At 42.7% G+C, this 115,343-nt stretch carries 88 protein-coding genes (1 of these 88 cut by a window edge); 53 read left to right on the top strand and 35 right to left on the bottom strand.

Annotated features, from left to right (window positions below):
- Both QWZ01_RS11270 and QWZ01_RS11265 read right to left on the bottom strand, forming a co-directional pair.
- Positions 1-1,583, bottom strand: partial view of a patatin-like phospholipase family protein gene (locus tag QWZ01_RS11270; RefSeq protein WP_290323426.1) — the 5' portion only. The gene continues 43 nt to the left of window position 1, outside the view; the window shows 1,583 of its 1,626 coding nt (coding positions 1-1,583); it begins with the start codon at positions 1,581-1,583; the stop codon falls past the left edge of the window.
- Between the two features lie 22 nt (positions 1,584-1,605).
- On the bottom strand, positions 1,606-2,496 hold the full coding sequence (locus QWZ01_RS11265; protein WP_290323425.1) for a ComEC/Rec2 family competence protein: 891 nt from the start codon (positions 2,494-2,496) through the stop codon (positions 1,606-1,608).
- A 249-nt stretch (positions 2,497-2,745) separates the two neighbouring features.
- On the opposite strand from QWZ01_RS11265, the gene QWZ01_RS11260 reads away from it, so the two are divergent.
- Positions 2,746-2,898, top strand: a complete 153-nt coding sequence (locus QWZ01_RS11260; protein WP_290323424.1) for a hypothetical protein — start codon at positions 2,746-2,748, stop codon at positions 2,896-2,898.
- On the opposite strand, the gene pckA is transcribed toward QWZ01_RS11260, so the two are convergent.
- The 3 genes from pckA to QWZ01_RS11245 are packed head-to-tail and all read right to left on the bottom strand — an operon-like array spanning position 2,868 to position 6,257.
- On the bottom strand, positions 2,868-4,421 hold the full coding sequence (gene pckA, locus QWZ01_RS11255) for a phosphoenolpyruvate carboxykinase (ATP) (RefSeq protein ID WP_290323423.1): 1,554 nt from the start codon (positions 4,419-4,421) through the stop codon (positions 2,868-2,870). The two genes, QWZ01_RS11260 and pckA, sit on opposite strands and share 31 nt — an antisense overlap.
- Entirely contained in the window at positions 4,402-5,256 is an 855-nt protein-coding gene (locus tag QWZ01_RS11250) for a sigma-70 family RNA polymerase sigma factor (RefSeq protein ID WP_290323422.1), read from the bottom strand. The genes pckA and QWZ01_RS11250 overlap by 20 nt, the downstream gene beginning before the upstream one ends.
- Complete coding sequence (locus tag QWZ01_RS11245; protein WP_290323421.1) at positions 5,253-6,257, bottom strand: NAD-dependent epimerase/dehydratase family protein; 1,005 nt, start codon at positions 6,255-6,257, stop codon at positions 5,253-5,255. Before QWZ01_RS11245 ends, QWZ01_RS11250 begins: the two co-directional genes overlap by 4 nt.
- A 381-nt stretch (positions 6,258-6,638) precedes the next feature.
- On the opposite strand from QWZ01_RS11245, the gene fbp reads away from it, so the two are divergent.
- The 4 genes from fbp (at position 6,639) to QWZ01_RS11225 (ending at position 9,950) form a co-directional block, all read left to right on the top strand.
- Positions 6,639-7,673, top strand: a complete 1,035-nt coding sequence (gene fbp / locus QWZ01_RS11240) for a class 1 fructose-bisphosphatase (protein ID WP_290323420.1) — start codon at positions 6,639-6,641, stop codon at positions 7,671-7,673.
- Positions 7,674-7,678: 5 nt separating this feature from the next.
- Complete coding sequence (locus QWZ01_RS11235) at positions 7,679-8,152, top strand: Lrp/AsnC family transcriptional regulator (RefSeq protein WP_290323418.1); 474 nt, start codon at positions 7,679-7,681, stop codon at positions 8,150-8,152.
- Between the two features lie 459 nt (positions 8,153-8,611).
- Entirely contained in the window at positions 8,612-9,706 is a 1,095-nt protein-coding gene (locus QWZ01_RS11230) for a S1/P1 nuclease (RefSeq protein WP_290323417.1), read from the top strand.
- Between the two features lies 1 nt (position 9,707).
- On the top strand, positions 9,708-9,950 hold the full coding sequence (locus QWZ01_RS11225) for a hypothetical protein (RefSeq protein WP_290323416.1): 243 nt from the start codon (positions 9,708-9,710) through the stop codon (positions 9,948-9,950).
- 502 nt (positions 9,951-10,452) lie between these two features.
- On the opposite strand, the gene QWZ01_RS11220 is transcribed toward QWZ01_RS11225, so the two are convergent.
- From QWZ01_RS11220 to QWZ01_RS11205, 4 genes are all read right to left on the bottom strand, one after another.
- Positions 10,453-10,959: a hypothetical protein gene (locus tag QWZ01_RS11220; RefSeq protein ID WP_290323415.1), complete on the bottom strand. Its 507-nt coding sequence runs from the start codon at positions 10,957-10,959 to the stop codon at positions 10,453-10,455.
- 207 nt (positions 10,960-11,166) lie between these two features.
- Positions 11,167-11,952, bottom strand: coding sequence for a hypothetical protein (locus QWZ01_RS11215; RefSeq protein WP_290323414.1), 786 nt, complete (start codon positions 11,950-11,952; stop codon positions 11,167-11,169).
- Between the two features lie 10 nt (positions 11,953-11,962).
- Positions 11,963-13,270, bottom strand: a complete 1,308-nt coding sequence (locus QWZ01_RS11210) for a hypothetical protein (protein WP_290323413.1) — start codon at positions 13,268-13,270, stop codon at positions 11,963-11,965.
- 10 nt (positions 13,271-13,280) lie between these two features.
- Entirely contained in the window at positions 13,281-15,032 is a 1,752-nt protein-coding gene (locus QWZ01_RS11205; protein WP_290323412.1) for a hypothetical protein, read from the bottom strand.
- A 213-nt stretch (positions 15,033-15,245) separates the two neighbouring features.
- Between QWZ01_RS11205 and QWZ01_RS11200 the strand changes: the two genes are divergently transcribed.
- From QWZ01_RS11200 to QWZ01_RS11185, 4 genes are all read left to right on the top strand, one after another.
- The gene (locus QWZ01_RS11200) at positions 15,246-15,881 is read left to right on the top strand and encodes a hypothetical protein (RefSeq protein ID WP_290323411.1); all 636 of its coding nucleotides are present in this window, start codon (positions 15,246-15,248) and stop codon (positions 15,879-15,881) included.
- Positions 15,882-15,978: 97 nt separating this feature from the next.
- A complete protein-coding gene (locus tag QWZ01_RS11195; protein ID WP_290323410.1) occupies positions 15,979-16,518 on the top strand; it encodes a hypothetical protein in 540 nt (179 codons plus the stop codon).
- Between the two features lie 32 nt (positions 16,519-16,550).
- Positions 16,551-17,306 (top strand): sensor histidine kinase, encoded by a 756-nt coding sequence (locus QWZ01_RS11190; protein WP_290323409.1) that lies wholly within the window; start codon positions 16,551-16,553, stop codon positions 17,304-17,306.
- Positions 17,296-17,925: a response regulator transcription factor gene (locus QWZ01_RS11185; RefSeq protein ID WP_290323407.1), complete on the top strand. Its 630-nt coding sequence runs from the start codon at positions 17,296-17,298 to the stop codon at positions 17,923-17,925. The genes QWZ01_RS11190 and QWZ01_RS11185 overlap by 11 nt, the downstream gene beginning before the upstream one ends.
- A gap of 139 nt (positions 17,926-18,064) precedes the next feature.
- Here QWZ01_RS11185 and QWZ01_RS11180 read toward each other — a convergent pair whose 3' ends face one another.
- From QWZ01_RS11180 to QWZ01_RS11170, 3 genes are all read right to left on the bottom strand, one after another.
- Entirely contained in the window at positions 18,065-18,670 is a 606-nt protein-coding gene (locus tag QWZ01_RS11180) for an SOS response-associated peptidase family protein (RefSeq protein ID WP_353959397.1), read from the bottom strand.
- A gap of 138 nt (positions 18,671-18,808) precedes the next feature.
- Positions 18,809-20,062, bottom strand: a complete 1,254-nt coding sequence (locus QWZ01_RS11175) for a Y-family DNA polymerase (protein ID WP_290323405.1) — start codon at positions 20,060-20,062, stop codon at positions 18,809-18,811.
- On the bottom strand, positions 20,046-20,480 hold the full coding sequence (locus QWZ01_RS11170; RefSeq protein ID WP_290323404.1) for a LexA family protein: 435 nt from the start codon (positions 20,478-20,480) through the stop codon (positions 20,046-20,048). Before QWZ01_RS11170 ends, QWZ01_RS11175 begins: the two co-directional genes overlap by 17 nt.
- Positions 20,481-20,684: 204 nt before the next feature.
- Between QWZ01_RS11170 and QWZ01_RS11165 the strand changes: the two genes are divergently transcribed.
- The 4 genes from QWZ01_RS11165 to QWZ01_RS11150 all read left to right on the top strand — a co-directional run bounded on the left by QWZ01_RS11165 (position 20,685) and on the right by QWZ01_RS11150 (position 29,243).
- Positions 20,685-21,401: an ImuA family protein gene (locus QWZ01_RS11165; RefSeq protein ID WP_290323403.1), complete on the top strand. Its 717-nt coding sequence runs from the start codon at positions 20,685-20,687 to the stop codon at positions 21,399-21,401.
- An 18-nt stretch (positions 21,402-21,419) separates the two neighbouring features.
- Entirely contained in the window at positions 21,420-22,901 is a 1,482-nt protein-coding gene (locus tag QWZ01_RS11160) for a Y-family DNA polymerase (RefSeq protein ID WP_290323402.1), read from the top strand.
- Positions 22,901-26,104 (top strand): error-prone DNA polymerase, encoded by a 3,204-nt coding sequence (locus QWZ01_RS11155; protein WP_353959396.1) that lies wholly within the window; start codon positions 22,901-22,903, stop codon positions 26,102-26,104. Before QWZ01_RS11160 ends, QWZ01_RS11155 begins: the two co-directional genes overlap by 1 nt.
- Before the next feature lie 1,108 nt (positions 26,105-27,212).
- Entirely contained in the window at positions 27,213-29,243 is a 2,031-nt protein-coding gene (locus QWZ01_RS11150; protein WP_290323401.1) for a sensor histidine kinase, read from the top strand.
- A gap of 673 nt (positions 29,244-29,916) precedes the next feature.
- Here QWZ01_RS11150 and QWZ01_RS11145 read toward each other — a convergent pair.
- Together QWZ01_RS11145 and QWZ01_RS11140 are read right to left on the bottom strand one after the other, a co-directional pair.
- Positions 29,917-30,339, bottom strand: a complete 423-nt coding sequence (locus tag QWZ01_RS11145; RefSeq protein ID WP_290323400.1) for a response regulator — start codon at positions 30,337-30,339, stop codon at positions 29,917-29,919.
- Between the two features lie 198 nt (positions 30,340-30,537).
- Positions 30,538-30,717 (bottom strand): BF3379 family histone-like protein, encoded by a 180-nt coding sequence (locus QWZ01_RS11140; protein WP_290323399.1) that lies wholly within the window; start codon positions 30,715-30,717, stop codon positions 30,538-30,540.
- 463 nt (positions 30,718-31,180) lie between these two features.
- On the opposite strand from QWZ01_RS11140, the gene QWZ01_RS11135 reads away from it, so the two are divergent.
- A complete protein-coding gene (locus QWZ01_RS11135; protein ID WP_290323398.1) occupies positions 31,181-31,405 on the top strand; it encodes a helix-turn-helix domain-containing protein in 225 nt (74 codons plus the stop codon).
- Positions 31,402-33,228 (top strand): DUF262 domain-containing protein, encoded by a 1,827-nt coding sequence (locus tag QWZ01_RS11130; protein WP_290323397.1) that lies wholly within the window; start codon positions 31,402-31,404, stop codon positions 33,226-33,228. The genes QWZ01_RS11135 and QWZ01_RS11130 overlap by 4 nt, the downstream gene beginning before the upstream one ends.
- Here the strand turns inward: QWZ01_RS11130 and QWZ01_RS11125 are convergent.
- From QWZ01_RS11125 to QWZ01_RS11090, 8 genes are all read right to left on the bottom strand, one after another.
- Positions 33,218-33,676, bottom strand: coding sequence for a DNA phosphorothioation-associated 4-like protein (locus tag QWZ01_RS11125; RefSeq protein WP_290323396.1), 459 nt, complete (start codon positions 33,674-33,676; stop codon positions 33,218-33,220). The genes QWZ01_RS11130 and QWZ01_RS11125 overlap by 11 nt on opposite strands.
- 4 nt (positions 33,677-33,680) lie before the next feature.
- Entirely contained in the window at positions 33,681-35,783 is a 2,103-nt protein-coding gene (locus QWZ01_RS11120) for an AAA family ATPase (protein WP_290323395.1), read from the bottom strand.
- Positions 35,784-35,795: 12 nt separating this feature from the next.
- The gene (locus QWZ01_RS11115; protein WP_290323394.1) at positions 35,796-36,005 is read right to left on the bottom strand and encodes a hypothetical protein; all 210 of its coding nucleotides are present in this window, start codon (positions 36,003-36,005) and stop codon (positions 35,796-35,798) included.
- Between the two features lie 6 nt (positions 36,006-36,011).
- Positions 36,012-37,373, bottom strand: coding sequence for a DEAD/DEAH box helicase family protein (locus QWZ01_RS11110; protein ID WP_290323393.1), 1,362 nt, complete (start codon positions 37,371-37,373; stop codon positions 36,012-36,014).
- A 19-nt stretch (positions 37,374-37,392) separates the two neighbouring features.
- On the bottom strand, positions 37,393-37,791 hold the full coding sequence (locus QWZ01_RS11105; protein ID WP_290323392.1) for a DndE family protein: 399 nt from the start codon (positions 37,789-37,791) through the stop codon (positions 37,393-37,395).
- The gene (locus QWZ01_RS11100) at positions 37,784-39,919 is read right to left on the bottom strand and encodes an AAA family ATPase (protein ID WP_290323391.1); all 2,136 of its coding nucleotides are present in this window, start codon (positions 39,917-39,919) and stop codon (positions 37,784-37,786) included. Before QWZ01_RS11100 ends, QWZ01_RS11105 begins: the two co-directional genes overlap by 8 nt.
- Positions 39,913-41,238, bottom strand: a complete 1,326-nt coding sequence (gene dndC / locus QWZ01_RS11095; RefSeq protein ID WP_290323390.1) for a DNA phosphorothioation system sulfurtransferase DndC — start codon at positions 41,236-41,238, stop codon at positions 39,913-39,915. The genes QWZ01_RS11100 and dndC overlap by 7 nt, the downstream gene beginning before the upstream one ends.
- Positions 41,239-41,607: 369 nt before the next feature.
- Entirely contained in the window at positions 41,608-42,753 is a 1,146-nt protein-coding gene (locus QWZ01_RS11090; protein ID WP_290323389.1) for a hypothetical protein, read from the bottom strand.
- A 1,019-nt stretch (positions 42,754-43,772) separates the two neighbouring features.
- On the opposite strand from QWZ01_RS11090, the gene QWZ01_RS11085 reads away from it, so the two are divergent.
- The 4 genes from QWZ01_RS11085 to QWZ01_RS11070 all read left to right on the top strand — a co-directional run bounded on the left by QWZ01_RS11085 (position 43,773) and on the right by QWZ01_RS11070 (position 49,138).
- Positions 43,773-44,219, top strand: a complete 447-nt coding sequence (locus QWZ01_RS11085) for a hypothetical protein (RefSeq protein WP_290323388.1) — start codon at positions 43,773-43,775, stop codon at positions 44,217-44,219.
- Complete coding sequence (locus QWZ01_RS11080; protein WP_290323387.1) at positions 44,212-45,786, top strand: DGQHR domain-containing protein; 1,575 nt, start codon at positions 44,212-44,214, stop codon at positions 45,784-45,786. The genes QWZ01_RS11085 and QWZ01_RS11080 overlap by 8 nt, the downstream gene beginning before the upstream one ends.
- 121 nt (positions 45,787-45,907) lie before the next feature.
- The gene (locus QWZ01_RS11075) at positions 45,908-47,491 is read left to right on the top strand and encodes an ATP-binding protein (protein ID WP_290323386.1); all 1,584 of its coding nucleotides are present in this window, start codon (positions 45,908-45,910) and stop codon (positions 47,489-47,491) included.
- Between the two features lie 237 nt (positions 47,492-47,728).
- Positions 47,729-49,138, top strand: coding sequence for a hypothetical protein (locus tag QWZ01_RS11070; protein ID WP_290323385.1), 1,410 nt, complete (start codon positions 47,729-47,731; stop codon positions 49,136-49,138).
- Positions 49,139-49,400: 262 nt separating this feature from the next.
- Here QWZ01_RS11070 and QWZ01_RS11065 read toward each other — a convergent pair whose 3' ends face one another.
- A complete protein-coding gene (locus tag QWZ01_RS11065) occupies positions 49,401-49,811 on the bottom strand; it encodes a helix-turn-helix domain-containing protein (RefSeq protein ID WP_290323384.1) in 411 nt (136 codons plus the stop codon).
- An 847-nt stretch (positions 49,812-50,658) separates the two neighbouring features.
- Between QWZ01_RS11065 and QWZ01_RS11060 the strand changes: the two genes are divergently transcribed.
- The 4 genes from QWZ01_RS11060 to QWZ01_RS11045 all read left to right on the top strand — a co-directional run bounded on the left by QWZ01_RS11060 (position 50,659) and on the right by QWZ01_RS11045 (position 56,657).
- Positions 50,659-50,931 (top strand): hypothetical protein, encoded by a 273-nt coding sequence (locus tag QWZ01_RS11060; RefSeq protein WP_290323383.1) that lies wholly within the window; start codon positions 50,659-50,661, stop codon positions 50,929-50,931.
- A gap of 79 nt (positions 50,932-51,010) precedes the next feature.
- The gene (locus QWZ01_RS11055) at positions 51,011-52,024 is read left to right on the top strand and encodes a TlpA family protein disulfide reductase (protein WP_290323382.1); all 1,014 of its coding nucleotides are present in this window, start codon (positions 51,011-51,013) and stop codon (positions 52,022-52,024) included.
- An 18-nt stretch (positions 52,025-52,042) separates the two neighbouring features.
- Entirely contained in the window at positions 52,043-55,258 is a 3,216-nt protein-coding gene (locus QWZ01_RS11050; RefSeq protein WP_290323381.1) for a SusC/RagA family TonB-linked outer membrane protein, read from the top strand.
- 76 nt (positions 55,259-55,334) lie between these two features.
- Positions 55,335-56,657: a RagB/SusD family nutrient uptake outer membrane protein gene (locus tag QWZ01_RS11045; protein WP_290323380.1), complete on the top strand. Its 1,323-nt coding sequence runs from the start codon at positions 55,335-55,337 to the stop codon at positions 56,655-56,657.
- Positions 56,658-56,707: 50 nt separating this feature from the next.
- Here the strand turns inward: QWZ01_RS11045 and QWZ01_RS11040 are convergent, their stop codons facing one another.
- Both QWZ01_RS11040 and QWZ01_RS11035 read right to left on the bottom strand, forming a co-directional pair.
- Positions 56,708-56,992: a DUF6520 family protein gene (locus QWZ01_RS11040; protein ID WP_290323379.1), complete on the bottom strand. Its 285-nt coding sequence runs from the start codon at positions 56,990-56,992 to the stop codon at positions 56,708-56,710.
- 107 nt (positions 56,993-57,099) lie between these two features.
- Positions 57,100-57,516 carry a MauE/DoxX family redox-associated membrane protein gene (locus tag QWZ01_RS11035; RefSeq protein ID WP_290323378.1) on the bottom strand — a complete coding sequence of 139 codons (417 nt, stop codon included), beginning with the start codon at positions 57,514-57,516 and terminating at the stop codon, positions 57,100-57,102.
- A gap of 89 nt (positions 57,517-57,605) precedes the next feature.
- On the opposite strand from QWZ01_RS11035, the gene QWZ01_RS11030 reads away from it, so the two are divergent.
- Entirely contained in the window at positions 57,606-60,620 is a 3,015-nt protein-coding gene (locus QWZ01_RS11030; RefSeq protein WP_290323377.1) for a lantibiotic dehydratase, read from the top strand.
- 1 nt (position 60,621) lies between these two features.
- Here the strand turns inward: QWZ01_RS11030 and QWZ01_RS11025 are convergent, their stop codons facing one another.
- Together QWZ01_RS11025 and QWZ01_RS11020 are read right to left on the bottom strand one after the other, a co-directional pair.
- Positions 60,622-61,359, bottom strand: coding sequence for a LytR/AlgR family response regulator transcription factor (locus QWZ01_RS11025; RefSeq protein ID WP_290323376.1), 738 nt, complete (start codon positions 61,357-61,359; stop codon positions 60,622-60,624).
- Complete coding sequence (locus tag QWZ01_RS11020; RefSeq protein WP_290323375.1) at positions 61,356-62,441, bottom strand: sensor histidine kinase; 1,086 nt, start codon at positions 62,439-62,441, stop codon at positions 61,356-61,358. Before QWZ01_RS11020 ends, QWZ01_RS11025 begins: the two co-directional genes overlap by 4 nt.
- Positions 62,442-62,707: 266 nt before the next feature.
- Between QWZ01_RS11020 and QWZ01_RS11015 the strand changes: the two genes are divergently transcribed.
- The 7 genes from QWZ01_RS11015 to QWZ01_RS10985 all read left to right on the top strand — a co-directional run bounded on the left by QWZ01_RS11015 (position 62,708) and on the right by QWZ01_RS10985 (position 69,950).
- Positions 62,708-63,907: a hypothetical protein gene (locus QWZ01_RS11015; protein WP_290323374.1), complete on the top strand. Its 1,200-nt coding sequence runs from the start codon at positions 62,708-62,710 to the stop codon at positions 63,905-63,907.
- A gap of 296 nt (positions 63,908-64,203) precedes the next feature.
- On the top strand, positions 64,204-64,425 hold the full coding sequence (locus QWZ01_RS11010; protein ID WP_290323373.1) for a helix-turn-helix domain-containing protein: 222 nt from the start codon (positions 64,204-64,206) through the stop codon (positions 64,423-64,425).
- 431 nt (positions 64,426-64,856) lie between these two features.
- Entirely contained in the window at positions 64,857-65,006 is a 150-nt protein-coding gene (locus tag QWZ01_RS11005; protein ID WP_290323372.1) for a helix-turn-helix domain-containing protein, read from the top strand.
- A 29-nt stretch (positions 65,007-65,035) separates the two neighbouring features.
- Positions 65,036-65,278 (top strand): hypothetical protein, encoded by a 243-nt coding sequence (locus QWZ01_RS11000; RefSeq protein ID WP_290323371.1) that lies wholly within the window; start codon positions 65,036-65,038, stop codon positions 65,276-65,278.
- Between the two features lie 484 nt (positions 65,279-65,762).
- Positions 65,763-68,096, top strand: coding sequence for a hypothetical protein (locus QWZ01_RS10995; protein ID WP_290323370.1), 2,334 nt, complete (start codon positions 65,763-65,765; stop codon positions 68,094-68,096).
- Position 68,097: 1 nt separating this feature from the next.
- Positions 68,098-69,087, top strand: coding sequence for a collagen binding domain-containing protein (locus QWZ01_RS10990; RefSeq protein WP_290323369.1), 990 nt, complete (start codon positions 68,098-68,100; stop codon positions 69,085-69,087).
- Positions 69,084-69,950, top strand: coding sequence for a zinc metalloprotease (locus QWZ01_RS10985; RefSeq protein ID WP_290323368.1), 867 nt, complete (start codon positions 69,084-69,086; stop codon positions 69,948-69,950). The genes QWZ01_RS10990 and QWZ01_RS10985 overlap by 4 nt, the downstream gene beginning before the upstream one ends.
- A 293-nt stretch (positions 69,951-70,243) precedes the next feature.
- Here the strand turns inward: QWZ01_RS10985 and QWZ01_RS10980 are convergent, their stop codons facing one another.
- Positions 70,244-70,399, bottom strand: a complete 156-nt coding sequence (locus tag QWZ01_RS10980; protein ID WP_290323367.1) for a hypothetical protein — start codon at positions 70,397-70,399, stop codon at positions 70,244-70,246.
- Between the two features lie 1,138 nt (positions 70,400-71,537).
- Here QWZ01_RS10980 and QWZ01_RS10975 point away from each other — a divergent pair.
- From QWZ01_RS10975 to QWZ01_RS10945, 7 genes are all read left to right on the top strand, one after another.
- Complete coding sequence (locus QWZ01_RS10975; RefSeq protein WP_290323366.1) at positions 71,538-71,771, top strand: class I lanthipeptide; 234 nt, start codon at positions 71,538-71,540, stop codon at positions 71,769-71,771.
- Between the two features lie 226 nt (positions 71,772-71,997).
- Positions 71,998-73,062 (top strand): lanthionine synthetase LanC family protein, encoded by a 1,065-nt coding sequence (locus QWZ01_RS10970; protein WP_290323365.1) that lies wholly within the window; start codon positions 71,998-72,000, stop codon positions 73,060-73,062.
- 3 nt (positions 73,063-73,065) lie between these two features.
- Complete coding sequence (locus QWZ01_RS10965; RefSeq protein WP_290323364.1) at positions 73,066-76,194, top strand: lantibiotic dehydratase; 3,129 nt, start codon at positions 73,066-73,068, stop codon at positions 76,192-76,194.
- Positions 76,191-77,417 (top strand): LicD family protein, encoded by a 1,227-nt coding sequence (locus tag QWZ01_RS10960; protein ID WP_290323363.1) that lies wholly within the window; start codon positions 76,191-76,193, stop codon positions 77,415-77,417. Before QWZ01_RS10965 ends, QWZ01_RS10960 begins: the two co-directional genes overlap by 4 nt.
- 8 nt (positions 77,418-77,425) lie before the next feature.
- Complete coding sequence (locus QWZ01_RS10955) at positions 77,426-80,122, top strand: TonB-dependent receptor plug domain-containing protein (RefSeq protein ID WP_290323362.1); 2,697 nt, start codon at positions 77,426-77,428, stop codon at positions 80,120-80,122.
- Positions 80,123-80,370: 248 nt separating this feature from the next.
- The gene (locus tag QWZ01_RS10950) at positions 80,371-82,608 is read left to right on the top strand and encodes a peptidase domain-containing ABC transporter (protein ID WP_290323361.1); all 2,238 of its coding nucleotides are present in this window, start codon (positions 80,371-80,373) and stop codon (positions 82,606-82,608) included.
- Positions 82,609-82,637: 29 nt separating this feature from the next.
- A complete protein-coding gene (locus QWZ01_RS10945) occupies positions 82,638-83,984 on the top strand; it encodes an HlyD family secretion protein (RefSeq protein WP_290323360.1) in 1,347 nt (448 codons plus the stop codon).
- Here the strand turns inward: QWZ01_RS10945 and QWZ01_RS10940 are convergent.
- Entirely contained in the window at positions 83,962-84,114 is a 153-nt protein-coding gene (locus tag QWZ01_RS10940; RefSeq protein ID WP_290323359.1) for a hypothetical protein, read from the bottom strand. The genes QWZ01_RS10945 and QWZ01_RS10940 overlap by 23 nt on opposite strands.
- 469 nt (positions 84,115-84,583) lie before the next feature.
- Positions 84,584-85,687, bottom strand: a complete 1,104-nt coding sequence (locus tag QWZ01_RS10935; protein ID WP_290323358.1) for a hypothetical protein — start codon at positions 85,685-85,687, stop codon at positions 84,584-84,586.
- Between the two features lie 699 nt (positions 85,688-86,386).
- Here QWZ01_RS10935 and QWZ01_RS10930 point away from each other — a divergent pair.
- Complete coding sequence (locus QWZ01_RS10930; RefSeq protein ID WP_290323357.1) at positions 86,387-86,860, top strand: hypothetical protein; 474 nt, start codon at positions 86,387-86,389, stop codon at positions 86,858-86,860.
- A 326-nt stretch (positions 86,861-87,186) separates the two neighbouring features.
- Here QWZ01_RS10930 and QWZ01_RS10925 read toward each other — a convergent pair whose 3' ends face one another.
- Entirely contained in the window at positions 87,187-88,107 is a 921-nt protein-coding gene (locus QWZ01_RS10925; protein ID WP_290323356.1) for a DUF6624 domain-containing protein, read from the bottom strand.
- A gap of 661 nt (positions 88,108-88,768) precedes the next feature.
- On the opposite strand from QWZ01_RS10925, the gene QWZ01_RS10920 reads away from it, so the two are divergent.
- From QWZ01_RS10920 to QWZ01_RS10900, 6 genes are all read left to right on the top strand, one after another.
- Complete coding sequence (locus QWZ01_RS10920) at positions 88,769-89,806, top strand: alpha/beta hydrolase (RefSeq protein WP_290323355.1); 1,038 nt, start codon at positions 88,769-88,771, stop codon at positions 89,804-89,806.
- Between the two features lie 80 nt (positions 89,807-89,886).
- Positions 89,887-90,114: a helix-turn-helix domain-containing protein gene (locus QWZ01_RS26005; protein WP_353959395.1), complete on the top strand. Its 228-nt coding sequence runs from the start codon at positions 89,887-89,889 to the stop codon at positions 90,112-90,114.
- A 416-nt stretch (positions 90,115-90,530) separates the two neighbouring features.
- A complete protein-coding gene (locus tag QWZ01_RS10915; RefSeq protein ID WP_290323354.1) occupies positions 90,531-90,950 on the top strand; it encodes a winged helix-turn-helix transcriptional regulator in 420 nt (139 codons plus the stop codon).
- Positions 90,951-91,364: 414 nt separating this feature from the next.
- Entirely contained in the window at positions 91,365-92,177 is an 813-nt protein-coding gene (locus tag QWZ01_RS10910; protein WP_290323353.1) for a class I SAM-dependent methyltransferase, read from the top strand.
- Positions 92,178-92,515: 338 nt separating this feature from the next.
- A complete protein-coding gene (locus QWZ01_RS10905; RefSeq protein ID WP_290323352.1) occupies positions 92,516-95,209 on the top strand; it encodes a sigma 54-interacting transcriptional regulator in 2,694 nt (897 codons plus the stop codon).
- 236 nt (positions 95,210-95,445) lie between these two features.
- A complete protein-coding gene (locus tag QWZ01_RS10900; RefSeq protein ID WP_290323351.1) occupies positions 95,446-99,174 on the top strand; it encodes a sigma-54-dependent Fis family transcriptional regulator in 3,729 nt (1,242 codons plus the stop codon).
- A 15-nt stretch (positions 99,175-99,189) separates the two neighbouring features.
- On the opposite strand, the gene QWZ01_RS10895 is transcribed toward QWZ01_RS10900, so the two are convergent.
- The 3 genes from QWZ01_RS10895 to QWZ01_RS10885 all read right to left on the bottom strand — a co-directional run bounded on the left by QWZ01_RS10895 (position 99,190) and on the right by QWZ01_RS10885 (position 101,311).
- Positions 99,190-99,630 carry a DinB family protein gene (locus QWZ01_RS10895; RefSeq protein WP_290323350.1) on the bottom strand — a complete coding sequence of 147 codons (441 nt, stop codon included), beginning with the start codon at positions 99,628-99,630 and terminating at the stop codon, positions 99,190-99,192.
- 155 nt (positions 99,631-99,785) lie between these two features.
- Positions 99,786-100,490: a DUF8737 domain-containing protein gene (locus QWZ01_RS10890; protein WP_290323349.1), complete on the bottom strand. Its 705-nt coding sequence runs from the start codon at positions 100,488-100,490 to the stop codon at positions 99,786-99,788.
- Positions 100,491-100,690: 200 nt separating this feature from the next.
- Positions 100,691-101,311, bottom strand: coding sequence for a DUF417 family protein (locus QWZ01_RS10885; RefSeq protein WP_290323348.1), 621 nt, complete (start codon positions 101,309-101,311; stop codon positions 100,691-100,693).
- A 528-nt stretch (positions 101,312-101,839) separates the two neighbouring features.
- On the opposite strand from QWZ01_RS10885, the gene QWZ01_RS10880 reads away from it, so the two are divergent.
- Together QWZ01_RS10880 and QWZ01_RS10875 are read left to right on the top strand one after the other, a co-directional pair.
- The gene (locus QWZ01_RS10880) at positions 101,840-102,661 is read left to right on the top strand and encodes an alpha/beta fold hydrolase (protein WP_290323347.1); all 822 of its coding nucleotides are present in this window, start codon (positions 101,840-101,842) and stop codon (positions 102,659-102,661) included.
- Positions 102,662-102,867: 206 nt separating this feature from the next.
- Positions 102,868-103,737, top strand: coding sequence for an NmrA family NAD(P)-binding protein (locus QWZ01_RS10875; protein ID WP_290323346.1), 870 nt, complete (start codon positions 102,868-102,870; stop codon positions 103,735-103,737).
- Positions 103,738-103,906: 169 nt separating this feature from the next.
- On the opposite strand, the gene QWZ01_RS10870 is transcribed toward QWZ01_RS10875, so the two are convergent.
- Positions 103,907-104,392 carry a DUF302 domain-containing protein gene (locus QWZ01_RS10870; RefSeq protein WP_290323345.1) on the bottom strand — a complete coding sequence of 162 codons (486 nt, stop codon included), beginning with the start codon at positions 104,390-104,392 and terminating at the stop codon, positions 103,907-103,909.
- A 339-nt stretch (positions 104,393-104,731) separates the two neighbouring features.
- Between QWZ01_RS10870 and QWZ01_RS10865 the strand changes: the two genes are divergently transcribed.
- From QWZ01_RS10865 to QWZ01_RS10840, 6 genes are all read left to right on the top strand, one after another.
- Positions 104,732-105,595: a histidine kinase dimerization/phosphoacceptor domain -containing protein gene (locus QWZ01_RS10865; RefSeq protein WP_290323344.1), complete on the top strand. Its 864-nt coding sequence runs from the start codon at positions 104,732-104,734 to the stop codon at positions 105,593-105,595.
- 30 nt (positions 105,596-105,625) lie between these two features.
- Positions 105,626-106,474 (top strand): sensor histidine kinase, encoded by an 849-nt coding sequence (locus QWZ01_RS10860; protein WP_290323343.1) that lies wholly within the window; start codon positions 105,626-105,628, stop codon positions 106,472-106,474.
- A gap of 421 nt (positions 106,475-106,895) precedes the next feature.
- Positions 106,896-109,214 carry a histidine kinase dimerization/phosphoacceptor domain -containing protein gene (locus QWZ01_RS10855; protein ID WP_290323342.1) on the top strand — a complete coding sequence of 773 codons (2,319 nt, stop codon included), beginning with the start codon at positions 106,896-106,898 and terminating at the stop codon, positions 109,212-109,214.
- 7 nt (positions 109,215-109,221) lie between these two features.
- Complete coding sequence (locus QWZ01_RS10850) at positions 109,222-111,168, top strand: sigma 54-interacting response regulator (protein ID WP_290323341.1); 1,947 nt, start codon at positions 109,222-109,224, stop codon at positions 111,166-111,168.
- A gap of 1,015 nt (positions 111,169-112,183) precedes the next feature.
- Positions 112,184-112,699 (top strand): YceI family protein, encoded by a 516-nt coding sequence (locus tag QWZ01_RS10845; RefSeq protein WP_290323340.1) that lies wholly within the window; start codon positions 112,184-112,186, stop codon positions 112,697-112,699.
- 204 nt (positions 112,700-112,903) lie between these two features.
- A complete protein-coding gene (locus QWZ01_RS10840) occupies positions 112,904-115,009 on the top strand; it encodes a sigma-54 interaction domain-containing protein (RefSeq protein WP_290323339.1) in 2,106 nt (701 codons plus the stop codon).
- Positions 115,010-115,343 lie beyond the last annotated feature (334 nt).

The raw sequence follows: 115,343 nt of genomic DNA, 5'->3' as shown, positions 1-115,343 counted from the left end.
TTTGCCCATAATTCATTTAGCTGGTTTTCACAAGCAATTAGTTTCTCATGCTCTGCATTGGTGTTCTCATTGTTTAATTTTAAAAGATGAATATACTCCAGGAGGTTCCAGCATGTGTTATATTGCCCGCAAGCAATTATACTTTCAAGCATTTTGGTTTCCTCCAATTCAGTTTTAGTAAACCAAAGAGTCGTTCCCATGCTGGCAGCTAAGTCCGAGTTAGCCTCAATTAATTTTGAAGGCGATAAGCTGCGGGGGAGCAGTCCGGTAGTTATTTTTTTTTTCAATTGTGATTCATCCGATTTTAATTCGTAGATGGCATTCATAATCCGGCGGTTTTTCCAGGTAACGTCTTTATAAAGTACGTTATAATTTAATCGGCGCACATGTTTAAGAAATACACTCATGGTTAGCATTAAAACGGAATTGAAGCGGTTGGTTATCAGATTTTCATAAATAAACAACTTCAATTTCAATAATTTTCCAAGCGGTTTAAGGAACTCGGCTGGTATTCCGGAGTTTTTGGCCAATGTATTGATCAAATTAAACGACCAACCTACGATTAGGTTAATTGTAAAGATTACAGTTGAGAGGATGAGTGTTATTTTTGAGTTCGCTATATAGCTCCAAAAGCCTCCTCCAAGGCTTAGCAACAATAAGATGCTATTAACAATCGCAATTGTTTTTGGTGTCAGCGCCCTCCACCAGGAACTGGATGTTTGTTGTGTCGACCTGTAGCCGTCCATATCCGGACTTGCTACTTCACAAACCATCACCAAATCGATTACGTTAGGTTTGGCCTCACCGGGTAAGTCGCCTCGGTTTCGTTTCATCCTTGCCTCCGCAAGCAAGATAGGTTCAATTCCCTGATTATCAACAATTCCCCCATCCATTAACCCGACAGGGTATTTACCAGGAGATAAACTTTCAGACCCTTCATTTCCAATAAGGACAAAATCATCAGGAAAATTTATCGGTTCAAAGCCACCCGGAAAACAGGAGGAGGCAGCCAAAATATCAGCTAACCTGATATTTTTGGCGAAAGATGCATTTACCCTGAAATTATTATTGCCAATAATACCACGTTCTGACTCATTAGGCCCGGGATGAAGGATCTTTTCAGACCATTGAAACCGAAATTGGAGGGCTGTTGCAAATTCAGTTGAGTTGAAGGATGTGTGACGCAATCCTTTTCCTACCGGATCTGTCATCAAATCACCGAATTTTGCCCCCGCAAAAAGCTCTCTGTCGTAAATATCGGAGAATGCAGTAACTAAATTTCTAACTCTTTTATCATTCCATCCATTGGAATTAGCGAGTGTTTCCAGTGCCTGTGGAACAATTTGGGGCTTTGACAAAAATTGGTACAGGCTTTGGTAAATCATCGCAAAGGACTCATCGCGTTTTTTGCCCAGGGCATAGCGTGCACCCGTTATTGTTCCCCCTGATACCGTCGAAAGGACGGTCACCTGGTCCAACAACGTGCCATCCTCCATAATAATGCTGTTCAATAGACTGATCGAACCGAGGCTAAATGCAGCGGCACGAAAACCTCCGCCTGAAAATGTAAGCGCTATATTCATCGCATTATAAGTTAAGATTTTCTTAGTTGTTCTGTTGGTAACGCTTTGGTATGAACGAGCTCTGTGAACTTACGCCGTTGTTATCCTGATTAAGGTTAAAAATGGAAGCTGCAGATTCATCTTCTCTTTGCGTTATAATGATGTCGCCGGTCTTAGTTGTATAGATCGGAATATTGGCTTCATAAAGCATATCTCGTATTTCCTGTCGTGGATGATCATATTGGTTGCCATAATTTGACGAACACACCGCCACCTTAGGATTCAATTTCGCTAGAAACTCGTCAAAGATAAAACCATTATGGGCGCCGTGATGGGGTAATATCAATACGTCAACTTCTGATGTAAGTAGGGGATAGGTCAATAGTTTTTTCGCGATATCCGGCGATTCACAGTCGCCAAGGCTTAAAACGTTGAATCCAACGGAACGGAACAGTTTGATCAATGACATGTCATTCTTGCAATCCGATCTATAACTGGATTCGATCACCACGTTACCTGCACCGCCTGCTGGTGCGTTAGCCAGTGAACGGATGTATTCTTTGGAGATCACTTGTACATTATGAACATATTTATCATGTATGTTATCATATTTCAGCAGGATGTTGCGGCACAATTCGCCGGTATCGCTCGATGGCTCGTAATCAGGTATTTCTATCTTTTCCGGCCGTAATTTATTAAGAATTTGACTGAGGTCATCAAATGAACAGTGGTCGGAATCCCAGCTGGTAATATGTAAAACATCAATCGTGCTTTTGCCGTTGTATTTTAAATCTTGTTCTAAAACCTCAATGCCTCCTTTGGGTAACCGGGCTTCAATCAGTGTATAAGTATTTTTTTTAAAAAACGAAAAAAGAGAACCGGCGGAATCTAATTGAAACGCCCGGAATTTGGTGATAAAGGGTGGGTTTGCCATAATTGTGAAAAAGGTGGCCGAATTTACAATTTCTTCAACCGTATTTGCAAGCAGGCAAATGTCAGATGCTTATTAATTTTTTGCTTTGGGTTTAGCTGTCTCTTGTCTGACATACTCAATTTTTCAGCCTGCAGAGCACGCCCTTTCTTGGTAACCGGAAGCAGATTTAGAGCAACCGTAGAATTATTTTCCTGTCGTTCTTCCTGAAAAATCCCGGGAAAAGGTTTACCAGGTTGATCAATCACCTGATTGACCAATGACAATAGCTCAGGGCACGAGATCATACAGGTCATGGCTATAGACCATGACCTGGAATTAGATTTTATGTACCTGATCGCACTTCCTCCGGATGGCTTGCTTACAGATCACAATTACTCGTTGATCGAAACCCGTTTTTCATAAGAAATATTTGTCGTGAACTTATCAAGGAGCTGCATCGCCGCGGTTTTATAAGCAGACCTATTGGTCCAGGCATCTTCCGGATTTAACATTTCAGTAGGTACACCAGTGCAGCTATCAGGTATAAACAAACCGAAAACTTCGTGTCGTTTAAACGCAGTCATTTCGAGTTCATTGTCTAATATAGCGCGAACAATGGCGCGGGTGTATGCCAGTTTGATCCGTTCTCCCGTTCCGTAAGGCCCTCCGGTCCAGCCGGTATTGATCATCCAGACCCTTGATCCGTGAAGATCGATCTTTTTTCGAAACAGATCGGCATAATAGTCCGAGGCCAGCGGAAGGAACGGCGCACCAAAGCAGGCGCTGAAGGTAATTTGAGGCTCCCGGATACCGTTTTCTGTTCCGGCGACACGGGCGGTATAGCCGCATAGAAAATAATACATGGCCTGCTCTGCTGTGAGTTTACTCACCGGAGGCAGAACACCATAGGCATCACAGGTAAGGAAAAAGATATTTTTTGGAGGACCCGTCTGAGTATTTTGTATCGTGTTAGTAATGAAGCTTAGTGGATAACTTACCCTTGTATTTTCGGTTATGGCCCTGCTGGTGAAATCGATTGTAGTACTGCCCGGAAAAAAGGTCGTGTTTTCCACGAGTGCGCCGGGACGAACGGCCCTATAGATGTCCGGCTCTCCTGTTTCCGAAAGGTCGATGACCTTGGCGTAACAACCGCCCTCAAAATTAAAGATCCCCTCGTCGTTCCAGCCATGTTCATCATCACCGATGAGTGCCCTTTCGGGATCGGCGCTGAGCGTTGTTTTCCCGGTACCGCTCAACCCAAAAAACAGGGCGGTGTCTCCGGTACGGCCGATATTGGCACTGCAATGCATGCTCAGTACATTCTTTTCAAGCGGAAGCAGGAAATTCAGCACGGTGAAAACGCTTTTTTTGAGCTCGCCGGTATAACCTGAACCCCCAATCAGGACAGTTTTGTGCTGAAAGGATATGATGGTGAAATTTTGCCGCTGTGTGCCATGCACACCAGGTTGGGCCCGGAACCCGGGCGCCTGTACGATCAGCCATTCGGGTGTGAAAGCCTCCAGCTCCTGCCGGTCGGGAGGAATAAACATATTTGCCGCGAAATGATTCGATGAAGGGTTTTCGTTAACCACCCTCAGGCTGATACGACAAGACAGTTCGGCGCATACGAATGCATCTCTGATCCAAACCTCGGTTTTCTTATCCAGGTAAGCCAACATAGCATCACGGAGCGCAAAGAAAGAATCTTCGGAGATTGGCCGGTTAAACTTGTTCCAGTCAACCGTATTCCGGGTTATTGTGTCTGTGACGATATATTTGTCATCAGGACTTCTCCCGGTGAATTGCCCGGTTTGGATAACCAGGGCGCCAGTATCATTTAGCTCACCCTCCTGTCGCTGCAGGCATTGTTCGACTAGCTTGCTGGAAGGCAGTTGGTAATGTACGGTGTTTTTCCACCTGTTTAGGTTAGCTGTATTGACGGTCATAATCATTGATCTTCATATTTCGTAATTTACTCAGCGCGCTCAGCCGGATCTGGCGGATCCGCTCTTTAGTGAGCCCCATGTTCCTGGCGATCTCGGCAGGAATGATCTCGGCTTCACCGCCTATGCCAAAGGACATCTTAATCACGACCCGTTCTTTTTCATCCAGACAGGAGAGGAGCAGCCCCACCTCCCGGGTCGCGTCTTCGGTCATCAGTTGTAAGTCAGTCCGGTCTTCTGCATCGGTCAGTTTATCATAGGCGGAAAACTCATCCTCTCCCAACGTGGAGTCTAATGAATCGGTCCAGGTGGGTGTAGCTAACACGTCAGTTACCCTGGCCACAGGAATGCCGAGGTATTCGGCGATCTGGTCTGCGGAGGGCCGGAATTCCACTTGTTGTTCCACCACCAGCGCAGCCTTGCCGACCCTGTTGATCTCATGGATCTTATTCATGGGTAACCGGATCATACGCGCATGTTCCGTAAGTGCGGCCAGAATGCTTTGCCGGATCCACCAAACAGCATAAGAAATAAACTTAAAGCCTTTGGTCTCATCGAATTTTTGGGCGGCTGTGATCAGGCCGAGGTTACCCTCGCTAATCAGGTCCGTCAATGGTAAGCCGTAATGCTGGTATTTTTTAGCTACCGATACGACAAACCGCAGGTTGGTTTTGACCAGCCTGTCCAGTGCGGCTTTATCCCCCAGTTTGATCTGCCGGGCAATTGTTATTTCTTCATCAGCTTGCAGGAGATTCATCTTGCCGATATCCTGAAGATAGTATTCCAGTACCCGGCTCGAGCGATCTGTGATCGAGGGCGTAATATTCACTTCTCTCATGCTTCATCTACCCTGGTGAAGAAATAGTTGTCATCAAGCACGTAACTTTTAGCCGGTTCAGCCACCTGTGGGAATAGCTTATCCAGCATATCCTCTACCATTGTTTCCAGTCCAAATTCGGGTTGCCAGTCCCAGTCAGAACGGGCAAGGTCATCGCAGGTGCTGGCTGGCCAGGTATCGGCAATTGCCTGGCGACGATCGGGGACATAGCTGATCCCGAAACCCGGTACGCGTCTCCGAATGGCCTCGGCCAAGTCACATGGAGCAAAACTCATGGCACTGATATTATAAGCTGTCCGTACGCGCAACCTGTTGGCTGGCGCCTCCATTAAAGTTATAGCTGCCCTGACGGCATCCGGCATGTACATCATCGGGAGGCAGGTGTCCTCTGTCAGGTAGCATGTATATGAATTTCCCGTCATGGCCTGATGAAAAATTTCCACCGCGTAATCAGTCGTACCGCCGCCGGGTTTGGAGGAATGCGAGATCAAGCCCGGATAGCGAATACTCCGCACGTCCAGCCCGTATTGTTCAAAATAATAGTTGCAAAAGTGTTCGCCAGCCCGCTTACTGATACCATAAACGGTCTGAGGTTCCGTCAGGTCATGTTGAGCGCACCGGTGTTTCGGAGCACCCGGGCCAAATACGGCTATACTGCTGGGCCAGAATACTTTTTCAACACCTTGCAGTACGGCTACCCGCAGCACATTAAGCAGACCACCCATATTCAGTTCCCAGGCCGCTTTCATATCTTGTTCCCCCACTGCGGATAATATGGCGGCCAGCAGGTAGATCTGGGTGACCTTTTCGGCACAAATCAAGTGATTCAGCATGTCGCGGTCGAGGACGTTCAGCTGATAGTAGGAAGCATCGTCCCGGAGGGCTGGAAAACGGTCCGCGGCAATCACACTGGCTGCACCGTAACGGATTCTTAAAGCGGCGGTAAGTTCAGTGCCGATCTGTCCGCAGGCACCGATCACCAAGATCTTTACAGGTTTCATTTGGTTAATAAGTTGGTTTTGGTTTGATCAGGTTTTTAGTTTGCCTGAATGGAAGCAAAGGTTCACTTATTCAGTCTGACAAACTATAGGACGGTACTTATTAAGAAAACAAAGCTAAAAAAGGCGCTTTTTTTAGTTGTTCAGACTAAGCAGTCTTGATTTGGACACTAAATTCAAAAATAAAAGCTTTTTGTATTAATCTCTTCATGGTTGTATGAACTTTGTTCTGTGGGTATTTTACACTTAGTGTTATTGGTTATTCATTTATTATTAAAAATAATAAGGCTTTTTTTAGCTTTTTTATTTGTATATTAATTATTTATCTGCTTAAATTCGCAACGCCAATTATTGTAATAAATACGTACTTAATACACTAAGCCTATGCCTGAGTTTAAAACTTTGGGACAATTTATCATTGAAAAACAAGCTGATTTCCCATTTGCCAAGGGCGAGCTTTCGAGGTTGCTCCGGGATATTGGGATCGCCGCCAAGATTGTCAGCAGGGAAGTTAATAAAGCGGGACTTATGGATATCCTGGGTCATTCGGGGGCCGTTAATATCCAGGGCGAAAGCCAACAAAAACTCGATGTATTCGCCAACGCCCAGTTCATTTCGGCACTTAGAAGTGGCGAGGAATGTTGTGCCATTGCATCTGAGGAAGAGGAAGATGTCGTTGGCCTCGGCGGCAGCGGTGCACAGTACATCGTTGCGATTGATCCGCTAGACGGGTCCTCGAATATTGATGTGAATGCCCCGCTCGGAACGATTTTCTCTATCTACCGCAGGCTATCTGGTGACGGTTCAATAACGATGGAAGATATTTTGCAGCCGGGTGAAGCGCAGGTGGCCGCAGGGTATATTATTTATGGTTCTTCCACCATGCTGGTTTATACCACAGGCAAGGGGGTTAACGGTTTTACGTTAGATCCCTCGATAGGGGAATTTTGTTTGTCGCACCCGGATATCCGTACGCCAGCTGAGGGCCGCATCTATTCCATCAATGAAGGGAATTACATTCATTTTGCCGGAGGCGTGAAGCGGTACATTAAATTCTGCCAGGAAAAGGATGAACGGACATACCGGCCCTTCGATTCACGGTATATCGGTTCCATGGTGGCTGATCTGCACCGCAATCTGCTAAAAGGCGGAATCTTCATGTATCCGGCAACTGCTTCCTCGCCCAAAGGTAAGTTAAGGCTGCTATATGAATGTAACCCCATGGCATTTATCGTGGAGCAGGCCGGTGGCATGGCCTCGGACGGATTAACGCGAATCATGGAGCTGCAGTTAAGCGAACTGCACCAGCGCTCACCGATATTTATCGGCTCTGCACAAATGGTCAGACAGGTGGAAAAATTACTCGCCGGAAATGAGGTTCCGACATTCGAAGGCGTCGAAAATGGCTTAAAGTTTTGATCGGTATGCAAAATAAACAACTGGATAAAGCAGATCTGAAGATCCTGGAGTTGCTCCAACAAGATGGCAGGATGACGCACAAGGAGATAGGCTATCGCCTGAGCAAAAGCGTCACGCCGGTACATACGCGCATTAAACGACTGGAAGATGAAGGTTATATTAAGGGATATGTCGCCCTGGTGGATGCTAAAAAGGTGGGGCGCGGGCTGATCGGTTACACGCAGGTGTACCTGAAAGAGCACTCTCAGGAAGCCTTGTCGGCCTTTCAACGGGAAGTTGTTAAATTTCCGGAGGTGCTGGAATGTTACCACATGACCGGTGTTTTTGACTTTCTCCTTCGCATTGCGATCAGTGACATGGATGCCTATAACGTTTTACTCATGACTAAACTTTCCAAACTACCCGACGTGGGTAATATGCAGAGTTTTTTTGTGTTGTCTGCTGCCAAAGAAGAGACTGCTTACCCGGTCAGTCCCTGATCAGTTATAGCGGGGTGTAAATAAGAGGATGTCGGCGCGAAGAAAAAACTGATAGCCCCTCAATTAGAGGTACATGATGCATGTCGGTTGACTGGTGGGATATATCGTTGCAGTTACGGGTACACGGTATGGCATAACAGGATCCAAACTACGATAGCAGGGGTTTGGATCCGGTTAGTGGACTAGGTTTGCGAGGTCAGCGTTATCCCTGTGTTTACGCGACGCTAAAAAATCAAATTAATTCGTTTGTGCTAATAATTTTAGTATAGATGTTGCGAACATTGGCTTGTTCGGATGTATAATGAGGCTGTCTGGCGGTGGCTGAAGATGATATCTTTCGCGTAACAAAATGGCAACTGCTCGGAACCGTCAAAAATTAAACCACTTCATGAGTAGCCAGTTCAGGAATTGTTTTGCCAAAATTTTTAATTTAAAATATAACCCAATTATATTAGCCATATGAAGAAACTGTTCATTTTCTGCCTGCTTTGCATTTCTGTCGCCTTGATTTCCTGGGGGTTCAAAGGTCATCGTGCTGTGGCAAGTATTGCTCAAAAACATTTGACAAGTAATACTGCCTACGTGGTTTCCGCTTATTTAAAAGGTGAAAGTATGTCCGATGTGGCCACTTGGGCAGACGAAAACCGAAGTAGAACCACGGCACCATGGCATTTCCTAAACCTGCCCTTAGGATTAACCCGTGAACAGTTTGCCAAATTTGTCAGTGAAAGTGACAATAACGTTTATAGTGCGATCCTGAAAACGGAAGCAAGTCTGAAAGATGCCAATCTTACACCCGATCAGAAAAACGATGCTTTGAAATACCTTATTCACCTGGTGGGTGACGCTCATCAGCCCATGCATATCAGCCGTAAGGAAGATAAGGGAGGTAATACCATACAATTGCGTTTCGACAATAGGGGAACAAACCTGCACAGTCTGTGGGATAGCAAACTGATCGATCATGAAGGGTTGAGCGAAGCCGAGATTGCCAAAACGTATGACCTGGCTACCACTGCACAGATCAGGCAGTGGCAGTCGGACAGCCCGATGCAATGGATCTGGGAGAGTTACCAGATCAGCAGTGAATTATATGCACAGGCGAAGCCAGGACAGGTAATTGAGGATACTTATTACCAGAAATACATCCCGGTGATCAGGAAACGTATTGATCAGGCGGGTATACGCCTAGCTGGTGAATTGAATAAACTATTCAATAACGAACAGGTAAAGGCTGCGGCGATGGCGCCAGCTGCGGCTCCTCAGCATGAGAACGGTCCAGTCGCCGTGAGACTGGAAGATGTGAAGACTGCCTTGGGCAAAACAGTGAGTGTACAGGGTAAGGTCTTCAGTAGTAAGGATATTGGCAGTATGGTATTGGTGAATCTGGGGGCTGCCTATCCCAACCAATTGCTGACCATTGCATTAAAGGGTAATGCTAAAGTGCTGGGAAATCAGTTAAACAATAAAACGGTCACGGTAGAAGGGGAGGTGACCGATTACAAAGGGAAACCGGAAATTATCATCACAGACCCGTCCATGATAAAATTTTAATATGAACGGGCCGTTTACTATTACTGTGCTTTATCAGGGGGTAGATCATGAATTCAAAGCACGTTTTGAACGGATGGGATATACCCACCGGATTTCTGTCCTTATTGGAGAGTCAACATTTATTTTTGAACCGGATGAGGAAGGGGGCTACCGCGTGCTGAACCAACCGGGAGCTGAAAATAAGTCTGCTGATTCCGGCCTGCTGGGTATTGTTGTGGAAAAGCTTGTCGGATTAAATAGTTAATTATGTTTTGTGAAATATAACTTCGGCTTGGTAAACAGTAGCTTACGCTTGATAATCACTTGATCCGATTAGTAAATGTTTTGCACGACCGCTTCTGAGTTTATGTTCCGTAATTTGATGGTAATATGCCTTGATGATCCTTCCTGTATTGATATGCATACTTTTCAATCAGTACAACGTTGCCGGCGAAAACCAGCCGGGGCCGTTTTCGTTTTTTTCTTTAAAAGTTTATTGAATGATTGCGGGTATTTAAAGCCTAATTTATAAGCGATCTTCTCGGTGCTCAGACTGTCATATCTGAAGATGCTTTTCGACTTCTTAATCAACGTGAGATGAATATGCTCCTGCGTTGCTTCGATGGTGAGTAATTGAAGCATATCGGAAAGATAGCGGCGAAAAACCTTTTTCGAATTGATCGAAGAAGGCAAATTATAAAAAAGCTCCCCGGTTTAAAAGGAAGCTTTTTTATAATAACTACCAAATTTAGATGTATCGACTTTTCTTATTGATAAAGTACTCTTTGACTTTGAATTATTATCTTACCGGTTGGGAGCGTTAATCCATATTGACTTTTACTAACCTCTCCCAAATCTATCATGGAGTTGGGAGGTATTATGGCTACATTTTGGTATTGCCATTGTATAGCATTAAGCGAATTTAAGACAGTGATTTGGAAACCGAAGGTAATTCTTGCAGGGGTCGGATTCTGAATCACCAGCGTGTTAGAAGCTGAATTCGAACCGCACGATATTGCATTATAAGTTGTTACTGTTTGGCTAATATGAAAAATAGCCACCGGAAGACCGGGAAAAGCTGCTGTCGGGCTGTTGTCAAATCCATTGATATTTGCTGTAACGGTATTTGTTTTCGGTGTACAGTCAACCTGAGGTGTGGCAGGTACGGGATCATCGATTTTCTTGCTTCCATTGCAACCAGACATTGAGCACAAAGCAGTAAGCATGGCAATAGCGCAGTAAATCCTTACTGCATCTTTGATGAAATTTTTCATGATTAATTATTTATTGTAATTGAATAATACGTTGATTGACGACTAATAAATGCGTACGGAAAGTGGAATTATTTTATGTGAGGATTGATTTTTTGTGGTGCATAAATGAATCTTTATTAATTTTTGAATGATAGCGCGATACCCTCTATAGGTGAGAATGTCTGGCGGGCCAGAGGTGTTGATCGACAGCATGAAACGCTAAAATCATCAATATTTACACGCAATAATGTTGTGGTGCGTTTGGTCAAGTATGAAAATATTATTAAGCCCACAACTTACAATACCTTTTACACCTGAAATAATGATAGATAGGGTGTCATTTTTTTTAATCCCTAAGCCATCTTCTCCACTTACAATTAGTTGATTGTTTTTGTCAAAAGCAAACCCGTAAAGTTTTTGCTTATCGCTCAGGATAATTTTCCGGTCATTTAATTCATATATACTGTTTTTGTAGAGAAAGCATATTTTGCCATCGTTGTCAACTTGAACTTGTTTGATCAGTCCTTCAATCGTCATTAACCATTTGACTTTATTTCTGATCAAAATTCCTATTTTACTTGTATCGTTCGCACAGCCATATACATAGCATATATCGTTTTTGCTGACAATGTTATAAGCTCCCTTTGGCAGACTCAGAATAAGATATGGTTTAATCGGCGATTTGAATGAATTTTTGATGTAAAACAGCTGCGATTCTTTCTCTGTATTGGCAAAAACAAAGGCAGCAGTATCCTTGAGGATCGGCGCAAAAGATGTAAAATAATATTCCTTAGACGGCGGAATAAACCAGAATGAATTTTTAGGGTTATAAATTCCCCCGTTGAGTGAAAGAAAAACTTCATCAAAAGGACTGACGTACAGAGAGCCTGCCCGGCTTGTAGGACCGGGGTAACTAATAACCCTATATTCATTTCCTGTGAAAGAATTCTGCGCATTGGCTTCATTCAAAAAAGCCAGTGCCAAAATTAACAATATAAATTTGAGTGCTTTCATAATTGAATTTTTAACGATTAAATCCATACCAGGCAGCTGCACTTATTCCTATCCATACTGGAACAGCTAATGTAGAAAGTACTACACCGCCTCCGACAACGACTGCTACATCTCTAATATTTATCGGTTCGTTTTTCCTGAAATTGGTTTTAAGGAAGTGTGATGGACTCATTTCATCAAGTGTTTTTTGTATATCTGCACTGGAGAAATCATCTTCCCCAATTCTGTCTGTCAATCCGACAATGGAGTCAGCCTGCTTTATTGCTAACCCACCGGCGCTTTTTTGTATCCTTTGAATAATTGGGTTTGTTGCGCTATTGAGGGAGAAATAGGAATTTACTGTTGTTTCCGTAATACGTCCATCAGCTAAGTCTCCGACGGAGGATATGTTGTCAAAAAAGGAGCTTGCAGCATTGTACCCTTTTTTAAATGTTTCAGATAAATTGCTTCCATCTAAGATAGCATCTGCGAGTTCATCTTTTACGGTACCTGAATAAATCTCAGTAAGGTTATTCCCCAACAGCTCTCTGGATGCCGCTTCTTCGTAAGTTCCGCCATCGCTAAATATGGATTGATTTGCAACATTTGCAGGGTTGATTTTTTCCATAGAAACCGTATTCCCAATTATGCTCTGCGAGATGGCCGAACCTTGTTGCCCGATCTCATCAGCACTTTGCCTACGTTGTTCTATTTCGTCTGATTGCGAATTAACATAACTGGATACACTTTGACTGAACTTCTGTTGTTGCAGTATACGGTTTGCATCATCCCTTGCCTGTTCTTCCTTGGCATTTGCAGCGAGCTGCTGTTTTATCTGGTCTGTTTGCTGGCGCATCAATTCCTGTTGATGCTGATTCTGTTGCTGCACCTGCTGTTGGCTCTTCTCCATCTGTCGCTGCTGTTCCGTTTTTAAGGATTGTTGCTCCATAGTTTGTATTGCAGAACAGTCTTTTGATTTATTTTCAATCTGCTGTTCCAAGCTTGCAGTTTTCGATGAGTAGTCTTTCTGAGCTTGTTGATATGCTGCCGGCGGCGCTTCCACTACTTGTCCTTTTACATCTTTTATATGCTGATAAAAGTCAACTCCTCCTTTTTCAATCTGAGATTTGGATCGGTTGCATAAGCTGCAGAACAAGCCTTTTTTTAATTCTTCAATAACCTGCGCGTATTCGGCGTCAATAGCAGACTTTTTATCACTCAAATTCCGAAGCTCCTGCTGGCAGGACGTGCTCTTGTTGTTAATGGTGGCTGTTTGGCCGTAACCATAGCTTATTGTACTGCTTATCAGAAGTACCAAGCTAATTGAATAGCTGTTCATGTTATAAGTTTTATAGTCTTGAAATAGACGCTAAATCAGGATTTTCACCGATACTTTCTTTTACGGAAAGTGAGAATTCAATGCCGGCGAGCTTTTTAAAGATATCTCTAATCAATGCCTGCTGCTCCTGACCGGAGGCTGCAAAATATTTCGTTAGTGATTCTTTTATGATTGGCACATGTTCCGCGTACGCTAAAAATGCATCCTTCTTTTCTTTTGCCAGATCATTATCGCCAAGTTTTTTTACAAAATCAATTGCAAAAACCGGTGCTGCCACCGCTGATTCACCTTTATTTTCCTGCATTTGCCTGATAACCGTACCGTATATGTTATTAAACGCCAACGTTGCTTCTGAAGAGGAGGAAAGGGAGTTCATTTTGAAATCACTCACGATCGCAGCGTTATCTCCTGCAACGTTAAGTAACGACTGGGTTTCCGGCGAAAGGGTGCTTGCTCCGTTCAATCCATCGTTAGCTGCAGAAGCGGTGGCCATGACCACACTAGTCAGCGTATTCCAGAAAGCAGCTCGTTTTTGACTCCGTGCAGTGTAGGCGGTATTTTCGATTTTAACGAAGTAGGTGCTTACTTCGGTGCTGAGTTTCTTGAAAGCGTCATCTCTTTCAATTATTATGTTGGCCTTCGATAAATTATCAGTAAAGTCTTTCATGTAAATCGCATAATTCATTGAACTACTATAACCGAGGTTACTTTGGGCTTTTGCGATACCATCATATATTCTTGACTTTAAATAATAGATTAATTTAGGGGAAATGTTTGCTGCGTCACACATCGCCAGCGCTGAATGAAATGATTCGACGGCGGCGTCCGGATACCCTGCATCCAGAAAGTTTTGACCCGCCTGGAAATAGGTTAGGATGGTGCCCGATCTTTTCCACATTGGAAACGCAATTTTGCGACATGCAATTTTAGCCTTGTCATCAACAAACTTGGAATCAAAAAAGAAATGATTGGAATGGTTTACACCGTAAAGTCTTTGCACAATTTGCGCTTGATCGAGACTTTTCTGCGGGAAAAATTTGGGTGTCTGGAACAACAATGGAAGTTCCGGATGATTCTTCTCGATGTATTCTGAAATATCTTTGAATTTGAACTTGCTGCCTTTCAGTTCTTTCAATTCACTATACTCAGTTTGCGCGGAGGGACCGGTGTACATCATATAGATATCGGTTTTAAAATCGATTTCTGGTATATAATTAATAGCCGATGAATAAATGAATGTTCCTATATTGCCTATGTCTTTATTCACCAGATTATCCATCGGCTCGAAACTATCTGTTTTCTTCAACTTTACATTGTCAGAGTGGGAGGTGCCGGTAATTGCGAAAGTAAGTTGCTTGTAAACCTCTAATAAATCTTTCTCTCCGGGCCTGTCCCCTGCGGCGTCCTTCGGACTAATACGAACGGTTTTGAGCAAAGTGTTTTTTTGCCATACTTTTAAGTCTACGGCGTTTTTGCTGTAAATTCCTTCTACGTAATAGGATGTCAAGCCTCGTCTTAATGTCAGCACAGGATACATTTTCGCGCCATTTGCGGAAATTATTGGGTTATAGCTTAACAAATCATAGAATGAATATTGATAGGATAATTGTGAAGGAGTATCCAGTACCATTCCTAAGCCGATGGTGAGTTCTCCTTTCAAATTATCAATTGTATTATAGACTTCCTTTTCTTTTTTTTTCTGTGCGTAAACTGCTAGTGACAGAAAGAAAACTGTGACCAACAACAATCCATGTTTTTTCATTGCCTTTGAGATTTAGTGATTTAAGGATATTTATTATCACAAATCTCAGTATTCGGATCAGTGGATGCTAGGTGACTTTACTCGATTCTTCAGCCTCAGATTTCCTGATTTTTATATGGGAAATTTCACGGTATAAAAAGGGGAAATAACTCGTTGTGTATGTGGAAATATTTTCCCAAATTGTAGAAACCTTTAAAAAAAACTTTAACTATTATGGAAAAGCAAAATTTACAGATGAATGTTCAAGGATTTGATAATCAAGAGGAATTGATTTCTATTACTCGTGAACAACCTTTTTCTGACATCAAAAGCGGAAATCACTATGGCATGCCGGTTACTCCCTGCGCAGCGATAAATATGATTGCCAGGTTTAAGAAGCAAAACGATGTGAACGACCCACTTAATCCTCTTCGACAAGCCTATTGGTTTGAAATCAGCAAGGCTTCTGTATTTCGGGTTCTCTCACAGGAAAATTGTGAATATATCCGCCTTTACCTTGCTATACCTAATATCAATAAAGTTGACGCAAGCCTTTGTTTAGAGGGGACTGATGCCAATGGGAAAGTTTTAAAGAAGGAAGTTATGCTTGATATCGCGGAAAAAATGGGAGACTTAACTCAGTCGTTAGGCAGCGTGAGGCTTAATGAAAAAGCAATTTATGATACGCTAAATACACTTCCTCCAGTTACCGAGGAAAAGGTTAACCGGGGAATTGGCATCACTGATGAAGGAAAATCATTAGCTTCTTTTTTGGCGTTTTGGGAAACGAAAGAGAAAGAACATTTGGTACGGCAGGATATGAAGAGCTTTATGAGTGAATTTTACAATTATGTTGAATCTAAATTCTAGCGAACTTAAAGATATAGCCGTTTACAGTTATTATCTGATCCTGATTGAATGTTTCGTAAATAGCTTGTACTATTTACGAAACATTAAAATAAGGGTTTTGGCAACGCTACTATTTCTTTCTTGTCTGACGGAAATAATAGTGTTGATTTTGATGAGCTTGGGTATGCATTACTATGCTATTTACTTGATATTTTGTATTTTCGAATATGGACTAATAACACTTTTGTTAGCCTGGGATATACAAGAAGGGTGGAAACAAAAGATGATGTTCTGGTCTGTCGGTGTGTTTGCGATAGCCTGTTTGATATTTAGCCTCATGAAAAACAATTGGGAAGATCCACCTTCGGAGATATATGTAATTGAAGGCTTCTTAACAATTGTTTGGTGTTTATTTGCTTTGTGGGCAATGGAAGTAGATAAAAATAAGACCGTTTATCAACATTCCACATTTTGGTTTATCGTAGCTTTTTTTATTTATTGCCTTGGTACCATAACTTTTAATGGCATCAATAACTATTTACCCAGTACCCCCGAACGGCGAGTGCTATTTAGTGCGGTCAACGCTGGGGTAAATCTGGTATCTTATTCGATAATGCTTAATGGTTTTTTTTATTGCAAATGGGAGCAGTGTATCTGACAGTGGTTGTCGTATCATTAATTCTGCTAATCATGGCTTTTATGATTTTATATGCTGTCGTAAATTACAAAAATAAACAGCAGGAGTATCTAACGGAGAAAGAGGAAAAGAGAAAAATGAAGGAAGATTTCGAAAAAATATTGATGAAATCACAGATCGAAGTCAGAGAAACAACGCTGGCCAAATTAAGCAAAGAACTACATGATAATATCGGACAAATATTAAGTAGTGCTAAAATGCTGCTTGCCGTTGAAAATGGAAGTTTCAATATGACACCGCAATTGCTCTTGGAGAAGGAGGAAGCCTTGAAACTTGCTGAACAATATTTGGGAGAGGCGATAAATGAACTCAGATTATTGACAAAATCAATGGATGAAGATTGGCTCGAGCAATTTGATCTGATTAGCAATTTAGAAAATGAAATAAAACGGATAAATAAGGGAAAAAGCATTTTAATACTGTTTGAACATCCTGAAAAACTACCCCTTTCTCCTAAAAGACAAATCATATTATTTAGGATTATCCAAGAATCGCTGCAAAATGCGATAAAGCATTCCAATTGCAAGAATATCAGGGTAAGTATTGAATTTATAAGCGCAGTTATCAACCTCCTTATAAAAGATGATGGATCAGGATCAGACAGACAAGTATTTGTGGAGGGACAAGGCATCAGAAATATGACCTACAGAGCCAAGCAATTAGGCGGTGAAATTGCTTGGGATAATTCTAAGGGAGGATGTTGTGTTTTGATAAAAATCCCATTTAATGAAAATAGTCATGAAAATTAAAGTAGGTATTGTTGATGATCACCAGTTATTTCTCAGGTCACTCAGTCTGATGCTAAATTCCTCTCGTAACTACAAAGTTGTTATAGAAGCCACAAACGGTCAGCATCTTAAAGATAAAATATACGCTATTCCAGAGTTACCGGATATCATGCTGATTGATGTGAGTATGCCTGTAATGGATGGGCAGTCGACAGCCGCATGGATGAATAGAGATTTTCCTTCAATCAAACTCGTCGCTCTCTCCATGAACGATAAAGACATATTTGTGATCAATATGATCAAAGCAGGTTGCTGTGCATATCTTCTTAAAGATATTAGTCCGAAAGATTTTGAGACTGCGCTTGATGACGTCAGCACGAAAGGCTTTCATAATTCAGATGTTTGCAATGCGCGACGTTTAATGAAATATGAGGAGGGGGTTGTGAAGCTCACTGAAAATGAAAAGAAATTTCTTCAATATGCCTGTACAGATATGACCTATAAAGAAATTGCTAATCTAATGTTTTTGAGTGAAAGAACCATAGACGGGTATCGGGCAAGTATATTTCAAAAATTAAATGTCGAAACTCGAGTCGGCATGGCTATGGAGGCAGTTCGCAGAGAGTTAGTGAGGATATGAATTTATTTCCAGGATGGTCCTAATCATTGGGACTTTTAATGTCATTGGAAGTGCTTCGGCTACAAATGGCTTTAGGACTTCAGGTATAATTGTCCATTTTTTACCCGAAAAATACTCGATAAATATGTCGGCTGATCTATTATTGCCCCTGTCTGTGTACACTGATCTTTAAGTTTTCCGGAGGGCAGGGATGCTTTTTTAGGAAGCTCACCCTTTCCGGGCCGCTCAGGTGGGCATGAAGCCAGTGCCTGATGTTTTCACGCTCCAGGATCGCGGGCATGCGGTCATGTATCGCTTCGATCGCCGTATTGGGCGGTACGGTGATCATCAGGAAATTCGGCAGGAGCAGGCCTGTTCTGATGTCAAACCAGATATCCCAGAGCCCGGCGATATAAAAGGGTTTGCCGTCGGTCCGTTCAACCCGGTAAGTGATGTTCTGCGCCGCGTTATATTCAAAATAGCTTTGTACGCGTGCGACGCAATGTTTACGGCCGACGAGTTCTTTCCAGTCGGCTACGAAGGTAAGTGATTCAATACGGGCATGCTTCCTTTTGCTGTGGATCCGGTCGTCATCGAGTGTCAGCAGACCCCAGCGGAACAGCTGTACTTTGTCCGGTAGGGCATCGGTCACCACGGGCAGCATACTGCCCGGATTGCCGCTGGTGTTTTTGGAGGTATAAACGCTGCCATCTCGCTTAACGATCTTCATATCTTTTTGTTCGCCTATCTCAACGTGTCCGCACATGATTTATAAAAACATTTTAATGAATAAACGAATGAAATTACTAATTATTTAGCAATTAAAATAATTTATTACTTAAAACGATAAAATTATAGGAGATGATGGCACTTTAGGCGTGATGTGGGGAGGGATGCTGACTGATCAGAGGGCGGTCACGATATCCTTCCAGCTGGTGGTATATTGTTTGCTCAGGTATGCCTGTTTCATGGCCCATGACCGCTCAAAGCTGTCGGCGGCCAGCCGCAGGGTGCCGCGGCCGTAACGGTCATTGATCTCATCCATCAGGCTGGAGAGCTTTTGTTCCTGGCTATGCGTATAATTGCTGAAAAGGTTATACTGTACCTCGCCTTCGGGGATGATGCCGGTAGCCCGGACCCCGGTCTTTAAATACTTGTAGCCTGGTTGCCAGATCGCACGGATGGCCTGCAGGGCAACACGTGTCAACTGGTGTGTGTTATTGGCGGCAAAGGGCATCTTAACCGTGATGACAGGGTAGTGCTGATCGTGTTTGATATTATGCTTATTGGTGCGCAGGTAGATGGTTAGCTGCAGGGCCATGCTCTTCTGCTGGCGCAGCTTCAGCGCTACGGTAGCGGCATGCATGGAAACGGCCTCTTCCATGGCCTCCAGCCCGGTTTGATAGGTACTGAAACTCTGGCTGCTTTCTATACCCTTGGAACGTTCGGCTATATCCCTGATCGCATGACATGCTTTGCCCCAGAGTTCCTGGTGCAGCCGCCAGCCCTGCACGGTCATATGCTTCCGAACGAGATCAGGTTCAAGCTCGCGGAAATCATGGGCGGTTCTGACACCGAGAGCTGTCAGTTTTTGATAATATTGCAGGCCTACTCCCCAGACGTCTTCAATGGGGAAATCCCGGATGACCGTATCGATCTTTGCTGCGGTATCCAGGACAAGATAATTCCGTTTTTGCTTTTTGGCGGCTTTATTGGCAAGCTTGGCCAGTGACATGGTCGGGCCTACCCCTATGGTGATCGGCAGTCCCGTATGGCGCATCACCTCCTCGCTGATCTTTGCGGCATGTTTTTCAAGGTCCAGGTGCTCTATATTACCCAGCGCCAGGAAGGCCTCGTCAATACTATAGACCATCAGCATATAGGTGTAACGCGCTAAATTATTCATCAGCCTTGCGCTCATGTCCGCATATAGGGGGTAATTGCTGGAGAACATCACCGCCTGGTGTTCCTGCAAGAGTTTTCTCACCATAAACTCGGCATCGGCCATTTTGATACCGAGGGCTTTGGCTTCGTTACTGCGGGCGATGACGCAGCCGTCATTGTTACTGAGGACGACCACAATACGGTTTTCCAGCGCGGGGTTGAACAGGCGCTCGCAACTGACATAGCAGTTGTTGATATCAACATGCGCAAACACGGGCGTACCTCCCTATACGGTGCTGTGGCTGCAGGACGGGATTTAAGGTGAGCGTGACCACGCCCCAGCAGTTCCAGTTTTCCCCGGCCCCGATGATCAGGCAGTCGGAGGGGCTGTCGCCTTTCAGCTGCAGCTGACCGTCCCTGGGTACATACTCGCGCACAAAAAAATCGCCGTTGTGATAAAATACCACGATGCTGCCGCTTACCGGATTAAGCGTACGGTCAATGACCAGTATGTGCTCCTGCAGAATATGATAGCCGGTCATCGCCCCGCTGCCCATACGCATGTAAAAGGTGTTGTCCGGATCGATGACCATGATCTCGGTGATATCCAGTTCCGGTTCCTCGTAGCTTAGCATCGGCAGCCGGAACCCCAGTACATCCCGTTTTTGGCGGTGTTTACGTATTCGCAACATTTTTAATTACTAATTTAATTAGCAAATATAAAATTAAAAATTAGCGGATTTCCAAATGATTTTTTACTCTTTTTTGTTTTGAGTTGTTTTAATGTGTTGATTGATAATGATTTTATGGCGTTTTGTAGGTCTGTTTAAAATTAATTTTTCAGGTTTGATATATTGCTAATAATTTTAGTATTATGTTTGTAGTTGTTTTAAGATATGGAAAAGCGGCAACAGGTCATCAGCAAATTGCGGCAGGATTTACTTGCCTGGGAGGGTTATAAACCACCTGCCGGCGGCCGTTCAGCATTGTTGGGCCTTGGGGAGCTGGAGCAGGTTTTTCCAAATGGCGTTTTTCCGAAAAACTGCGTACATGAACTGGTTTGTGCCTCTATGGAACAGGCGGCGGCTTCGGGGGGCTTTGTGAGCGGGGTATTGTCCCTGCTGATGGGGACCGAAGGCGTCTGCGTCTGGATCGGGCGGGCCAGGCGCCTGTTCGCGCCTGCGCTTACCGGTTTCGGTGTAGCGCCGCACCAGGTGATCTTTATCAGTCTGCACCAGGATAAGGATACGCTGTGGGTGATGGAAGAAGCGCTGAAGTGCCCGGGCCTGACTGCGGTGGTTTGCGAGCTGCGGGAAATGGACTTTAAGCAATCGCAGCGTTTTCAGCGGGCGGTGGAACACAGCGGCGTAACGGGCTTTGTACTTCGGAACGCCGGTCAGTTAAGTGCTACGGCCAGCGCGGCGCGCTGGCAGATCCGGTCACTGCCCAGCAGCGGGCCGGATGGTTTGCCGGGCCTCGGGTTTTTATGCTGGCAGGTAGACCTGCTGAAAGTGAGGAATGGGAAAACGGGAAGCTTCCGGCTCTCCTGGCAGGATAAGCGGTTTGTTCCCCTGGCAGAAAGGGTGATCCGGGAAGAAAGGCAGGTAGGTTGAGTGATGCAGCGGCGTTTGATGTCGATATGGTTCCGGCACCTGCTGACGGATGGGCTGGCGCGGCGGCGGCCTGAACTGAAAGACCTGCCCTTTGTTTTGGCTGCAGTCGTCAGGAACAAGCAGGTCATCATAGCCGCCAGTGCTTTGGCCGAAAGCCAAGGTGCATCCGCAGGCATGGCTGTAGCCGATGCCCGCGCGGCGGTGGCTGAATTGGTGGTGCTGGATGAGCTACCGGGACAGGCGGCTAAATTGCTGCGCCTGATCGGCCTGGGCTGTATGTGTTATACGCCGCTTGTTTCCGTTGACCTGCCGGACGGTTTAATACTGGATATCTCGGGTTGCGCGCATTTATGGGGTGGTGAACGGGAATATCTGAAAACGATCGTGCAGCGCTTGCGGTCGGCAGGTTTTGATACCCGCGCGGCAATCGCGGATACTGCCGGCACGGCCTGGGGTGTAGCACGATTTGCACCAAAAGGCCCCATCATCCCCCCAGAGGGACAGTCGGCGGCTATCGCGGACTTGCCGCCGGCCGCTTTGAGGCTGGAACCTGAAACGCTGGACCTGCTGCACAAGCTGGGTTTCCGGGTGATCCGGCCCCTGCTGCAGATCGCTCCGCAGGCCTTGCGGCGCCGGTTTGGACAACAACTGCTCCTGCGGATAGACCAGGCACTAGGGCGAAAGGAAGAACATCGGGAACAACTGTTGCCGCCGCTGCCTTATACGGAACGCCTGCCTTCGCTGGAGCCGATCCGAACCCGCCCGGGTATGGAGATCGCTATCGAAAGATTACTGGAAGCGCTTTGCCTGCGCCTGCAAACCGAAGGACAAGGTATACGTAAGGCGGTGCTCAAGTGCCATCGTATTGACGGCCGTAAGGTGCAGGCAGGCATCACGACGACCAAAGGCTCGCACAGCGTTTCACACCTGCTCAGGTTATTTCAATTACAGATTGATAAGATCGAACCAGCTTTAGGTATAGAGCTGTTTGTGCTGGAAGCTATCCGGGTGGAAGCTATGGAAACAGTCCAGGAACAACTCTGGGCCAGTGCCCGCGGCCTGGGCAATACTGCGCTTGCAGAGCTCCTGGACCGGATAGCGGGCAGGGTAGGAGCTGACGTGATTCAGCGTTTCCTGCCATCGGAAAATCACTGGCCGGAACGCTCGGTTCGCCTGGCCGCTTCTTTAGCGGAACAGCCGGACGCGGCCTGGCCTGAACAGCCGAGACCCATTCGTTTATTGCCCGTACCTGAAGTGATCGAGGTCATGGCCCTGATACCGGATCATCCGCCGCGGATGTTTGTCCATAAGGGCCGCCGGCACCCTGTTGCCAAAGCCGATGGCCCGGAGCGCATCGGCCGGGAATGGTGGCAGGACAGCGGGGAACACCGGGATTATTATACGCTGGAAGACAGAGAGGGCTGCCGTTACTGGGTCTTTCGCTCGGGTCATTATGACGGCGGCGATGCGCGATGGTATTTACATGGTTATTTCTCCTGATGATGAATTACGCCGAACTACAGATCACCTCGAATTTTAGTTTCCTGCGTGGCGGCTCTCATCCCCATGAACTGGTAGAGCAGGCCGCCGCGCTGGGTTATTCCGCCCTCGCGATCACTGACCGTAATTCGCTGGCAGGTATTGTGCGGGCACACATGGCGGCTAAAGGTACGGGCATCCGGTTTATCCCGGCCTGCCGGCTGGACCTGGTGGACGGCAGCAGCTTGCTGGCTTATCCCCGGGATCTGTATGCTTATGCGCGCCTGTCCGCTTTGCTTACCCGGGGTAACCTGCGCACCGAAAAAGGTAAATGTGAACTTTATAAAGCGGATGTTTATGAGCATAGCGCGGATATCCTATTTGTGGCAGTTCCCCCTGACCGGCTGGACGGCAGGTTTGAGCTGGATGCGGGTTTTCTTCGCGATCTGGCGGAATACCGCAGGCATTTCGGAAGTTCCTTATACCTGGCTGCTTCGTTCAATTACATGGGTGAGGATGCCAAGCGTCTGTACCGCCTGGCGGAAACGGCCGTGCCGATGGTAGCTACCGGGGATGCCTGGTACCACGTTCCTGAAAGGCGGGAGTTGCAGGATGTGCTTACCTGCACGCGCGAGAAATGTACGATCCACACCGCAGGTTACCAGCTGCACCCCAACGCAGAACGTTTTTTAAAACCGGTTGATGAGTTATACCGGCTGTTCCGGGCCTATCCGGAAGCCCTCGTCAATGCGCAGTACATCGCAGATAGTTGTCATTTCTCACTCGATGAACTAAAATACCTGGAACCCGAAGAGGTATTAGTGGATGGGCTGACGCGTCAGCAGCGGCTGGAGAAGCTGACCTGGGAACGGGCGAAAGCGTGTTTTGGCGACCCGATCCCGGAAAAGCATCGCCGCCAGATCGAATTTGAGCTCGCCTTTGTCGAAAGGCGACGGCTGGCCTGGTATTTTCTGCGAGTATATAAGATCACGCAGCAGGCTGAAGACTGGGAGATCCTGCACCAGGGTCGTGGTTCGGCGGCAAACTCCACGATCTGTTTTTGCCTGGGTATTACGGCTATTGATCCCTCGAAGTTTCGCCTGCTGTTCTCCCGATTCATGTCTGAGGCGCGTGATGAATGGCCGGATATCGACGTGGATTATGAGCATGAGCGCCGGGAAGAGATCATCCAGTTCATCTACCGGGACTATGGCCGCGACCGGGCGGCGATCGTGGCCACGGTCACCCAGGAGCGGCACAAGGGCGCTATCCGTGACGTGGGTAAGGCCATGGGGCTATCGGAAGATACGATCAAACGTATCGGTGCCACGATCTGGGATTTTTACGAGGAGGGTTTTGATGAGCAACGCCTGCGCGACCAGGGCCTGAACCCGCACGATCCGCTGATCCGCAAGGTACTGGAACTGACCTGTCAGCTGATCGGCTTTCCGAGGCAACTCGGGCAGCATACTGGCGGTTTTGTGATCACGGAAGGTAAGCTGTCTCACTTTTGCCCGGTGCTGAACGCGCGCATGGCCGACCGCACACAGGTGGAATGGAACAAGGATGACCTGGAAGATCTGGGTATCCTGAAGATCGATGTGCTGGGGCTGGGTATGCTGACGATGATCCGCAAGGCGTTTGAGCTGGTATGGAAACATGAAGGACGCAAACTGACGCTGGCCAATGTGCCCCAGGATGATCCCCTCGTATACGATATGATCTGCAGGGCAGATACCATCGGTGTTTTCCAGATCGAGAGCCGGGCACAAATGTCCATGCTGCCGCGCCTTAAACCCCGGAAATTCTATGACCTGGTGATCGAGGTAGCCATTGTACGGCCCGGACCGATACAAGGCGACATGGTGCATCCTTACCTGCGTCGCCGCAACGGGGAGGAGCCGGTAACTTATCCCTCCAGGGAACTGGAGGAGATCCTGGGGCGGACGCTGGGCGTGCCCCTGTTCCAGGAACAGGCGATGGAGATCGCCATTGTCGCCGCGGGTTTTACGCCTGCCGAGGCTGACCAGTTACGGCGGAGCATGGCTTCCTTCAAGGCCAACGGCAAGCTGCATATCTACGAACGGAAGCTGGTGGAGGGCATGGTCGCCCGGGGCTATGAGGAGGATTTCGCGGTCCGGATCTTCAAGCAGCTGCAGGGCTTTGAGGGTTATGGCTTTCCCGAAAGCCATGCTGCCTCTTTTGCTTTGCTGGTCTACATTTCCTGCTGGCTGAAGTTTCATTACCCGGATGCGTTCTGCGCGGCTTTACTGAACAGTCAGCCGATGGGATTTTACCAGCCTGCGCAGATCGTTCAGGATGCGCAGCGGCACCAGGTACAGGTGTTGCCGGTGGACGTAAATTTTTCGGAATGGGATAATACGCTGGAGCACAAAGAGGGGAAATACCGGGCGGTGCGTTTGGGTTTTCGCCAGGTAAAAGGATTGCGGGAGGAGGATATGGCGGTATTGGTGGCCATGCGGGAGGAGGGCTACCGGCACATCGACCAACTGCGGTCAGCAGGCGTACCGGAAGCGGCGCTGGAGAAGCTGGCCGATGCCGATGCCTTCCGATCCTTGGGGGCAGACCGCCGGATGGCGCTCTGGGAAGTTTCCGCGCTGGCGGACCGCCCTATCGGTTTATTTGATGGGCGGGTGTCTGAAACGGTATTGGAGGATGCGGTGCCGCTGCCGCTGATGACCCGGGGAGAGCACGTGGTTCAGGATTATATTTCGACCGGGCTTTCGCTAAAGGACCACCCGGTACAGCTGATCCGTTCCCGGCTCTCGGCTTTACGCAATGTGAGGGTGATCGAGCTGGGGCGTTATCAGGATGGCGACCGGGTGCGCCTGGCCGGACTGATCACGGTACGGCAGCGGCCGGGTACGGCTAAAGGGGTGCTGTTTATGACGCTGGAAGATGAAACGGGCTCAGCCAATCTCGTGGTCTGGCAGCAGTTATTCGATACCTACCGCAAAGAGATCGTGCAGTCCAAACTGCTGATGGTCGAAGGTAAACTGCAGGTCGCCAACGGTGTCACGCATGTGGTGGTTCGAAGGTGTTTTAACCTGACGGCATTGCTCAATGCTTTAACCGAAAGCAATGGCGGGGCTTTACCGCAAACTCTGATGCGTGGGGATGAGACCACCAAACCTGTCAATTATGACGGGCGGTCGGGAGGATCCGCGGAAACCGCGATCCATAAAGGAAGGAATTTTCATTAAAACGTACCGATTATGTATTTTTTACGAGTCTTTGCGTCTGGAATCGTTTGATATTTGCCATCGAAATACCTGTTTCGTTATAGATAAGTTGCTCGTCTGTTGTCAGCTTACCCACATTTTGATGTTTTCCTGTGGATGATTTCCGATATGGGCTCCTGTCTGTTTTTTTATTTAACGATCGAAATGGTGCAAAAACCTGGAGTTTTCCCGGTTTTGAATGCCTTTATTCTTTAGTCACTATGATATCTTTCAAATTGCAGCTTGCCACAAAACTTGGTTCCTTTGGCTAATTCTATTTTTAAACTATATATATCATATTATAAATATATATCATAAGTTATAGGAGGCTAAAACTATGATTTAGATTCTGATGCAACCGGCAAAAAATAGTTTCTACACGCTACGATTTACAAGTCTAACCATGATGTTACATAACGTATATCTAAAATAACTAACTTTGCCTCAATATGTTGGAGTGCGAGTTAGGGATGACTGCCAGCATGTTAAGCCCCGGAGTTTTTCGGGGTTTTTGTTTTTTGCCTTCCATATAACCGATAAAACCGGCGCTTTTATTGCTGCCCGTGAGCTTATGATAGAAATATTTATTTCGCGGGCATCTGTATTACCGGTAGTTTTATTGGTATTCATCAGTGATGCAATTGACCGGCCGTTATCGCCAAGATGATACCGCGTGAGAACAAATTTGCGGTTCGTTTAATCAGTAATAACAGGCAATAATTAATTTTAGATGAATATGTCATTTTTATACCCTGTAAGATAGATTTGATATCCCTATGAAACTTGATTATAATCGTAATTGTTCTGCGTTATGAATTTCCGGACGACATTGAAAACTACCACTCGTCGTTACCGGAACATTTTTAGATGACCGGGCAATTCATTAATTGAAATTTTTGATCTTCAAATATACTGCTCGATAATGCAATTGGTTTTGGCTTCGGATGATCATGCCGCACCAGGATATTCCGCTTACTGGATTTTTTGAACCTAGCAATTATCCAGCGTTATTAAGCATGTATATCAAATTTATAATGATGTTTTAAACAAATCCAAACCTTTATCTTAGCGATTCAATTTGCTACCTATCATGACAAATAAGCTTAACCGTAATCTGAGACTGGGGTATGGCTTTTCCATCATAATCCTTTTAATAGTCGGCACCGTAAGTTGGCTGACCTATAAAACGTTAATAAATAGTAACCGCGCCGTCGCACACAGTGGCGAGGTGATGCAAAAGCTGGAAAAGCTGCTCTCGGTGATGAAAGATGCAGAAACCGGTCAGCGCGGATATTTGCTTTCCGGTCAGGACAGCTATCTGGAACCTTACAACGGCGCATACAAAGAGGCGCAAGATTTAGGAGCGGAGCTGCAAAAACTGACAGCAGATAATGCCGGGCAACAGACCAACATCGCTGCCATCCGGGATATTCTTCATCTCAAGCTGGATATATTGCAGCTACTGGTCAACAAAAAACAACGACATCTTCCGGTCAGCGGCGTTGATCTTAATGCGGGTAAATCTGCGATGGATGGTTTCAGAAAAGCTATTGCTAGGGCCGAATATGACGAACAAATTCTCCTTCGCGAAAGAATTGCCAAATGGAATCGTTATACCCGGCTGGTACCCGCTTTCATCCTTATTGCCATCTTGACAGCAGTTTTTATCTCCCTGTTCTCTTACCGGAAAGTTACCCGCGATATCCGTGAAAAGGACAGGCTCCGCCGCGAACTGGAAGCGAGCGAGGAGGAGACCCAGTCATTAAATGAAGAGTTGACCGCGGCCAACGAGGAGATTACAGCAGCCAACGAGGAACTGACGGCAATTAATGAGGAGGTTGTGGAAGCGAGGGATGAACTTGCCCGGGCTAACAACCTCCTGGAGCAGCGGGTAGCCGAACGCACTGAAGCTTTGCAGGCCAGCGAGGAAGTGACACAGGCCCTGAACGAGGAGTTATCAGCTATCAATGAAGAAATGATGGCAACTAATGAGGAGTTAATGGTAGCCAATGAGGAATTGTCTGAAAGCCAGCAGCAACTGCAAAACATGGTTGATGAATTGCGGCAGGCTGATGAACGCAACGCCAAGTTGGTGGCCATTGTAGAGGCATCAGATGATGCCATTATCGGAAAAGACCTGGAAGGAGTAGTAACCGCCTGGAACCGTGGTGCGGAGCAGATATTTGGTTATAAAGAAACGGACATCGTTGGTCAATCTATGCTTAAAATTGTTCCTGAAGATTTATGGCACGAGGAACATGGCCTGTTGACCCGGCTGCGTAATGGGGAAAAGATAGACCATTACGAAACGGTTCGCCGTACGAGTGATAGTAGGCTCATTGATGTATCACTGACGATTTCACCTATTTTTGATAAGGAGGGAAGGGTAACAGGCGTGTCCAAGATCGCCCGTGATATTTCTGAGCAGAAAAGAGACGATCAGCGTAAAAATGATTTCATCGGTATGGCCAGCCATGAGTTAAAGACGCCGTTAACTTCCCTCACGGCACTTATTCAGGTATTACAGCAAAAGCTAAAGGATAACGCAGAACCTTTCGTGGCCAATGCGCTTAATAAGGCCAACCAGCAAACCAAAAAAATGACCAGCCTGATCAATGGCTTTCTGAATATTTCGCGACTGGAATCAGGTAAACTGGAAATTCACAAAGAATCATTTGACCTGGTTCATCTCGTGGAGGAACAAATCGATGAACTAAGTATGGTTGTAAGCGGTCATACTTTTGTTTTTAAACCCGAGTCAGCGATTGCGGTTTCAGCGGATTGGGAGAAGATCGGGGCAGTTATCTCCAACCTGTTGTCAAACGCTGTCAAATATTCACCTAAGGAAACCATGGTTACTGTGCGTTGCCTGGTTGAGAATGACCATGCTGTACTGAGCGTTCAGGATGAAGGAATGGGAATTAACCCTGAGGATCTCTCTAAAATCTTCGACCGTTATTATCGCGTAGGTACGGAATATACCAAACACATCTCGGGTTTCGGTATTGGGTTGTACCTGAGCTCAGAGATTATCCAGCGCCACGACGGAAAGGTTTGGGCGGAAAGTGAACCCGGTGCAGGATCCACTTTTTATTTTAGCTTGCCCCTGGAAAGGAGCTAAGGTTTTATGAACCGCATTCCTGATCTGAAAATTGTCGATGTCAACAAATTTACCTTGCGCAGAAAGCATAAGATAACGGCTTCATAATTAGCATGTAAACAGTAAAAGCGTTCATGGAACGCTTACCTAGCTGTAGATATGACAAAATTAAGCGGTTATGAGTAGTAGAAAGAATGCGTTTCTGATCGCAGCATCTTTTACGGGGTGCATATTCCGGATGTCATTTTCTAATATATTCTTTAGTTCCTTCTCTGTTTTTTTAAGTAATACTGAAGGCTTATTGCTCGTGGTTTTCATATTCATTAATTTGTAGACAACCGATAGATCATAAATATGATGCCAGACTTGAAACGAGTGTTGATTCCGTGAAGCCTGGTGCTTAGTGTCCGTTTTTGCCTACAAGATTTTAACCACAGGCCGTAATTTTAAGGATCATAGTTTTCAGCTCGCGCGCCGTATACGGGGCGAAGACGGATGGTGTTGATGAAGTCGCCAGCCGGAGGGTATTCTAGATCTTCCTATTAAAAAAAGCCGTCCGATGATAACGATAAACAATATCTGGAAGTTATTCTTAAAAGCTAAGATCATTAAATATGGAAAGGATTGGATCGGCGCGAATAAAGCTTAATGGAGAAATGGTAACGGTTTCGGGCAAAGGACTTTCAGGATCGGTTCATACATCAGGTAAAGCGCTGAGAAACGTACTCCGGAACTTTTCGCGGTTAAGCGGTTTTGAAATAAAGCCTTTAACAATCGGGTAGCGTTTCGCCCTTTCGACATGCGTTACGTCCACTGATGAGCTAAGGATATATATGGCGGAATCGCACCAAAGATCAATCCTCATACGATAAATTTCGTCAAGGAAAGCCCATCCGTCCATCACGGGCATATTAAGGTCCAGTAATATGTAATCAGGTAAGCCGCCCGGATCAGCTTGCCTGAGATCCATCAGTTTGTCGATAGCATTTTTTCCATTCATGAATAACATTACTTCGGGGTTAACCAACAAGCCCTTGAGATATTTTTCTGCGATAAAAAGGTCAGTTTTATCATCATCTATACAAAAAATACTTCTGAAAAACCCTTTATGTGGCATAAGTAATGATGGGGGTTATTAGTTACCACCAAATTAAGAATATTGTCTAAGTATTCACGTTGTTATTTTCGGCGAGGCCAAATGGGCGGCCTGCCGACCATCGACAGACGATATATGGTAGTTATCGATTACCAGGTTAAGGGGGGCAAGCATTATTTTTCCGAAAGTCAGGCCCGCAAGCGCGGGCCCTGTCTCCTGTTATTTTTCGGCGTTCTTCTTTTCGGTTACATCCTTACGCAGGTCTGTAGCGATCACTTTGATCTGCTGTAAAGCGTTACGCAGACGGGTGCCGGCAGCTTTATTATTTTTTTCGTAAAAGGCTGCACCTTCCTTTTCGGCGGTTTCCACCAGTGCTTTGAGTTCTGTTAATTTTTCCATAATCGATGAGTTAATGACCGGGCGCTCTGCGCCAGAAGCTCAAATATAGTATTTCTGTAAAATAAAAACATTTGCGAACAGCAAAGTCATAACTTTCTTCGGTTGAAACGGTAAGGACGCTTTAGTAATCTAAAAATTATGCGGATTAAAATAGCCGGACTACAGCCACGGCTTTGGGCCTGCCTACGACAGAGCAGCAATGGAGGATGTCGGCAAAAGGCATCATGTATCTGCGGGGGGAATGATCAGGCGAAAATCTCAGGTGGTGATTGCCGATCAGTCTTTAATACCGAATGTGCGGTGGACTGAACCCGTGGTTGGATGACGGTAATTTTATCATTTAGTATGGCATAGCCTAATATCTAGGAAATGGCAAAAGAATATCTTTTAATATATATGTATAAATGTGGTAGATCTGCCACAAATATTATAGAAAAATTGTGTGAATTTCCTTCCCATTGACATGAAGGAAAAAAACAAGGTACTGTTAAAAAAGCTCGGGACCCGTATTTATAAAATAAGGCTTGAAAAAGGCTTGAGTCAAGATGAGGTTTCTTACCGATGCGATGTTGATCGTGCAAAAATTAGCAAGCTCGAAACAGGAAACGCAAATTGTAATGTCACCACACTGGTGGAGTTAGCCAAAGGGTTAAATGTCGATGTTAGAGAATTATTAGATTTATCATGAGCAACGATATTGAAGTCAAAGCAATTTACGATTCCGTAGGTAATTTCTTTCAACTCACGCCAATATATAGAATTCCTAAATATCAACGTAGCTACGCCTGGGAGCAACCAGAAATCGAAGATTTTCTGCGCGACCTTAAAAAGTGCTTCCGGAAGCGGCAGATGAATACCGAAAATGAAAGTCATTTTTTTGGACAGATCGTGTGTATTTTAGATACGTTAACAGGTACTGACAAAAAATTATTTGAAATCGTTGATGGCCAGCAAAGGATATCCACTTTTATATTATTAGCATCTGCAATAATCCAGTGTTGCAATTCTTTGGTTCTCCGCATTGAAGGGGATATCAGCAAAAACAATGAGAAAACGATCTTAACCAAAAGAATACAAGATCTAAAAATCAGATTTATCAATTTTCAAATTGAAGTGAACTCGGTACTTACTAAAGTAAACGTGCTGGAACTTTCAAAACATGACAAGGCATATTTCAATGGCATACTCGAGAAGCCCACGTTAGCCCCAGAAAATGTATCTAACGAACGCCTTCAGTACGCGTACGGAAAAATATATGCATTAACTAATGAATTGACTACATCCGCGAATCTCAGTGACCATATTGGTAACCTTAAAACGATGGAAAAGGTCTTATTGGAAGACTTTTATATATTAAGGATGCAAACATCCAATGCCAAGGCGGCTTTCAAGTTATTTCAAGTGTTAAATAATCGCGGAAAGAATTTAACTGAAGGGGATTTATTCAGAGCAGAAAGTCTGCGGGTGGTTGAGGAGCATCCTAATGTTCAACTTTTGGTGGAAGCGTCTTGGGACGAAATTTTAACGGATAAGCCGGCAGTAACCGCTATCTTTCTTCGTGCAATCTATAGTTCTTATTCCGGGGAGGCGCTAAACACAAATAGCCTGTATCTCGAATTGCTCAAAGAATTTCTGCCTGAACATCTCCTTGAGGAAGTTGATCACGTCAGCGCTGGCGCTGTGCAGCTAAGGGTGAAAAAGGTGGAAAACGATGTAGCTGTTCTTCGTAAAATTATGGAAGGACAATGGTGTTACGTACACAAAGGACCAGTAGAATATTGGGACAGAAATCGACTATACCTGCTGATTAACGGTCTTAACCATACGGAATGCCTGCCTTTCCTGCTTGCTGCTCAGTTACTCGATCACAGAGAATTTAATAAAATTGTCCAGATACTGGAAAGATTCGTTTTTCGATACGTAGTGGTTTGTAAACTTTACACTGGTGACCTCATTAGGCTTTATAACCAGGAGGCAAGGCACTTGAGGGAACATATTTCAAGCTACAACGTGGCCAGATTAATCGAAAAACTTTCACCACTTCAAGATCAGGCAAATGACGAAATGTTCAGACGCTTACTGGATGATTTAAGGTATTACAGGACGGGGAAAAGTAACAAGCCACTGAAGTATTTCTTACTATGTATCGAATATTTTTACAAATGGTATAAGGATGGCGCAATTGGTGTTCCGAGTAACAATAAAGAAAAGGTACATGATTTTAATGACATGACAATTGAACATATTTATCCGCATGCTGCGGAGGGAGCAGTGGTCAACGGGCAATTAGAGCCGCTTAAAAACACGATAGGTAACCTGACTTTGCTTGGAAATGAAGATAACAAGTCCGGCGATAATGACCGTTTCATAGCAAAAATTCCAATCTATGAAGGTTCGTCATTCTCCATTAATAACGACTGGCTTGCAAGCCATAATACATGGGAGTTGACCGACTGCCAAAACAGGTCAGCACTTCTTAAAGATATGGCCTGCAAAATATTTAAGATCTGACTGGGGGCAGATCGGTTAATACTTTGAGCGTAAAACTTTCCAGATCGGCATATGCCGAAGGATTATTTTTTAATTCCTGGTCTATAATAGAAAGACCCTGGTTTGCATATTCCTCTATGGCTTTTTTTAATTCTTCCTTGTCTTTAAGAGACTCAAAAGAATTGGCTTTTGCAACGGCGAGAATAAGCAGGTTTTTTTGATGTGCATTCCCAATGTTACCCCATCTGAATGGCTTATGAAGTTTATCGAGTGCTTTCCTTTTTCCGTCATTGAAGCCAAGAATGGCTGCATATACAAATAATTCCCACATGTGTAAAAACGGATAGTCTTTTTTATCCCGTTTTTCTCCTTCTTTTAGACTGGGGCAAAGTCGATTATTGAATAAACGGGTATAATAATCCAGTTCTATGTTTATAAGGGTGCCTTCATCAATTGGTTGGCTTTCCATAATATTACTTAATTTTAATAACTTCAGTATGTTGCTCCAAAATGCTTCCAGTGCCCTGCATCCTTAATTCATACGCGTTTTTTATCTTGTCGTTATATTTTATCAATTCACGCACTTGGTCACTCTCTACGCTCGTTTTATTGGCCGTATCGGCATCATCTTTCAGGATAATTATTGACTGACGGAAAATGTCAATCATTGTTTTGATGGCACTGATCTTATTATTGCCTCCCAATGCAGAGATAGGGGCGTCGGAAACGAAAGGGAAATAACGCTCCCATATTTTGTTCGATACTGATAAGACAGCGGCTACGAACGCGATTTGAAGGGATACCTTATTAGCCTGGTTAATGTTTGAAAGGCGTGTTCCCTGTTCATCTACCGGATACACTTCCTTCTCCTGATAACTGACCCTGACTTTGCCGGACAATGCCGGGTTTGTACGGGTCATGCTTACAAAATAATTATTTGTTTCCTTTTCTATATCATTGATGAGTGCGAATAAAAAGTTATCGTGAAGCTTATCAATATGCTCTTTGATGTGCAGGGACAACTTCATTCGTTTTTTTTCCACTTCATTGGATGATTTGTCAATTAAACTTTCATATTCTGCCTGTAACGCAGAAAGATTGTCTTCCAAAATTTCCCGGTTGCCAATAAACTGAGCAATTTTATTTTTTGACTTTTCCAGATCATTCCTGAACTGGTCTCTGTCCCTTTTAACCTGAGCTATATTAATCTTTTCTATATCATTTCTAGAGATTTGCTGATTCTGCTCATCCGCGATAGTTTCAATGACTATTCTCAGTTCGTCTTCTTTTTGAGCGATCAGCTCCTTTGCCTTATTTATTTCTTGTTGAAATCCAGACAATTCTTTTCTGAAAGAACCGATCGGTTTATCGATGGCCCCGATGGCTACCGACATGGTATCAGCGGCGTCGCTCAAAGTATTTATTGTGGCTACCTCTTTATCGAGCGCACGGTCATTTAAATGCATTAAAATATGCTCATAGGACAATGATCCCTCGGGTGCGGATGTTCCACACACTTTACAAATTCCTTCATCGAGCATTTCCCGGATAAAATCCTGCCTGATGGGTTCAGGGATTTTTTTCTCCTCCTTACTGATCCGATAAAGTGTCAAGTAGGCCTGAAAGTGTTCGCCTGAGCTGCCATAAATCCATTGTGAAAGTAAATCACCCCGGTTAAATTCGAAATATTGCCTCCTCAATTTTATACTGGCATCTCGTTTTGTTTCCTGTGCGGTAATTTCTTCCAATATATTTGCGCAGGCTTCGAACTTAATCAACTCATTTACTTTTTCATCGAGCAGTTCCTGTTTTTTATCTCTTTCCCTTATTTCATTGTCCAGTTTCACCGTTACCTCCTGTATGTCTTCCTTTTTAAGGTCGATTTTCCTGGTAAGCTCGATTTTCTCTTGTTGGGTAGATGAATTACTATCTTCTTTTTCTTCAAACGCAGCTTTAGCCCGGTCATAAATACGTTGGGCATATATTTTGGCTTTTGCAAAATATTTAATACCAGATAGTTCACCGATCGCCTTGGTGAAATCAGTTCGCTGGTTCAGCTGCATAAGCTGGCTGATGTTTTCACCCTGGAATAGAAAATATCTGGAAAGGTTTTTTGGAAAATACCTGCTTAGTTCACGAACAGCGTCCTCCCCCAAAAGGTGTATGGTGTCGTTTGTACCGGCGAGTTTTTTAATAATCGAAAGCGTGGTGTTTCCGGGCGAGCCCCATTCGTCGTCAGCATTTTTTTTTATTTTATAACTGCGGGTAACAAAAAAATTATTGGAATCCTCATCTTCAAATTCCAGTGACACCTCTATCTCAACGTTTCCGTTAACTTTACACTCCTGTTTCGCCAACCGGTTCCCGAGCTCTTCACGCCAAGCGTTGGTAGCGGTCCATTTTTCAGCTTCAGTTTTAAAGGCTTCGTCATATAAGACCCAATTATAAGCGTCAAATAGCTTTGATTTCCCAGTATTGTTTTGGCCAATGATCAAAGTTGCACCCTGGTCAAAACTGAATTCCTGTTTCCCGTAGAACGACAAAAAATTATTTATTTCAATTGACTTGATAATCACGCTTGCAACAATTTATAAGTATTTCACCTGATCATCAATCAGACGGTATATTTTGTCTTCAATTGTTTTACTAGTGGCCTCGGGGTTGTTCAGCTTCGGGTCATTATACATTTCTCCAATTAATGTTTTGATGATATCGTATTGGGCCGGTTCCTTTGCTTTTAAACCTGCAAGGAATCGTTCCACTTCTTTGTTTACTTGTTTGTTTTCTGTTCCTTCCATATCCTATCAGGTTAATTTAGAAAAAATGTCAATATCAAATTCTTTTGCCTTTTCGTCTATGGCGTCAAGCGCCTGATAGTGGTTTAGTGCTAAGCCGGCAAATTCATGTACACGCTTCAATTCATTCTGCAATATACTTTTTTCCATTAGTAATGTATCCTCAAAGTATTGATTCGTGACTTCAGGAACAACCACCATATCGAAAATAATAGCGAATTTTTTTTGGGGATGAGTTCTCAAAATGCGGCCCCTGCGTTGAATGAATTGCCTGGGGTTGCCGGTGCTGGAACAAAAAATTGCAATTTCCGCCCTCCTGACATCTACTCCCTCATCCAAACACTTCATTGCAGTTAGTACATCTATTGCGCCTGACGCAAATTGTCCGAGGATTTTATCCCGGTTCAGAGTCCCGCCTATAAATTGGTGCTGGTTTAACCTGAACTCCCGGGCGATGACTGCTGAATAGGTATCGATGAGCCGCTGATCTTCTTCATCCACCTGTTTATCATTACCTTCTGGAACGTATACCAGGAGATATTTCAGCGGTGTATGATTTTCAACAAGCTCAGTCATAATCTCCCGAAACACCTTGAGCTTATTGGAAGCGTTATGTATGATACGTTTCCTTTTGAGTAACAATGAAGTCACTGCGCTGTTATCTTTCAGGCTTTGCGACGATGAATTGAAAAAACGCATCAGCTTCCTGGAAATCTCCTTGTAGCCGGCCAATTCCTCGTCGGTCAATGATACGATTTTAGGATAGTAATAATATTCGCACAAATAACCATTTTCTATGGCTTCCGACATAGTGAATTTAAAAGTCGGTTGATCTTTTATGTTAAAGTAGTCGTATAGCGCTTTGCTGCCTTCAGCGTCGAAATATCGTTCCGGAGTGGCCGACAAGCCCAGCCGGTAGCTAATGTTTAAAGGATAAGCTGCGATATGTTTGAGCGTGCCAAAATTATGAACCTCATCAGCTATGATTAAGGTGTCCGAAGGCATGATCTTTACCAAATGTTGAAATTTTCCGGTCAGAAACGTTGCGTAAGTCGTGATGATTGAAAAAGATGGCTGAAAACTGTGCATTGACATCAATACTTCTTTATACCAGCTGTTATTTTTGCTGTTTGCAAGCAAAACGTTTGACATCAAAAGTTGCCTGGTTTCGGTCGCCCATTGAGTTGCAAGATCCAATGTAGGAACCAGGATTATAACGATCAGATTCCCCCTTTCTTCTAACAACAGGCGCGCGCAGGACAATGCCGTAAGCGTTTTACCAGTTCCGGTAGCCATTTCTAATAGTCCCTTGTATCCTGCTTCTTTCCAATTGTTTGCCGCCTGGAGCTGATACGGTCTCAGGGAAGACATGGGATTTAAATTCGTGCTGTTATTTTTCAAAGATGGATAAGCCCTTTTCTATTTGGTTAATGATAAAGTCCTCCCCAGTAATAGAGTCTTTGTTTTCGATCTCCTTGCTGATGAGTTCCAGGCCATTGTCTATGTGCAATTTTACATACTTAGGGAGATCCTTATCAGATTTATATAAGTTATAATGCACGCACAACAAGGCCATATAAATATCAGCATAATCGCCGAATAAAACTTTGCTATTGTATTCTTTCCCTCCTGAGTCCTGAATCTGACTTAAATTCAATTTCTGTTCTGTGCTCAACGAAAAACTAAAAGCCAGTCTGGCAATAACATTTTCGGCGCCAAGATTAAATTTATTGGTCAATTGGGTAACCAATTCCTTATTTGCTTTTGAAGTCCGGATCGTGCTAAACATGGGGGACATAGGTATGATAGTATGTTTGAAATAAATTCGCCGGACTCACCTCTTTGAAAGCAGAACTATACGAGTCCAGTTGACTAATGAGAAATGCTTTCCCAACCTTGGGTAATAAAAGGCTGTACTCGCTTTCATTTAATTCCTTCTCCAACAAAGGAAACAATATGACCTGGCTGGAAATAACCGGATAAAAATCCCTGATAATGTTTGTGGCGTGTGCACGGTCAAACTTTTGCAGCGGACTATCAATAAACACGGGGAATTGAATGTCTGATTCGCTAACTAAAGCTTTTAATAGGGCTGTAGCATATAGTTGCTGTTCACCTTTTGACAGACTGTCCTTATTAATTTTTCGATCCTGCTGGTCATAAAGATCAATATCGATTAACTCTCCGTCAATTGTTACTGTTACCAGTTTCACAAAGTCATTTTTATGCATTAAAGCGTTAAGTGCTCTCTTAATGCTTTTTTCTAAAGAGGTTTTCTTCTTTTGTTTAAGCTGGTGTATAAACTCTGTCAAACGGCCAAGTAAGCGATTGGCGGTTTCAGTTTTGTGCGCGTCAGCTGCCTCAACCTTGATGTACTTAGTAAGTTCCGACAACTGTCTGTTAATAGTTGCCGTTTCCTTTTCAAGCACGGTTATTTTTACTCTTAAATCGACAATTTTTTCATCCAGGTGGTTGATTTCTTCCTGCGTAGCTTCATATCTGTCCTTTAATGCCTTGATGACCGGATCACTGGATTTGGTTTCGGCATCTGTTACTTTCTTCTGTAAAATATTATAAGTACTTCGAAGTCGCTTAGAATTGGCGACTAAAATCTTGAAATTTTTACCATACGCATTCCTTAAATTATCAAGAACAGCGTTAAATTGGTTTTGCTGCTCAACGGTAAAGTTCAATAATACCTTTTGATGATTTTGCTGCCGTGGCAACAGAATTTCCTGCAATATAATCTCTGTGTTTTTATACTCATTGCCCGGTTGTGAAGCAAATGCTTTCGTCAGCAATTCATATTTGTCCTGAAGAAGCTTTGTTACAAGGCCGAGATGCTGCTGAACTTCTTCATCCTGAAGCTGATTACCTACCTTTATTACCTTGCCTGCAATCATAGCAAATGGGGCCAACTCTAAAAGATCGGCAAACTGACTTTTGTTTTTCGCGATCTCTTCCCTTAATTGACCACGCATCTGTTTGAATTCCTTAAGCTCTTCATTGCTTAGTGCGCTGCCCACTCTGACCAACTGTTCCTGAACCTGGGAAAAATCTGCTTTTTTTAAGTTCAGGCTTTCAATCTTGCCAATTAGATCCTGCTGATAAATGGATAGCAAAGCTGTATTTTCCGCCAGTTTCTTTTGTAACGTGTCGATTTTAGTCAGCTCAGCCTTTGGAGCTGATCGCTTCTTTATTCTGATCTGAAGATTTTCGAGATGTTGCTTCAGATCGACATATTTTTTGATTCCCAGTACTTCGTTATAAGCCTTACTGAAATATTGTTTCTCCTCAGCATTATGGATTTCAGCTAAAGCTGTAATCTTTTCAGCGTCAAAAAAGAAAAATTTAGCTATTTCCTTAGGGAGCAGAAAATCGTTAATAAATATCTCCGGTCCCATAGTCTTTGTGAGCTCATTGGCCTTTCCGTCGATTAGTATCTCGATATGCTCATTTTCCTTCTGGATATTATACGTCCTTTTGATGATTAATTGGTTGCAGGAAATATGCGGAATAAATACGTCTGTAAACTGTATAGTTATACTGAAAGAATAAACTTCGTCAAGTTCACGGATTAGTCTTTCACGTTCTATGACATCAGTAGAATCGATCAGCCGTTGTTGAAGCTGCCCGAAAGATAATTCCGCATTCTGTAATGCAGGGCGGCTCATTAACTTGGCCGCATATTTTTTGTAACCTCCGTTTTCGTATATATCTTTTCTATACCGTTCATCAACATCGGCCATCAACTTCCCATAAAGCCCCCAGACCAGTGAAGTGAGCAGGGTAGTCTTACCGAAACCATTCTGTCCAGAGATCACGGTTACGTTTTGTTCCGGGTTTGCAGAAATGACAACCGTATGGTTTCCCTGGTAAACGCGGAAATTATGAAGTGTTATCTTTTCAACTAACATGCCGTTCTTTTTCTGAAGTCCTTTTCCAAATGATTTTCCAGGTCGCTTTGAATGCCATATCCATTAACTAAAATAATTTTTGATTTTTGTATTTCCAATAATTCGCCAATCAATTTGAAATCATCATCGTCCCTGCAAATATCCTTTAAAAGATTTTTTTCAAAGACCTGCCCATCCGAAAAATCCTCTTTTTTCATGTCGGTCTGGTAAACTCTGTTATATATTTCTGCCACATTATATTCAAATATGGAATCCCTATGCCAGGTGACTTGAACAGCGACCAACTCCTGATAATTGATCAAAACAAGATTGGAATCTGATTTTTGAACTTCCCGCTGTGCTTTCAGCAGTTCCTCCAGCATATAGGCCCTTTTTTCAGGAAGATAAGGTCCCCAGGTTTCCTCATTGGCATCTTCTTCGTGCTGATTTCTTCTCCAAGTTTGGCGCCAACTCCGGTCATTTCGCTTATCTACCAACATGTCCCGGAAATCTACCAGGGGTTCCATCCAATCGTCTCCGTTATCGACCAGCGCCTCCATTGATTTATCACGCTTAACGACCGTGCAAACCCAACAGCCAAACCTGCTTTGACCGCACGATGGGGTGGTCGTGTCAATAACAAGAGGGCAATCGCCACCTGAGGCATTTTTATACAAGGTGACCAGGCTTTTATGGGTGCCTCCCCATGGCGGATCCGCCTGAAGTAGATATGTCCACACTTCTTCTGTTAAAACATCCTTGATAGGGGCGAAAACAAAAGCGTTCGGCAGGACGTGCTTGCGTAAGCGCTGGCTATCGATATGGATTTTGCTGTTTTCAATATTTTTTGCTCTGGAGGAACTTTCGTCGCTCCGGGTACCCAATAATATGATAGCTTCCCCAACTTCGCTGATCTTATTCCGGATAAATTCAGTAGTAGGTTCGATTTTCAATCTGTCCGTGCACCATCGGAAAGAATTATTCGGAGCGGGGTACCCCTTTCCTAATAAATTCACCCAAAAGGTATCCTCCAACTTTGGAGTAGTTTGGTGCACGGAAATCGGCAGTCCTTGCTCGGCTGCAGCCTGACCAATTTTTTCCAGGGTCTTGTGGATAAATTGTACAATCTTGGGATTTTCAACTAAAGTATCGTTACAAACCACGTAGATCTTGCGGGTCCTCAGTTCCGCAGGTATCCTTCTTACTGCAACCCAGACCATTTGCAATAACATGGTAGAATCCTTGCCGCCCGAAAAGCCGATAATCCAGGGTCTGGGATTATCGTCGTGGAGATATTGGTCCTCTATTTCGGATTTTATAAAATTAAGATCTAAAGCCATAACTGTAAATTAAGGATATATTATCCTGAACATAAATAATATCCGGGTTATCAATTTTAACAACGCTTTGAAAAGGTGTATTTATAAGATTTCGTGATTGCAAAAACGTTACGCACGAATTATTTAATACGATTTTTCCTACATCAACCAGGATTTCATTGAATTGAAAAGGTAAAATTCATGGAACGACCCATATCGAGTAATCAAACAGCCATCACTTTCCAATCTGTAAAAATATCGATTTAAATCGGGTGTTATAAATTAATAGTTTTCAACAGATCAACACATTTGAGCTTACGGGTAACTAAATCATTCATTGATTACTGAGTTTCAGGTTGATGATACTCTGCCGATAAAAAAACTATTACACTAATATAACATCACTTTAATGTCGAGGTATTCTTTACCCATCGCAAAACCGGAAAACAACTGTTGCCTGAGAATTTCAGGTCTATCCTTAATCTGGTTTGTCCAGCGTGAAATTTGTTCGTTTGCGGTTAACTGGTTAGTAATTTCTATTGTATTTTCTTTTGCCCGGGTGTAGCTGATTTTTCCCTGAAAAGCGAGGGCGTTTTCAGGGGAGACGGATTTGACATCAAAAGAGATCGTGCCGATATTATTGCCGAGAACCACTTTGGTGACGGTTGCGGTAATATCTTTGTTGATAAATTTAAAGATACCTGTTAGCCTGCTGCTTAAAAGTCTATAATCACTTGCGGAGTCTATCAGCCAAAATAGCTCCTGGAAAAAATTCCCAATCATGGGATATAACCGGTTTACATAATGAATATCATACATTCGAAGTTTGAACCTTTCGCGTTCACTTTCTAACGATAGCAGCTTTTCCGACTGAGCAACAATGTTTTTTATATTCAGAAGTTTGGGATCGTTTTTTGAAAATTCACCGCCATTATGTACGATTTTATTTCTTAAAGACTGAATTTGATGGAGCCCTGTTTCATAATCCTGCTTCAGTTTAATGATCGGAAGCTCGATGACCAGTTCCAAATAATTAAAACAGGTAGTTAAATAATTTGAGTCATTCAGGTGCTCGATACCTACACGTTTTCCATAGGTTACCTGCAGTAACTCACAAAGTTTTCTGAGTTCATTTTCCAGCAATGCATAAAGGCTAACCAGTGCAGCTTTATTGAAATAATCTTTCATTTCCTCAAACTGCTCCTGAAGTACCTGCTGTTCGGTCGCATGGTTTCCGGTCAGATCTTCCAAGCCGGAGATGCGCATGGCGTAATCATGAGCTACGGGATCTTCGGCCGATAATGACTCATATTCCCGCCGGTACGCAGGCGTAAGTTCGGCTTCCTTCTTCCTGAATGCGGTTTCTGCCGCCTCTCGCAACAATTTCTGCTCTTTTTCATAGAGCTCAGTTGTTTTCATCGTATGGGTCGCCTGCATTGATAGGCTGCGCTCTAAACGGCGATAAAAATTACTTAAGGGGTCGGAATCCTCTTCAAGTAAATAGTAATAGATTGTAAATCCGTAATCAATGGACATATCTAAGCATAAATTATTGTTGATCGCCTTTTCAGGGTGGCGTAAACATCCATCAATTTTACAATGTCGGCGCCAAAGTTGTTAAATATCATCGTAGAATAAGTGTGAATACTGTTGAAGCTTTCTCTCATCTTAAACACATATTTTAATTATAATTTCTACACATTTATTATTAAAGTTTTATGTTTCCAACCAAAATAGATATTTGCTTGGAAAGTATCAATGATATTAGTAGATTGAAAAAACTTAAATCTTATTATGATGAAATTCACTGGAGATGGAAAAGACTATCCTGATGATATTGATAGCGGCATAAACTCGATGTTCAATGCCGCTGTTACGGAATAGGTAAAAAGAAATACTAAGAGATATCATATCACAGATTAAATAGCAAGATGGCGTTATATTATTTGATTTAAAAACCAGCCAGCTATCAATGGATTACTTTATTCATGATATAATTAAAAAATGGAAGGACGATTTAAACAAGAGTAGTTATTATACATAAATGTCGTAATTTCTGGCCCGATTGTGATCGCCTATTTTCTTCCATCAGAAAAAGTATGGATTTAGTCTGATTGGACATATCAAGTGCTGAGAATATCCTTCACAAGATTTGTTGAGTGACTATGTAGATTATCTTTTTTTTCAAAGTGATATTAAGTCTAACTGTTGGAAACTATTAGTTGTGCATGATATATAAACTATTAAGTAGCCACTGGATAATAATAATATCTCGTAGTATTTTTAATATTGTTTGATGTAGTATATTAGCAATAAAAAAACCTCATTACCTTAAAGTGAAGAAAATTCAAGATACCCATGCTATTCACACAAAAAAAATATATCTTTTAATATCTGCTGATGATCTCCCGAGTAAAGCGACCTGTGTAATCGTTGAAAAAGTAATCATCATTGGGCTTTACCTTGGAAGAAAAATTTATAACCATAAAATGTCGTTGAATAAGACTTTTCAACATACATTTAAAGCTATTGAAATTTAAACTGTATCCATAAATATGAAATTACAATCGACCTATTTCTGTGTAGCGGTCATTTTTATGGGCTCTATAGGTATCTGGCTTCCCATCGGAATTGAAGCTTTAATTGATAAAAAAGTCACTTTTCACAACGTTCCGCCAAATATTACTACTTATTTCATGAGCATATTATTTGCTGGTTGTATAGATTATTTCTTATCAAAGCTGAGAGATCTAAACGTGAGTGGAATTGCAACTGTTTTTATGAATCTCATCGTATTAATTTTAGTCAGTTTTTTATTAGTTATAGGTGCCGTAATTTTTAGTGTTTTCAAGCAAGATTTGTGGTCTTTTGCGCTGGGAGTTGTTGGTGTTATAATCGCTTACAGAGTTTGGTGGATCGCAAATATCAATAACCCTAACTTCTTTCCAAATCCAATTGGCGCAGTCGGAGGAGATCTTAACAAACCGCTTCAAAATGGATAGTGAAACATACGCGTATTTGGAAATTCCAGCTTTTAAGGTACAACAGCCTTTAGGTGATTTTTTTATTATAAAAATTAGTGCGGAAGACCTATTGTCTATATCGTTTTCCGAACCAATGGAATATAAGGACGAATTTGGTAATGTTAAAGGTAGTCAGCGTCCTAAAGACGAGAAAAGGCTAAAAGAAATTGCCCGATACATTGATTCGGTGGAAATGGCATTTCCAAACTCAATCATTATAGCAGCTAATTACACTCAAAACGGGGTTGTAACAAATGATGATTCAGAACGATGGTATGTTATTGAAGATAAGGATTGTGGTATTCATAGGCTTATAATTCCCAAAAAAGCCAAGCTTGCCGCGGTAATTGATGGACAACATCGTTTGACCGCTTTTGAATACGTCACTAATTCTGAGCGTTATTCCCAATTGCAGTTGATAGTTTCGGTATATTTTGATTTGCCTAATTCATATCAAGCTTTTTTATTCGCAACGATAAACTCCAATCAAAAACGCGTTGATAGAAGTTTGGCGTTGGAGCAGTTTGGGTATAATGTTGGGGAAGAGCCGGAAATTGCGTGGACCCCGGAAAAACTCGCTGTTTTCCTTTCTAGAAAACTTAATATTGACAAAGAAAATAATTCTCCTTTTTATAAGCATATTAGAATCGCTCCAATGAAAGGTGAGAACTTATTTGTTGATGGTGTTGGTAATTCATGGGTTGTCTCAACATCAACTATTGTTGATGGTATCCTTTTACTGCTAAGCGCAAACCCTAAACGAGATAGGATAGATATGCAGCAAAAATCAGTATTTAGTGGACGAAAACGTGAAATGATCAGCAAGACTAAAGATTTTTCGCCACTAAGAATTTTTTTTTTAGCGGGAAAGGATCAAGTTATCTATGATACTGTTTTAAATTACTTTAAAGCCGTAGACACCAGACTATGGCAAAAGGCAAATCAAAAGTCTTATATTTTTAGAACAGTTGGAATTCAGGCTTCTTTTGATATTCTAAAGATTATTTTGAAAACGGAAAATAAGAAAGATCCGGATAAAATCGATTTCAATAAATATTTTGGTTCAATAAATATAGACTTTTCGGATAAATTCTTCCAAGCATCTGGTATTGGCCGAAGCAGAATAAAAAATGCATTAGCCCTGTCGTTAGGACTTAACTCGGTAAACAAAATAAAAAAAACGGACATTCCCTTCTATACCGACTTACTTGCCAATAACAATACAAAAGGTCAAATTGAAAAGTGGCCTTGGGAAGAAGCTGCCGAAGTCGTTGTGATCAATGCCTTAGAGAAAGCACAATGGAATTATCAGAGCAAAACGGTAAATTTATACCTAAACAGCGATTATGCTATTACAAATGTAATAAAGAGTTATGATCGTCTGCTCACTGTTTTAAACGAAATTGCCGAAAGGGAGTTTGTGGAAAATCTGCCAATTGACAATGAGTTTTCACCTCAACAACAAGCAGATTTCGACTCAGAGGACCTAGTTAATAGTTTGCTTGAAGATTATGATGACAATTTAAAACGATTAGGTTGGAGATAGTAGAGGCGACAAAGTGCGGTTCTTTGTTAAAATCTATAATTTAAGCAATTAACAAAATATTAAACTATTCTAAGGCAATATAATTGATGACTAATTTACTTAAACCGTAATAACTTAATGAATGAAGCAAAAAATTAAAGATGTCGAAGCTTCCCCTTCAAAAAGGATTTATCATTCCATAATTGCTGACTACCACTTAGATATTGCGTTGTGCGAACTTATAGATAACGCGCTTGATAACTGGAAATACTCAGGCAAAAAGCAAAAACTAACAGTAAAGATTGATCTTGATTATTCTAGGCAAATAATCCAAATAAGTGACGATAGCGGAGGCTTAAAGGAAGATGAAATTCAATTGATAGTTAGTCCTGGATATAGCAAAAATATTGGTGATGACTTAAGTATTGGTTTTTTTGGTGTAGGTAGTAAAAGAGCTGTTGTTGCGCTCGCTGAGGAAATAAAAATATTTACAAGATTTAAAAAGGAAAAGACTCTCTATGTTGAAATAAATGATTCTTGGATTAGCGATAGCAGTTGGGACGTGGAAGTTTTTCAAGTGGATAATATCGCCGAGAATTCTACTTTAATTGAACTAGTTAAGTTACGTAGTCCATTAGTTGAAGATAATCACGCAGAAGCCGTAAATCATTTAGGCGCAACTTACTCTCAGTTTTTAATCAATGAAGATTTCGAAATTATATTAAATGATCGAACAGTTGATCCTATAACGTTTGAGAGTTGGTCATTTCCCTTGGGCTTCGAACCAACGAACTTTTCCGGCAAAATTGATTTAGGAACAAAGGGTAGTGTTGACGTAAACATTTTGGGTGGCCTTACAAGGTCTGGCGACCCATCTGGTGGTGAATATGGTGCGTATTTCTATTGTAATAGAAGGCTTATTGCACGGGCTTACAAAGGAAGCGAAATAGGATATCGGCAGATTAGAATCGGACAACCTCATCCGTCCGTTTCATTAGCAAGGGCCATTATTAAGATTAATGGGCCCGCTTCATTAATGCCATGGAATAGCAGCAAATCAGACATAAATATTAAGCACCCAACATATATCGCTCTTTTAGAACATATTGATCAGGTATTGTATCATTACTCACAACTTTCTAAAAAGTGGAGTACTGGTGGTGGTTGGGAACAAAATATTTTCAAATACAAAACGGGTGATATTAAAGAAGAAAATGTAGATATAATTACGGCTTCCACACGTATACATCTACCACCCATTCCAAGAGTTGCACAGCATAAGTTCGTAGATATTATTAAAATTCAAAACCGAGAACTTGCTAGAGAAAAACCTTGGGTTAAAGGTCATTATGAGGCCATTATTGCGGTAGATGAATTACCAAAATTAAAGCTAGAACAGAACAACAGAATTAGTTTATTAATATTGGATAGTACCTTGGAAATCGCATTTAAAGATTACCTCGTTAATGAATCACCGAATACAATTTCTGAAACCAGACTATCAGGAATCATGCAAGACCGATCACAGGTGCATACTGAAGTTCGAAAAACAGTTAGAATGACCCGGAAGGTTTGGAAAAGAATTGAATATTACTATAAGCTAAGATCTGAATTAGTTCACAAAAGAGCGAATGTGACAATTTCCAATGATGACCTAAAAATATTTAGAGAGACGGTAGAATATGCCTTAAATAAAATGTTTAAGCTGACTTTCAAAAGCACTTAATCAAATGTAGCCTTTGTAGCTTCATCATTCCAAAATGTCATTTTGGTAACATGTTGTAAAAAGAAATTTGTAAATTTGCTAATGAGGCAAAGGACCTCATTGATCATTTGAGAAGTCAATTCAAGTCAAAATCTTCGATGTATTAGTTTAGCTACGGCATACTTTTATTGCTGGAGGTAGTAGATCAAGAAGTGAAAAATCGAGCCCAAAGATGTTAGCCACTTTGGGCTTTTTTATATGATAATATTTATACAATTTTCGATAACTGATATCAGAGCATTTACCGCAGAAAGCGACCATCTTCTTTCACTTCCTCAATGGCCTTCACCTTTACCGGAAAAAGAATTCGTAAGAGGATCAGGTATCATTTCGGCGCGTACAAAAAAAGGGTTGAATAACTGGATCGGCGAGAATTTTATTTGCAAAATAAAAAAGGGAATTAAGTTTGAGAGGTCATTGATTGTCGAGCCTTTAAATTTCGAATTAAAAAACGTTAGTAAACATTTGTTTTCATCCGAAAAGTTCGTTCTTAATAAATTTGAATTTGCTTTCGCAAGCAAAGGTTATTTAAAACAACAAATAAATTATCAAATGCTAATAAGCTTAATTAGCGATCTTCTTGACGTGCAAGCAACTTTGAGATTTTCAGCATTTGAACGGAAACCTGTGCCAATTAAACAATTAAAAAATTCGCTTAAATTTTTTCATCTTTTTAATTCAACCAAACAATCGCATTTGAAAAGTGATACCAATGGACTATATACCTGTACGCCTCAGGTATATATATACCTGGATGATAATGAGAGATTTATCTATTCAGGAGCACGGTTGCTATTTTCTAATACCAATTTATGGGTTGACAGAAAATTATCAACAACAGTTTTAAAAATTAAAAATATTCCCGTAAGGCTGTGGATTCATGAACGGTTTACAGAAAGCACATTAATAACGCTAAATCGAACTTTAAGGATCACTATTCTAAGGCTACATTCAGAATATGAATGCCTTAAAAATGTATTATTAGGAATTGCTCAGAACAAAATCTTAATAAACCCTTATTCTAAAGAATCAGACAATCTCCAAGCTTATTTAAATACTGCCATAGCAACCATATTAAAAGATGAAAAAAAGGTTGACTCTCAGAGCGACGGTGATTTCATTTACAGTATTAAAAAAGTATTCTTTAACTTTCAGCCAGGAGATTTTGAAATACTAAGAAATAGAATATTAACTTTTAATTTTAGACCACAGGTTTTAGAAAAAACAATTCAATACATAGACAAATCAATAAATATTAAAATGGAAGAGAAGTACAATGTAAGCCATTCTCAAGTTGGAGCGATCGGCTCTAATGCAAAATCCGATAATAACACGTTTCAGCAAATTCAATATAACGTGCCATCGGATATTAATTATGAAGAATTGCAAAAAGGATTATCAAAGCTAAAATCAGCAATGAAAGATGAAGCTCAGACTTCTGACCAATTCTCAGCCCTTCAAAATGTCGCCATGGCTGAAGAACATGCCGCAAAAAAGGACGGTAGCTCAGTCGTGAAATTTCTGAAAGCGGGCGGACAATGGGCAATTGATACTGCGACGAAAGTCGGAATTTCAGTTGTAACGGAATTAATAAAGCATAATATGTAATCAAATACCTATGCCGTAGGTAGATTCTCTTCTGACAGGAGAAGAACTCTTGAATATATTTGCTTCTTTTTAGTCAGAGAATATTTGCATAACTACCGAAATTAAACGAAAGTCAACCCACTAAATAATCTACTTCAAAATGGCATTTGTCGAAGCGAAATTTTAAGCCTAATCGGTAGGTTAGTGATATCGTATTGACAAGTAAGCCAGTCGAGAACTGGCTTATTTGTTTATTAAGGATATATTATCGTTTAATATAATATTATTTTCCCTGTTTTTTTAATTCGGCAAGCTCTTTCTTTAATTCTGCGATTTGCTCTTTAAGATCGTTAATAACAATGCTTCTCTCTTGCAATAAATCATCTTTGGATTTTAAGTGTTCCGAATATAGAATTTTTATGAATTCTATATCGGTTTCGGAATAATCGGAGTTGAATAACTGATTAACTTTCTGATTGTTATACACGTAGTTGTTAACTGTTGAATCAAAAAAGTACTCCGGATCGACTTCGAAAAGCGATGCCAGTTTAACAGCATTATCCCAAGATAATTTAGTTTGGTCAGACTCTAATTTTGAAACGGCAGGTTGAGTTATTTCCAATTTATTGGCAATAACACTTTGATCCCAGCCTCTTTGTTCTCTTAGTAAACGGATTTTTGTTCCAGTTGTCATTTTGTAAAATATAACTTAAAGTTATACGAATATAACCAAGGGTTATTTATTTAATATTTATGTATTCTTATATTTGAAATATACATATGGACAAATATAAACATTTTAGTTAATTGAACGAGTTGGGTGAATTAATACACTCAGCTCTTAAAATATTGTTATTTTTGAAAACTTTTATAGTCTAAAAGACAAAGTTTTTACATGACTCTCGCGAGATGAAAACCGCTAATTTTCCCAGAGCGTGAGATGATAGTTAAAAACATTGTCCCCAACCATATTAATATGGTAACGGGGGCTTTGTTTTCTATCAGCTTACCACGCTCGAGGCTCTTAGCGGTGCCACATCCGCGGTAAGACGAAACATTGCCTCCGTTACTATTTACAGGCCTTTCGTCTTGAATTAAATTTAAGCACAGTTAGCCATGCCTGATCAAGACCCTATTTCACTAATGGTAGCTAACCATAATTTAGCTAGAGCTCGTAACTTCTATGGTAGGAACGACTGTGTTTTTTTATGGCGGGTTTTATGTTTTGCACGAAGGCGCTTGATATCTCCTCGAGCGATAATTAATAACACAATTTGTCGGCTTTGCGCTAACATTGAGTTGAACTCCTTTAATAATATTCCGGTACTTTCTTACCCCCTGCAAAATCCCATTAAGAATATCATACAGAGGCCGACCTAAACGCTGAAAGCGGCAGTCAGGGTTAATAGTTAAAATTTCAGGCTGCCGTTTTTTTTGCTTTCAGTTTTGGTTTATTATTTAATGAAATCCGGTGGTTTTAACTGGAACGGATATCCTATTGTCTTTTTATGGGTTTAGTTATTGATTTAAATGATTTTTCGGTGCGCACGCCGGAACAAATGATCAGGGTATTTTACAGTCTGTTCGACTATGCCAAAGTTAAAGAGGAGTTATGGGAGGTGTTTCGGAATCTGGCGCTTAATGATGAAAAGGGTCTTAACGGGCTGGAGGAATGGGAGGCCAGGACCGCGCTTCTTTTTGACCATCTGATCAACCTGGTTGACGCCGTCGAAAAGCTGCGCCAGGGTGCCACGGATGCCGAAAGGTGTGTAGTTTGTGGTCAGCTGCGGGAGAGGGACAACAAAGGTGCTTAGGTTTATAGTCGGAGGCGGCGATTTCGGGAGCGGATAGCGGGCGATAACAACTTATTTTTTACGATTTAAACTTTTTGAAATGAAGCGATTTTTTTGCTTCCTGGGGATGCTTTGTGCCTTTTTTTGGGCAGGGGCCCAGGAAAAGATAGGGGCCAAGGGCCTGGAGGCGGGCGATCATGTGCCCGATATGGTGCTGCGGGAGCTGATTAATTACCGGGCGGGGGGGACCGCGCGGATCTCTGATTTCAGGGGTAAGCTGCTGATCCTGGATTTCTGGTCTACCTACTGCGGGGGCTGTATCCATGCGATGCCGCAGCTGGATTCCGTACAGAGACTATATAAGGATAAGGTGGTCATTTTGCCGGTATCTTTTCAGCCGCGTGAGCTGGTGGCTGCCTTTTGGAAGCATAATCCCATGCTCAGGGGGCTGGACCTGCCATCGGTGGTGGGGGATCAGGAACTGCAGCGGCTGTTTCCGCACCGCTTGCTGCCGCATGATGTCTGGATCGATGGGAACGGCCTGGTGCTGGGTGCTACGGAGGCTGCGGAGATCGATGTGCCGCAGATCGACGCGGTACTGGCGGGGAAGCCTTTGCCGGCGAGGGAGAAAAGAGATGTGATGAATTATGACCGGCAGCGTCCGCTGCTGGTGGGTAATAACGGGGGCAGGGAGGATGCTTTCCGCTACCGCTCGGTCATTACGGGGTACCTTGAAGGGCTGCCGGGCAGCCTGCAGGCGGTGACGGATACGGTGAAGCGGGAGATCAGGGTAAGGGCCACTAACGTGGTGCCCCGGGCGCTCTACGCGCTGGTGTATAAGGAGCTGGAGACGCTTGCGGATTCGGCGATCACCGGTGACCGGAAGGAACTGATCCGTTACAAAGCCGGAAAGAAGGGGGTACAGGATACCTCCCGGAAGTATTGCTACGAGCTGATCCTGCCGGGGCTTTCGGCGAAGCTGGCCCGGCGAAGTATTAAGGAGGACCTGGACCGTTTTTTTGGGGTAGTGACCCATTGGGATCCGGTCAGGAAGGTATTTACCGTGGACAGGCTTGATGAGAGTTACGATGCGGAGCACCATTTTTATTTATAGTTTTTTAATAACCTGAACATGAGACTTTTTTATATATTATTTTTTGTACCTGCGCTGTGGTTTAGCGGCGCTGTTTATGGCGCGCCGGTGCCGGCCGCTGTTTCCGGGATAGTGACGGATATCAGGGGCCAGCCGCTGAAGGACGTGGAGGTGCGTATCCGGGGCAGAGAAGCGGTGGTGTTTACGGGGAGCGACGGTCACTTTAAAATGGACGCTTTACCGGCTGACACGCTGGAGTTCCGCAGACCGGGGCTGGCGGTCGCGATCGCTGTTGTGGGCAGTAATACTTTTTTTAAGATCACGATGCGCCCGGATGTGCAGCAGCTGCAGGAGGTGAGCGTGGTGTCCACGGGATACCAGACGCTGCGCAGGGAAAGCGCGACGGGCAGCTTTGAAAAGGTGGGGAACAGCCTGTATAACCGCTCGGTGGGTACGGATGTGCTGAGCCGCCTGGACGGGGTGACCGATATCCTGTTCGACCGCAGGGTGGGCCAGCAGAACACGCCGGTGATCCGGGGTAAGAGCACGCTCTTCGGTAACGCGGCACCGCTCATCGTTGTCGATAACTTTCCCTACAACGGCGATATCAATAACATCAACCCGAATGACGTGGAGAGCGTGACGATCCTGAAAGATGCGGCAGCAGCCTCGATCTGGGGTGTCCGGGCGGGTAACGGGGTGATCGTGATCACCACGAAGAAAGGAGGCAGGAACAAACCGCTTTCGGTCAGCTTTAACGCGAACGTGACGGTAGCGGAGAAGCCCGACGTATTCTACCAGCCGCGGATGTCCTCCGCTGATTTTGTGGACGTGGAGAAAATGCTTTTCGGCCAGGGTTTTTACACGGACTACGAAAATTCGTTTTCGCACCTGTCGCTCTCCCCGGTGGTGGAGCTGCTGATCGCGCAGCGGGACGGGAAGGTAACGGCGGACGCGGCCGGCAGCCAGATCGCTGCGCTGGCGCAGCAGGATGTGCGGAAGGACCTGCAGCGTTACTGGTACGGCAGGGCGGTCAATCAGCAGTACGCGCTGAACATCAAAGGGGGCTCGGAAAAAAGCACCTACCTGTTCTCCGCGGGATATGACCGTAACCTTACTGCATTGGATGGCGGCTTCCAGCGGTTGAACCTGCGTTCGGATAATAGTTTCTACCTGCTGAAAAATTTACAGCTGGATATCGGGACCTATATCACCCACAGCAGGAATAAAGCGGGTCGCCAGGACGCGGGGAGCCTGGTGAGCCAGGACGGGAGACAACTGTATCCGTACGCGAGCCTGGCGGACGGCGGGGGAAACGCGTTGCCGGTTAACCTCGACTACCGGGCATCTTTTATCGAAAGTTCGCAGGCCGCAGGCTTCCAGGACTGGAGTTACCGCCCGCTGAGTGATTATAAAAATATAGATAGCCACAGCAACCAGCTGGACCTGCTGCTGAATACGGCGGCGAAGTATACGATCATTCCCGGCTTGCAGGCGGAGTTTCGCTACCAGCTGGAGTCTGCGCAGACGCAGGGTACGCTGTTATACGGGGCAAACAGCTATTATGCGCGCAACGTGATCAACCAGTACACCCAAACCAATGCTGACGGTACGCTGAGCCTGCCGGTACCGCTGGGTGGCATCATGAACACCTCGGATACACGCTTGCTGTCCAATTCCATCCGTGCGCAGCTGAATTATAATGGCAGCTGGGGGCGGCACCAGTTGTCCGCGTTGGCGGGTTATGAATACCGCAATGTGCGGACGGAGAACCGGGCCGGGCGGGATTATGGCTACAACGCGGACACCGAATCCGGGCTTCCGGTGGATTATGTGACCAGTTTTCCATTGTCCAACTATGGTTATTTTTTTAATGCCCAGATCCCTTATCAGAACAATTACCAGACCGACCGGATCTATAACCTGTCCTACTTTACGAATGCGGCCTATACCTTTGACAAGCGGTACAGCCTGTCTGCCAGTGCCCGCAAGGACGAGTCGAACTTATTCGGGGTGAATGCCAACCAGAAGGGCGTGCCGCTCTATTCCTTTGGCGGTGCCTGGACGGCGTCCAATGAAAGCTTTTTTCATGCAGGCTGGCTGCCGTTGCTGAAGCTGCGCGCGAGTTATGGCTACAGCGGCAACGTGGATAATACGCTGTCGGCACAAAGCACGATTTCCTATGGCGGGCAGGACCCGGTAAGTAAACAGCGGTACGCCTTTATCAATAACCCGCCCAACCCGGACCTGGGCTGGGAAAAGACGAGGATCGTTAACCTCGGGCTGGATTTTACATTGTTTAAAGATGCGCTTTCGGGTTCGGTCGATTATTATACCAAAAAAAGTACGGACCTGATCGGTTTCAGCCCGGTTGATCAAACGACCGGGGTGCTGAACCCGGCCACGCTGCTGTTCCAGTATAAGGGCAACGTAGCGGAAATGAAGGGGCATGGCCTGGAGGTCAACCTGCATGCCGCCGTGCTGCGGGGGCGCTTTAACTGGCAGACTGACCTTTTGTTGAACTACGCGGAGAGTAAAGTGACCAGATACTACCAGAGCGGCGACTCCGGCTTGCCTTATGTGGGCGACGGTCTGCTGGTCTCCCCGCTCGTGGGGAAGGCGCCGTTTGCGGTCCTGACCTATAAATGGGCTGGACTGGACGGACAAACCGGTGACCCGCAGGGCTACGTGAACGGCCAGATCAGCAAGGACTATAACGCCATACTGAGCGGTACTAAAGTCGGGGACCTGCAGTACAGCGGCTCTGCCGTTCCGCAGGTTTACGGCAGCCTGCGCAATACGTTTTCCTATAAGCATGTTTCGCTCTCCGCCCTGATCAGCTACAAGTTCGGCTATTATTTTTTACGGCGCGGGATCGCCTACAGCGCGCTGTTCGGCAGCAATGATACCGAAAGCGGGGATTATGCGCGGCGCTGGCAGAAGCCGGGTGACGAGCAGCATACCAGCGTTCCCTCGCTTATTTATCCAGCTGACAGCCAGCGTGACCAGTTCTATGATGAATCCTCCGTCAACGTGGAGAAGGGCGATAATATCAGGCTGCAGGATCTGCGCCTGGCCTGGGATGCAGACCGGGTGGGAATTAAGAAAATGCCTTTCAGGCATATCCAGGTGTTCCTGTATGCCACGAATCTCGGCCTGATCTGGAAGGCTACCAAAACGACACTGGATCCGGATTATCCATATTCCATGAAACCACCCAAAACACTGGCACTGGGTTTTAGCGGTAACTTTTAAACAATCAAACAGCAAAACAATGAAAGCGAAGAGTTTACTCCATATATATACCTGTGACATCAGGAGACTTTTGATCATGACCGGTCTTGTACTCTTTTTCGCGGGGTGTAAGCGAGAGCTGGACATCAAACCCTCGTCGAGTCTGCAGGTGCCTTCCTCCGTGGCCGATTTCCAGGCGATGATGGACAATACCGGCAAGTTCAATGTGTTGGGGCCCTTTGCGGGCACGTTAGCGGCCGACGACGGTTTTGTGACGGACGCGACCTGGAACGCGGCGCACCTCACCGCGAGAAATGCCTATATCTGGGATCGTAACCTGTTTAATGATAATGTCTTAAATGACTGGTCTTATGCTTATGCCGGTATTTTTACGGCCAACGTAGTGCTGGAAGGAATAACCAAATACGGTACAAACGGTGCGGATTGGGCAAGTATCAAGGGACAGGCGATGTTTTTCCGGGGATACGATTATTTGCAGCTTGCCCAGGAATTCTGCAAGGCCTATGACGAGCAGACCGCGGGTAGCGATGCCGGACTGGTGCTCCGGGCATCTTCCGACCTGAATATTAAATCCGTCAGGTCCACGGTCAGCCAGACCTATCAGCAGATCATCAGTGACCTGAACACGGCGGTTAACCTGTTGCCCGTCAATGTGATCACTAAAACAAGGCCGGGTAAGGCAGCCGCTTACGCGGCGCTGTCAAGAACTTATTTAGCCATGCGGGCCTACGACAAAGCCGGGTTATACGCGGACTCCTGCTTACAATTAGGTGCCTCTTTGCTGGATTACAACCAGGTTGCGGGCATCGCCGCGATCTCTTTCCAGCGCTTTAATAACGAGGTTATCATACATACCACGATGACCCCCGACGCGATACTCACCGGTACACGCTACCTGGTCGATACGAGCTTTTATGCGTCCTATGCGCCGGAGGATCTGCGCAGGATCTTGTTTTTCGTGCCGCTCAGGGGCAGTACCTACCTGAACTTCAGGGGAAGTTATGACGGAACCACCAGCAGGCTTTTTTATGGCCCGACAACGGCTGAAATGTACCTGGTCAGGGCGGAGTGTAATGTTCGCGCGGGCAGGATAAACCAGGCGCTGGATGACCTGAATGCCCTCAGGCAGAAACGATACAAGACGGTGAGCTACCAGCCATTGGCCAGTGCCGACGCCGGCGTGGTCTTAGGCTGGGTACTAACAGAAAGGAGGAAGGAAATGGTCTTTCGGGGACAGCGCTGGTCTGACCTCCGGCGCCTGAATAAGGAACCGTCGCTGGCGAAGACTTTGGTTAAAATAGTTAACGGGAAGCGCTATGAACTGCCGCCGGGGGACCCCAGGTATGTTTTACCGATCCCACAGGCAGTGATCAATGACACGGGTATTCCGCAGAATTAAAAAGGGAAGGCCCCGGCGGGGGCCTTCCTCAGGAAACCAAAGAACGGGAATTAGTTTTCCTGCTCTATTTTGCTGACATGAGCCAGGTCAGGCTGATTGGGGTTGGTGGCACTGGGAAGTGCTTCCACCGCGCAGCGGTCTGCCGAACCAATACAACCCGGATCTGCGGGCGTCAGCGTGTACTGGCTTGGATCATTGATCTGGGACGGGGTACCGGTAAAAAGGTACCATTGCGCAGCAAACGGTTTGGCGGCATGAGCCGGTTTGGTGGCGAATGCGCCGCCGATGCCTAAAACGAAGGCAAGTGCGATGAACGCTGATTTTGATGTTTTCATCGTGTCTGAACGCTTGTTTTGCTAAAAAGCGAACGAAAAACTTTAGGTGAGAAATAGGCCTACTCTGTTCACAGGTTTTCGGCTTCCCCTGTTGGTTTAAGTTGAGGTCAGTTATGGTTGGGTGTTGGTTCAAGCAGCAAAGCAGTTACGGCTATCGCAGCGAATCCAAGGTTAAGGATCAGGTGCGCGCTCCAGGGCGTATGGGTCAGGATGCCGCCGCAGGGGCAGGGTACCTTGGCCCAGTAATGCAGGATCGCCAGGGTGATGTAGACGGAAAATATTAGCAGCATCAGTGCCGAAAGTACCAGGCCGGTGCGCCGGGTACGGGTAAAAGCCAGCAGGATGGCTGTTAACAGCTCGGTCAGGGGAATCGCGTGGACCAGGATGTCGGATAACCAGTGTGGAAAGGGCTGCTTGTAAAGTTGCACACGGAACGCTTCCGGGGGCATCATTTTACTGGAAGCGGCATAGATGAACAACAGGATAAGCAAAGATGGGGCGGCAGTTTTGATGATGTTTTTCATATCGGTTACGATTGCTGAAACAAAGTACGACCAGCCGCAAATATCAAAACAGTTGGAAAAGGGTAGTATACCCCATGATTTTAATTTAAATGGTTGATATTGAGGATTATATTTTTTTACCGGAGGTCTTTTTAAGGGCGTCGTTTTATAGTTTCGCCCGTTATGACTTCGCCAGGCTGGCGGCCGTCCTCAGTGAGCAAATATTCCGTAATGCGATTTTTTTAGCCAGCCCTGAATTTTACCGGCAACTGGAGGCCCGGGGATTTGACTGGGAGCAATTGACGGACAGGGAACGGCATACTTTATATAAATATTATAACCGGATGTGTTTTCGTCCGACACCTTTTGGCAGTTTTGCCTCTTTTACCATAGCCAAATGGGCGGATAGTGATATAGTGTGCCTGCAGGACGATGAGCATTCCAATTTGTATCTCCAACCCAGCAACGAATTTTCAGATGCCGGAAATATCAAACAGCTCCGCCAGGATCAGGACAGGATACTGGTCGCCAACCCAACCCTCTATCGTTTTGGCCGGGAATTCCGGCTGATCAGGTCAACGCCGGACGACAAAGGGAAATATCGATTTGACGTAGTGAGCCTGGAAGCGGAACTATTTTACGTCCGAATTGTTGCTCTTTTCAAAAAAAAGCGGTTGTCTGCCCGGGATCTGTGTTCATGGATCGAAAAATTTTTCGGTTGTTCGGAAACGGAAGCGACAGAACATATCGGTTTTTTACTGGAAGCGCAATTGATACTGGGGCCGGAAACCCTGCAGATCATGGATCATCACGCTGGTCGACGTCACCTTTTAAGCGGAGATCAACTACTATGGAGCCAACTGGAAAAAAGATCCCCGGGTCGAATAGGATCCCTTGCGGGATGGGCCTCATTGCTGAAGAAAGCAGATCACGCTCGCGAACCGTTGCCGGTGCAGCCCTTTTATGCGGCATTGGAAAGACCCCTTAAGAGTGGTGGTGCGGATACAGGTGACCAGCAAGCGCTGCGGGAGGCTTTAAAGGTGCTACGGAAACTGGCGCTTCCTGTAAAGCAAACAGCCTTAAAAACATTCATCAGGGCTTTCAGGGATCGTTTCGACCGTCGGAAGGTTCCGCTGCTGGAGGCATTGGATCCGGACTCGGGTATCAACTACGGCGACCTGATGGGCGGGTTTACGGAGAGCCATGCGCTCAATGGTATTCGGTTTCCTGAAAAAACAGAAGGAGAGGCCGCCCTCCGGTGGACAGCAGTGCACCAGTTACTGTTTCAGGTCTGGAAGGGTGGGACAAAGGAGCATTATGCGCCGCTGGAGTTGACGCCGGAACACTTAGCGGGGTTAGCTGATCCCGGTTATGCCGCTGATATGCCGCCCACGCTGGCTATCATGTACCGTAAGAGCGAAGAGTTTCTGATCGTGGAAAATGCCGGCGGGGCCTCCGGGACCTCACTGATCGGTCGTTTTTCCCTGTTTGGCGATGATGCCTGGGAATTCGCCAAAAGTCTGGCCGCAAAAGAGCAGGAATATCACCCTGACATCGCATTTGCAGATATCCTGCAGCTTTCGGATCTCCACACGGATAACATTAACAGGCGCCGGAAGATTTATCCTTACGGTATTCCCGTCAATACCTATCCCGGTGCCTGGGATGATTCACAATTAAACCTGAACGACCTTTATCTGTCGGTCATAGAGGAAGAACTGGTGCTGGAATCAGTGCGGCTTCGGAAGCGGGTAATACCGCGCCTTGCCACCGCTTATAACTTTCAGCATAACCCGCTGGGGATTTTTCGCCTGCTTTGCGATCTGCAATACCAGGGCCTGCATGCCGCATTGTCTCTCGATTTGGAACAGTTTTTTCCGGGAATGGATTTCTACCCGCGGGTCTGCGCGGGCCATGTTATTTTGTCAAACGCCAGGTGGAAGTTTACCCGCGCCGCACTACAATCATTAGAGGATGACGGTCAGGGAGATATATCAGCCAGGTTCCGCGCGTTTCGGAAAAAATATCAGCTGCCGCAAAGGATAAGCGTGGGAGCCGGTGATCAGCAACTGGTTTTCGACTTGCTGGACAGGCGGGAATGTGAATTTCTTCTCCGGCAGATCGCCGGCTCAAAAACACTCACTGTTCAGGAATATCTTTTACCGGACCGGTCCGTTAGGACCGGAAATAAGCCCGTAGCCGGTCAGATGATCGCATTTTTAAGTCATTCCAGGACCATCTACAACAGTTTAAAAGGCAGGAATACAGCAAAGAAAGGAACTAAAATCCCGCGTTATTTCTTTCCGGGTGACGAATGGCTGTATGTTAAGCTGTTCTGCACACCGGAATCTTCGGACCAGCTCCTTTCGGGTTTGATCCGCGAGTTTTTACATAAAAATAAAGGAGGTATCAACCAATGGTTCTTTATACGGTATCAGGAAAACGGCTACCACCTCCGTTTAAGGTTCATGGTCGAAGACGGACATGCCGGGTCTTTACTTATAAATTTAAAAAATGAACTCAGGCAGGGGACTTACCGGGAGCTGGTCAAAGCGTTTCAGGTGGACTCTTATCATCGCGAGCTGGAACGTTATGGCACCGATCTGATCGGGCAGGTAGAGCGCTATTTTGAGGCGAGCAGTAATCTGGTGCTTGAATTAGGCACGGGAAATGAAGGTGTCCCGCTGTCGGAGTTCCAGGCTGCTTTTTGGGTGACCTATCACCTGCTTGTTGTTTTTCTGCCCGTGGAATCGGAGCGTAGCGGATTTTTAAGCCAGGTCACAACCGGCTTTTTTTCCGAATTTGGAGGAGCTAAGTTGCTCAAAGTAGATATGGACGCCAGGTTCCGGGTATTAAGAACGGATCTGGTTGCTGCAATGGAGCTGCCCGGCAGTTCTGTCGGTTTGAATCAAGCGTGCATTCAGGAGCTGGAGAAGCTGTTAACCGTCGCCAGGATCATCACCAACGCCGCCGAGGCAAAAACGAGTATCGAAAAAACGGGTTTATTCGCTGACCTGATCCATATGCACCTCAACCGCGCTTTCCGTGATCACCCGCGGGAGCAGGAGTTTCTGGTATATCATTGCCTTCAGAAGCACCTGATTTCGGAAAGAGCGAGAAAATGAGTCATCCCCGCTCGTCATATTTGCCGCCGGAGAACGAAGCTTTCATTTTTTGATGAAATTCCTTGCGAAATACTCTGCCGATAGGCAGCGCGTTTCCGGTCCTCGTCGTGAGGTATCCGTAATCCAATGAAGCAATGAAATGATGGTTGACGATATGAGACTTGTGGATCCGGGAAAAATCGGCGGCCGGCAGTTTTTCCAAAATATCCGTCATGCTCATATAGGTTATCACGCTCTGTTCTTTGATATGAATTTCAACGTAGTTCAACGCAGCGGTGATGTGGCTGATTTGATTAAAGTCTATTTTAATGTATTTGTTACCCACGCCTCCCCTGGCAAAAAGGAAGGTGCCTTCACCAGGGACCGCTGAGCCGCCAAAATTTATATTTCTTCTGATCTTTTGAATGCATTTCAAAAACCGTTCGTAGCTGATGGGTTTTAGCAAATAGTCCACAGCCTGTTGCTCGAATGCCTCCAGTGCATATTCACGGTACGAGGTTACGAAAATGATGATGGACCGATGATTTACGAGTGCCGCAAAATCCAGTCCCGATAATTCCGGCATGTCTACATCCAGAAAAATCAATTGCGGCGGAATGCCGGAAGATACAATGGTCAGCGCCTCCAGCGGATCGGTAGCCGTTCCCGCAAGTTCGAGCCCCGGTGTCATGGTTACGAAATTGCGTAATAACTCTACTGCATGCGGCTCATCATCGATAATGTAAGACGTCAGGGTCATAAGGCTATAAATAATTGGGTTTCAAAATAAGTCTCCTGATCTGTCAGGTGCAAGTGATATCTCCCCGGATAAGCGAAATCCATGCGTTTCTTGATATTTTCAATACCGATTCTGGTGCTTCTGGCGAACCGGCTTTTTGCTTTTTTTAGGTTGTACGTGAAAAATGACAGTTCCCCATGCGCATTTATCTGTACCCGCAGAACAGCAGGATGAGACGGGTTTTTCAAAGAACCGTGTTTGAAAAGGTTTTCCACCAGGGTAAACAGGATGAGCGGTATGATTCTGTAATTTTCCAAATCTCCTGATTTTTCAATGTTTAGAAAAAGTTTTCCGTTAAACCGCTGCTGGTTGATCTCGATTAGATTACTGATTTGCGTCAATTCCGCTGCTACGGATGTTTTGCCGTCCTCACCTGCGCCGTCCAGACAAAAACGAAGCATGTCTGAAAGTAACATGATGGAGCGGGCCGCTTCCGGTGTCTGCTGAAGTACGCTGGTATAAACAAAACTGAGTGAGTTGAACAACATATGCGGATTGATCTGATGTTGCAGATAAGCATTGCGGGTTTCGGATAACTTTAGCTCAATCACTGACTTATCCTGTTGAACAAGCAGGCGTTCACGTTCCGCTTCCAGGGCCTGCTTGCGAAAAAAGGCGATATGTCCGGCAGCCCAGTAAAAAAGCGCAATTATAGTATAATACCCTGTCCTTATCAGTGTGGAAACGACAAAAAACTGCGTTTGCTTATCGAACTTCCGCAGATCAATCCTGGGGGTATAAAGAAAATTATTCAGCGCCAGTTTCGCCAGAAGATTGCCGGTGAAAAGCAGCATAAGCAGGAAGAAGCCGAGAAAATAACTCGGTTTATCGCTCGTGAAAATGAAGTTAAGTATACGTACAAAAAGGTAGAAATAGGCGATATTTAAGCTGTAATAATATACGTAAATATAACCTTGTTCCAGGTGTACCCCGCTATAATATAAACCGGCGATTTCATAACAAATAAACAGCGCCCAGCAGAGCCCGTGTACGATTAGCGCTCTGTTAAATAGGTGATTCAGTTTGATGGATTTTATTTTCATGGAAAATATTGTCGTTTATATAATAATTAACGTCGTTCGTATAGCAGATGCTGTAGGAAGTATTTTTATGTATAATTTAATAAAAAAATAAATATATGAGAACAAAAAACAAAACATTTAACCGGAAAATCAGAGTTATTACACCATTCAATGCAAATGCCGGTATTTCCAAACAACCGGAGACGGAACCGACAACCATCACGATCTTAACGACTACCCATTTTCATAACAGGTAGCTTTTATTTGATCAAAAAACGAAAGAAGTAATGTTGCAGGATGAACTTGAACCACTGAGAAACCTGACCCGGGAACTTGTTTCTTCGGCAAATGGGGCAGACGTACTGACGGTCGTTAATCCATCAGAATGTGTCCGTAATGTTCACGAGGTCTGTAAAGAAATTCAGGCCTCCTGGTTAAGTGCTTTTTTTTCAGAGTCTGGTGATCACAGCCTGAAACGTTATTTCGATTTTCATCAGGAAGGGATTCGGGAAATTTCCGATTCCCTCTTCTTTTTTTTACAAACGAACGATGTAGGACCGGAAGCTGCAGGCGATATTTCCCTGATGAATGAATACATCTGTTCACTGATTGTACATATTCAAAATCACCATGCTTCTTTTTTCAATGATAAGTTAAACAGTCCTTTGTATTTACGAAAGACCAGGCTGCATCCGCACTTGCAAAAGTTTTCACAGCTGGTTAACCGGCTTGCTGAAGCGACTTTAGATCAGGCTTTGAAGGATAGCCTGATGTTGTACTTCGAGGAGTCGCGGCAGGCTGAATATGGCGGTTTCTATACTTATTATGCGATCGGATATTTTACCTTGTTCGTGGAAAAAATAGCTTCGTTATTTTCTCCGGGAGCTCCTGAGGACGGGGAACTGGAGATTGTGCTCAACGGGCTGGAGTTTAACCGGCTGGATTATTTTTTTTACGAAAGTAATAAGATTTTGCATGGCTGTTCGGAAATGACTGAGCTACAGAACCGGGTCAACTTTTTCAGGGAAAAAAAGATCGAAATCGTCTTGTTATCAAATCGACTGACAAAAAAATGTCTCCCTGAATTTCCTTCATTATCGGTAATGTTCGAAAATTGGCTGGATGAACAGATTGAGAAGGTGATGAGTGAAGGGTCCCATACCCAGGCCGCGTCTTCCGCTAATCCGAAAAAAAAGATAACGCTGAACCTTTCTGTGGCACAGATTGCTTGTTTTATTCGCATATTCCATGGTTGTAAGGTAATTTCGGATAACGCGCTGGCAGATACTTTCCGACTGATTTCCGCTAACTTCAGTTCAAAAATGCAGGAAGATATTTCCGAAAAAAGTCTGAGCAAAGAATATTACAGCATCTCTCAGTCCACGGCCCGGAGAGTGATGGATATTATTCAAAATTTGCTGGATAACCTCAGAAATGGTTTTTTCCCCCTGCTGGCTGTAGCAGGTGTAATATGGAGTGTTTCATAAGAAAGCTGGTTAATTCCCCTAACCACGTGTAACTAAAGCCTTTCCTGCAAAACAGCTCTTCTGGTCTTGTCTCTATAATATCCCTGACACGGGCAAACTTCATTTCACTGCTTGCCTGTTTGAATTCATTGCTGAATTCAAGTGTTTGGATAGAAGATTCGAGTAACACCGCAATTTCCATTGCCTTTGGATTTTATTGATTATTATAAACTAATCTGCTATGAAAATAATAAAAATATTTAAATAGCGCATATATGCGTCAATAGAAAATACATATATGCCTCATTTTCGATCTTGTGATCAATATCAAAGATGAGCGGCTTATCAAATCATTTGGATTAAAACTCAGAGAATTCCGGAACGCTCAGGGCTTATCACAGGAGATATTAGCAAATCTGGCCAATATGCCGCTATCACAAATTGGTAGAATTGAAAGGGGATTGATCAACCCGACTTTAAGCACCATTGGAGCGCTCAGCACTGCGCTTGACATCCCTATCAAAGATTTTTTTTCCTGAAAAACGCTTGGCAGACTGATTATTTCAGCAAAATCATGTTTGTAATCTATTGCTGCCGATTTATTATGAGATTCAAAGTTTCCGGCAACGGCATGATGACAATCATATGTTTATATCGGTGCCAGGCGGTTTATTGATTGATCTCCTGGTTGCCTGTTAGCTAAATAAGTTTTATTGTATTTGACAATGCTATCGCAAGTAATCATATGTTCGTTGATTTGGTTTGTATTGCGATGACAACCTCGTGACTAAGGTAATAATAACTAATTAGCCGGGAAAAGGTTTAACGATACTTTGATCGCTGTTCAACGTATTCTATTTTGGTAATTTAATTTCCTGCATAGAATTTACATTTCATCTGGTAGTATTAACGGGCAATCAGAGTGCTAAGTTTCAGGTTCAGTATCGAGCCATTTCAATTGTATTTTACAATGGCTTTGTTATTTTTTACATCTATATTTATTAATAAATTAGCTATATCAGAACCTAAATTACACATTGGCCGCAAAATCGGTAAAATAAGAGAGTTACGCGGAATGAAGCAAAAAACATTAGCTGCGGAACTCGGCATTAGCCAATAACTATTTCTAAAATTGAACAGAGGACCGATATGAAGGATGACGCACTACAAAAGATTGCCAAAATTTTAGGTGTGATTGTAGAAGGAATAATGCATTTTACTGAAGATTCAGTCTTTAATAACATCAATAATTTTCCCGATAACTCAATTCGATCTCTGAAAACCAACGGTAGTGGCAATTGGCGTGTAGTATTCTCAATTTTTTCAGAGCTCAAAAATATTGAAGTTTTTCCAAATAAATCCACTAATACACGAATCGAAAATTGTATTTAACTTTTTTGCTTTTTTTACTTCATAAAACAATTCCATCCTTTGTCCAGGATAACCATTGCAAGGGCCTATTTGCTATGCTCGAAACCAAGAATGGATCCAATGTCTGTCATAAAGGATAAAATCAGACAAGAAATACAATGGATGACAAGGCTATTCGTAACACTATCGACCGCCTTAGCGAAAGTAAAGATTTGTTGACTTGCATACTCGGTGAACAGATAAATCTCATAAAAATAATTACTACAGTGTAAAGCTTTTTAAATCCTAAGCTATTGTGGCAATTGCCCGAAATTTGCTTTCTATTAGGTTTTCGTTAATAAAAATCTAACAAAAATATTTTATTATTTTTTTTATAACATGTTGATTTAGTGTGCTATATTTATGGTAGTCTAATTACTCTAAGTATAATAATATGTTAGTATAGCTTTATTCCGCAGCTCAGAAAAGCTTGGTTGCCGCACACCCTAATCTCATCTTTCACACTATGAAGTTGTCCTGTTTTCTTTTTTTGATTGCTTTATTAAATACGGTCTTTTGTTCCTTCCGGGCGACAGGTCAGACGTTTGATGCTAATGGCCACTATGTTCCGCCAAACAGTAATGATGAATTATATGTCGCAAACACTGTCGTTAAATTTAACCCAGGGACTTTAGATGAAGCGGGCTACGAGGTTATTAAAAAACAGTTACTCGAACGGATAAATGCCGCAATAGCCTATATTGATCACGATCAGAAGACTGTTACAGCCATTTATTCGCAGTTATTCGGCAAGGATTTTGCATCTCGGTTTTATTCGGAATTACGGCATATGCAAGCCTATTTAAATGATGGCATTAAGACTCCTTTTGTTTATCCGGATCTATTCGACTATGAGCAGTTGGAGGCTATGAAACGTCATCCATTATTTGTTGAACCAATAGCGGGTCCCTTATCACCTGATCTGCTCTCATTTAACCTGCCCAAAAATGATCTGCTAACCCAATTTATTTTGGGTCGTTATCGCAATAGCTTGAAATCAGATCCCGTTGCGAGCCGAAAAATGGATGCAAATTATCTTGCGGAGTGGCAAAAGATCGAAAATAATTTCGACCAACTTAAAAAGTTAGAGTCTGATATCATCAAATTTAAAACTAATAAATACAAGTTAACGAATGAGGATATTGTCTGCGTGAAGAATCGTCAGGAAGCTATCAAATTGGAAGAATGTGCCTTGGTAGGAGCGATAGGTCAGAGTAGGTTTTTACAGCAATGGCTGTGGTATTCAGGAGGAGTTCCGGTCATCAATCCCTTGGGTACTACTCCGGCAGATCGCCGTTATCCTGGGACCGAAACCAATACATTTTATACAGCAGATCTCAGGAAGAAGCAAGATGAATTGAACGGAACAAACGCGCTGGAAAACTTTGCGACGACGAAAATCATTTATAACAGTCTTGGCCTGTTGATTATAAATTCAAAGGACAAGCATAATTATAAACTGGCAGAATATGATGCTGCGGAAAACGAGCCGGGTAATGGTAACTATTATAAGATTCTGTCTGATGCGCCTGAACAGCTTAAAAATAACTTGGGCTTAAAGCTTGCTATTTACAATGTGCCTGCTGATCAGACGATTACTCCTGTACCAGGTCATGAGGACCTTGCCTACCAGAGTAAGGGCAGTTTGATATTGGGTGGGGTCTTCAATCAATGGCTGTCTCTACAAACCCTGATAAGCACCAATCTAGCGACTTTTGGTGCTCTACAACCACTATTGAATCCGTCGGAGGCAACTCCGGTGCCGATTCGCTTTTCATCTTCAGGGCAAGCCGAATGGCTTGATAATGGCAAATCACAGCATGCCCAAAAGCCTCCGGGTGCGCTGATCGAAGGAATCCCTATTGGCACCCAATTTATACCGCTCACAGGCAAAGATCAGGATGAGGATAAACGTCGGTTGATCATAGCATGGTACGTGTCTGAAGGATGGGATACCCACAATAAAAACTTTTTGGCTCAAATGGAGGGATTTATTAAATGGGATCATAACAGGAATTTTCTTCATTACGATTCGGGACTTCACGAGTTTAAAATAGAGGTTCAACATTTGACCGATAATTTCAAAGCCTATATAGAAGAAATTAAGAGGAAGGTGGAACTTTTAAATGCCCAGCTCAAGTTAGTACAGGAAAAATTAATTGCTACCGAAGCTTATGTGCGCATTACAAACCGTTCACTACCGCCCGAAAAATTTGAGGAAAAAATAGGTAAGAGCCCTGTACTGGTAACCTTCACCTATAATTTTAAATTACCTTCGGCTCCTGTCACCTTGACCTATACCATAACCGCTACAGGGCAGGAGAAAGGCGCAACACCAAAGGAAGTTGCCAGTGGCCGCAGTAATGTTATCGAAACTCAGCGCTTCGATTTTAGCGTCGGCCTTGCTTATACTTTTCCGACCTATTATGTTACCCACGATGGTACTCTGCCGACAACGGATCTGGGTGACCATTTTCAATTTACCGCTGGAGCACATATCTATCCATTTGGTGAATTAAATAAATTGGGAAAAGGATTAGGGCCATTCAATGAACGTTTTTCGACATACTTCGGATTAAGCCTTTCTCACCCTCTGGATAATTATTTTGCAGGCTTCAGTTATGACATCACACCCGGGATACGGCCGACCATAGGATGGCACTGGTATAAGAATGTCAGGTATAAGGTGCTAAATAATTCAATTGTTGACAAGGTATCCGGAATTAATGCAGCAGGTTTTTTCATTTCGGTAAATTTTGAACCAGCAATTTTGATAAAAAGGGCGACCGCAAAAAATTAATATGAAAAAAATCCTAATATCAGCAGCCGCGATTATGCTACTTTTAGTGATCGCATGCTCTAAATACAACACTTTTAAAGACAGTAGTCCCACTGGCGTGCCAGCGTATCTATTCGGCAAACTTCAGCTGACAGACACCCTATCCCAGAATGTGATTGATAAACCTTTAGCTTCTAAAACTGTATACATTTGCTTCAGTGAAAACTACGATGGACTTAATTTCCTTTACAGCACGACAACGGATGCAGACGGGTATTTTAAGTTCACGCAACTGAATTCTGCGAAGACTTATATTGTGTTTTACAAGGAGGTCACCACCACAGCAACATTTATCGCCCAATCAGCGGCGTTACAATTGCCACAGGAAAAGTATGTTCTACAGGCTTCTTTACAGCAAACGGACCAAACCGGTTTGTTGGCTACAATCCAGGATGAAAAGGGTAACCCACTGAAAGGCGCTGCGCTGTGTTTCGGGGCCTCTCCTGTTGCTATGAGAACAGGTGTTTGCGATGGTTCGAATTATTCAGGTATCAGTAGTGACGAACTTGGCCATGCTTCAGTCTTTAATGTTACACCTAACACTTATTACGCACTTGCAAAACTGACCATCAACAATGTGGTTTATAGTGATACTGCCAAGATTGTAATTACTGCCCGGAATTTGCTATCGAAAACCTTTAAGTTGAAACCGCCTGCTATGTCTTCTCCGTCAACCAGCCTTTCAGTCCAACTTACTGATGCCAACGGAAGCAGTATTGCCGGCGGAAGTTTCTGCCTATTCACCTCCAAGATAGCTTTTGCCAGGGACACCTGTGAAGCCAGCAATTATTCAATCCAAACGGATGTAACGGGGAAGGGCAGTATTATGAATATTCCTGAAGGTAAATATTACGTATTGGCACAGTTAGCTTTTAAAAATGGTAAATTACTGGCGCGGGATAGTGTTTTATTGGGAGGTGCTCCTGTGAATTTAATTATGCGACTAAAATGACCTGGGTTAAGCTCAAAATCTTAGGGGTTTACTGTGGTTTATCCATCGCAGTGGCTGGCTGCGAACATGAAAAGGCCTTCAATGGTCCTCCTATATGCACGGAGGTGTATTCCGATAAAGTAATTCCTCCGTGGGAGAATAATTTTATTTCAGCTGCTCCAAAAGCTCTTGTCTGGCCAACAGTTAGAGGAAAGGCATTAATATTAACCGTAAAATTCTTTAACGGATCTCCATTTCAGCAAAGCTGTGTGCGGGAGTTTGCACAGGAGTGGATAAATGCTTCATCCCTGATCGAAAATACAAATACGCATAAAATCCAATTTGAATTTTTGGACAAGGATTCACCGGATTCAGCAGATATTCGGATACGATTCACCGGGTCAATTTCTCAATCACGCGTCGGACGGGATTGTTTAAATTTAGGACAGGACGCAGCGACTACATTAATTGGATATATCGACCGGGCCTATAACTGGAAAGTGAGACGTGCAATGGTTTTGCATGAACTTGGACATACCTTGGGATTGGTTCATGAACACCAAAATCCGGATTCGGCTATTCCCTGGGATTCGAGTAAGGTTTATGCTTACTATATGGACAAACGTTACGAAGATCCACCGTGGGACAGTATTGAAGTAGAACGAAATATTTTTTATCGTTACGCCAGGAACGAAGTTAATTGGCTGAAATTCGATGAAGATTCTATTATGTGTTATTCATTTGCTGCGCCATTAATCAAAGCTCAAACATCAACGCCCTGGAATAATGATCTTTCCAGTCAGGACATCGCTTTTATAAAAATTTTATATTCAGATCTGCCATCCGGCCCTTTCGGTATTTATGCTCCGGAAACGTTGCCGTAGTGCTCCACATTTGTGATTGATACTTTATCGCATCGCAATGGTGTAGGAATCATCAAGTCAACCATCACTTTTGTATAGTGCTGATATCTGGAAATTTCTCATGTTGAAAAGTGGATAGACCAAACCGAAGGAGTTATGTCCTAATCTGGAATTGACTACTTAATTTCCGAGAAACCGACACGTTCAAGATATTTTTTACTTGATACTCCAATAATTTATCGTAGGGCATTAGATGAATTTACTGTTGGCCAAACTGTCTCATACGCTTTTCAATAACTTCCAGGTTATCATCCTTATCCTGCTTCCGTCTCATTAAAAAGATGGTAACTGATCTTCCCCGGACGCCAGCCATACTGCTTACGAATAATTTCGTCAAACTGTCCGCCTTCCAAATAATCCTTATAATCGTTGATCTGCCCCAAATGTCCGAATACTCGAGAAAGCACCATACAACTGCTTTAATTCCTCAGTCCTGGCATCAATCTTCTGACGGCGCTTTACCTCTAGCGGTGAATGTTTCCTAATGTTGATTTAATACTTATAGATGCCGTTAAACTATTGAAAAATAAACATTTTTTTGAAGTAAAATTTAATAAATCGATTTACAATCCTTTAGCTATCTACGTCGGGCCCATAATCAATCGACAAAATAACATTCCTCCTATAATTTCGTCAGACGAAGCATTAATTTTATCAAAAGGGCATTTTAAAGCAAAATAATACGACATGACATTAGTTGATTTGTACACAGAAAACTATAAGCAGAATTGGAAACTATTTTAATTGAAAAAGACTCCTCAGAAGAAATAGTTTATACCTTAAAGTTATTGAGCACGGATTTCAGCTCAATGATCGATTGGATCCCCTTTGATTCATCGACAAACCAAGATAGTTTAGTCTGCATTTTAAATACAGACTTAAATTGGGGAGACGATTTTTCACAGGTTTGCAGATGGAAATGACTCATTGTAAGGAATTGATCGCGGTAAAAAATACGACACCGTTCATCATGGTTAATCAAGCTCAAATATGTCCTCGTTTCTTTTTGCATTTCATCTCCGTTACTAATAGCCAGACCGACCAGGTTTCAAATCTAATATCTAACACATATTTGAGCGTAACGTAATCTGAAATTGTCAGGAGTTGAAGGTTGGTCTAGGTATTATCGCTGGTAATATTCAATTTATGTTAATTGAATATTAATATTATATTAAATATATATTATCTGAATTTATAAAAATAAGGGCACCGCTGACTTTTTCATTGTCCTTACTGTGTTTTTCCAAACATTTACAGTTAGTAAGTGGAGAAATAAATCTTTAATATATTGATTATTAAATAGTTGTTTAGGTGGGTTTAAATCCGGTATACTTAAATCAGAAAATGAATCCGTTCTGTATAAATACGATTAGTATTAAATAATTAAAATATTTCAATAATTGCTCTTTTTGATGTTATTATTTCTTATTATTGCTGCATAATTAAATATGATTCGGGCGTTTTATGTATCATTTTGGTTGATTTAACCGGAACGGTGATTTATTACCCGATTCATTTTAAAACTAAACCTTAAACACATAATATCTAATGAAAAAAATCAAATTAAATGCCTCAAGGCTTGAATTATCAAAGGAAAAAATCGCTTCTCTATCAAGGCAAGATCTTCAAAAAATAAGAGGTGGCGGAGGCGATGATCCCACCTATGGATCAGGCTCTCTGGATGAATGCGACACCTTAAACTGTTCACCATTTTGTGAATCAGGGATGTTCGAGGATACTTGCGAAAACTGTTTATCCAGGGTTCAGTTGTGCGGAAAATAATTTTTTATGCGTTAAAAATTCGAAAACGTTCCAAAAAGAGCAATAGTATCAGGTTAGTTATTGACCGACTTATGGAGTGATTTTGTTGTTAATAGCCGGTTGATCAGTAACTAATAACATGTTTAAAGAAGAAGTCATTCATTCTCTGTTTAAGGAGATCGATTGCCATCAACATCAAAAACTTTCTTTACTAGGCGGAAATGCAGGATTTCTTCTTTTTAAATATTTGTATCAAAAGAGATACGGTGACCTCAGCGCGCTAACCGAGTTTCATGAGGAAATTCAGCAGCTTGCGGAAAATTCCTTTACGATAGCAAATCCTACGTTTTGTAACGGTCTGGCTGGTGTAAACTGGTTTTTCAGATTTCTGAACCAGCAAGAGGCTGTTCTGGATGATGATGACACCGCATCTATTTGCAACAGAGATGCCATGCTTGAAGAAGCAAGCCTAACCTTTTTGAACGCAGGTAATTATGATTTTTTACATGGGGGGTTAGGGATTGCTTATTATTTACTATATCAAAACCCCGCTGAAAGGCAAAACTATTTTTCTCAGGTATTTCAAATTCTTAAGCTGCAACTCATCGGGCAAGATCAGGGCAGTGCGTTAGCAGCCTATGATTTTGCCGGTAAAAAAGTTGTTTTGGAAGACGTAAACCTGGGTTTGGCGCATGGCGTTCCGAGTATTCTTAAATTTTGCATTCAGTGTATCAGCATGGGTATTTGTGTTGACGAGAGTCGGTACATCGCGAATAAAATAAGCAGTTATTTAGTTTACCAGGGTAGTTTACAGGGCACTTTTCCGAGTATGGTGAAAAATAACAGGTACGGCGCTATGCCTGATTCCCGGTTAGCATGGTGCTATGGAGATATCGGTACCGGCTTTACCCTTTATCAGGCCGCTTTGGTACTGAACGATTTTAAACTTAAAATGTTCGCAGAAGATATTTTGGAAAGGTCCTGCAGAAGGAGACTGCCAAAAGATACAGGAGTCATGGATGCCTGTATTTGCCATGGTTCGGCAGGCATCGCTCATGTTTATAATAAAATGTGGTTTTATACGAAAAAAGAGGTATTCAAATCAGCTGCTGAATATTGGTTGGACGTAACGCTTGATTTTCGGGTTTTTGAGAAAGGAGTTGCAGGTTACATGATGTATCGTTTTGATACGGCTCCCCGGTATGAGAACGTTTACGGACTACTGGGAGGCGCAGCCGGGATAGGTTTGGTGTTATTAAGTTATTTAACCGGAGATTTCAGCTGGGACTATTGTTTACTGTTAAATGACTGACAGATGCGTGAGATAGCTTTTAAACCCTTTCCTTTCGTTCTCCTAAGAACGCCGTTACAAAGTGTTCGCCTGGCATATCAGCTTTCCGGCCATAACTATTCTCCTTTATTTATGGAGGGACTTTATTTATCATCTCCTGATTTTTGGACGGAGGTGCGTAAAACAGGGTTCAATAACGGTGGGAAAATAGCGGAAACCTTAAGTAAGTATTGGTTGAGGAGTTGCACAAGGGCAACACCTTACGGCACTTTAGCCGGCTGTAGTTTACTCGCTGTAGGCCGGGCTGAAACAAGCCTGGTTCTCAAAGAAAGCGAAGAACACAAACGGCATGTACGACTGGATATGAATTTTGTCACGGCAATGACTGAAGCCATAACCTCGCAATCCTTACTAACAGAAGAAGTTAAACTTTATACGAACAACACATTATACTATTTGCAGGATAAGATCAGGTATGTAGAATACAGGATTCTAAATAATAAGAGAACCTATCAGCTGAGTTCTGTAAATGGGAACCCCTATCTGCATGCCGTACTAAAAAGAGCGTCGAATGGTGCGACAATCAAGGAATTGATTCCAGAGGTAAGAGAACTAGAAGATGTGGAAGAGGATGAAGCAAGGGTATTTATACTTAGTTTGATAGAGGAAAAAATATTGAGTTCAGAACTGGAGCCTTGCGTCACCGGCTGCGAACCCTTCAATCAACTTATTGATAAATTAGATATTGTTCCGGAGAGTGAAGAGCTAAAGCGGCAGATGAGGGATATAAGTCATTCTTTAGCAAATCCCCGATCAGGCATTGATTTTTTCATAGAGGTTGAACAAAAGCTGCGAGAATTGCTAATGTATGAGCGAAGTGAACCCTTTGCTTTTCCGAAGCAGCTGTTTCAGGTTGATCTTTTTCCTGAAATGATGCAAAATCAAATGGAGGACCTTCTGGTAGAAGAAATCGTAGATCAGGTTTCGCGGTTAATGTTAATTTCGAGAAAGAGAAGCAATCCCGAACTGGAATCGTTCAGGGAAAGATTTAAATCTAAATACGGCGATGCGCAGGTTCCTTTAGCGATGGCACTGGATGCAGATATTGGGATAGGTTATGCAGGAATAAATTCTGGTGTGAGCGGATTTGATGAATTGATAGACAATCTTCCTGAAAACGAATTACAAGATTCAGCATTTTACGAAGTAGACTATATTGTCAGGTATGTTATAGACAAGTATCATCATTTTTTGAGCACCGGTGCCAGGCAAATTGAGATTACCGAAGATGATCTGAATAGAATAATTCCCAAAAAAAGCACACCGAACTACCCCAATAGCATGTATATAATGGGAAGCTTGTTTCGTGCAAATGAGAAACTGAACAAAGATAATTTTCTGTTTTCTTTGTCTTCAGTTGACGGACCGTCGGGAGCAAGGCTGATGGGGCGGTTTGCACACGGATGTGAAAAAATAAATCAGGCGGTTCAGGAAATCATACGCCAGGAAGAAAGCCAGCAACCTGAAGTGATATTTGCGGAGATTGTTCATTTGCCCCAGGCGAGAGTGGGCAATATACTTTTAAGGCCGGTATTCAGAAAATATGAGATCCCATATGTTGGAAAGTCAGGCATTGCCCTGGAAGAGCAATTGCCGATTGATGACCTGGTTATTCGATTGGTGAAAGATAGCGTTATACTTTTCAGTAAAAAACATAACAAACAAGTGATACCGCGTTTGACGGTTGCACACAACTTTTTATCCGGAGGCCTGCCTATTTATAAGTTTCTATGTGACTTACAATTTCAGGGCTTTTCCAGCCCTGTTTTATGGGATTGGGGGCTTTTAGCAACTTTGCCCCACTTACCCCGTGTTGTATACAAAAATATAGTTGTAAGAAAAGCCACATGGAAAATTGAAGAAACAGAATTAACAGGTACGCCCCAAGAAAGTTCAGAACGGTTATCCTATTTGAAAAACTATTGTGCAAAAAGGGGTATTCCATCGCGGGTTGTTTATAAAGAGCGTGATAACGACTTGCTGATCGACTTTGAAGAAGAAAGAGGGGTAAGCTTGTTTTTGCATTACCTGAAAAGAAACAGGCGCCTCGTAATTGAAGAATTTCTTGTAAACGAGGAAAATTTTGTGGTTACTGACAATCAAAAACAGCCTTTTACAAACGAAATAATTATTCCAATCTTTTCCGGTCAAGGCAATCATGCCGATCAGGCTCTTAGCAGGCTCGACTTTAATGCAGGCCTTGTTAAACGGAATTTTACGCCACACAGCGAATGGCTATATTTTAAAATTTACTGTGGCGGTAAAACTGCTGAGAATTTGCTCAAAACGGTTATTAACCCGTTTATAGAGCATGGCCTTAGTCAACAGTTGTTTGAATCTTTTTTCTTTATTCGTTACAGGGAAAAGGACGAGTCACCTCATTTACGTCTGCGTTTTTTTAATAGCGATTTAAAAAAGCAGCAGGTTGTTCAGGAGCTATTCTTTAAGCTGTTAAATCCGCATGTGGAAGCCGGCGTAATCGAAAAAGTTTGCCTGGACACTTATTCCAGAGAACTGGAAAGATATAAAGGTGTGCTGATCGAAGAAGCGGAAGAACTATTTTTCCATGACAGCCTTGCTGTTATAAGATTTATCAGTTTACTTGAAGACGATAGTGAGCAATACCGCATGCTGTTTGCCATGCGTGGGATAGACATGCTTTTAAACGATTTTGAATTTGACCTTGCCGGTAAACTTGCACTATCGGGCCATATACAAAAGAGCTTTTTCCTTGAATTCGGCGGACACTTATCACTTCAAAAGAAACTTAACGAACGTTACCGAAAATACCAGCGGTTTATCTTTTCCCATATGAATCAGGAAATGGATCAACACCATGAAATTGCCGAAGGTGTAGTCATCTTTAATCACAGATCCTCTATGAACGCCTCAACTATCAGAAAAATTTTCTCAAAACTTCCTGAAAGGCGGGAAAGTGCGCTATTTAGTCTTTTACCGAGTTACATACATATGTTTATGAACAGGTTGTTTATTGGTAAACAGCGAAAATATGAACTGGTTATATATCACTTTTTAGAACGTTATTATCATTCACAATCCGTTATCATAAAAGGTAATCAAAATGCTGTATGAATAAATACTTCCTTACATCAGGGCATCATGAAGATTTTTACGTTTACAACGAAATTGGAAACAGCAGGATTGCATCTGCCAGTGAAAATTCTTTTTGTTCTTTCGACGAAGAATACTTCTTTACTATGTACGATGTGAAGATGACGGATCTTGAAGCCAACTATTACAAAGCCCATTATCTTACATGGAAACATTTTATTGAATATGGCGCAGGGGATGTCTGCATGATTTGTGAAGACAAGGTAAGGCTGAAAGCAGACCATGAATTTATCGAGGATTTAGCCAATCAGCTACCCGAAGACGCTGACCTGTTTTTGCCCTACAACCGGTTAAATCTGGATGAGGAAAATAAGACCCCGGAAATCTGTACTAGTACTTTAGGTTACTTTGTTGGCTGTCCCTTATACTTTTTGACAAGAAAAGGTGCCGAAAAATTGTTGAAGTATGATATTATCCGAATGCCGTTGGACGAGACGATTTTAGCACTTTCCATTTCCGGAGACCTGACTGTGGATTACACCGAGTTAGCTATTTGTGAATATGATTATTTAAAATCAACAAGTTACTTGTCTCGCCAAAATGCCCTGAAAAAGGCTTTGTTTACCAATAGTAGATGGAGGGAGCAGGACAGCGCTATCGTGCGGAAGATTATCGGTTATTTGGCTGGTTATTGCTCACGCCTTCAAATTGATCTTGTTCTGCATGCTGGTTCTCTGATCGGGGCTATCAGGCACGGGGGAATCATGCCATGGGATGATGATGTAGATTTTGCGGTGCATAGCTTGATGATTCCGAAACTCGCCGCATTGATTAGGGAGGAAGGGATTTTGGGTATCAGTCCAATGATCTTTCCAAAAACCAGTTCTGTATATTTCAAATGCTGGCTCTTGGATGAGGGAGATGAAACGCCAGGAATTAATTACCGGTTCCCGTTTGTGGATATTTGGGTGTTTTATGACCAGATAGAAGAAGGCTATATTGTGCATAAGGAAGGGCACCGATATCCGAAGAATATCTGTATGCCTTTCAGGGATGCTTATTTTGAAGGCAGCCACGTTAAAATGCCCTATGACCCACTGGGGACCCTAGATCTTCAATATCCGGGATGGCGTGACCGTATTATTGTTTATCCATGGAACCACCGTTTTAAAAAAGAATCATCGAGCGTGCTGAGTTTACCTATTCAGGTGAACCAGGACGGGACATACCTGGCAGACTTATGAATAAACGAATGAGAGCTCATTTTGGCATAATAGCAAGTTTGATTTTTGTATTTGCCATAGCAATAGCTTCAGTGACCGAAGATGAACCGCTTAAAATGATGATTGCCGCGTTGGAGAAGTTCAGAACAACCTATCCGCAGGAAAAGATACATCTTCATTTGGATAAACCATTTTACGCCACAGGAGATAATATCTGGTTTAAAGCCTATGTGGTGAATGCAGAATCGCATCAGTTAACAAGTTTAAGTAAAGTTATTAACGTTGAATTGATTGATGAACAAAACGTTATTCAGCAAAGCCTTCGTCTTCCTTTGAGGGCAGGAGTTTCCTGGGGAGATTTTCAGTTAGCCGATACCTTGCAGGAAGGGAATTATCGCATCAGGGCTTACACCAATTACATGCGCAATTTTGATGAAGCGTATTTTTTTAATCAAACCATTCAGATAGGAAATGCGATTTCGAGCAATGTCGTCACCACTGTAAATTATGTATATGAAACCCATGAGTCGCCGAAGGTGGATGCCACCATCAATTATGCCGATATGGATGGAAACGTATTTGCCGGTCGGGAAGTAAGTTATGACGTACAATTGGGACAGAAAAATATTGTCAAAGGTAAAGCTATGACAGACGATAAAGGGAATATACATATCAGTTTCCCTGGCAGCCTGCCGGGGAAACTGATATCAGGGCGTATAAATACCGTTTTGGAGATAGATAAACAACATCAGGTTCATAAATGCGTTCCGGTGAGATCGGAGGCCAAGGCAACGGATATTCAGTTCTTTCCCGAAGGGGGAGCCTCGGTCTGCGGAATCCGATCAAGGATGGCATTTAAGGCAACCGGGCCCGATGGCAAAGGTGAAAATATCTCAGGCTATATTATGGATGCCAATGAAAAAAAAATGTGCGAGTTTAAATCTGAACATGCCGGAATGGGCAGTTTTATGCTGCAACCTGTCAACGGGATGCAATACTCGGCCATCGTCAAATTCCCGGATGGCTCAGAAAAAAAAATAACGTTACCTCAGGCGCAGTCAGCAGGGTTTGTATTAGAGGCCGATAATTCAGACACCACAAACCTATTGGTGAAAATAAGCTCGAGCCCGTCTATGATCTCGGCCGGAGGAAATGTTGTTCTGGTTGCTCAGAGCAATTCGGTAGTAAAATTCGTATCCAAAAACAAACTGGATCATGCTGTTTTCAGCGCCAGTATTCCAAAAAGTCGTTTTCCTACAGGGATACTGCAGCTTACCCTTTTTAACCAGCAATACGAGCCCGTTGCAGAACGGCTTGTATTTATTAAACACCAGGACTTTTTGAATGTTTCTGTGAATGAGCTACACGCCTCCGGTGCGGGTGAAAAAATTAAGTTGAATATGGATGTAAAAGACCGTTCGGGCAAACCGGTGTTTGGAAGTTTTTCCGTAGCTGTAACGGATGCCGCTACAGTTCAGGCAGATGCGTTCGGGGGGAACAGCATTGTAAGTAATCTCCTGCTGACTGGCGATATTAAGGGCTATGTAGAGCAACCCGGTTATTATTTTGCAGGAAAAAGCCCACTGGAAGCATATCATTTAGATAACCTGATGATGACACAGGGCTGGCGAAGATTTGCCTGGAAAAAAATTCTCACCGGAAATTTCCCTGCCCTCACCTATGATGCGGAAGATGGAATTACCATAAGCGGCAGGGTTACGCAAAACAAAAAGCCTGTACACGGAGGTAAAGTAACACTGGTATCGTCACAAGGAAGTTTGCTTGTGATGGATACGGTTACGGAGGCAGACGGGCGTTTTGCCTTTAAAAATCTCAGTTTCCCTGATAGCACACACTTTGCTGTACAGGCCAGGACCGCCAAGGGTAACAGGTTTGTAGATATTGAATTAGACGGAATAGCGCAACTTGCGCCTGCTGAGAACACAAACACGGCGGAAACTGAGTTAAATGTCAATAAAAAATTAAGCGCTTACCTGAAGAGTAATCGTGAACGGTTTGACGTTCTTCGGCATCTCCATGCGCTGCCTAAAAACATCGCGCTTTCGGAAGTCAAAATTATTGGCCGCCGGGCCAGAACGATCGAAGGATCATCAAACCTTGCGGGTCGGGCCGATGAAATTATCACTGCGGATCAGTTGGAAGGATGTGTTAGTTTAGATCAGTGTCTGCAAGGAAAAGTGGCTGGCTTGGTTATACAGGACAGCATGGCATTCTTAATCAGAAGTATGCATTCTTCGCTAACTTCCCGTACACCGATGACGGTTATCTTCGATGGCACAAGAGTAGAACCGTCGTTCCTGTCTATGATCAATCCACAGGATGTGGAAGGAGTGGAGGTGCTAAAGGGAGCTACCGCAGCTATTTACGGCATGTATGGGGGCGGAGGGGTTCTGATTATCACCTCCAAGGGACCGAAAAGCAGAATCTATAATACTTATTCGGGAGGTATAGTAACGACGATGCCTAAAGGATACTATAAGGCGAGGCAATTTTACGTGCCAAATTACAGTGGCCTTTACGCGGGCGGGAAAACTGCAGATCGTCAGACAACCGTTTATTGGAATCCGAACATTATTGTAAAGGATGGAAAAGCATCATTTGAATATTTTAATTCAGACAACAAGGGGACTTATAAAGTAACATTGGAAGGTATAGATGCCAACGGAACATTGGGAAGGTATATATATGATTATAAGGTGAATTGATATCAGAAGGCTGTATCGATACGGGAAAAACAGGGAATGGCTGCCAACGAAACGGCGTGTTTAAAATAATAAGAACGATAGCCGTTTTCTTTATACAACAACTGAAACCTTTGATTTATTGTAGCACGACTCAACACTTACCGGGCCTGTTGAAAGCTGATGACATATATGATTACTTTTTTATAAAAAAATAAGCGTGAAGAAAACGGCGGCCTTTCTGGTCGGCATGTTTTAGAGACCAACTGTTAATGACGGACAAAAAGTTTACATTTTACAGGCAGTTAAATGCCATGGATTGTGGCCCAACCTGCCTGCGGATGATAGCCAAGTATTATGGGAGGCACTATAATGCAGATACCCTGCGACAAATGACAGGGTTTAATAAAAGGGGCGTGTCTTTGTTGGGAATTAGTGAAACCGCTGAGAAAATAGGTTTCAGGACAAGAGGTGTCCAATTAAATCTTGACCAGCTGAACCTGGCGGCCCTTCCCTGTATTTTACACTGGAATCAAAACCATTTCGTGGTATTATACGCTATTTCAATAAGCAGGTGGAGGAAAAGCTATGTGTCTGTAGCGGATCCCGGTATCGGTATCGTTCAATATCCTTTAAGAGATTTTTTAGCACGATGGGCCTTTTCAAAGAATGAGGATAATGAGCGTGTAGGTATAGCATTACTGATGGAGCCAGGTCCTGATTTTTACAGATCAGAAGGTGAAAAAGAGCAAAAGCTTGATTGGTCATTGATCTTGAAATATCTACATGGTGCCAGATGGCAGTTGGTTAATGTTTTTATCGCTTTAATCATCAGTTCGCTTATTTCACTGATTTTTCCGTTTTTAACCCAAAGCATTGTTGATACCGGCATCAATGCCCAAAATCTTCAGTACGTGGTCATGGTGCTGATTGCCCAGCTTATGCTGACATTCAGCCAAACCGCAATAGGTTTTGTAAGGAACAGGTTGCTGCTGCGTATATCTAACATTTTAAATATTCAGATTTTATCAGATTTCTGGATAAAACTCACCAGGCTGCCGGTATCTTACTTTGATGTTCATCATACCGGAGATACCCTGCAGCGCATACGTGATCATAATACGGTACAAGGATTCCTCACCGGAACAGCGCTTACCACGCTATTTTCTGTTTTTAATTTTGTGATATATGCTGCGGTGCTGATCCTATACAATATGCAGCTGTTCTTTATCTTTTGCGGTGGAAGTTTGCTCTATTTCCTGTGGGTCAAATTGTTTTTAAATGTCCGCAGAAAACTCAACTACGAAACTTTTCATTTGTCTGCAAAGGAAAATAACAGCACACTGCAACTGATTCAGGGGATGCAGGAGATAAGACTCAACAATGCAGAAATGCCAAAGCGATGGGAGTGGGAAAATATTCAGGCAAATATCTTCAAGCTCGATTTTAAATCATTAAATTATAGTCAGATTCAGTCAGCCGGCGCTGCTTTTATTAATCAGGTACAGGGAATAATAATCAGTTTTTTTGTAGCCAGGTTAGTAATCGAAGGCCAACTGACACTCGGAGCCATGCTGGCCATACAATATGTTATCGGTCAGCTGAATACACCGGTGCAGCAATGGGTAGGTTTTGTACAGAGTTTTCAGGATGCCAAAATCAGTATGGAGCGTTTGAACGAAATCCATCAGCTCGATAATGAAGAAAATCATGAACGAAGTTATATTCAACAGCTGCCCGCGATGAACAACATACAATTGGATAACCTGTCGTTTACTTACCCTGGGGCCGGTAACGAACCTGTACTTGAAAATATCAGTTTAACAATACCTGATCGTAAAGTGACCGCAATTGTTGGCGTCAGCGGTAGCGGTAAAACCACGCTGATAAAATTGTTATTGAAAGTTTACGGACAATATGAAGGGGAGATTCGCATTGGCCCGTTTGAAGGTGAAGACAAAAAGACAGGAACGAACCTGGGTTTTATCGGTCATCAGTTCTGGAGAAGCCAATGCGGAGCAGTGTTACAGGATGGTTACATCTTCAATGATACTATTGCTCGTAATATTGCGGTTGGTGTTGAAAGTATTGATTATCAGAATCTTCAAAAAAGCGCGCGTGTCGCAAATATTCATTATTTTATTGAGTCACTCCCAAACGGTTATTATACGAAGCTCGGTGCGGAAGGAACAAATTTGAGCCAGGGACAAAAACAACGGATACTGATTGCCAGGGCAGTGTATAAAGATCCTAAGTTTATCTTTTTTGACGAAGCAACCAACTCACTCGACGGCAATAATGAAAAAACTATTCTGCAAAATCTTAACATCTTTTTTAAAGGACGAACGGTTGTGGTAGTAGCGCACCGGTTGAGTACGGTTAGAAACGCAGACAAAATCATCGTTTTAGAAAAGGGAAAAATCGCAGAGGAGGGAACTCATGAAGAATTAACTAATCTGAAAAAGAAATATTATGAGCTTGTCAAAAATCAACTGGAGCTTGGAAATTAATATTTGCCGGTTAAATTAAATTTCAGATAATGAATAAGGATCGCGTTGAGGATAACGCATTGTTTAAAGAAACAATTCATCATGCGGAGGCGAACAAGAACTTTCAGGAACGTTCAGATATCACAATGGAGATTGTCGGCCACAAGCCGGGGTTCGCGGAAAAATGGGCACTCTTGATTTTTATAGTATTGATCATATGCCTGTTAATCGGAACATGGTTTATTCACTATCCTGATATTATAGAAGGTGACGCTGTTTTTACCGCAGAAAACGCTCCGAAAGAAATAATTGCCAGGCAAAGTGGGAAACTGATGAAACTCCTGGTTAAAAATTCGCAACAGGTAAAACAGGGCGAAATAATCGGTTTGATGGAAAGCACCGCATCGGCAGATGAAGTTTTAGAATTATCGTGCAGGTTGGAAACTAGCTTAAAACTGGTGTCTAAAAACGGAACCCTTGAAATTTCGCAGCAATTCCAAAAACGGCTTAATAATTTAGGTGAGATGCAGGAGGCTTATCAAACTTTTGATGCCGCGTGGCAGATTTACAACGATTATGCCATTAATGGTTTCTATTATAAGAAAAAAAATGTGCTGAATCAAGAAATCACAGGCCTTAAACAAATGATGGATAGGGTGAGCGAGCAAAAAGAGATATATCGCAAGGATAGTGAACTGGCGAGGAAAACTTTTGAAATGAATGAGGCGCTATTTAAGGAAAAAGTTATTACCGCAGAGGAATACAGGCAGGCCCGCGGAAATTTACTGAATAAACTTTTGCCGGTCCCACAGGCGGAAGTCAGCATGTTATCTCAGCAAAACCTTATACTGGATAAACAAAAGGAAATAGATCAATTAGGGCATGATATAAATCAGCAACAAAAGATATTTGAACAAGCACTGTACACATTAAAAAGTCAGGTTGACAACTGGATAAAAAATTATATTATCCAGGCACCTACCGATGGGGTATTGGTATTTGTTCTTCCACTTCAAAAAAGCCAATATATCAGCCAGGGAAAGCTTTTAGGATATGTAAATCCTCCCGATACTCACTACTATGCCGAACTTCACCTCTCCCAAAATAATTTTGGCAAAATCGATACAGGAATGCGCGTACAATTGCGGTTAAACGCTTATCCATATCAGGAAGTTGGTTTTGTTTCAGGACGTCTTGACTATATTTCAAGTGTTACTGTTGATAGTGGTTTTCTTGGCACAATCAAGCTAGACAAGGGATTTATCACAAATCAAAACGAAAAATTGGTTTACAAGCCCGGACTTAAAGCGCGTGCACTGATTATAACAAAAGACTTGCCTCTTTTTGAAAGAATGTATCATTGTATAATTAAATCTACATCTGTTCAAAGCAAGTAGGGTGAGTACCTGATATCCGTATACCGCGCATGTTGTAAAGCAACGATTTAACTTCATTTGATCCGTATTTGGCAATGCGCTCCTTAATAAACACCGAATCGGCATGTAGAAAAACATATTTAGGTGCCATGATAACCCGTGCGTTACTGATCAAGCCATTCTTGCTGGCGAGGAACAATTTACCTGTTGTATCGCCCTCGCCATAGGTGTCCGTCGTGCGTATTTTAACATACAGCGGTTTAACGATGACCTTCCCGTTGGTGTCAGCCAGTCCCTATAATTTCCCTTCGCGGTAAGGTATGCCGATCCTGCTGAGCGGTTGCTGCAGTGACCATCATTAGATTGCACAAGAAGAAGCAAATAGTTTTTCTCATGGCGGATAGACTACAGGTCAGAAAGAGGCCTGTAATTACGGGTGAAAAAATGTGAAATTACAATTAATTACATTGTGGTCCAATTGCGGACTAATGTCTTTGTTATACAGTATTGAAGTGCAGGATGACTATCACCGGGTTTGCCCGTCGATAAAAGGGGGATTTTTAATCGATTTATTGACGAACTATGATGTAAGTTTTTCTCTATAAAGTAGAATATCCCATCTAAGGCATCCTGGGTAGTTCAAATAGCTGATAAACATAACCTTCCGGGGTACTACCCGATAAGCTTGTGCCATTTTCACTGACCACCAATTGTAATTCTTTAAAATCCACCTTTTCGGTAACCAAATGAGACGGCTTAACCCAAATAAACTTGCCGGTCTTCACATCCCGATCCATTACTTTCGGGGATACGATCAGCACCTGTTGTCTGAGCTTACCGGTGAAAGTGATCTCCAAATGTCTCTCATGGTAGTTCAGGACCGTCTTGGCTGTTTCTACACGGAAATTTGCCAGGGAGTCTTTCAAGCCCGGGATGGTCAATATCTTTAAGGGTATTTCCAAGGTTTGAACCGCGTCCTGCCGAAATTGCAACTTCGGAGACATCATATCGTCAAGCCGTTCTGCCACTGCATTCTGGAAAAAGCCCGTGATATTATAAAATTGTTGCAAACGTTGACTGGTTTCGTTATCATTCTTCCCCTGTATGTAAGTGCTGTAGATCACCTCTGCCGTCTTCTTCGGAAATTGTTTTTCCACTACAGCGGCAAGAGCATGGACCTGCTTGATGGTAGAGTAAGGCATCTTTACCTTCATCTGTTTATTGACATGATCAATAAACAGGTCATATTTATCCTTTTTAGTGCCATCAGTCTCTATAAAAAAATTCATTGTATTGGCGATCATTTGATCTGTGGTGATACGCAATACATCGCGGGCCAACAGAAAATAACTTTGATATTGATAATCAAAAGAGGTAATATCAAAAGGCTTATAGTTAAGTAACTCCTGTGAGTACTGAACCTTGATCTGACCAGGACCGGATAGCAAACGAAGGCCACCCGTGTTGGGAAGCATTAAAGCCGACGCAGAACTCCCGGCCAGGTTAAAGCTGAGGAACTTCGTAGCAGAACGCGCGTTGTCTGAACTTTGCAGATTGCGAACAAAAATAGGCTGAAGGGTCCTTGTAATCCACTGTTGTACATAGGGCATATTTTGAGGATAATGATCCCCCGGCTCCAGGGTGTAAAGGTCGCTTAATTTGTTTTGAGCAGATGCACATAGGGCGGTACCCAGTAAGAATAGTGATAGCAGGTAGGTTTTCATGAAGTAAAGGTAGTATTTAATCGGAAACCATCCGATTTTCCAAACCCCATATAAAGTGAACAAAAGCCCTGATAGCTGATTGATCAGCAATCAGGGCTTTTGTTTGTACAGGAGTATTTTTCAAACGGGCTTAGCGATATCCGTGTTCGTTTGAATGCCTTTAACCTTATTATGGTTAAATTCCGCATAAGTATTTGAGCAGGCTAAATATATATAACAGTTGTGCTTTTCCTAAAAAAATGTCCAAGTACCGGGACGGAAATTATTCTAGTGTAAATAGTATTTAAAAAACATACCTGTCAAAATGTATTCTATCGATTCAAACAATTTATATTCATGCGCAACCGCTTCAAGACGATATCGTACACCGGCGTCTTACCTGGAAATTTCCACAATGTTATTCAGCGAGAATTTTATTGATAAATAATTAATGATTATGTTTAAATTTTAATGATTTAAGCCTTACACAAAGACAATGGAAATAAAGGAACTCGTTGACTTGATCAATTCTTTCAGGTTTGAGGATGTAGTCAAGAGGAAAAAGACCGCTATCTAACAGGAGGGGATTATGGTTTCCATTCTTATTACCAGACCTCCGACGACGACAAAAAGTTTATCATAAACGGACTAAAAAAGTTTATCAATAAAGATGACAAAATCATATTTCTGATAGAAACCATTGATTTTCTAAAAAGCGAATTGCAGGATGCAAAAGAAAAAATTAACGATGAGGAGCAAAAAACGAATACCAATCCAATTGAATATGTGTTGATTAGGTATAAGGATTGGCCCCATCAAAAAAACCGCGCTGAGAATCAAATTTTCTATGCGGTCAGGGAACTCGAAAAGCTTGGTATAAAAGGTATCGACAAAAGGCCTTTTAACCAGGAGGAAGTCAATGACCTTATCCGCAAAATCAATGCGCTGCTTATTAAGATTGACGAGCTGACAGTCGGACAGGAAATAATATTTGATTTTATCACTGAACTTAAGAACGATCTGGGCGAACTGAGAACCGACTTTCCGCTTGGTAAAAAGCGCTGGTATCAGCGCTTCACCGGCATCCTCGGTTCCTATGTCGCCAATAAGGGAGCAGACGCTATCTTCGACGCGCTCAAACCCGAAATCGCGAGAATTGTCCAGGAGCAAGGCCATAAATTACTCAACATTTAGATGATCGAAAAAAATCATATCACCTAATAATGACGACTGGTCGTTTATTCTAAACCGGTCAACCCCTACTAGGTCAGCCAATAAGAATAAGATACCTTTTCATGTGAATTTTTCAGTTGCTTTAGTGGGTGCCCTGTGTTTGACGACCTTTCCGGCGCTGTCTGAAAACCTTATCGTTTTCTGAGCTTTAGTTATCAATACAAGCTCGAATTTAGTCCCGGTAAATGCGATGACATTGAGGACGTAGTCAAGTTCATCATTGTCGTCTATCGGAAAATTGATGACTTCAGCAGTCTACTCAGTATCGCTTTGATAACTTCATAGACTTAGAGATCCGCAATCGGGTTTAATCCGATCTGAACCCTTCTAAAGTTCAGACTGTCGGGGTTTTCAACCGGCAGCCGCAGGTTGTTCTTTCCTATCTGCGTTCCATAAATTTGAAATCCCTGATCTTTAAGCGCAATCCTATCTGACAACGCCGCAAAGGTATGTCCATCTATTACTTTATTTTTGAAAGCTGTTGCTATAAATGAATAATATTTTTTTTGATCTTCAAACTTGAGTTTTTCGAAAAGATAAATCTCGGCTTGGACGCCCGCTGCATCCACCTGGTCAACACCAAGCCAGCCCCAGGTACGAATCATTGATTTTAACTTGAAATCGTTAATGGTATCAAGTTGAGCAACGGAGTCTGCGAACACCAGGTATCTTCTGGACCTCTGCCCGTGATATTTTTCAATCGCCCGTAATTTTGAATCCATTTTGAGTCGGTTTGTATACAGGTCGATAAGCTCCGTCGCAATTGATGCCAGGTAAACATCCAGCCTTGATTTGATAAATAGCCACCTGCTGTCGCGTTTATGTATGAAAAAATCAGGTTCAGCGAGTATATCGACGTACAATGAATGTGCTTTTCGGTTAACAATGACTGTTAAATAAGTATACATGCTATCGGTTTCGCCAGCCAGCGCACAAATTTTGGCAGCTTTTAATAAATTGAAGCTTGTTTTACAGCTTGCTGATCTACGGAATGTTTGGAAATAATCATTCGCTGCATCTTTATAAAGCCTTAATGAAACCAAGGAGTCTATGGTTTGCTGATTGTGTATACAACCTGTTCTGTCTTGCGCTTTCAGGTTGAGTCCACAAGGAATGAAAATTAAGAAAAGCAAATGCAAACGTACGTTATGTGTAAGCAGGATGACTGCTGATAAGTGATATTCTTTGATTCTGTTTAGGTGTCTCATTATTAATTTCTATAACTGATTACTTGCTCAACCGACAACGATCGTGCCTTTTGTCAATCGATCCATTTATAAATCACTTTAGAGTTGGCTGTTGATTTTTGTTTACTGTGTCCCGTGCTTCTACAAGTGAGTTACATTATTGGTATATTGGACAGCGGGTCAACCGATAAACCATTACCATATTATGCGGCGACTATCGCGATAATCTTGTAAAGTCGTATAATCCTGGACCGGTCAAAAAACATAAGTCAGAAACTTGTCGGTTAACAAAGCCGGTATTTCCTCAGATGTCATTCAGCACAAGCAGTGAAACTTAATCAGAAGCCAAATTAAATGAAACAATTATTTATAGTTATCAAATTTCTATTATTTAAATATTAATTAATAGACGATAGTGATCAATAATAATTCACTTACGGGTCCGAGGGTAGTTATATCGGTGTATTCTTTCAATTCTCCCTGCAGGTCAAAGCCGCTTGCAATAGAAGGAATTCGTACGGGCAGACGTATTATGACGAAATATCGTAATGGAATAATAATTTATAATATATAACTACTTGACTAGTAGGATTTAATGAATGGGTGTGCTGTTTGTATCAATATTGTCGCCCGTATGGAAGATAGGAGAATAAAGATTGGTGTAACCCTAATAATTTAAAAAATGAAACAACAAATAAAGACTATTAAAGCAATTATAACTGGCTTACTAATAACAAGCGGTGTTTATGCACAGCGTATCGATGTGCCGCAGGATCCTCAGATCGAAAGTCACGTGAAGGTCTTTCTGAAAGCAGTAAACTCTTCGCCAGGCAAACCCATTGAACAGCTATCTCCGAAGGATGGGCGGGCCGTGTTGGTCAGTGTCCAAAAATCAGTCAATGTTGATTTGTCCGGAATCGTTATCTCTGAAAAGCTTATCAAGATTAAAGGGGAACAAATTAAATTAGATATCGTCCGGCCAATTGGTGCAAAGGGAATATTGCCTGCATTTATGTTTTTTCATGGCGGAGGATGGGTGCTTGGTGACTTTGAGACACACAAACGCCTGGTAAGAGACCTTGTCGTTAACTCTGGTGCCGTGGCCGTTTTTGTCAACTATTCCCCATCGCCGGAAGCTCATTTCCCTGTAGCTATTAACCAGGCTTATCTCGCGACGGAATGGGTTGCTGTTCATAGCAAAGAACTGAATATAGATGGACGCCGGCTGGCGGTAGCAGGCAACAGCGTTGGCGGGAATATGGCAGCAGTCGTTGCGTTAATGGCCAAAGACAGAAAAGGTCCGGCCATTCGTTTTCAACTGTTGTTATGGCCGGTAACTGATGCTGACTTTAACACCCCATCATATAATCAATATGCAGAAAAGCGGTTTTTGACTAAAAGCGTAATGGAATATTACTGGAACAGCTATATCCCTAACCCGGCTGACCGGAAAAATAAATATGCGTCGCCCTTGCAGGCCACACTTGCTGAACTTTCCGGGCTTCCCCCGGCTTTCATTCAGGTTGCGGAAAATGATGTGCTCCGTGACGAGGGAGAAGCTTATGGCCGGAAGCTAGATGAAGCAGGTGTACCTGTAACTGTTGTGAGATACAATGGCCTCATACATGATTACGGACTATTAAACCCGCTGGCTGCCGTACCGTCGATCAGGAGCGCTATGAATCAAGCCGGTGTTGAAATTAAAAATCATTTAAAATAAGTCAAATTGCGCGCGAATGCCCTATAACCGGTGTCGGTGTATTCGCGCGAAAGTTGAAAAACTGATCACACGGGGGCTAAATGATTCAAATGAAAAATCAGATGGAGTCAGGTTTGCAAAAAATAGCCTGCAATATCAGGGAATGCCGTAGAGAAAAAGGTAAAACGCAGTCGCAGGTTGCGGAAATGCTAAACGTATCCCAAAACTCCTATAGTAAACTGGAGCTTGGCAAGACTAAATTAACGGTAATCCGGCTACTCGCTATCGCAGAGTTTCTTAATATAAATGTTTCAGAATTGTTGATCTGATGTATCATGCTGGTATGGCTACGATATGTTATATTATATCACGTTTGATAACATATCCGGTGTTCAGCGGAACCAAAACGCCGGTCTGATTGTAAATTAGCGATGTCCTGATTGGCAATGTGTTATTATAATCGTATAACCTGATCTAAAGCCTTTATTTTCTACAAGGGGTTCTTGTCGAATTCGCTTCTTCGGTTATCATAAGCCCGAAAAATGTGATTTCAAAAGCTTGTTTTCCTTGGGTTTACCACAAGTTGTTCTCATTGTTAATTTTAATGTAAATAAATCATGTTTTGCGAAATGAATAGAAATATTTTCTGGGTTTTTCATGTATATTTGACTTGTTGTATTTGACAACTGGTTGCAATTAAAAGTAAAGCGTAAATATTGTAACCGGATTAACAGGATCATTAATTATGGAAAATCATAGATCGTTATGCCCCGTTAATTTGATGGTAGAGATCGTGGGTGACAAATGGAGTCTGCTTATTTTGCGGGATATTATTTTTGATAAAAAACGTTATTTCAACGAATTTCGTGCATCCGAGGAAAAAATTGCCTCCAATATTTTGGCCAGCAGGTTAGCTATGCTGGAACAGGAGGGATTGATTTCTAAACGTCCGGACCCGAGTGAGCATAAACAGAAAGTTATTTATAGTTTAACTGAAAAAAGCATCGACTTACTGCCGGTTCTTGTGGAATCCATGATCTGGAGTTTAAAATACGAACCAGTGGACCCTGTGAAGTATAAGCCGGCCCTGGATTTCATTGCTGCCGGACACGAGGCTCATGAACAGTTCCGGGAAGAATTGAAAAGAATTCATCTTGGCGGATAATGACGGGGATCGATAAGAGTATCCCGGCCTTTTAGAAACTCAAAGATCGAATTAGAACGTGTAAACGTCCCGTAGACAGTCACGATATATCGTAAACTCACCGTTCTAAATACACATTTGAACAAGCGACCCGGCTTTCTATCGTCACATTTTTATTTTTTTGCAATTTTAAGTGTAAAAAGGCAACACGCTCCCGCTGATTTTTGGAGCGATCCTTGCAAAGTAGTAATAGTGGATTTGCAGACATGTGCGAGCCCTCGCTGTATCTTATTAAAAGAAGTTTTTGTTAACATTTATTCATATAGAAATTAAGCCGTGTTTCCTGGAATGGATTATTCTTTTTTTTGCCGTAGCCGGCTAGAAATAGCAAACCCTGGATAATGCAGTTTTCGATTACAAAAAAATAAAACACATATGTCAAATCCATCTTTATCTTTTGGCGGTAAAATTCCTCAAAATTATGAGGACTTTTTAGGGCCTTTTATATTTGAACCGTTCGCTGCTGACCTGGCAAACAGGCTGGATTGGAAGGGTGTTCAGCAAGTTCTGGAACTTGCCTGCGGTTCGGGACGATTGACCAAACACCTCACGGAAAACTTACCTGACGGGACGTTATTTACCGCAACCGATCTCAACGCTGATGTGATCAGCGTAGCCAGGAGTAAAGTCAAATCTTCAAAGGTTACCTGGACAACGGCCGATATGATGAATATTCCTTTTGACGAAAATCAGTTTGATCTGGTTGTTTGTCAATTCGGTGTTATGCTGGTGCCCGATCAGCAAAAAGCACTCGCAGAAATATTCAGGGTATTAAGGCCCGGCGGAAAAGTTGTTTTCAGTACCTGGGCCGATCTTTTAGCCAATAAGTTATGGTTAATAAGTGATAAAGTTTTAAACGAGTACCTGGCAAAAAGTACCATCCGCTCGAACCCCGGACCATTCTCCATGAGTGATGCCGATGGGGTTATAGAATTGCTCCGGCAAACGGGCTTTAAGGAGATAATATCACAGGCCGTTGACAAATACGGAGAAATCGCTACTGCTTCAATGGCGGCCTATGGTTTTATACAGGGCTTGCCGGTTTCATCCTTTATTCAAAACGAAAATCCTTCATTAATGGATGATATAATTGAAGCGTTTGAGCATGCGTTAATCAAAGAAATAGGTGACCGGCCATTAAAGGTCTCTCAACGTGCTTTGGTATTTCAGGCGTGCAAACAATCATAAAAGGTGTAACCCGGTTATGTTTTTGATTGACCTGTTAGTTAAGCAACTATATTTAGTGAGAGACATTTTTCGCTGTAATCTTATTGTGAAAGTGTAAGCTGACAACGAAGTTCGCAAACGGCCTGTTAATGGTTTTTGGAAAATACGAATTTTCGTATAATTGATGTTTTTATACGATATTTCGTATTTTTTTTAATTGCAAATATTCGTAACTTTCTCATAGTAAGTTATTTGAATTTTGGAATGGTAAATGCGCTGGTAAATAACAGTGATGCATGGAGCCTTAGATGTCATGTGCCATTGTTACGTACAGGTGTTAATTATTATTCGTATCGAAAATGTCAGGTTACGGCAAGAGTGATCTTTTTGTGGAAGCGAAATTACAGGACAGAAAATCAGAGAATGAGGAGCTGCTTGACCTAAGCTGCGAAATCGCTTTGGTGCGTGACCGGGAAAAATTGTTGCTGGCCTTGCACGGAAAAATAAAAAAACTGATTCCGTTCAATGACATCATTATCACATTATATGATCACCACCTCAAGACTCACCATGCTTTCCTGTTTTATTCGGAGAGTAAACGGAGGAATCATCCGGATTTCGATAAGGCACGTGCGGCCCATTCGCCGATTGAAGATGGTGTAGTGAACAAAACACTTGAAAGTATTGACCCGGTCATCTTTCAAATTGACGAGCTGCTACGGAACCCAAACCCACCCGTTTATGTAAGGTTTTATAAAAAATCCGGTATACGGGAATTTGTCGGTGTGTCGATGAATAACAGTAGTGGCACATTTGGCGGCTTATATATCTTTTCAGAACACAAAAATACCTATTTTCCTGACCAGTTTGGCCTGATCAAAACGATTGCCAACCAGATCGCATCCACGGTCACTAATATTTTGATCCATGACGAAATAGTCAGGAAGGAAGGAGAGAAATCGATCCTGCTCAACGTCGGTAATGACCTGGCGACACTCAGTCATCGGGAAGCTCTGCCCGACGTTTTGCTTGCGCGTCTGAATTCAGTTTTTGATTTTGATCATGTGGTAATTTCGCTTTATGATGCAGATGCGCCGGGTTATTTTGGGTATGGTTATAAAAAGGAATCGATGCTCAGACTTAATCCCTCGCATCGAAAAATGCTTTCTAACACGCTTCATAACAACAGCTTTTTACAATACGAAATATCAAATGAGCGGTTTGCAAAAATTTACAATCTGGAGGAAATGGCGGTGTCAAGTGATGGCCCGGATTTTGCACTCGCTTGTCATGCGTTTGGAATGAAAGAACTGATCGTAGCGCCATTACTTTCAGATAATAAAATCCGGGGCTTTTTATTGCTCGTGTCTGAGGTACTCCATGACATGGGTAAATCTCAGTTTGAATTAATACGATCGGTTAGTTATCAGGTTTCAAACGCGGTAACCAATATGATAGCCCGTGACGAGTTGCGGGCAAGGGATCATGAAAAATCCATGTTGCTGGACTTAAGCAATGAACTGGCGGCGGCGCGCAGTAAACACGATCTGCATATTGTTGTGAATGAAAGTATGAGAAAATTGCTTCCATATCATAATTCCGTAACACTAAAAATAAGTTCAGATGAAAATTGGCTCAATGCATTCCTGCTTGATCCGCAGTCGAAAAGCCAGCACCAACCTGAGTATAATAAACTTACAACCGGTCGTTGCCGGATCAATAAATCCACACTCGATCTTTTTTTTTCCAATAAAAAGCCCCTGGTCTTTGATCTGTATAAACTGATCAGATCTGATAATTCACTACCTCTTTTTCAAATGAACTACAATGCCGGTATGCGTGAAGTTACGGTTTCGGGCCTGAGTAACGGCAAACGTAAAACTGGAATTTTGATGTTATTCTCCAATAAAACAGGTCATTTTCGCCAGCGCCACTTAACACTAATCGAAAGCCTGGCCTCTCAGCTGGCTTCGGCTATGGCCAATATCATAGCAAATGAACAGATCGCAGAACAGGTAGCAGAAATTTCAAATTATAAAAAACAACTGGAAGCTGAGAATACCTATCTGCAGGAGGAAATTCAATTTAATCACAACCATAGTGAGATCATCGGGACGAGCCCGGCATTAAGAAGGGTCTTTAATTTGGTATCTAACGTTGCCCGAACCAATAGCTCAGTTTTGATATTGGGAGAAACCGGGACAGGAAAAGAATTGATTGCAAGGGCGATTCATAATGAGTCGCCAAGAAAGGACCGTTTGATGATAAAGGTAAATTGTGCAACACTTCCGGCTAATCTTATTGAAAGTGAACTCTTCGGTCACGAAAGAGGTAGTTTCACCGGTGCCACTGAAAAACGAATCGGTAAATTCGAGCTTGCCAATAACGGTACGCTCTTTCTTGATGAGATCGGTGAAATGCCTATGGACTTACAGGTCAAAATATTAAGGGCATTGCAGGAACGGGAAATTGAGCGGATAGGGGGTAGGAGCACCATTAAAACTGACGTCCGCATAATCGCCGCAACCAATAGGGATTTGGAACAGGAAGTACTTCTGGGCAGATTTCGGAGCGATCTGTATTACAGGTTGAACGTCTTTCCCATTATGCTTCCCCCGCTGAGAGAAAGAAAAGAAGACTTGCAAATGTTAGCTACTCATTTTCTTTTTAAGCATGCTAAAAAAGCAGGTAAGCATGTCAGCGGATTATCTGAACGACTACTAGGCAACTTAGATAAGTACAACTGGCCCGGCAATGTCCGGGAACTTGAACATATGATTGAAAGATGCGTTTTGCTGGCAAATCAACCTGTTATTGATGAAATGAATCTTCCGGAGTCTTATAATCCTGTTGACCACGAACCTTTCATGGATGAAAGTTGCATAAAAACGATCGATGAATTAGAAAGGGAGCATATCATCAACGTGCTGAAATTTTGCCAATGGAAAGTTGGCGGAGTGGGAGGCGCAGCGGAAATTCTAAAAATTCCTTCGACCACACTTAATTCTAAGATGAAGAAGCTGGGTATAAAAAAGGGTATTTTCGGTGATTAACAGGAGAATTTTTTTCGAGGATATAGCTGAAATTTCGTTAGGTACCCCAACGTCGTCGATAACGTCTTGGATGTTGCATACAAATACGTATTTTGAAGGTTTTGAATTCATGCTTAGTACAGCAAATAAAATGTTATTTTTATAGTTGAAGTGATGGCGGTTCCGTAAAATTGCTTCGCTTCAACCGGTTTATCCGGGAATGATGACCTCATTGAATCATTTTAAAATATAAGGCAGTGGTCAAACAGAACAGTGACGGTAATGGCAATTACCCACAGCAGGCAATTGCAGGATTGAATATTGATTTCCTGGCGGTGAGGAGCCGCGCAGAATTAATAGATGTCATCAGTAAGAAATTTTCAAAATTAATTGAATTTGATGATGTAGTCATTTCATTAGCTGATTATTCTAACGGTACGCATCGTAATTTTATTCGCTATTCAGTATTTCATGTTGATCAGAATGAAATGTTCTTCAAGTTAACCGACGCAGATTATCCGTTGGACGATGGGTTTTATGATGTGACACTCAGCAGTGACAAACCTTTGGTTTGGGACCTGACTAAACTATCCGGAAGTAAAAATGTCCCCCTCTACCTGCAGAATATTGCCCGGGACGGGATGAAAAAAATCTTAGGTGTGGCCTTAGCAGAGAAAAAGGGCAATATGGGCTGCCTTTACTTTCTTTCACGTAATTTAAGTGCTTTTACCGGTGATGAGTCCACTATTGCGTTAACAATAAGTCATTTATTGCCGGCGGTCCTGAACAATATCATGTACAACGAGGCTGCTGAGCAAAAAAACATTGACAAAGAGCTTTTATTTGAATTACTTTCAGATATTTCCTCTGTACAGAATAGAGTGGATTTGAACAAACTGGCCGCCGGGAAATTAGGTGAAGGTTTCCAGTTTAACAGCTTCATTATCCCAGTAATCAATCAGGATTATCCAGGTTATGAAGTTTCCTTATCCTATTTCGGAAAGGGTTACGAAATCTCCAATGCTGAGGCAGATGAGATTAATAATACTTTGTTTTTAGACAAGGACGATATTATCGGCATGGTCATGCGGGCCGACTATCCACAGGTCTGGGATTTGGAAGAAATCATGCATTGGCAGCAGATTCCGTCGTATGCGCTGATCTGGTACGAAAATAACATGAAAAGGATCGCTGGTATTCCTGTCCGCATTAACGGAGCAAACGTAGGAGCCATACTTTTCGCGTCCGGGTTAACGGGATCCTTTCAGGAAGAGGAGCTTTTAAAAATTAACAGGTTAAAACACCAGCTCGGTACTGCAGTTGTAAATGTACTTACTAATGAAGAACGGAAAAACCGGGAGTACGAAAAAGAAGCACTCCTCGCATTAAGTAATGACATAGCCGCCATCCGAAACAAAGCGCAATTATTATCAATAATCAGAACAAAACTTAAACCGTTGTTGCATTTTAACGATTTGGTTATTACGGTACTCAACCCGGATAAACTCGAATACAGCGTCTTTGTTTATGAGTTGGAAGAGAAACGCCTAAAACATCAGGATTTTAAACGACAGGTAAATTCACTTCATCCCGTGGATGACGGAATTATCAATCAGGTAATGCAGTCAGACTATCCCGCTACATTCATCGTTGAAGATTTATTAAAAAACGGTCACGCGCCAGCATACGTCAATTTTTACCGCGATACGGGGGTGAAAGAGATAGTAGGGATAGCCATGAGAAATGGGCGCGAGGATGTGGGTGCGCTTTTTTGGGCATCTGAAAGGGTCAATTCGTTTTCGAAAGGACAGATGAGCCTGATCAGAAGTATATCCAGCCAATTGAGTTTAGTAATTGCTAACATTATCGCCAATGAACTGATTGCCGAACGGGAGAGTGATGTTTCCTTCCTGCTCAGTTTTAGCAATGGGATCTCCACCGTAAGGGATCGTAAAACGCTCAAAAACATACTGCAAGAAAGGATAAAAGATATTCTTGCATATGAACACCTGGTCATTGTTCTTTATGATCAGGAAAACGACGTTTATTACAATTTGATCAAATCTGATTCCCATAGGCGGGCAGAGCCAGTTTTCGGCAATGAGCGTGTAGTAGCAAATGGCTTGGGCAAGGCGTTGATCGGGGCCCTTCAACAGGTGGATGGGCCGGTGATCTATGAACTGAAGGAAATGCTTCGTCATGATCTGTTGAACACGGATATGCTGGAAGATGAGCAAAAACTGGTAGGTGTTGGAATAAGAAATGGCGAACAAATTCTCGGAGGACTGTTTTTGCAGCTGTCAGGGGAACATCAGTTTTCAAAAAAGCATTATGGATTGCTTCAGGGAATTGCGGATCAGCTTTCATTTACCGTAGTCAACATTCTTAGTAGTGAACGTGCTCTCAAAAAGGAATATGAACAAACCTTACTGCTTGAGTTAAGTAAAGATATTGCGAAGGTTCGCGATAGGAAGGATCTGCTGAGGATCGTTCAGGACAGGCTGTCCGATATTCTAAAATTTAGCTATGCGTTCATTATTAAATTAAACGACGAGCGGGACAGCGGTCAGGTGTTCCTTGAATTTACCCCGTCACAGACCTTCAACGGCAGCAATGCAACCGGGAGGGTGAACGATGAAAATATTAATATTAACGGGATTTTTTTTAACCATGTACTGACGGTCGGGCAAGCTACAGTTTTTACTCCCCACGAATTGATAACGTCGTTCGGAAATAAAGATTTTTGGAACGATGAGTTATTGAGCAATGCTAAACAAGGGGTGGCGATCCCATTTTACGACAACAAACAGGCCACCGGTTTTTTCATAGCTTTTACCGGACAAGAAGCAAGATTAACAAAGGGCCTGCTTGATCTCCTTCAAGACTTTTGTGCACAATTGTCGATAGCCTTAGTTAACATCGTTGCCAACGACAGGATAGAGCAGCAAATCTCAGAAATATCTGGCTTCAAACAACAGCTTGAGGTTGAAAACCTTTATTTGCAGGAAGAGATTTATACAACGCATAACTACATCGAACTCATCGGGATGAGCAGTAGTATGCATGAAGTGTTCCGGCTTATTTCTCAGGTGTCTGAAACCCAAAGTTCCGTATTACTGCTCGGCGAAACCGGGACAGGAAAGGAACTAATTGCCAGGGCTATTCATAACAATTCTCAGCGTAAAAATAAGGTTATGGTGAAAGTGAATTGTGCGACCCTTCCATCGAATCTGATCGAAAGCGAGCTTTTTGGTCACGAGCGGGGTAGTTTCACGGGTGCTACAGACAGACGGATCGGCAAATTTGAGCTGGCCAATAACAGCACTATTTTTCTAGACGAAATAGGGGAGATGCCATTGGATTTGCAAGCCAAACTGCTTCGCGCATTGCAGGAAAAAGAGATTGAACGAGTAGGCGGCCGGTCAGTAATTAAAACGGATGTCCGCGTGATAGCCGCCACGAACCGGGACTTGACAAAAGAGGTTCAGTTGGGTAATTTCCGAAGTGATCTTTTCTTCAGACTCAATATATTTCCCATTACGATCCCGCCCTTAAGGGAGCGAATAGATGATATTCCTTTGCTTGCGGTGCATTTTCTCGAAAAACACAACAAAAAATCCAATAAAAAGGTAATTGGTTTTTCGACCAGTGCTATGAAGGAGCTAATGTCATATAGCTGGCCCGGTAATGTGCGGGAACTGGAACATCTCATTGAACGAACTATTTTAATGGCATCACAGCCGGTGATCAATCATCTTCATCTCCCGGTTGCCAGGGCGGAGGTTTCAGGTGGCAACAATTTTCCTGGTGCTTTCAAAACAATCGATGAAGTTGAACGGGATCACATTATGGCGGTACTCAAGTCTTGCCGTGGCAAAGTAGGCGGCTTAGGTGGTGCCGCCGAAATTCTTAAACTGCCCGTTACTACTGTCCATTCAAAGATGAAAAGGTTGGGGATCGGTAAAAAATTCCATACTAACGGATGATGCCATATAACTTTATTAAATTGCTTTGAGCAATTCGGTAACCCGCTGATAATGCTGATCTTCGTGAAAAAGTAAAAACTGCATTACCCTATCCTGAATGGCCAGATGCATAGGTGAATTGATATCTACGTCTCCATTTGTTTTTAAAAGCCTTTCAAAGAAATTGTATGATTGCAAATAAAGATCTCTGATAATACCTATTTCTTCACGGTTAATATAACTGTCAGGCCTTCTGCCCATATTGAAATTTACGAGAGAAATGGTATGTACGGGTGCGGGTAATCCGGATCTTTCATACAGTAGATTTTCGCTAAATACAAGCAAATGCCCTATATTCCAGATAATATTATTATTAAAGCCCTGAGGAATGTAGTTGTACTGTTCAGTGGTGAGCGCTTTTGTCAGGTCAAGGAGCCTGTTACGTTTTTCTGCTAGCAATATATTAAATTGATCCATTTCTTTTGATTGAGACGCTTTTGAAAATTACCGGTCAAATACCCCCCGGAGAACATAACAAAGTTATAAAACTAATTTTTAATTGAAACTGGTTTTGATTTTTTTTAATTTTTATGACGTTTCGGTTACGAGGCTTAGGGAAAGCTTATGAATCATTAGAGGAGCAATTTTCGCAACATGGCCAAATGTCCAAACAATACCAGCGGTACAATGAAGACAGGCAGCCAGATAAATGGAAAATAGAGTATGGCGATATTAGGTTGTTCAAAGGCCAATGCCTGAAACGGAAAGGGCGCTGAAAGCAATGCTCTCAAAACGATATTCAACAATAATCCCACACAGATAAAATTCCATAACAGCAATGCTAACCGATGTATTCGCTTGTTTCCAAATCCAAGGCTGATCATTATGGGAGCGCTGATCCCTGAAAGTATATCAAGGTTTCCTCCTTCGAATGTCATTAAACCAGGAACTGATTTGTGAAGGAAAAGGAAAAACAGCGTGATTTCCACCGGAAGTCTGACGATGTTCAGTATCATGAGTCCTCTTAGAGGCAAACTATCGATAAAGGAACGCCCGCTTCTTGTCAAAAATAAAACTACTATCAGTAAGAAGGGTGGAAGTATTCCAAATATCAGCAAAAGGGGGGGGATATGATCGAGATGGTTACTGTAAACGTATTTATATGCCAAAATTCCTTGCAGGATCAGCCAAAGGCTCTGGAGCAGTAAAACAAAATTGGCTTTGCGTTTTCTGTCCGGAATTCTGGATTGCCTGATATAGCTTTGGCAAAGCAGACCTGTTGTAAGGACAGTCAGTACAAAAATGGCAGTAACATAATCTGGAATAGCAGGTATCATAAAAAGGTTGATATAATTTCAGTTTCTATTGTTTTGATCTTTCGATTTGGTTAGTCTTTAACAGATTCTTCTTTTCTATAAAAAGTGGCGGATAATCGGTGGTGCGGTCACGACAGCGAGCGCACAGCTGACAATAGCTATGTGTTCTGAGAGACGAGCATAAAACAGGATTGTTCATGGCTTGTTGTTTTTTCGTGTATTTACACCGGCCGGTTACTGGTTCGCCCGGGATGAATCGGATGGGGATATCTATTTTTTGATTTTTTACGGGTAAGGTATAGTCTTGCCGAATCACTCATGGTGATGATCGCCCCGCCAAGAATTACAACGTCTTTGATGACCAGCCTCCCTGCTCCTGAGAGAAATGGGAACCCGAAGTCTTTGCCACCCAAATTCGGTACCCATGCCTCCGGCGTGGTTATTAAAAATGAAAGCGTACCAAGCGTCATGAAAAAGATAAATATGCTCGCTATCATACTAGGCAAGGGAAAAATCCTGTACAACGCCACCAACAGACCTAAAGTTATAATCAAGGTGCCTAAAGCCCTTGCGAAACCATAAGTATTATTGCTCTTATTCCACTCCTGATTCTTCGTTACCTGTTCTCCTTCTTTATTTTTATGGGTTTTGTAGGATTCGGGATGCCTGTAGAAAAATGACATAAATGGGCTGTTAGCAACAAAAGGAACAATCCCGTCGGCTTCGTAACTGTAAAATTTCAATCCGCCTATCCATAAAAAAACCACAACTATGCCAAAGCGAACCACTATTTTTCCAATTTCCCCGAAACTGGCGATGGCATTAATGATTGATGCTTCCATATTCTATTTATAGTGTATTGTTGATGCCTTGTTTATAATTCAGCCGATCAGTTGGTTCAGTATTGGAGCGTCACCTATTCCAAGAAAAAACAGATTTAACTCCTGTCACAGCTTTCCGTATTTAAGGATGCTATTTATGTGCCAATTTATAAAGCGCTCATTGTTAGTAAATTATTTAATATGTGGCCGGCGTTTGTTACTTTATGTCGTAGAACGACAATTGGAAAACCTGATTTGACGCATCATATTCCTCAATGATCACTGCCTTTCCCTTAGGTTAGCTTCTTTCGGGATTTTGAGCTTTCAACTGTGCATAATAGTACTGGTCTCCGTTTACCTGCAATGTAGTATTTATAGGCGCTGATTTACGATATACCGGAGGTTATAGTTTTTTGATATTTAATTAATTTGCTGATTTATAGCTATTTATTGAATGGCATTTCTTTGGAAGACGAATTGTCGACGCTTTGATCAGGAGCGTCAGGACAGATGGATGAATTTTATGAATTGCCTACTAAAATTAACAAGATGAAAAAAGCATTATTTACGCTGCTATGCGCAGCAACATTGATTATTTGGTTTGGAAGTTGCGGGAAAGACCACACTATCATACATACACCCGGAAAAACCTATGTGATTGTACCAGGCTCCTGGTCAGGTCCTTACGCCTGGCAAGCAGTTAAGGCCAGGCTGGAATCCGAAGGGCAGGTGGTGAAGGTTGTTCAGTTACCGGGACACGGATCAGATCAAACCACGCCATATGCCACAATCACGCTCGATCAATACCGCGATAAAGTGATTGGCGTTATCGACAGTTTGAATACCAAAGTAATTTTAATAGGTCACAGCATGGCCGGCATGGTTATCTCAGCGGTTGCAGAAAAAATTCCGTCCAAGATTGAAAAGATGATCTATGTAGGAGCTTTTCTACCCAAAAGCGGACAGTCACTGCTGGAACTGGCACTCACCGATAATACATCGCTTCTAGGTATGTCACTCAGGCCCACCAGCGCAACCCTGGATTCGCTGGATGTTGTTCGGGACAATATTCCGGATATTTTTGTTCAGGATGGCTCAGCTGACATCAAGGCTTTCTTAATTAAAAATTACAAATTGGAGCCAGGCCAACCCTTTAAGGCTCCGGTCGTGTTGACTGATGCCAACTGGGGATCAGTGGATAAATATTTCATACATACGCTTCAGGATCACGCAGTAACCTACATTTTGCAAAAAAGGGAAGTTGCAGCGGCGGGTTTAACTAAAACCTATACCATTAATTCCAGTCACTCTCCGTTTTTGTCCAGGCCCGACTCTTTAACAATTTTATTCCGGCAAATCGCCGGTAACTAAAATCCAACTTTCTGGTTTCGCTCAAATATGTAAGGCTGTATGATGTACAGCCTTTTCTTTTACATTCAAATTACCATAGGTAGATGAGAAAAATAATATGTTTGCAATTAGTTTCAAAATGAAAGTAGTTTCTTTATTAAACTTGTTTAATAGGGGTTGGGGCGCTGCATATTTTGAAGCGGTTAAAATAGCTTAAAAAGAAAAAAATGGAAAAACCGAAAATTTTAATTACAGGTGCAACAGGAGCCACTGGTGCACCCTCTGTAGAGATGTTATTGCAAATGGGTTTCCCTGTTCGCGCGTTGGTACATAAAGAAGATGAACGCTCTAACCGATTAAAAGCGTTAGGTGCAGAAATCGTAGTAGGCGATATGCAGAATATGGACGATGTCAGGTTAGCCTGGCAGGGAGCGACAAGGGGATATTTTTGTTATCCGCTTAGTCCGGATCTGGTCGACGTTACCGTTATTTTCGCTCAGGCCGCGAAAGAAGCAGGAGCAGAATTTATTGTAAATATGTCTCAGAAACAGGTTGCACCCGGTGTGAAAAGCCCGGCCACCATACGTCATTTCCTGTCAGAAGAAGTATTTAACTGGACTGGAATTCCTACGACCCATTTAAGACCTACATTCTTTTCTGAATGGTTTTTATATCTGACCAGTCAAATTAAGGCCGATAAGTTGCAAATGGCTTTTCCTAAGGAAACACAACATGCTCCTGTTGCTGGTGAAGACCTGGCACGTACAATTGTAAGTATCCTGGCTGACCCGGAGCAGCACATCGGTAAGGTTCACCAGCTGTTTGGCCCGGAAATGTTGAGCTATACCGAGATCGGTGAAATTATAGGAAAAACACTCGGAAAGGATATAGCTTACGAACAAGTTTCCATTCAGGAAATGGCTGATTCGATAGGTTGGGGAGGTTATGCTCATTTCAAAAACCATATCGCCAATGTGGAACGTGATAATGTTTTCGGATTACCTAATTTTAATAATACAATCGAGGATATCACAGGTATTCGCCCGATGACGCTGGCCGCTTTTATTGACAAGAACCGGGCCGCGTTTACCAACTGAATTTGATCTGTCATTTGGGACCGGAAAAGGGTCACTGACCAGTAACAAAGAAGTAATTCTTTTTCGGAGAAAAATCGTAATTATAATCATTATCGAAAATGTGAGGCCGTAAGTTACACTTTGTACGGCCTCACTTCGTTAAACAGGATGAAGGATCAAATAGGCATACCTAAGCACTTATGCTGTTTGATGACTGTATCAGATTTTTTAGTCTTATATCAAGTGCAAGACCAAGCTCTGCCACTTCTAAACCAAGTTCTCCGGGATAAAGTATGGGGAGATTGTAAGCAGCATAAACTTCGCCATTCTCAGCCTCGTATACAATTAACTGTATAGGCGTAAAAAGCGCGGCACTGGGCACCAGTTTGGTCATAAGTGCAGCTGCCGAGGAATTTCCGATGATATAATGTTTCATCTTCATCCGAAAACCGTAGGCCTTGAAAAGTTGTCCGCGGTCGAATGAAGAAAATATGATGATATTTTCTTTCCCGGCCATTTTATTAATCTTCTCTTCCGCATCATGTGGGCTGGCCTCAATCTCGGCCAAAACTGCGTCATTGAAAAAACCGGCCTCCTTCTCCAGGTTATCAATAAATTCTTCGAATGGAATGTCAAGTTTGATCGATATATGTCTAACGGTGAGCGTCGTGTCCATTTTTAAGTTTGATTATGGTGGAGAATAGTTTCTGCCTGATCATTCAAAGTTGGTGCCGTTTTGCAATTGATTGAAAAAGAGGTGGATAGTTAAAAATGGCAATTGGAAACTTCCTTTATATCGTAAATCATCTGCAACAATCAGTGGCGAGTTCAGGATAGTTTATGGAGGTGTAAGCAGTATCCGGACAATTTTTGGTTCGTTTTTTTACGTTATATCGGAATAAACTTGTTTTTGATTTTATATAAATGACTGTTTTTTAGTTAGTTGTATATGGGTATGTGTTTGGTGGCTAGGCGTAACGTGCCTGGTCACACAGACAATTTTAATCATTTGACAATGCGAACTGAGAACAACGTGCCCTGTTTAATCAAAAACGAAACTATTATCCCTATTTACTGTGCGCACGTACAAATCATTTTAATCGTAACCTGCCTGTTGATTGCGGCTGGCTTACTTTATCAAATGTGGATTAATGAACGTAACAGCAGGCTTCTGGTGCTTAGAAGACGGGAACAAGTACGATCGAAGAACAGGAAAATCGAGGATCTGCTAAGCGAAAAGTATGACCTTTTAATAAAAAAGGAATTGTTACTTGGCAAAGTTCACCACCGCGTTAAAAATAACATGCAGCTTGTCCTTAGCCTGATGAGCACACAATTGGGTTATATTCATGACCCAATTATTAAATCCGCTTTGAGAGATAGCCAAATAAGGTTGCAGGTCATGCTCTTAGCCTACAAAAGATTTTATGGTAAAGAAGATATCCAGATGGTTGATATGTTCCTTTTTATGGAAGAGCTCGCTATTGTGATTTCTGAAAACTATCAGGATGGGGGATATAACGTTTCCATTTTAGTTGACAAAACGGCTTTGAGGCTTGATATTACCCAGGCAGACATTGTGGGATTGATCATTAATGAGTTGATCCGATACGCGATCAGTTGTCACTTTTCCATATTTCGGGATATAAGTTTTCGCGTCGGGTTGCTAAAGATCGACGATGTCAACTTAAGGCTTGTATTAACATACCCTAACGAATTAATCAGATTACCACCGGAGGGGGGAGGTGAAGAAGTGCAAACCCGGATCGGTTTGCTGTATGCCCTTTGTGAAAAACTCAAGGTAGAACCATTGATCGAGCAAAGTGAAGAAATGGAAATATCCCTAATTATCAAGTATTTGAGTTATCAGTGTGTTTAAGTATCTATAGACTTCAATTCAAACCTAAAAATGCCGTCATTGCAAATATTCTTTAACGTTTTCTTTCAGAGGGACTTGCAACAGCTCAAAGGGCTGACGGCATGGGCGGCCATTTCGTTGTGTGGTGTAATTATGCTGGTATGCTTTGCCGTTAAACGCAGATTTAACAATGCACGAAGGCTACGGGTGGGTACGACGTTAATTGAACGAAAGAGCAAAGAAGCAATAAGAATTGAGTCAGACAATAAAACAATCCTCCGTTGCAACGCGCGACTGGAGGACGAGCTGCAATATCGTATCCAAAAGAACCTGGAAATGATTTTAATGTTGTTGAATCATGAGTCTGCATCGCTGGAGCATGCAATGGCGAGAGATGCCTTTCTTCAAAGTCAAACAAGAATAAAGGCCATATATCTTGTTCATCGTCAGATTTTTTTTTCTCAGGGCGAGGAATATGTTGAGATGTCTGCATATGTAAGACAAATGGTTACCAGCCTTAAAAAATATTTCATGACACCCGAAACCGTTGACTTTAAATTGGATCTGCAAATCATCAGCTTAAGATTATGCATAGCTGAACCCTTAGGATTGTTCATGAATGAGGTTATCACGAATTGCCTCCGGCATGCCTTTATTAAACGTGCAACAGGAGATATTCACATTTCGATGAAACAGGCATCCGATAGACATATCACGTTAGAGATCAAAGACAACGGAGTGCAATATAAGGGGACTGACTTTTGGCACAAAAATGATCAAACACTTGGTATCGGATTGATTCATGGACTGGCAGGACAGCTCGATGCAAAGCTTGTATTTGCCCGGGATCATGGCCTGAGCGTCTGTCTGGATTTTATGTTGGGGCCTGCCAGTAATTAGTTTTTCCAAATAATGCCCGCGGTTGTCATTCTTTCAGCTAACCGGAATGAATTGTTTTGGACTTTGTGATTGTCGGAAACGAGAAATTACGATTAATGAATCAGGGCTAATCAAGGTGAGCAATCTTGATAAAAGTGTACGTTAATCCGGATTTTTGCGGACGACGCTATGGTATATCATACCAGCTATGTCAATTGCCGATATATCGTAAATTATTTAAAAAAATATTTGTTTAAATAATTGATAATCAGAATATTGATTAATGGTATAAGATTCGCTTTTATTGCACCAGAGCTTATCGCCTGCTTTTAAAACTCATATAAATAAGTTTAAAGCAAGTCAGGTGTGGCGAATAGTCTCAATACCCTGGCCGGCGGATAATTTGAATCATAAGCCCAGATTTTGAAAATCAAACATTGTTATGAAAAAATATCATTTTTTCCTTCTGTTGGTGTATCTGGTCTTCCTTAAAATACCGATGGCTTCTGCACAATCGTTTGCAAATAAATCACTTCCTTTTTTAAAGGAAAAATTAAAAGAAAGCAAGCCTGATAGCAACCGTGTAAAATTGTTGTTAGCACTAAGCCGCGCTTTGCTGTTCAAATCCGGTGCCGTCAAGTCTGATATTGACGGTTCCCGGATGTTGTTGGAGGAGGCGCAGCAACTAAGCTGGAAACTTCGTGACTCTGCCGGTCAGGGTAACGCGTTGCTCATGGAGGCTTTACTTCAAAATCATGAAGGCAAAAAGAATGAAGGCTTACGGTCGGCAGAAAAGGCATTGGCGATTTTTCGCAAAACAAAAAATTTAACGGATCAGGCCGAGGCATTTATCATTATTGGTCAGCATTACAAGGAAGAGGGCGATGAATTAGATATCAAGCTTGACTATTATGAGAAGGCCGTTGCCCTATTTCTACAAATGGGGAATAAATCCAGAGCGGCGACTACCTTAACAGATATCGGCGATTTTAAAACCTATACACGCCCTCCGGGTATGGCACTTAAGGACCTGCAACGCGCACTTGTTCTTTATCAATCTGTTCATTATAAGGAACTACAGGCCGTTTATGACCTCCTTGGAGAGAATTTCTCTAATATGGGCGATTATATCAACGGTATAAAGTATGGATTGCTCGCCGTGCAAACGGCTATTGCGGTTAGGGATACCAGTTTACTACTTTGCACCATATTTAACAGGCTTGGTTTTAGTTATTTCCGCGCGAACGATCTTGAAAATGCTGTTTCTTACTATAAAAAGTCCCTGCACATCGCCAGAAAGTATCATCATCAGCCTTCCATACAGCTGCTTGCCCTGAACTTGTCAAGTGCATTGGTGAAAATGAACCGGCCGGCATCTGCCCTTCAGGTTATCAACCGATTAGACGGGGAAACAAAACCGGGGGAGGACCTGAGAACTGATGTGGAGATTGGTTATGCGTACATCAGAATTTACCTTAAAATGAAGCGTTTCAACGCAGCAGAAAAATACCTGAAGATGATTAGCACGATCGATTTGAAGCTTGATGCAAAATCAGAAGCGCACAGTAAAGTCTACATGGGGAGCATTTTTTATTATCAGCAGACCAACCAGTATGAGAAATCGTACGCTTTTTTGTTGTTACATCAGGCTTTTTGTAAAGTAAACAATCTGAATTATCTGACATATGATGATGAGTTGTGGTGGTTCAAAGCAGACTCTGCCCTCGGTAAATATCAATCCGCCATCAATCACTATCAGCGGTATAAAGCGGTAAATGATTCGGTATTTAATGAAAAGAAAATCAGACAAGTCGCTTCACTGCAGATCCAATATGAGTCAGATGAAAAAGACAAGAATATACAGTTGAAATCAAAGGATATTCAGTTATGGAGAAAAAAGGCTCAGTTACAGCAATTGCAGGTCCGGCAGGAACGGGTCATCAAAAATGTCGTATTGATAAGCGCTATTTTGTTAGTATTGCTCGTGATCGTGCTGTATAACAGGTATCGGTTAAAACAAAACAGTAATCTCTTATTACAGGCTCATCAGGCCGAGATTGACGAGCAAAACAGTGCCTTGATCACATTAAATGAACGGCAAAAGGTATTGCTTAAAGAAAAAGAGTGGCTGCTGAGGGAGATACATCACCGGGTCAAAAATAACCTGCAGATTACCATGAGCCTGCTCAACATCCAATCATCTTACATGGTTAATGAAGACGCCCTTGAGGCAATTCAAAACAGCCAGCGAAGAATGCAGGCCATGTCATTGATTCATCAAAAGCTATATCAATCCGATAATCTGGCACTGATCGATATGTCAATATATATTCCGGAACTCGTTAATTATCTGAAAGACAGCTTTGATGAAAATCACCTGGTTACGTTTCACATACAGACCCTGAAACTGGAATTGGACATCGCACAAGCAGTGCCGCTGGGGCTTATTTTAAACGAAGCCATTACCAACGCTATAAAATATGCATTTCCAGGTCGTGGGGCCGGCAAAATAACGATTTTCCTGGACGAAGAGCGAAAGGGTTTGTATACGATGAAAGTTGCCGATGACGGTGTGGGCTTGCCAGCGCATTTTGATACCAAAATTCATGATTCCCTGGGTATGAATCTTATGCGTGGACTGGCAGAGCAACTTCAGGGGCATTTTGAAATAAGTAATAATTCCGGAACTACCATTACGGTAGTTTTTGCGTGTGTCAACCTGATGGAAACAGAACTGAATTTTTTAGAACAAGAAGCATAACAGCTGTATGAACGGGAAAATATTGATTGTTGAAGACGAATTTATCGTTGCGAGCGACCTGCGGATTATATTGGAAAAGGCCGGTCACCAGATTTGCGGTATTGCGCCTTCCGTAGCCAGAGCGCTGGATATTATCAAATTGAAAAGACCGGAAATGGTTTTTATCGATATCCAGCTTTCAGGTAACCTGACCGGTATTGACCTGGCCAGGCAACTTCAGGTCATGCAGATTCCATTCATATATGTTTCGGCCAATTCCAATCAGCGAATTCTTGAAGAGGCAAAGTTGACCAGACCATATGGCTTCCTGGTTAAGCCCTTTCGGGAAAAGGATGTACTGGTTACACTGGATATAGCGGCTTACAGGCATGAAAATAATCTGGAAGCTAAACTGATCAAGGAAAATATCCTGCAGCAGAAAATTGCGGATATCATGATTGGAAAAGCGGATTGGCAGGAAAAAATCAGATTAATTCTCGAAGCGTTGAATGAGCATATTCCGATAGACTATCATTCTACTTGCTGGGTAAATAACGGAGAGGAATTCGATGATGGAATACTTTTTTTTAAGGAGAATAACGCCTTCGAACTTATATCCATGGGAGAACTTGCCGCTAAAACCGGACGGACGGATCAGGAGCTGAAGGAAGCGATTATACCTCCCGAGGCACTGAACAAGGCGGCATGGTTTGCAGGGGAACAGTTTGAGCAGATGTGTGCGCAAAATCCTTTTCGCAAAATTATCAGTCGGGCATTTGATTTGGGATCAGCCCTGATTATGCCGGTATTCATTCCGGGCAAGGGCATATTTACTTACTCGTTTTACAGCCATGGAGCTAACAGTTATAATCAGGAACATTCGGCCCTGTTGGACCGGCTTGGATTGGTGTTGATGCGCATAGCAGCAATTATACCCAAAGCAGGACAGCATAATGGTTTTTTGAACGCGGAAAGGGAGATTTTAGCTCATGACATTATTGGAGCAGATGACAGTCAGGATGAGATACACGGTTTGGTAGGATCCAGCCCTACATTCCAGGAAATCAAGAAGCAACTTGCTGTAGCGGCGCCTTTTGAAATTTCTGTACTTATTCTTGGTGAAAGTGGCACGGGAAAGGAACGGATCGCGCAGGCTATTCATCGCCTGTCAAATCGTAAAGCGATGCCGTTTGTTAAAGTAAATTGCGCTGCAATTCCGGCTACATTGATGGAATCTGAATTGTTTGGCCATGAAAAGGGGGCTTTTACCGGTGCACTGAACAGGAGGATCGGCAAGTTCGAACAAGCTGCTTCCGGGACAATCTTTTTGGATGAGATAGGAGAACTTCCGCTTGATTTGCAGGTTAAATTATTGTGCGTACTTCAGGAAAAAGAGATTGTTCGGCTTGGTGGCAATCAGATAATTAAAACGGATGTCAGGATAATAGCTGCAACGAACCGAAATCTGGAAAGGGAAGTAGCCGAAGGGCGTTTTCGCCTCGACCTTTATTATCGCCTAAACGTTTTTCCCATGATGCTGCCGCCTTTAAGGGAGCGAACAGAGGACATCGCGCAGCTGGCGGAATTTTTCCTCCGGAAGTATTCAAAGCAAATGACTAAAAATATCCGGTATATGTCCAGCGATGTCCTTCAGGCCCTGACCGCTTACGATTGGCCGGGAAATATCCGGGAAATGGAAAATATAATGGAGCGTGCAGTTCTTTTAAACACCGGTGATACGCTGGACGTAATAGACCTTCCTGATAATACCTTGCCTCAGCATGAATTTCAGAGCAGCGACGGAACTATAAAAACGATACGGGAACTGGAAAAGGATCATATTCTTAACGTGTTGAAAAAGTGCAATGGACGTATCGGAGGCAACGGAGGAGCGGCGGAATTGCTGGATGTTGCCCCCACGACGCTTATTTCTAAAATGAACAAGTTAGGCATCGTGAAAAAATTCAAAACCTGATCTCAACGACCTTTTCCGAAAATTGAAATTATACTTTTGAGAATATTGATTTTTTGAATTAACCGATGGTTGATCATGCAGGAATTAATTTGTCATTCGATATTGTAAAATTGTATTCCATGGTTTGATGAAACACTCCGGTAAATATTCCAGATGAGCATAACATTATATACAGTCGATTAAATTGATAAAGCTCCTGTGTTAATATTGCAGGCAATCCTTTTGCCTGGTGAATAATGTAATTGTATTCGTACATTTTTGAAATAACGTATAATTTTTTTTCATGTTTTTTATTAAGTATTTGATTGTCAGTTTTTTAAAAAAATGGCATTTGATGTGTATTTAGTTTAGCACGACTATTAAATGAACATAAATCTATTTCCTAGACGAGTTGTGGTTACGGAGGGAGTTTGGTCGGGCAGCATTGACTGTCATTGGAGTTAAAGATTTATCCGTCTGTCTTGGTCCTGTTTTTTACACTTCAGGGCAATCAGATGATTAGAACTAAAAGTATCTGATGACCCATCACGTTTTCAAATGACCTCTCATAAGATAGACCAGACATGATAATGTTAAGGTATCAGATGATGTTCCTCAATCAATTTACTAAAAAATATTAATCATGGATATGTTCATTTTTATTTTTACGAGAGCGGTGATCGTGGCCTGTATACTTTTGATCCTGATGGATTTTTATCAGGGTAACGCCCACCAGAGTTGAACCACGCTGTGCCAGGAGAGATGCTGGTACAACATTTTTTTTACTAAAAGTAGCATGAGTTAACGTGTTTTAGCTATCGTAATGATACTTGCTGATTTACGCTATGTCGTAAATTTTTAATTGTTGATTTGTTGTAAGTATTTATATATTAAAGCTTTAGGTGCTGGTATGCTTTTGGATATATCGTTACTATGCTGTGGTCCCCTTCCCGGCTCGATCAGCTTTTGCCAATAAAACAATTATGAAAGTAAATCCTGCGGTGTTGCGAACACCGGTAACGTTACAACGCCAATTATGAAAAAGTATATGTGGAAGGTTCTGATGGACAGGTCTTCAATTCAGGTCAAGGTCAGGTATATGAAAATTGGATTGATCATAGCCGATTTCAAAAAGTTCACTGGAGCAATACATGCTGGGGATCACTTCAAAAACCCTGAAATACAGTTCTCGATAGATGCCGGTTCAGTAAATACGCATGATAAGGGAATTGACAAACAAATTTGTTCCGGGCGTTTCCTTTCCGTGAAAAACTATCCGCAAATTTTGTTTTCAGCAATCAATGGCTGTATCCCTAGTTCAGGAGGCATTTTGGAATTGACCGGTAACTTATCTGTGAAGGCGATCACCCGTCCAATTACCTTAGTCGTTAACTCCTCTGTTCTTCGGGTAGAAGAGCGAAAAAATGTAGCTAGCTTTAATCTTTTCGGCAGTATCAGCATGAAAGACTTCGAGTTAGAATGCGAGTTGAATGACAGCCTGGAAGATCATCTGCATATTCAAACAACACTTTTTCTCCAAAAAATTGACTGAAATGCCCGATCGGGCTGAACCGTTCAGACGCTGAAACGAAATAAAGCACCAGCTTTGTTAATATACGATATTTCGTATAATTCAATTCAATAATTTTTATTAAATAATTGATTGTTAATTAGTTATGCTTGGGTATAATATTGGCTTTAAATAGCATGTTGTAGACCGTTCCATATTCGATGATTGGTCACAACTCGAATAGTTATGAGTTTATCTGACAGGTCAAATCGCGAAATTAATGATCCGGATCGGTTGTCGTTCCGTAATGGAATCAGTTTGAAAATTGAAGGCATGGCGTCTTCGTTCGATTTTATTTCCGCTATATCGGCGGTAAGACACAAGGCTGATCTGCTGCAATTGATCAGCAGCGGATTGAAGCGTTTGATCAGTTTTTTTGATTACAGCATTTTTTTTTCAAATGAAGACAAGCCGGATTTAATTAACTATTGTGGTTTGGATGCATATCATGATTTAAAAATATGGCTTACGGAACAACTCCTTGATTCCCGGGTTATTTCGTTCGCTGTCAGCGATATGACAGCAGATAGCGAAATAGCTGAACAATTGATTCAACAGGGTATTACGCACATGGCGGGAGCAATGATGGATAAAGAGTCATCGGGCTACCTGTTATTGTTCAGCAAAGAGCAGGAAGGTTTTACAGTTTCTGAGCTGGAAATCCTTAGCTTGGTGACAAAGCCCCTGGCACATGCAGTATTTAATATGCTGCGCGTTGAACAAATGCATTTGCAGGCTGCTGAAAATGCGGAGCTATTTGAATTTATCAAAGAAATCGGGATGGTACGGGACCGGGATACGCTGCTCGCTGCACTTGATAACACACAGTGCGAATTATTCAGGACTGCAGAATATATTTTGACGATTAAAGATGCCGGACAATCTTACCGCTGGTTTTACCTCCATAAGTTTTTATCTCCGCTTGTTCAGGGCGAACGAGTTCCGGAAATCACAACTTCTTCGTTTTGTTTTTCTGAAGACCTGGCCACAACGGTTCTGAATTCGAACGGGCCTGTATATATTGATTTGGAGACCGGGGCGCATCAGGACAGGGTCGGTACATCAGCAGCCGTTTTTTTTAAGTCGATGGGCATTTCTTCTTTAATCGGGATGCCACTCAAGCAAAGCGATGAGCAGGTCGGGATTTTATGGTTGGTAAAAGGCGAAAAAGATTATGGCCGTATATTAACCGGAATCGCTCCATATCTGGCTGCTGCAATACGTAATATCACGAATAATGAGCAAGTTCAAGTTCAGCTTAAGGAGCTCTTTCAGTACAGGGAGCAACTGGAAATAGAAAATCTTTATCTGCAGGAGGAAATTGAGATTACTAACAATTACAACGAGATTGTCGGGGCAAGCCGGGTTATGGGTAATTTGTTTCACATGGTTTCTCAGGTAGCAGGCACCTCAAGTTCTGTTTTAATTCAGGGCGAAACAGGAACGGGGAAAGAGTTAATTGCGCGTGCGATTCACAACACTTCACCGAGGCGGGACAAAATGATGGTCAAGATTAACTGTGCCGCACTTCCGCCTAACCTGATCGAAAGTGAGCTGTTTGGTCATGAAAGGGGAAGTTTTACAGGAGCTACAGAAAGAAGGATCGGTAAATTTGAACTCGCCAATAACAGTACACTCTTTTTGGACGAAATTGGGGAATTGCCGATCGACCTGCAAGTAAAGCTCTTGAGAGCGCTTCAGGAGAAGGAAATTGAACGGGTTGGCGGAAAGACCGTTATCAAAACAAATGTACGAATCATTGCCGCTACCAACCGCGATTTGAAGCAGGAAGTCAAACTTGGTAATTTTCGCAATGACCTTTATTTCCGGTTGAATGTATTTCCGGTTTTTATTCCTCCTTTAAGGGAACGGAAAGAAGATATTAACCTGTTGGCAACACATTTTTTAAATAAACATGCTAAAAAATCAGGTAAAAAAGTCATCGGTTTTTCCAGTAAGGTGATGAAACAACTGCACGCCTATGACTGGCCTGGAAATGTCAGGGAGCTTGAACATCTCATTGAGCGGAGCATTTTGTTAGCTACCCAGCCGGTCATCAACGCGATCAATCTTCCGACATCTGAAAATAAAGAATCCAACCCCCACCTGGCAATCAATCGTATTAAAACAATTGATGAGATCGAACGCGAACACATACTTTACGTTCTAAGAAGTTGTAAAGGTAAAGTGTCGGGCATCGGCGGTGCTGCCCAAGCCTTAAATATTCCGTCTACTACGCTGGGCTCAAAAATGAAACGCCTTGGAATTACCAAGGAATTCACCTCAGAATGAGCAAATCTTAGGAGCATCTTTTTTAATAGCTTTTTAATCAAATAAAATCCGGCTGCTTTTTTGGGATGGGCTAAAAAAGCAGTTCATCAGTATGATCAATTTAACCGGCATATATATTCCTGAATAAAGTAGCTGACAACATTGATTTACGATATAGCGGAACATTCTTCTATTTGATTGCTATGTAAGTATCTGATATTTAGTTTATTATATATGTGGCATTTAATTGGGGTCAGGATTGATATTCTTGATAACATTAAATAAAACATTATGAAAAAAACGTCATCCAACCGGCAAATCTGCGCATGGAGCCGGATCGGTTTCAAACAAAATG

Source organism: Mucilaginibacter aquaedulcis (genome assembly GCF_030409325.1).
Classification (GTDB): Bacteria; Bacteroidota; Bacteroidia; order Sphingobacteriales; family Sphingobacteriaceae; genus Mucilaginibacter; species Mucilaginibacter aquaedulcis.
The sequence above is the reverse complement of the archived record's forward strand: the minus strand, read 5'-3'. Positions and strand labels throughout refer to the sequence as shown.

What these genes read in the sequence shown, in the direction of transcription:
- QWZ01_RS11265 (WP_290323425.1), bottom strand. Translation starts at nt 2,496, where the DNA reads ATGGCAAACCCACCCTTTATCACCAAATTCCGGGCGTTTCAATTAGAT.
- pckA (WP_290323423.1), bottom strand. Translation starts at nt 4,421, where the DNA reads ATGACCGTCAATACAGCTAACCTAAACAGGTGGAAAAACACCGTACAT.
- QWZ01_RS11250 (WP_290323422.1), bottom strand. Translation starts at nt 5,256, where the DNA reads ATGAGAGAAGTGAATATTACGCCCTCGATCACAGATCGCTCGAGCCGG.
- QWZ01_RS11245 (WP_290323421.1), bottom strand. Translation starts at nt 6,257, where the DNA reads ATGAAACCTGTAAAGATCTTGGTGATCGGTGCCTGCGGACAGATCGGC.
- fbp (WP_290323420.1), top strand. Translation starts at nt 6,639, where the DNA reads ATGCCTGAGTTTAAAACTTTGGGACAATTTATCATTGAAAAACAAGCT.
- QWZ01_RS11235 (WP_290323418.1), top strand. Translation starts at nt 7,679, where the DNA reads ATGCAAAATAAACAACTGGATAAAGCAGATCTGAAGATCCTGGAGTTG.
- QWZ01_RS11230 (WP_290323417.1), top strand. Translation starts at nt 8,612, where the DNA reads ATGAAGAAACTGTTCATTTTCTGCCTGCTTTGCATTTCTGTCGCCTTG.
- QWZ01_RS11225 (WP_290323416.1), top strand. Translation starts at nt 9,708, where the DNA reads ATGAACGGGCCGTTTACTATTACTGTGCTTTATCAGGGGGTAGATCAT.
- QWZ01_RS11220 (WP_290323415.1), bottom strand. Translation starts at nt 10,959, where the DNA reads ATGAAAAATTTCATCAAAGATGCAGTAAGGATTTACTGCGCTATTGCC.
- QWZ01_RS11215 (WP_290323414.1), bottom strand. Translation starts at nt 11,952, where the DNA reads ATGAAAGCACTCAAATTTATATTGTTAATTTTGGCACTGGCTTTTTTG.
- QWZ01_RS11210 (WP_290323413.1), bottom strand. Translation starts at nt 13,270, where the DNA reads ATGAACAGCTATTCAATTAGCTTGGTACTTCTGATAAGCAGTACAATA.
- QWZ01_RS11205 (WP_290323412.1), bottom strand. Translation starts at nt 15,032, where the DNA reads ATGAAAAAACATGGATTGTTGTTGGTCACAGTTTTCTTTCTGTCACTA.
- QWZ01_RS11200 (WP_290323411.1), top strand. Translation starts at nt 15,246, where the DNA reads ATGGAAAAGCAAAATTTACAGATGAATGTTCAAGGATTTGATAATCAA.
- QWZ01_RS11190 (WP_290323409.1), top strand. Translation starts at nt 16,551, where the DNA reads ATGGCTTTTATGATTTTATATGCTGTCGTAAATTACAAAAATAAACAG.
- QWZ01_RS11185 (WP_290323407.1), top strand. Translation starts at nt 17,296, where the DNA reads ATGAAAATTAAAGTAGGTATTGTTGATGATCACCAGTTATTTCTCAGG.
- QWZ01_RS11180 (WP_353959397.1), bottom strand. Translation starts at nt 18,670, where the DNA reads ATGTGCGGACACGTTGAGATAGGCGAACAAAAAGATATGAAGATCGTT.
- QWZ01_RS11170 (WP_290323404.1), bottom strand. Translation starts at nt 20,480, where the DNA reads ATGTTGCGAATACGTAAACACCGCCAAAAACGGGATGTACTGGGGTTC.
- QWZ01_RS11165 (WP_290323403.1), top strand. Translation starts at nt 20,685, where the DNA reads ATGGAAAAGCGGCAACAGGTCATCAGCAAATTGCGGCAGGATTTACTT.
- QWZ01_RS11160 (WP_290323402.1), top strand. Translation starts at nt 21,420, where the DNA reads ATGTCGATATGGTTCCGGCACCTGCTGACGGATGGGCTGGCGCGGCGG.
- QWZ01_RS11155 (WP_353959396.1), top strand. Translation starts at nt 22,901, where the DNA reads ATGATGAATTACGCCGAACTACAGATCACCTCGAATTTTAGTTTCCTG.
- QWZ01_RS11150 (WP_290323401.1), top strand. Translation starts at nt 27,213, where the DNA reads ATGACAAATAAGCTTAACCGTAATCTGAGACTGGGGTATGGCTTTTCC.
- QWZ01_RS11145 (WP_290323400.1), bottom strand. Translation starts at nt 30,339, where the DNA reads ATGCCACATAAAGGGTTTTTCAGAAGTATTTTTTGTATAGATGATGAT.
- QWZ01_RS11140 (WP_290323399.1), bottom strand. Translation starts at nt 30,717, where the DNA reads ATGGAAAAATTAACAGAACTCAAAGCACTGGTGGAAACCGCCGAAAAG.
- QWZ01_RS11135 (WP_290323398.1), top strand. Translation starts at nt 31,181, where the DNA reads ATGAAGGAAAAAAACAAGGTACTGTTAAAAAAGCTCGGGACCCGTATT.
- QWZ01_RS11130 (WP_290323397.1), top strand. Translation starts at nt 31,402, where the DNA reads ATGAGCAACGATATTGAAGTCAAAGCAATTTACGATTCCGTAGGTAAT.
- QWZ01_RS11125 (WP_290323396.1), bottom strand. Translation starts at nt 33,676, where the DNA reads ATGGAAAGCCAACCAATTGATGAAGGCACCCTTATAAACATAGAACTG.
- QWZ01_RS11115 (WP_290323394.1), bottom strand. Translation starts at nt 36,005, where the DNA reads ATGGAAGGAACAGAAAACAAACAAGTAAACAAAGAAGTGGAACGATTC.
- QWZ01_RS11110 (WP_290323393.1), bottom strand. Translation starts at nt 37,373, where the DNA reads ATGTCTTCCCTGAGACCGTATCAGCTCCAGGCGGCAAACAATTGGAAA.
- QWZ01_RS11105 (WP_290323392.1), bottom strand. Translation starts at nt 37,791, where the DNA reads ATGTTTAGCACGATCCGGACTTCAAAAGCAAATAAGGAATTGGTTACC.
- QWZ01_RS11100 (WP_290323391.1), bottom strand. Translation starts at nt 39,919, where the DNA reads ATGTTAGTTGAAAAGATAACACTTCATAATTTCCGCGTTTACCAGGGA.
- dndC (WP_290323390.1), bottom strand. Translation starts at nt 41,238, where the DNA reads ATGGCTTTAGATCTTAATTTTATAAAATCCGAAATAGAGGACCAATAT.
- QWZ01_RS11090 (WP_290323389.1), bottom strand. Translation starts at nt 42,753, where the DNA reads ATGTCCATTGATTACGGATTTACAATCTATTACTATTTACTTGAAGAG.
- QWZ01_RS11085 (WP_290323388.1), top strand. Translation starts at nt 43,773, where the DNA reads ATGAAATTACAATCGACCTATTTCTGTGTAGCGGTCATTTTTATGGGC.
- QWZ01_RS11080 (WP_290323387.1), top strand. Translation starts at nt 44,212, where the DNA reads ATGGATAGTGAAACATACGCGTATTTGGAAATTCCAGCTTTTAAGGTA.
- QWZ01_RS11075 (WP_290323386.1), top strand. Translation starts at nt 45,908, where the DNA reads ATGAAGCAAAAAATTAAAGATGTCGAAGCTTCCCCTTCAAAAAGGATT.
- QWZ01_RS11070 (WP_290323385.1), top strand. Translation starts at nt 47,729, where the DNA reads ATGATAATATTTATACAATTTTCGATAACTGATATCAGAGCATTTACC.
- QWZ01_RS11065 (WP_290323384.1), bottom strand. Translation starts at nt 49,811, where the DNA reads ATGACAACTGGAACAAAAATCCGTTTACTAAGAGAACAAAGAGGCTGG.
- QWZ01_RS11055 (WP_290323382.1), top strand. Translation starts at nt 51,011, where the DNA reads ATGAAGCGATTTTTTTGCTTCCTGGGGATGCTTTGTGCCTTTTTTTGG.
- QWZ01_RS11050 (WP_290323381.1), top strand. Translation starts at nt 52,043, where the DNA reads ATGAGACTTTTTTATATATTATTTTTTGTACCTGCGCTGTGGTTTAGC.
- QWZ01_RS11045 (WP_290323380.1), top strand. Translation starts at nt 55,335, where the DNA reads ATGACCGGTCTTGTACTCTTTTTCGCGGGGTGTAAGCGAGAGCTGGAC.
- QWZ01_RS11040 (WP_290323379.1), bottom strand. Translation starts at nt 56,992, where the DNA reads ATGAAAACATCAAAATCAGCGTTCATCGCACTTGCCTTCGTTTTAGGC.
- QWZ01_RS11035 (WP_290323378.1), bottom strand. Translation starts at nt 57,516, where the DNA reads ATGAAAAACATCATCAAAACTGCCGCCCCATCTTTGCTTATCCTGTTG.
- QWZ01_RS11030 (WP_290323377.1), top strand. Translation starts at nt 57,606, where the DNA reads ATGGTTGATATTGAGGATTATATTTTTTTACCGGAGGTCTTTTTAAGG.
- QWZ01_RS11025 (WP_290323376.1), bottom strand. Translation starts at nt 61,359, where the DNA reads ATGACCCTGACGTCTTACATTATCGATGATGAGCCGCATGCAGTAGAG.
- QWZ01_RS11020 (WP_290323375.1), bottom strand. Translation starts at nt 62,441, where the DNA reads ATGAAAATAAAATCCATCAAACTGAATCACCTATTTAACAGAGCGCTA.
- QWZ01_RS11015 (WP_290323374.1), top strand. Translation starts at nt 62,708, where the DNA reads ATGTTGCAGGATGAACTTGAACCACTGAGAAACCTGACCCGGGAACTT.
- QWZ01_RS11005 (WP_290323372.1), top strand. Translation starts at nt 64,857, where the DNA reads ATGGCTTTGTTATTTTTTACATCTATATTTATTAATAAATTAGCTATA.
- QWZ01_RS11000 (WP_290323371.1), top strand. Translation starts at nt 65,036, where the DNA reads ATGAAGGATGACGCACTACAAAAGATTGCCAAAATTTTAGGTGTGATT.
- QWZ01_RS10995 (WP_290323370.1), top strand. Translation starts at nt 65,763, where the DNA reads ATGAAGTTGTCCTGTTTTCTTTTTTTGATTGCTTTATTAAATACGGTC.
- QWZ01_RS10990 (WP_290323369.1), top strand. Translation starts at nt 68,098, where the DNA reads ATGAAAAAAATCCTAATATCAGCAGCCGCGATTATGCTACTTTTAGTG.
- QWZ01_RS10985 (WP_290323368.1), top strand. Translation starts at nt 69,084, where the DNA reads ATGACCTGGGTTAAGCTCAAAATCTTAGGGGTTTACTGTGGTTTATCC.
- QWZ01_RS10980 (WP_290323367.1), bottom strand. Translation starts at nt 70,399, where the DNA reads ATGGTGCTTTCTCGAGTATTCGGACATTTGGGGCAGATCAACGATTAT.
- QWZ01_RS10975 (WP_290323366.1), top strand. Translation starts at nt 71,538, where the DNA reads ATGAAAAAAATCAAATTAAATGCCTCAAGGCTTGAATTATCAAAGGAA.
- QWZ01_RS10965 (WP_290323364.1), top strand. Translation starts at nt 73,066, where the DNA reads ATGCGTGAGATAGCTTTTAAACCCTTTCCTTTCGTTCTCCTAAGAACG.
- QWZ01_RS10960 (WP_290323363.1), top strand. Translation starts at nt 76,191, where the DNA reads ATGAATAAATACTTCCTTACATCAGGGCATCATGAAGATTTTTACGTT.
- QWZ01_RS10955 (WP_290323362.1), top strand. Translation starts at nt 77,426, where the DNA reads ATGAGAGCTCATTTTGGCATAATAGCAAGTTTGATTTTTGTATTTGCC.
- QWZ01_RS10950 (WP_290323361.1), top strand. Translation starts at nt 80,371, where the DNA reads ATGACGGACAAAAAGTTTACATTTTACAGGCAGTTAAATGCCATGGAT.
- QWZ01_RS10945 (WP_290323360.1), top strand. Translation starts at nt 82,638, where the DNA reads ATGAATAAGGATCGCGTTGAGGATAACGCATTGTTTAAAGAAACAATT.
- QWZ01_RS10940 (WP_290323359.1), bottom strand. Translation starts at nt 84,114, where the DNA reads ATGGCACCTAAATATGTTTTTCTACATGCCGATTCGGTGTTTATTAAG.
- QWZ01_RS10935 (WP_290323358.1), bottom strand. Translation starts at nt 85,687, where the DNA reads ATGAAAACCTACCTGCTATCACTATTCTTACTGGGTACCGCCCTATGT.
- QWZ01_RS10925 (WP_290323356.1), bottom strand. Translation starts at nt 88,107, where the DNA reads ATGAGACACCTAAACAGAATCAAAGAATATCACTTATCAGCAGTCATC.
- QWZ01_RS10920 (WP_290323355.1), top strand. Translation starts at nt 88,769, where the DNA reads ATGAAACAACAAATAAAGACTATTAAAGCAATTATAACTGGCTTACTA.
- QWZ01_RS26005 (WP_353959395.1), top strand. Translation starts at nt 89,887, where the DNA reads ATGATTCAAATGAAAAATCAGATGGAGTCAGGTTTGCAAAAAATAGCC.
- QWZ01_RS10915 (WP_290323354.1), top strand. Translation starts at nt 90,531, where the DNA reads ATGGAAAATCATAGATCGTTATGCCCCGTTAATTTGATGGTAGAGATC.
- QWZ01_RS10910 (WP_290323353.1), top strand. Translation starts at nt 91,365, where the DNA reads ATGTCAAATCCATCTTTATCTTTTGGCGGTAAAATTCCTCAAAATTAT.
- QWZ01_RS10905 (WP_290323352.1), top strand. Translation starts at nt 92,516, where the DNA reads ATGTCAGGTTACGGCAAGAGTGATCTTTTTGTGGAAGCGAAATTACAG.
- QWZ01_RS10895 (WP_290323350.1), bottom strand. Translation starts at nt 99,630, where the DNA reads ATGGATCAATTTAATATATTGCTAGCAGAAAAACGTAACAGGCTCCTT.
- QWZ01_RS10890 (WP_290323349.1), bottom strand. Translation starts at nt 100,490, where the DNA reads ATGATACCTGCTATTCCAGATTATGTTACTGCCATTTTTGTACTGACT.
- QWZ01_RS10885 (WP_290323348.1), bottom strand. Translation starts at nt 101,311, where the DNA reads ATGGAAGCATCAATCATTAATGCCATCGCCAGTTTCGGGGAAATTGGA.
- QWZ01_RS10880 (WP_290323347.1), top strand. Translation starts at nt 101,840, where the DNA reads ATGAAAAAAGCATTATTTACGCTGCTATGCGCAGCAACATTGATTATT.
- QWZ01_RS10875 (WP_290323346.1), top strand. Translation starts at nt 102,868, where the DNA reads ATGGAAAAACCGAAAATTTTAATTACAGGTGCAACAGGAGCCACTGGT.
- QWZ01_RS10870 (WP_290323345.1), bottom strand. Translation starts at nt 104,392, where the DNA reads ATGGACACGACGCTCACCGTTAGACATATATCGATCAAACTTGACATT.
- QWZ01_RS10865 (WP_290323344.1), top strand. Translation starts at nt 104,732, where the DNA reads ATGCGAACTGAGAACAACGTGCCCTGTTTAATCAAAAACGAAACTATT.
- QWZ01_RS10860 (WP_290323343.1), top strand. Translation starts at nt 105,626, where the DNA reads ATGCCGTCATTGCAAATATTCTTTAACGTTTTCTTTCAGAGGGACTTG.
- QWZ01_RS10855 (WP_290323342.1), top strand. Translation starts at nt 106,896, where the DNA reads ATGAAAAAATATCATTTTTTCCTTCTGTTGGTGTATCTGGTCTTCCTT.
- QWZ01_RS10850 (WP_290323341.1), top strand. Translation starts at nt 109,222, where the DNA reads ATGAACGGGAAAATATTGATTGTTGAAGACGAATTTATCGTTGCGAGC.
- QWZ01_RS10845 (WP_290323340.1), top strand. Translation starts at nt 112,184, where the DNA reads ATGAAAAAGTATATGTGGAAGGTTCTGATGGACAGGTCTTCAATTCAG.
- QWZ01_RS10840 (WP_290323339.1), top strand. Translation starts at nt 112,904, where the DNA reads ATGAGTTTATCTGACAGGTCAAATCGCGAAATTAATGATCCGGATCGG.